This is a genomic window from Brevibacterium sp. 50QC2O2 (assembly GCF_024580675.1).
GTDB classification, from domain to species: Bacteria; Actinomycetota; Actinomycetes; order Actinomycetales; family Brevibacteriaceae; genus Brevibacterium; species Brevibacterium moorei.
The window spans coordinates 1-115,343 of record NZ_JANIJZ010000008.1; the positions used below are offsets into that span (position 1 = coordinate 1).

Genomic DNA, 115,343 nt, shown 5'->3' on the forward strand with positions numbered 1-115,343 from the left:
TGTGGTTTTGCGGTGGTGAGAGCGTTGGGGAAACGCCCGGTCCCTTTCCGAACCCGGAAGCTAAGCCCGATTGCGCTGATGGTACTGCATGCGGGAGTGTGTGGGAGAGTAGGTCACCGCCGCAATTTTTTGTATATGAGGGAGCCTGTGTGCTTGAGCCGCCCTGGTGGGGTGGGGCTCGCACGCGGGCTCTCTTCTTTTTGTGCATTCACGGGCGGGTGTGTGGACCCGTGTGGCCGGCTGTGTGCCCGCCCGGTTCGGTGTCTAGGTCACTTCTGTGGGGGTGCCTGGTTGGGCGTGCTTGGTCGGGGGTGGCTCCACACGTGCGTGCGTGGTAGCAGAACTCGTGGGTTTTGCTGCCACCGGCGCGTGTGTGGAGCCACCACCAGACCCGGAGGCATGGAGCTCAGGCGTCGGAGGCCGTGAACCGGGTGTTGCGGTGCTGCGGGTTCTGCAGCTCGTCCAGGATCGCGATCGCCATGGTCCCGTTGGTCGTATGGGACTTCCCATCGGCGGCGAACATCAGTTCATCACCACCGAGCTTGGGCGTTGTGGCCTCGCCGGGGATGAAGGCATCCTGCGGGCTGGCACCCACCCAATCGACGCCCTCGACCGTGCGCAGGTAGTCCAGCTCCAACTTCTGCTGGCTGGGAATGTTGATCCAGGCCTCGGAGCCGGGTACCTTGGCGATGTCCTCGACGTGGAAGTGCTTGTCCTCGCCGGCCAGCAGGGAACCCGCGCCCAGGATGAACACCAGACGCGGCTTCGTGGCACCCGCGATCGACACCAGGTGCTTGGCCAGTTCGATGTGCTGTTCGGCCAGGTCGGGCGCAGTGGCGAAGGCATCGACGATGGCGTCGAAGCCCTCCACGTCTGCAGACGTCAGCGCGAAGGCGTCGACAACCTGCACCTGTTCGCCCGAGGCGCCCAACACATCCTGCGCCTTCTGCGCATCGCGCACCAGAGCGACGACGTCCTCGCCGCGCTTGACTGCCTCCTTGTAAATGGCTGACCCGGCCATGCCGGTCGCGCCGATAACACCGATCCGCATATCGTCCTCCTCGGTTCTGCGGCCCGAACCCGGATGGCCGGACCTCTCCAGAGAAAGGAACGTGTGAGCATCGGGGGCTATTCCGCACCCTCGGAAATCTTCAGTGAAAACCGCCTCGCCTCGGCCGGATGGCCGACGCCCGACGGCCGAGGATCGGTAGGCTGTGCTCTATGGACAAACCCTTTGCGCCCCGGCCAGACGCTGCCACTTCGAATCGCACCCTGGTGGTCGAGAACGTCCGCCCGTGGGGCGGTGCCCCGACTGACCTGTACATCGTCGACGGCGTCTTCAGCGCCACTCGTCCGGCCGGCACCGGTCACGCGACACAGGGGACCCCTGGCACTGGCGGTGCCGGACGGGCGTCGCAGGCCGGCCCCGGTGCCGCGGCCTCGGCTGCCACCGTTGTCGACGGCCGTGGGCTGTTGGCCCTGCCCGGCTTCATCAACGCCCATGCGCACGTCGACAAGAGCTGGTGGGGACAGCCGTGGGAGCCCTACGGTGGCGAGGCCACGACGCAGGGACGCATCGCCCACGAACGCTCGGAGCGCGCGCGCCTCGGCATCCCGGGCATCGAACCCACCGAGGCGGTGCTGCGCGAGTTCCTGCGCCACGGCACCACGGCGACCCGTACCCATGTCGACGTCGACCTGGGTGTGGGACTCGACGGGATCGCCGCCGTGCGCCAGGCGGCTGCGAATCTGTCCGGCGCGGTCGATGTGCAGATCATCGCCTTCCCCCAGGACGGCGTGATGCGCCGGCCCGGAGTGCTGGACCTGTTGGATCGCGCGGGCGCCGAGGGCGCGGACTACATCGGCGGGCTGGACCCCTGCGCGATCGACCGCGACCCGGTGGGGCAATTGGATGGGATCTTCGCGATCGCGGACCGGCACGGTTGTGGCTTGGACATCCACCTGCACTCTCCTGCGGAGCTGGGTGCCTTCGAGTACGAGCTCATCATCGAACGGACCAGAGCGCTGGGCCTGCAGGGGCGGGTCAACGTCTCCCACGGTTTCGGGCTCGGCGACCTGCCCGCGGCCCGGCAGCAGTCGCTGGTCGAGCAGTTCGGGGAACTCGGCATCAGCTGGTCGACGGTGGCGCCGGTGAAGGCCGCACCTCTGCCCTGGCGGGACATGGCCGCCCACGAGGTTCCGATCGGCCTGGGCACCGACGGCATCCGCGATCTGTGGTCGCCGTACGGCGACGGGGACATCCTGCGCGTGGCGTGGGAGTTCGCCCGGATCCACGGGGTGCGCTATGACGAGGACTTCACCGAGGTCGCGCGCCTGGCCGGCTCCGGTGCGGCGCGTTTCGTGGGGCGCGAGGTCCACGACCTGGTGCCCGGCGCGGTGGGGGACCTGGTGCTCATCGACGCCGAGAACGTGCCCGATGCCCTGGTCCGGGTGCCGCGGCGCGAACTCGTGGTCTCCGGCGGCCGAATCGTCGCTGAGGCGGGCGAACCGCTGATCTGACCCGTCACCTCGGCCCCGCGTACACCCGGAGTGGCTCCACAATGACATGCGTGGCTCGAAAACTCATGAGTTATCGAGCCACACATGCCATTGTGGAGCCACTGATCAGATGGGGCGCTTGAGTAGTGGGTAGCGCAGTCTGGTCCCCCACCGTGGGGGAGGGTCAGTGCCGCGGACTGCGTTTGGGTTTGCGGCGCAGAATGCGCTGGCCGATGAACCAGACGAGGAAGGCCAGCACCGCGAAGATCACGATCTTCTGGAAGACGTCGGCGTACTCCTCGACCACGTGCCAGTTCTCGCCCAGGTAGAAGCCGGCGCATACGAAGATCGTGTTCCAGATGGCCGAACCGAGGGTGGTCAGCAGGGTGAAGCGCAGCAGGGACATGCGGGTGACGCCGGCGGGAATCGAGATGAAGCTGCGGAAGATGGGGACCATTCTGCCGAAGAACACAGCCTTGGGCCCGTGCCGGTCGAACCAGGCCTCGGTCTTCTCCACGTCCTCGACCTTCACCAGCGGGATCGCGCCGAACAGCTTGCGGGTCCTCTCGCGCCCCAGCCAGGCTCCCAGGCCGTAGAGCATGAGCGCTCCGACCACAGAACCCAGGGTGGTCCAGAACAGGACCCCCGGCAGGGTGAAGGAGCCCCGGCTGGCGGTGAAGCCGGCCAATGGCAGGATCACCTCGCTGGGCAGCGGCGGGAACAGGTTCTCCAGGGCGATGGCCAGTCCCGCTCCCGGGCCACCGAGTCTTTCCATGAGCGTCACTGCCCAGTGGGCGACGGCGTTCATCTCCATACCTACGAGCCTACCGGGCCCGCGGCAGGCCCCCGGCCGATTCACCGACTGTCGGTATGTGAGGGTCTGGAGAATACACGGTGAGCTTCCGGGACTGAACCGGCCTGTTCGCTCCCCGGACATCAACTCCCGGCCCACCCACCGCCGGCCCACCCACTGTTGAACCGGCGTTGGCCCTGTGTTGGCCCCGTGTTGGCCATGGCGTCGCCCGGTACCCGGCCGGGTGTCAGTGTGGCGGGCTAGTCTGGGGGGCATGAGCACGAATCATCTAAGGAATGGAGACGCCCTGCCCCGCACCCACACCACAATCGATGCCACAGACCCGGCCTCCGGCAAGGACACGACCGCAGCAGCCCCGGACCCGGCCCAGCGAATCGAAGCGGGGATCGCGGAACTGATTGCGGCCTCGGGCGCGACGAATCAAAAGGATCTGGTCCGGCGGATCATCAGGACCGGGCTGGGCCTGGGCGGCGACGGCGCTCGGCGCCTCGACGCGAAGATCGCGGCGGCGGCGATTGAGGAGATGCGCACCGCCTTCAACCTGTTCGCCCCCTACTCAGGCGTCCGCAAGGCCACGGTCTTCGGATCGGCCCGTACCCAGCGCGACGATCCGCTGTGGAACGCGGCCGAGAATGTGGCGGCGACCCTGGCCTCCCATGACTGGATGGTCGTCACCGGCGCCGGACCCGGCATCATGGAGGCGGCGGCGACGGGTGCTGGGGTCCAGAACTCGCTGGGCGTCTCGATCCGCCTGCCCTTCGAAGAACAGCCCAATCAGCTCATCACCGGCGATGAGCGCAGTGTCTCGATGAAGTACTTCTTCACCCGCAAGCTCATGCTGGTCAAGGAATCGAGTGCCTTCATCTGTCTGCCCGGGGGATTCGGCACGCTCGACGAGACCTTCGAACTGTTGACCCTGCAGCAGACCGGCAAGTCCGAACCCGTGCCGATCGTGCTGCTCGACCGACCAGGAGGAACCTTCTGGCGCGGTTTCGAAGAATTCGTGCGCAAGGACATCGAAGCATACGGGATGATCACGCCCGGTGATCTGGACCGGGTGCTCATCACCGATTCAGCCGAGGCCGCAGGAGCCGAGATCGCCCGCTTCTGGCGCAATTACGACAGTCTGCGCTGGGTGGGGGACCGCCTGGTGCTCCGGCTGCGGCACACTCCCACCGACGCCGAGGTCGCCGACCTGTCCCAGCGCTTCGCCGGGTTGACGCACGAAGACGGGGCCATCGCTCGGACCGAGCCGCTGCCGGCCGAGGTCAGGGATGAGGATCGCCTGGACCTGCCGCGGATCGTGTTGCGCCCCTCGCGCCGGGCGGTGGGCGAACTGCACCGGATCATCCGGGCGCTGGCCGATCTGCCCAGCGCTCAGGGCTAGGGAAACCGCGAGGCGGAAACCGCTGGGGCGGGTAGAGAAACCCGTTCAGGCGGCCAGTCCGTGGATGGCGGTCATCGGCATGGGCGCCCAATCGGCGAACCAGGCGGCCGGGCGCATGAGCAGCGGACAGTTATTGCACTCATCAGGTGCGCACTGCGTGCTGCGGGTCCCGAACGGGGTGCGGATCTTCGTCGAATCGCGAGTCACCACGGCCTCGCAGGAACCGTCGAGGACCGTCATGATCGCGGAGTCCAGCTGGGCCAGGACGGCTTCGGAGCCCTCATCGCAGGCGTTGCAGCCGCACTCGGGCAGCACACTGATGGGGGTGATGCGATTGCCCATGCCCACGATGATGCCGGGGGTCAGACCCTCTTCGGCACCGGTGCGGGCCAGGGTCAGGGGAGCGGCCCCGCGGCGCGCCGGACGCAGGACCGTCACGGAGACGGGCCGGGCGCCGGGCTGGGCGGCCCAGTCCATTGCCGCGCGCTGGGCAGGCGTCGCAACCTGGGCCCAACCGTTCTTCGCGATGACCTGTTCCCATGCCGCGGCACGCGACCACAGGATGCGGAAACGGTCCAGGTCGTCATAGCGGCTGTAGGAGGAGAACGGGGGTGCGGTGTAGACGCCGGACCGATTGACGTGGGGATTGCGCCAGGCGGCACCGGCGACTCCGAGCTCTGCGGAGACCGTATCCACCTGGGTCAGGATGGCCTGCCAGGCGGGAGAAACGCCGGCTAGGCGATCCAATGTGATCTGCTCCATGCCCCCATTGTATATAGCCTGCCCTTGCCGCGGGAACCCTCCCCTAAGTTCCTCTCCTCACACGCTCGCACTCAGCGGTGCTGGGCGGGGTCCGCGTGGTGGGCGAAGATGCGGCGGGCGGTCAGATCTCCGCCGGTGAGCACTCCGGACCGGCCCAGCAGCCGTCCGCGCTCCCAGTTCGACAGGCCTAATTCGGTCTCGCCCAGGGCGTACTGGCCGTCGACCCAGCGGGTGAAACCATCGCCCACGAACGGCGCGTTGACCCCGGCGCGGAAGCGCTCATGGGCCTCCGGCGATTCGCTGATGAGCGAGGCGACGAACTGTGGACTGTAGGCGTTGAACAGCTCGACCGCCTCGTCCATGTCCTCGACGACGACCACGCTGAGCTCCGGCGTTCCCTCCCACTCCCACTCATGGCCCAGCTCGTCGATCGGCAGCACGGTGATGCGCGGCTCTGCCACGACCCCCTCGGCGCGCACGACGTCGATCGTGTCCGTCGACTCCGGTGCAGAGCCCAGGCCCAGCGGCGCGCCACTGCCCGCCGCCACATGGATACGGGCCCGTGCGCCGGGGCGCAGCCCGGCGGCCGCCCGGTCGGCCGCCTGCACCAGCAGGGGCAGGAGTTCCTCTGCCCTGGCGCGGGAGACCGCGGCCACGTTCAGCGTATTGCAGACCTTGCGGTCCAGGGAGTTGCACACCACTGCGGCGAAGCGCTCGGCATCGGCGTCGAGGTCCGCATACAGCCAGGCGCCGCCGGTGCCATGGGCCGACACCGGGATTCCGGCCTGCTGGGCCACGCTGGACAGCTCGGCGACGGCCCGCCCGGAGCCGCGCACGACGGCCAGGGAGACGCGCCGGTCGCTGAACAGGGCGTAGCCGGCCGAGCGCTCACGGCTGGGCACCAGGCTCAGCGCGCCGGCCGGCAGCCCGGATTCCGCCAGGGCCGGGGCAAGCGCGTGGTCGACGATCGCCTGTGCCGTGTGCAGGGCGTCCCCGCCGATCCGCAGCACCGCGGCGTTGCCGGTGGCCAGTACCCCGGCTGAGTCGGCGAAGACATTGGGGCGGCCCTCGAAGACGAAGCCGATGACGCCCAGCGGGGCGGTCACCGTTGCGACCTGCCAGTCGCCGTGGTCGACGAAGTCGAGTTCCTCGCCTGCCAGGCCCGACTGGCCCGCCTCGACCTGGGATTCGACCAGATCGGCCCAGGCCTCGAGGCCTGCGACCATGTCCTCGCGCATCCGCCGATCGACCCGCAGGCGGGTGGTGGAGCGGCCCAGCACCTGGGCGCGGTCGACGTCGGCGGCATTGGCCGAGGCGATGGCATCCCAGTGCTCGACGAGGCGTTCGGCGAAGACCCGGTAGAACTTCACGACGCGGGCGGCCGGGGTGGTGCGCAGAGCTGCTGCGGCCTTGGCGGCCTGGTCCACGCAATCGGTCACCAGCGCGTGCACGTCCGCGGTGACGTGCAGCAGATTGCCGGTCGACTGCACGACGTACAGCCGGTCGCCGGGCTGGAAGGCTGCGGCGAGTTCGGGGGAGACGGTGGAGAAGCGGTCTCCGCCGAAGGGGACGGGCTGACCGGCCTGCAGGGATTGAAGAAGTGGCATATCACCAGTCTACGGTCCCCACCGGCAGGCCCCCGCGCCCGTGGCCCCTGCCCCGCCCGTCCCGACCGCCCGTGGATCTCAGTCCGCGGCGTCGGCCCTCCGCAGGTCGACTTTGCGGACCTTGCCGGAGGCGTTGCGGGGCAGGGTGTCGACGAAGACGAGGTCCTTGGGTTGTTTGAAGCGGGCCAGGCGGTCGTCGAGCCAGGTGCGCAGTTCGTCCAGGGTCAGCTGGGCTCCTTCGCGCAGCGCAACGGCGGCGATGGGGACTTCGCCCCAGCGTTCGTCGGGGCGGCCGTAGACGGCTGCTTCTAAGACGGCTGGGTGGTCGAAGAGGACGTTTTCGACTTCGGTGCAGTAGATGTTCTCGCCGCCGGAGATGATCATGTCCTTGGCGCGGTCGACGATGTAGAGGAAGCCCTCGTCGTCGGCGCGGACGAGGTCTCCGGAGTGGAACCAGCCGCCGGTGAAGGCTTTGGCGGTTTCTTCTGGTTTGCGCCAGTAGCCCTGCATGAGGTTGGGGCCCTGGTAGACGAGTTCGCCGACTTCGCCTGGGGTGACATCGTTCATCGCCGGATCGACGATGCGCGCGGCCATCGTCGGGATGGGCTTGCCGATCGAACCGATCTTGCGCACCGAGTCCTCGGCGTCCAGGGAACAGGTCACCGGCGACATCTCGGTCTGTCCGAAGGCCGCGGTGACCTCGGCGTCGGGGAAGGTCTCCTCCATTGCCCGCAGCACGGATTCGCTGGCCGGGGCCGCGCCCCAGCTCAGGTGTTTGAGGTTGAGCCGCCACGGTTCGCCCTTGACCTCGCCAGGGCGTCCCGGCTTGCCGCGGGCGACCGCCTGGCAGATCGCCTGCCATTGCTGGGGCACGTTGAACACGACGGTGGCCCCTTCGCGCTCATAGGTGTCGAGCAGGTCCACCGGGTCGAAGCCGCCCAGCGGGTAGACGATGGTGGGCGCCCCGCTGACGAGGTTCGCGGCGACCTGGCCCCAGGCCGCGATGTGGAACAGCGGAGCGGTCAGGATGACGACGTCCTGGCGCGGGTCGGTGCGCCCGGAGTTCGTGGTGCCGGCCTGGGCGAACATGTTGATGTGGTCGAGCATTGCGCCCTTGGGCCGCCCGGTGGTTCCGGAGGTGTACATGATGAGGCAGACGGTGGACTCCGCGACATCGACGGCGGTGAACCCCGCAGGGTCCTCGGCTGCCAGGGCTGCGAAGGATTCGGTCGGCAGCCCGCCGATCGCCTCGAGTGCGCCGGCTGCGGTACCGGCCTCGGCACCTGCTGTGGTTTCCGCGGCCGAGGCCGCCGCGGCGGCCTGCCCTGCGTCGCCCGCCGCGACCCCGCCAGGGTCGACGACGATGATGCGCCGCAGCCGCTCGCTGATCCCGGTGACGCCGGCGACCAGTGGGGCCAGCGCCCGGTCGACGATGATCGTATCGGCGTCGGCGTCCTCGACGATATAGGCGATCTCCGGCGGGGTGAGGCGGGCGTTGATGGGGACGGCGATGCCGCCAGCCCGGTTGACGCCAAGCACGCCCAGGATCGCCTCCGCATGGTTGAGCGTGAGCAGGACGACGCGGTCGCCGGTTTGCAGTCCCCGGCGCTGTAGTGCCGCGGCCAGGGAGTCCATCCGCGCGTTCAGCTGTTCCCAGGTGGTGGTGTGGCCATCGGCCTTCAGTGCCGGTTCGTCCGGGGCCATGAGTGCATGGATGCGCACCTGGTTCATCCAATGATTGCGGCGCACCCAGGCCGGGATCAGGCCGGTGTCCCCGGTGGAGGTCCCCTGACGGGTCGCAGGGTCGGTGTGGTTGGTGCTCATATGTACCTCGTCGTACTCGATCCACTGGAACAGTCGTCCTTGACTGTTTTCCAGTGTTCCACATCACATGACGGGATGCCAGTGTTCCAACGCACCGGGGCCCGGGAGCCGACAACTGTCGGCCCCCGGGCCCCGGTGTAGAGGAAGTGGCCGGCTCAGCGGCCGGCCACGGAGCCTCAGCGCGCCGGCTCGAGCTCCTTGTTGAGCTCGGCGACAACCTCCTCGGCCTCCTCCGGCGAGGTGGCCGAGGGGGTGGAGCCCCACAGTGGCTTGCCGTTGGACTCCGGGGTGAAGTGCACGGACACCAGGCCCAGGACGCCGGCGGCCATCAGGTAGATGGCCGGCCACATGAGGAAGCCGGTGGCGCCGATGAGCGAGGTCATGACCACCGAGGTGGTGCCGCCCAGCAGCGAGATCGAGACGTTGAAGGAAATCGCCGAGGCCCCACCGCGTAGCTTCGTGGGGAACAGGCTGGGCAGGGTCGACGGGATCGTCGCGGAGAAGCAGATGAGGCTCAGGCCCATGATGAGCAGGCCGATGAGCACCACGATGTCATTCGAACCGCGGACCAGGATGACCGCTGGGATGGACAGGACGATCATGCCGATGGCCCCGGTGCGGATCACGGCCTTGCGCCCGAACCGATCGGAGGCGTGGCCGAAGACCGGGATGAGCACCAGGCAGACGGCCATGACGATGATGAGCAGGATCTGGCTGGACATATTGGAGATGCCGGCCTTGCCCTCGATCTCGGCGACCATCGGGAAGTAGGAGGGCATGAAGGCCGTGACCATGTAGTTCGCGATGTTCCAGGCGGCCACCAGGCCACCGCCCACCAGCAGGTTGGGCCACAGCTTGAAGATCTCCTTGTAGGCGTTCTCCTTCTTGGCCGGCTGTCCGGTGTTCTGCTGTGCGGCCTCGGCCTTCTCCTGAGCCTCGAAGGCGGGGGTGTCGCCCAGCTTGGAGCGCAGGTAGACGCCGACCAGGCCCAGCGGCAGGGCGACGAAGAACGGGATGCGCCAGCCCCAGGTGTACAGGAAGTCCTCGGAGGACACGGCCTGCATGACCGTGGCCATGGTCGCGCCCATAACGTAACCGCCGAAGGTCCCGACCTCCAGCAGGCTGCCGAAGAAGCCGCGGCGCCTGTCCGGGGCGTATTCGGAGATGAAGGTCATGGCGTTGCTGTACTCGCCACCGGTGGAGAAGCCCTGGACCAGGCGGCAGGCCAGTAGCAGGAACGGGGCCAGCATGCCCACGGTCGCGTAGTCGGGCAGCACGCCGATCATGAAGGTGCCGGCCGCCATCATGATCATGGTGATGGCCAACACCTTGTTGCGCCCGATCTTATCGGCCAGGGGGCCGAAGAACAGGCCGCCGAACGGCCTGACCAGGAAGGCCACGGCGAACAGGCCGGCGACGATGATGTGGCCGACCAGGCCGGAGTCCTTGGGTAGGAAGATCCCCTCGATCACAACGGCCAGATAACCGTAGACGCCGAAGTCGTACCATTCGGTCACATTGCCGATGGCAGCGGCGTTGATGGCGCGCTTGATCTCCTTGGGCTCGGTGACGGTGACGTCCTCGGCCTTCCAGGGCTTCTTCCTTCTATGCGGACCGAACATGCTTCCTCCTAGCAACCAGAACCAGGGCGGCGAGGCGGAAACTACAGCGCGCGGACCACGTCGACGCGGCGCTGAAACCGGGGCACCGGGGCAATAATCGCCGGCCGGTGCACTGTTTGATCCGGGACCTTCCCGGTACGCTCAAAGGATCTGTTCCTCGACGAAGCGCAGCCTCCCTGTTCCCTGGGTGAACACTTGCCTGTCCGCAGTGGGGCCGCCGGTGAAAAGGCGGATTGTGCCACGGAACTTCTGTCTCCACTTTAGATCACCGGGTTTTCAATACAAGTCACCCGGCCCTTATTCCCGCGCTTCCACCCCCTGGATCCCAGACGCCGCAAGGGTTCTCCCCTTTCGGTAAGAATAATCACATGCTATGTCAGCGGTGCCGGGAACGGGGTGGATTCGGCAGGGGAGTCTGTTCGATCACAGGACGATGAACGCCAGCCAGACCGCAACGGGCACCACCACCACACAGGCCATGCCCCAGATCATCATGCCGCGGAAGGTCTCGTCCTTCTTTGACTCCTCGGTATTGGCCACGACCAGTGCGCCACCGGTGGAGAACGGCGAGGAGTCCACTGCGGAGGCCGCCACACACATCGCGATGGTGAACCCGGTGACCGGCAGGCCGCCGGCCAGCAGGAGGGGAGCGGCCAGAGGGGCCAGGACCCCGAACAGTGCGTTCGTCGAGGCGAAGGCGGAGACGACGCCGGCGATGTACATGAGCACGAGGGCCGCCAGCAGTGGGGCGCCGATCCCGGCCACGCCGCCGGCGATGGTGTCGACGACGCCGGCTTCCTGCAATACCCCGACATATGTCACGATGCCGCCGATCAGCAGGACGACGTTCCATTCGATCCGGGCCACCGCGGCCTTCGCGTCCCCGGGGTAGATCAACAGCAGCACGACCGCCGCGACGATCGCCAGGAAGCCGACGTCGAGCCGGGCGAACAGGCCCAGGCCCAGGATCGCCGCGAACAGCACGACGGTGATGGTGTTCTTCGCGCCCCAGGGAGTGGCCGGGGCCAGAGACGGATCGGCGGTGCCCGAGGCGGCGGGGGCCTCGGACACCGCGCCGGTAACGGCGGTGCCGGCGGTTGCGGAACCGGCGGAGCCCGCCGTGCCCGAGGCGGCCAGGACCCGGGCGCGGGAGTTCCGTTCCGCGCGCTCGCGGCGGATCAGGCCCGGCCCGCCCAGGACCAGGAAGGCCACCGCCTGGATCACCGCATTGGCGATGAAGGTCCAGATGAAGACGCCGGTGGGGTCGACGTCGATGTGCTGTTTGGACAGCACGGTGTTGACGATGTTGAAGTACACGGCCACCGGCGAGAAGCCGCCGGCATTGGTGCCGTTGAGCACGGCCAGGCCCATCAGCAGGGGAGAGATCCGATAGCGCTGCGCGAAGGCCTGGCCCAGCGGGATGAGGATCGCCACGACCGCCGTGGACTGGGCGCCCGAGCCCACGATGAGGGCCGAGAGCAGGAAGAACACCCACGAAATGGCCCAGGCATGGCCGCGGGTGGCCCTGATCGCCGCGTGCACCACGTGGTCGACGGTGCCGTTGAGTTTGGCCAGGCCGAAGAAGAAGGTGACGCCGATGAGGATGACCAGCAGCTTGGTGGGGAACTGGGCCGCGATGTCCTCGGCCTCCTGGTGGAAGTAGAAGGTGCCGACCAGGAAGGCCGCGGCCAGGGCCACCAAACCCATGTTGATGCCGCGCCACATGGCCAGGACGAAGATGATGACGAGGCCGGCCACGCCGACGATTTCCGGAAGCATGACTCCACCTTAGCCCCACCTTAGTGTCATGTGCACATTAAGTGTGTCACCAGATGCCGGACGAGCCCCGCCGGTGGGAGTCCAGCAGATGGGTGTCGACGATGCCGACGGCTTCCATCAGCGCGAACATGGTGGTGGGGCCGACGAACCGGAATCCCTCCTTCTTCAGTGCCCTGGCCAGGGCGACGGACTCCGGGGACGAGGTCGGGATCTCGGCCAGGGTGCGCGGGGCCGGCGTGGTGTCCGGTTGGAAGCCCCAGACGAAGTCCGCCAGCCCGCCCCGCTCGCGCAGGGCCAGGGTGGCCCGCGCATTGTCCAGCGTCGCGTCGATCTTCATCCGATTGCGCACGATCCCGGCGTCGGCCAGCAGCGCGGCCCGTTCCCGGTCGCCGAAGCCGGCCACGGCCTCGGGGTCGAAATCGGCGAAGGCCGCGCGGAAGGCAGGGCGCTTGCGCAGGATCGTCGCCCACGACAGACCGGACTGGAAGGCCTCCAGGCTGAGGCGTTCGAACATGCCGCGCTCATCGCGCACCGGCATGCCCCATTCGGTGTCGTAGTACTCCCGCAGCAGCGGGTCGGTGGCCGCCCAGGCGGGGCGGCGCAGGCCGTCGGCGCCCACTACCGTGTTGGTGTCATCGCCGGTGTCATCGTGTTCCATGCTCACAGCCTCCATGCTCACAGCCTACGGCTCGGCTTTTCGCCGGTGTGAGCGTTTTCACGGGAATACACCGACGAAGAGCTATAGCGCGTGTCCGAATCGCTGTACGATGAAAACGCCCAGGCAAGGCTTAGCAAAGCCATGAGCACGTTTACATGGCTGTCTATGGCTGCGTTACCGGCCAGGGAAGGAACCCGTGCTACCCACATTCGTCATCGGTTTGCGCGAAGGCCTCGAGGCCGCGCTCATCGTCAGCATCGTCGCTACCTTCCTCAAACGCCGCGGCGAATCGCTGAAGGCCATGTGGTGGGGCGTCATCGCCGCCATTCTCATCTCCATCGCCGTGGGCGTGACCCTGGAACTGGTCGCCCAGGCGCTGCCGCAGCGCGAACAGGAGATGTTGGAGACCGTCATCGGCGCGGTCGCCGTCATCTTCGTGACCACCATGATCCTGTGGATGCGCGACCATGCGCGCAGCATGAAGACGGACCTCGAGCAGGAAGCCGACGCGGCCCTGGCCAAGGGCAAATCCTCCCGCGCCGGCGGAGGGGGCCGGGCGATGGCGCTCATGGCCTTCCTCGCCGTGCTCAAAGAGGGCTTCGAATCCGCGGTCTTCCTGCTGGCGACCTTCCAGGCCTCCAGCTCGGTGGGCCCGGCGGCGCTCGGCTCCGTGCTGGGCTTCGTCCTGGCCGCGCTGATCGGCTGGGGCCTGTACACCGGCGGGGTGCGGATGAACCTGGGCCGCTTCTTCAAAATCACCGGCCCCTTCCTGGTCTTCGTTGCAGCCGGCCTGGTGGTCAGCTGCCTGCGCACCGCCCACGAGGCCACCTGGATCCAAATCGGCCAACAGCGCACCGTCGACCTGAGCTGGCTGGCCCAGCCCGGCACCATCCGCTCTGCGCTCATCACCGGCGTGCTGGGCATTCCAGCCGATCCGCGCGTGATCGAGGTGATCGGCTACTTCCTATTCCTCCTCCCGATGCTCGCGGTCCTGCTCTGGCCGGCCCGCTGGACCCCCGGCCCCGCCCTGGCCCCGCGCGTGTCCTTCGGCTTCGCCGCCGGACTGGCGCTGGTGGCCATCGGGATGGCGGCCTTTGTGCGCCTGCCCGCGGCCGAGGTCCCCGCCAGTCGGGTGACCACGGCAGATGGCAGCGAACTGAGCTTCGAGCAGACGGACGACGCGCACGCGAAACTGACCGTCGGCGGGCAGGGCGGATCCGAAGGGTCCGGCAGCTCCGGCGGGCAGCGTGGCTCGGGGGACGCCTCGGGCACCACGAGCTATGAGTTCGGTCCAGACGATGTGAGCACGAGCAGTGGCAGCACCGCCTTCCGGACCTGGAAGACGAGCCGCGAACCGGACCTGGGTGCCGCGAAGAAGCAGCGGCTGACGATCGACCAGCTGCTCGAGCTCAACGGGGGCCGGCTGCCGGTGGGCGTCAACGCCCAGCGCAATCCGGGCCCGTTCACCGCCGAACTCGCCGCCGGCGCCAACGCCAGCGTCACCACCTACGACGGCGGCATCGTCGACGCGCAGGTCGCGCCGAACACGATCGTCAAACTCTCCGGCGGTGGCCTGGAGACCCAGAAGGTCATCACCCTGACCGGTGGGGCCGCCGGCCTCGATCCCGAGGCCGCACAGGCCACCAAGGACGGGATCACGGGCGCCAAACTGCAGGCCAAGGAGCTCATGCTCTACAAGGTCTGGCTGCCGGTCGTGCTCGTCCTCGCCGCCCTCTACGCCGGCTATGTGGGCTACAGCCAACGCCGTCAACTGGCACGCAGCACCGCCACCGCAGAACCTTCCACCCGAAACGGTTCCTGAGGGCATCCGAGCCCCCGAGAACCCCGAACCCCTGAAACAAGGAGACACTATGAAGAGCAAGCTCAAGGCCATCGTGGCCTCGGCGTCCCTGGCAGCCGTGTCGCTGTCCCTGGCCGCCTGCGGCACCGGCGGCGGCGACGGCGCCAAGGCCGCCGGCAGCGCCTCGGCCGGTGCCAACACCGTCAACATCACGATGGAGAACAAGGACGGCAAGGACGTCTGCACGACCTCGGCGACCGAGGTGGCCGCCGGGCCCACGACCTTCAACGTGGAGAACAAGTCCGCGTCCTCGATCATCGAGGTCGAACTGCTGCAGGAGAACCGGATCCTGGGCGAGAAGGAGAACCTGGCGCCGGGTCTGGCTCCTGTGTCCTTCAGCGTCAACCTGGACGGCGGGGACTACGAACTCTACTGCCCCAACGGCGACCCCGAGGAGATCGACTTCAAGGTCACCGGCGAGGCCGTCAAGCCCAGCGGCGACACCCGCACCCTGCTGGAAGCCGGCGCCAAGGACTACGGCGCGTACGTCCAGGACCAGGTCGGCTACATGGTCGACGCGACCAAGAAGCTCTCCGAGGCCGTCGACTCCGGCGATGTGGACGCGGCCAAGAAGGCCTACGCCACTGCCCGTCCGTTCTACGAGAAGGCCGAGTCCGCCGTCGAACAGTTCGGCAACCCGAAGGACAATTCGCAGTTCCTGGACTACCTGATCGATATGCGCGCCTCGAACATCGACAAGAAGGTCGGCTGGTCCGGCTTCCACGCGGTCGAGCGCGATCTGTGGAAGTCCGGCAAGATCACCGACGGGACCAAGAAGTACGCCAAGGACCTGGCGGCGAACACGGTCAAGCTCGATGACATCGTCAAGAAGCTGACCTACACGCCCGAGGACCTGGCCAACGGCGCCGCCGGCCTGCTCGAAGAGGTCCAGACGAACAAGATCACCGGTGAGGAGGAGGCCTTCAGCCACCTCGACCTGCTGGACTTCCAGGCGAACGTGGAGGGCGCGGCCCAGGCCTTCAGCAACCTGAAGCCGGGGCTGGAGAAGATCGACGCCGACCTGGTCAAGCAGATCGACGAACAGTTCAAGAACGTCGACACGACGCTGGACGGCTACCGCGACAAGTCCGTGCCGGGCGGCTTCAAGGCCTGGACGCCGGAACTGCGCAAGTCCGATTCGAAGAAGCTGTCGCAGTCGGTGCAGAAGCTGCAGGACCCGCTGGCCAAGCTGGCGGAGAAGATCGCAACCCACCAGGGCTGATCTGCCGGTCCCCTAGGCCGGGCGCCCGCACCTTTTCGGTGGTACTCGCAAGTCGGGTGCCCCTCGGGTCGGGTGCCCGCGCCTTTTCGGTGGTACCACTTGCGTTGGGTGGCAGCAGATGCGCGCGCATCTCGTGCCACCCAGCGCAAGTGGTACCACCGGCGGGTTTTGAATCGGGTTTTCTAGGATGGTGAACATGACGAAGAGCGAGGATTCCGGACCCGCCGGATTCGGCCGGCGCGGTCTGCTGGCCGGAGGAGTCGGCGGACTGGTGGTCGGCGGCCTGGTCAGCGGGGTGTCCGTGGCTACCACCCGGAGCGTCGGCGGTGACTCTGCGGGGGCCTCGGGCGAGGACACCGTGCCGTTCTACCGCACGGCCGGCGGCCCGCTGGGCCAGGCCGGGGTGCAGACCCCGCCGCCGCAGTACTCGGTCTTCATGTCCTACGACCTGGACATCGCCACGGGGCGCGAGCTACAGGTGCTGCTGGCCCGCTGGTCGGCGGCGATCGCCACACTCATGCAGGGCAAAGCGCTGTCGGTGATCGAGCCGGAGCGCGCCAACGCCCAGCCGCTGGACTCCGGCGAGGCCAAGGGCCTGCCCGCGGCGAACCTGACGGTGACGCTGGGGCTGGGACCGGGGATCTTCGACAAGCGCTTCGATCTGGCATCCAAGCGGCCCAAGCGCTTCAAGAACCTGCCGGAGTTCTCCTCCGATGCGACCCTGGACAAGGACTATGTGGGTGGGGACGTATGCCTGCACGCGTGCTCGGACGATCCGCAGGTGGCCTATCATGCGATCCGCGTGCTGACCCGGATGGCCAGGACCCAGGCGACCACGAAGTGGACGATCATCGGCTTCGGCCGGGCCTCGGCCCAGGCGGGCCAGGACACCCCGCGCAACCTGTTCGGGTTCAAGGACGGGACGCGCAATGTCAAGACCGATGAGCAGTTCAAGCAGTGGGTGTGGGTCGACGACGACGATGTGGACTGGATGCAGGGTGGGACGTACCTGGTCAGCCGCAAGATCGAGATGAACCTGGAGACCTGGGACGCGGACCCGATCGACGACCAGAACCGGATCTTCGGTCGGCACAAGGACTCCGGCGCACCGCTGACCGGGCACGGGGAATTCGATACCCCGGACTTCGCCGCGGCCGGCGAGGATGACGGCACCGCGATCGCGCACCGCTCGCATATCGCGCTGTCGGCCCCGGAGAACAACGACGATGTGATGATCCTGCGCCGGCCGTACAACTACACCGACGGCCTGAACGAACGCGGGCTGTTGGACGCCGGTCTGCACTTCCTGGCCTATGTCAACGATCCGGAACACTATGTGCGCCTGCAACAGCGCCTGGATTTCGGGGATCTGATGAACGAATACGTGTTCTACCGCGGCACCGGCCTGTTCTGCCTGCCCCCGCGCCCGGCCGAGGGTCGCTACATCGGCCAGGAACTGTTCGACTGAGCCCTTCTGAGGTCCACTACGTCGTTCCACTACGTCCCGAAATGTCGATATATCGGGGTTTCGGCCCGGATTTCGACAATTCGGGACGTAGTGGAACTTCTGGTGAGGGGTGGAAGAGTGGCATAATAGTTTTCTTATGTCTGCACCGTCCGCATCTTCTGCGTCTTCTGCTTCACACGCCGCGCCCACGCTCAATATGGGCGTGATCTGGGTGTTGCTCATCGCCGCCTTCGTGGCGATCCTCAACGAAACGACCATGGGGATCGCGATCCCGCACCTGAACCGGGACCTCGGCCTGTCGCCGGAACTGGGCCAGTGGCTGACCAGCGGTTTCATGCTCACCATGGCCGTGGTCATCCCGATCACCGGCTACCTGCTGGAGCGCTTCACCACCCGCCAGGTGTTCATCGCCGCGATGGTGGCCTTCACCGTCGGCACTCTGCTGTGCCTGGTGGCCCCCGGCTTCGTCCTCCTGATGACCGGTCGTGTGGTCCAGGCGCTGGGCACCGGTGTGATGATGCCCTTGCTGATGACGACGATCATGAACATGGTGCCCGCCGCATCGCGTGGGCGGATGATGGGCCGGGTCGGCCTGGTCATGTCCCTGGCTCCGGCGATCGGCCCGACCCTGGCCGGCGCCGTGCTCAACGCGCTGAGCTGGCGCTGGCTGTTCGGCATCATCCTGCCGATCGCGATCATCGCGCTGTTCGTGGGCGCCAAGTGGCTGAGCAATATCGGCGAGATCCGCAAGGCCCCCTTCGACGTGTTGTCCGTGGTGCTGTCCGCGCTGGCCTTCGGCGGGATCGTCTTCGGTCTCAGCCAGTTCGGTAGTGGCCAGGTCGAACTGGCCGGCTCCGTGCTGGCCGCCGGCATCGTGGCCCTGGCCCTCTTCGTCTGGCGCCAGATCGCGCTGACCCGCCGCGAGGCCGCACTGCTGGACCTGCGCGTGTTCCGCAGCAAGAACTTCACGATCGCGGTCATCATCATGGCGATCGTGGCGCTGGCGATGTTCGGCACCCTGACCCTGCTGCCGCAGTATCTGCAGAACGTCGCAGGTCTGTCCGCGCTGGTCTCCGGCCTGATCCTGCTGCCGGGCTCGTTGCTGATGGGCCTGCTGGGCCCGATGATGGGTCGGATCTACGACGCCCGGGGCCCCCGCACCCTGCTGGTCCCCGGTTCCGTGGCCGCCACCGCGGTTCTGTTCTACTATGCGACGTTGACCGAGCACACCTCCTGGGTGCTGCTGATGATCGCCCAGACGATCCTGTCGCTGGGCCTGGCGATGTGCTTCACCCCGCTGTTCTCAGCATCCCTGGGTTCGCTGGTCAAGCGCCTGTACTCGCACGGGTCCGCGGTGCTCAACACCCTGCAGCAGGTCGCCGGCGCGGCCGGCGTCGCCCTGCTGACGGTCACCTATTCCGGCATCCTGGCTGCGGGGACCTCGCGCGGCCTGTCCGTGCCCGAGGCCGGGGCCCCGGGTGCACGTGCCGCCTTCCTGATCGCCGCGGTGGTCGCTGTGGCGGCGGTCGTGCTGTCCTTCTTCGTGCGTAAGCCGGAGGAAGACGAGGACGGCGCCGCGGGCCCGGCTGCCGGTGGTGCAGGGCATCCCGAGCGCGAGGTGATCTGAGGCATTCGGTCGTATCAGCGGCGCTGCGTGTGAGCCTAGGTGCGGGTGGATCTGCGGATGTGTGGCTTTGCAGACGGGCGGCCACTCCGGTGCCCGCGGCCCTGCAGCCGTGGACCGAAAACGACCACGCGGTGAAACGCGGGGGAACGCCGTCCGGCTGCAAGTAGGCTTGTGGCATGGAGCTTTTCGATGATGACAGGATCACAGCCGAACTGACCCCGGCACATGCGGTTCGCACCATGCTCGCGGCCGTGGCCGAACACGGCCGCGGTGGACTAGAGGCGCCCAGCCGGATCAACGTCGACGTGGACCCGGTGGGCGCCGACCGTCTGGTCTTCACCACCGGCGGGACGTCCGAGGTGCTGGGCTACCGTGCCTATGTGCGCCCCAAGCTCAGTGCTCCGCAGGAGGTCGTCGTCGCCCACAGTGCCGTGACCGGCAGCGTCGATGCGGTGTTCGTCGGGACCCTGTTGGGGCCGCGGCGCACGGGTGCGCTCGGGGGAGCGGCGCTGAGCCTGGCCGCGGGCTCCCTGGGTGCGGGTTCGGTGACCGTGGCCGTGATCGGCTCGGGCATCCAGGCGTACCACCAGCTGTGGGCCCTGACCGGGGTCGACGGCCTGCACACCGGCGAGGTGCGCATCTACTCGCCGAACGTCGAGCACAGGAACTCCCTGGCCGAGCGCGCGCGGAGCGAACTCGGTCTGGCGCAGGCGAGTGCCGCCTCGGACGCGCGCGAGGCCGTCACCGGAGCGGACATCGTGCTGTGCGCGACGACGGCGGACGAACCCGTGCTGGCAACCGACTGGTTGACGCCGGACGCGATGGTGCACAGCCTGGGCACCGGGGCGGAGCTGCCGGCCGATCTGGCCCACGACGCGTTCCTCTACACCGATTCGCCCGCCCAGTACGATCAGGGCGCCGGCTCGCTGCCGGGACTGGAGATCGCCTCGTTGGGCGAGATCGCCACCGGCCGGGCCGAGGTCCCCGCGACCGGGCACCGGATCTTCCTCTCGCGGGGGCTGGCCGGCACCGAACCCCTGTTGTTGCACTCGCTACTGGGGTGATTGGGCCGGGCCCGGGTCATTACATGCGCAAACCTGCAGCACATACGCATAGACGCGTATGTGCTGCAGGTTTGCGCATGCGATGCGGGGAGGCAGACGGTCCGGGCCTCAGGCCGCTGGAATGTAGAGGTCGAAGGTGCCGTCGAGGGAGACCTCGGCTATGGGGTGCCCGGCGAGGGTGACGACGGCGCGCCGGGTGGAACCATTGTCCACGACGTGCATGTCGACCAGGCCCGGGGCGATGGGTGAGGCGACCGGTAGGTGAGTGGCCTGAATCGGGCCCGTGGTCCGGCCCGGATCGGTGGTCGAAGTGGCCAGCCCGGAAGCGCCGCGGGCCGAGGCCTGCCCGGACGCGCTGCGGACCATGAGGTTCACGGCGTGGCAGGGGCGCTCCAGCGCCAGCAGCTCCACGGGCTCGGAGCCCGAAAAGCGCACGGCCCGGCCCGGCGCCACGGCGGTCCGGCGTCCGGAGATGCTCAGGACCACCGGACCGTCGGCTGCCACGAAGGTGCGCGCTACTCCGGGCAGCGCGGAGAACGGGGCGGGCGCGAGCAATTCGGCCACGCTCAGCCGCCACTGCAGCGGGGCTGCCCCAGCCGAGGCCACGGCTGGGATAGCCGGGACCTCGGCCCTGCCAGACGCCTCGGCACGGCCTGCCCGGCCGGGCACCGGCGTACTCGGCGGGCCCGGCAGCTCGGATGATTCCGCGTAGCCGATCAACTCGGTCGTCGTGCCCGCGCCATTGGCCCAGGGTGCGCCGGCCAGCTCGGCGAAGCGGCGGGCCGGGTGGGCTCGGCCGTCGGCAATCACCGCGTGCTTCCGAAAGCACTCGCGCGGTCGTCCACGAGGTCGATCACCCGTCGGCCCCTGCACGCATTCACGAAACGGTGTTCGCTCATGAAGCGGTGCTGGCTCATGAAGCGGCGGCCGGCTCGGACACCTTGGCCTCGGAGGGCTCGGCGGTAGCCGCAGCCGGGGTGGCCACGTCCGCGGAACCCGCGGGCACCTCGGCCGCCGGATCCGCGCTCGCAGCACCTGCGGCAGCGCCGCCGAGCGTGATGGTCCGCGGCCCGCCCTGCGCATGCTGATGGTAGCCGTCGAGGAACTCCTCGAGCCGGTCCAAGGCCTCGGACAGCATTTCGACCGAGGGCAGGGTGACGAGCCGGAAGTGGTCGGGCGCGGTCCAGTTGAAGGCGGTGCCGTGGCTGACCAGGATCTTCTGCTCCTTGAGCAGGTCCAGGGCGAAGCGCTCGTCGTCGACGATGCCGAACTTCTCCACGTCCAGCTTGGGGAACAGGTAGAGCGCGCCCTCGGCGGGTTCGCAGCTGACCCCGTCGATTTCGTTGAGCCGCTTGCAGCTGAAGTCGATCTGCGCGCCCAGCCGGCCGGTCGGCAGGACCAGGGCGTCGATCGACTGATAGCCGCCCAGCGCCGTGGCGATCGCGTGCTGGGCGGGGACATTGGCGCACATCCGCATATTCGCCAGCAGTTTGATGCCCTCGATATAGCTGGTGGCCTTCCAATTGGGGCCGGTGATCGCCAGCCAGCCCGAGCGGTAGCCGGCCACCCGGTAGGCCTTGGACAGCCCGGAGAACGTCAGGCACAGGACGTCCTCCCCGGTCAGCGTGGCCATATTGGTCATCTGCGTGCCGTGGTAGGTGATCTTCTCGTAGATCTCGTCGGCGAAGATGAGCAGTTCGTGTTCGGCGGCCAGCGTCACGATCTGCCGCAGCGTTTCCTCCGAATAGACCGCACCCGTGGGGTTGTTCGGGTTGATGACGACGATGCCCTTGGTATTGGGCGTGATCTTCGCGCGGATGTCCTCGACATCGGGCATCCAGCCGTTGGACTCATCGCAGGTGTAGTGCACGGGGGTGCCGCCGGCCAGTGCGACCGAGGCCGTCCACAGTGGGTAGTCCGGCGCCGGCACGAGGATCTCATCGCCGTGGTTGCACAGGGCCTGCAGGCTCAGGGTGATGAGTTCGGAGACGCCGTTGCCGATGTAGACGTCGTCGGAGGACAGATTGTGGATGCCCTTCGTCTCGTAGTACTGCACGATCGCGCGGCGCGCCGAGGGGATGCCGCGCGAATCGCTGTAGCCCTGCGCGGTGGGCAGAGCCTTGATCATGTCGACGAGGATCGCATCGGGGGCCTCGAAGCCGAAGGGTGCCGGATTGCCGATATTGAGTTTGAGGATGCGGTGGCCGGCTGCCTCCATGCTGTCCGCGGCGTCCAGGACCGGGCCGCGAATGTCGTAGAGCACATTGGCCAGCTTGTCCGACTGCTTGAACATGGGTGGGAACTCCTCGGTTGTCTGCGTGGTGGCCGCGTCCGCCGGTCGGGGTGCGGCGGCATGTCTTGCTGCCGTCCGGCCCGGCTCCGAACCGCGTCCAGTGTGACGGTCCGCGCCCCAGCCTACGCGCAACGTCGTTGCACAACCGCATTCCAAAAGGTTCGACCTGGGTGCCTTTGGCGCGCTGGCGCGGCAGCACAAAGGTTCCGGGGGCCGAGGTTCCGGCCGGGACCTCGGCCCCCGGACGCCGGGTGCGCTTGGGGTAGCCGGGCCGGTGCCATGGCAGGCCCAAGGTTGGGCGTCCCAGGGGGACGTCCCGTGGCGGCGGGTGGGGGCGGCAGACGGAGCCGTGGGTGGGGAGGTGAGTGGAACGGCGAGTGGGAAGGCGCGCCCCGATACAATCGACTGTCGTGGACTCCCAGACGATCCTGCTCATCCTCGACCTGGCCGGCGTATTCGCCTTCGCCCTGTCGGGGAACCTGCTAGCCGCCCGGCTCAACATCGACATCACCGGCGGGCTGGTGCTCGGCGCGCTGGCCGGCCTGGGCGGCGGGATCGTCCGCGACGTCATCCTCGTGACCTTCCCCGTCACCCTGGCCAATCCGCTGTACCTGATCCCGCCGGTGCTCAGCACCGTGTTCGTGTACTTCCTGGGGCAGCGCGTGCTGCCGCTGCGCACGCTCATCATCGTCTTCGACGCGCTGGGGCTGAGCCTGTTCTGCATGACCAGCGTGGTGCGGGTGCTGGACTTCGAGGTCAATGTGCCCGCCGCGATCGTGCTGGGGCTGATCACCTGCTGCGGCGGCGGCCTGTTGCGCGATGTGGTGGCCAATGAGCTGCCGGCGGTGTTCAACGGCTCCGACCTGTACATGATCCCGTCGGCGGTGGGGTGCGCGCTGACCGCGGCGGTGTGCCGGCTGGACTGGTTCAACCTGTGGACCGGGCTGATCATCGCGGCCTTAGTGTTCGCCTTCCGGATGACGGCGTGGAAGCTGCAATGGCATGTGCCATCACCCATGCGGCAATGGTCCTACCAGGGCCTGCGCACCCGCCGCCGCAGCCGCACCGACGACGTCTTCCGCGGCGGTCCCGACGGACAGTGAGCTGCGGTGAGGCCTCGTCGGTGCGGCGAAGCGACTGGCGAAGCGAGCGCCCCTCCCTCCTCACGTTCCACTACAACCCAAATTGTCGAATCTTGCCCGAAATCGCCGATATATCGACCATTCAGGTTGTAGTGGAACTCAGGGACGGGGGAGGAGGGTGGCGAAGATGTCCAGGAAGCGGTCTACGTCCGGCTCGGTGATGGCCAGGGGTGGGCGCACCTTCAGCGTATTGCCCGCCTGGCCCGAGGCCGAGATCAGCACTCCGGCCTCCCGCAGTTCGTTGACCAACCGGTTCGCCGAGGCCGGGTCGGGGGCACCGGATTCGTCCAGTACGTCCAGGCCCAGGAACAGCCCCGCGTGCCGGACGGGCGCGAACCGGGGGTCCGCGCCGTCGGCTGCTCCGACTGCAGAGGGCACTGCGCCGACTGCAGCGCCGGACGTCGTGCCGGCCGCGGGGGACTGCGCGCCCGAGGCCCCGCTCCGTTCGGCGCCGGCGCTCATGTTCAGCGTCCGGTCGGCCGTGAGCCGGCTCAGATCGTCGGCCAGTCGATCGCCCAAGCGCAGCGCGTGCGCCGGGAGGTCCTCGGAGCGGATCACCTCGAGCACCGCGCGGGCGGCCGCGATCGACACGGGATTGCCGCCGAAGGTGTTGAAGTAGCGGACGTTCTGGCCGAACTTCCGGCCGACCTCGCGCCGATGCACCACCGCCGAGATCGGCATGCCATTGCCCATCGGCTTGCCCAGCACGACGATATCGGGCACGAAGGACTCGGCCCCGGCCCCTGCCGAGGTTGCCGCCGCGCCAGTGCCGACAGTGCCGGCAGTGTCCGCCGCGCCCGCTGTGTCATCTGAGCCGACTTCGGCCGGATGCCGCGCGAAGCCCCACATGGTGCCGGTGCGCCCGAAGCCCGGCTGGACCTCGTCGGCGATGTAGAGGCCCCCGTAGCGGTGCGCGACGGCGGCAGCCGCCGGCAGCAACCCCAGCGGATCGGGCCGCACTCCGTCCGAGGACATGATCGAGTCGATGAGCACCGCGGCCAGTCCCGCGCCCATCTCCTGCAACCGGACGGCGGCGGACTCGACGGCCGCGGCGAAGGCGGCCGAGGCCTCGGCCGGGGAAGCCGCCGAAACCGCCGTGTCGGGCAGCTCGACGAGTTCGACGAAGGGGCTCAGCGCATTGCCGTCGCCCAGGCTCGGCGACAGTTCCGCCGAGGCGGTGGTGGTGCCGTGGTAGGCGTGCGAGGTGACGATGATGCCGCGGTTGCCCGTGTAATAGCGGGCCATGCGCACGGCCAGGTCGACGGCCTCGGAGCCGGTGCAGGCGTAGGTGACGCGGTCCAGGGCCGGCGGGAATTCGGCCAGCAGCGCCTCCGAATAGTCCACCACGACGGGGGTGATGTAGCGCGTGTGGGTGCTGAGGGTGGACAGCTGGCGCGAGACGTATTCGGTGACCAGCGGGTGTGAGTGCCCGATGCTGGGGACGTTGTTGTACATGTCGATGTACTCGCGGCCGGCCGTGTCGTAGAGGCGCGCGCCCTGGCCCCTGACCAGCTCCACCGGGTGCTCGTAGAACAGGCGGTAGGAGTCGGACAGGACGGCATTGCGGCGGCGGATCAGTTCGGAATCTTCGGGACTGGACCCCTGGCGGAGGTTCGCTTCACGGCTCATACGCCTAGTCTGGCACGCCGGACGCGTCCTTGAGCGTCTTATGAGTGCGGGCGAGGTGGGGTGGTGTCCGCGCCGGCTGCCGCACCGGAGTCGTGCATGGGAGACTGGAGGGATGCATAGCGATGAGCAGCCGGGGCGGCCGGGACCTGAATCGGAGCAGTACCCGGTTCAGCCTCGGGAACCCGCGGCCGGCCGGCAGCCGGAACCCGTCGCCCGGGATGCGGGCACCCGTGCCGGCATCCTCGCCCCAACTATCCATCCTCGTGCCGTGGTCGCCCTGGCGATCGTCGCCGCGGCCGCGGTGCTGGGGCTGGGACTGGTGGTGCGGCTGGATCCGGGGATCGACATGGCGATCGTCATCTGGGCCAACGGCCTGCACCCGGGGTGGGTCGGGGCCTCGACGGATGCCGTCTATGGATTCCAGCGGGTACCCGGCGCGATCGGTCTGCTGCTCGGCGCCGGGGCGCTGGCCTGGTGGGGGACGCGCTCGCCCCGGGCCGTGCTGACCTTCGTGCTGACGGTCGCCGTGACCTGGCTGCCGATCACCGGGATCAAGGAGCTGGTGGATCGGCCGCGGCCCGACCATTCCCTGTTGGCCCAGCCCTTTGCCGCGTGGCCCGCCGATCCCTCCTTCCCCAGTGGGCACACGGGGTTCGCGGTGGCGCTGGCCATGGGGGTGTGGTTCCTGGTGCGCAGGACCCGGGCCCGGCCCATCGCCGCTGTGCTGTGTGTGGCCTATCCGGCGCTCATCGTGTGCACCGTGCTCATCGTCGGCGTCCACCATCCCACCGATGTCCTGGGCTCGATCGTATGGTCGGTCGCGGTGGCCCCCGCTGTGCGCTTGGGCCTGGTTGCGGCAGGCGACCGGCTCGGTTCCGGTGATCCATCCGGTTCACGTGGTTCCGGGGGTTCATCTCGCCGGAGTTCCACTACATAGGCTCCATCGCATAACAGTTCCACTACGTGACGAAATGTTGATTTTCGGAGGTGGGAGCGCTCCCAATCGACATTTCGCTATGTAGTGGACGAAGGTCGAAGTGGAGTCGTAGTGGACGAGGGTCGGGGGTGCTCCCATAGGATTGGGGGCATGAGTCGACCGCTGCATTCCCTGACCCCAGCCGAGGTCGCCGAACTGTGCCGCGCGCACTTCGGCCTGGACGTGCAGGTGGGCCGCTTCTTGGCCGGCGAGATCGCGGTCAATATCGTGGTGACCGCCTCGGGCGAGGACGTTGCCAAGAGCTATGTGCTCAAGGCCGAGTACCCCAGTCCCACGATGCCCGTCGAACACGCCGACTGGTTCTGCGCCGTGCAGGGCCTGGCGGCCCGCGCCGGCTTGCCGGTGGCCCGGCAGGTGCCCGCACTGCACCCGTATTCGACCGCGGCCGGCGAGTCCTCGGGCTATCTGGCACTCGTCGCGGTGCCGCCGAGGGACGTTGCGGTGCCGCCGAAGGGCACTGCATTGAGCGACACCGCATTGCAGGACGCCACCTCGAAAGACACCACGGCGAAGGACCCCGCGCATGCGGACGCTGCGCCGCAGACCGCGCCGCCCCAGGGCACCGTGCCCAAGGACGCCGCGCTGCCGGGCGCTACTGCGACGAGCACACAGACGACGGGCACAACGCAGTTGGGTACAGAGCCGTTGGGCACAGAGGCGAACGCCGGTGGCCCCGCAGCGGTGGCCTCGGCGGACGATGGGCAGGCGGATGCCGGGCCCCGGGTGATGCTGCGCCTGCAGGAGTACCTGGCCGGCGAGGTCGCGGCCTCCGCCGAGGTCCCGGCCGACTATCCACAGCAGGTCGGCCGACTGACGGCCCGGTTGGTCGCGGCGCTGGCGCAGGCTCCGGCCGAGCCCGAACCGATCCTGCACCCGTGGTCGTTCGAGACCACCGGGCGCAATGTGCTTTCGGCCGCCGATCGGATTGCAGCGCTCGAATCCGCCGGCCTGGTCCCGGTGGACATGGGGACCCGGCTGTCCGCCGACGTCGCCCTGGCCCGGCGAGTCGCGCGTGCCTTCGAAACGCGTGTGCGGCCATTGCTGCCCGAGTTGCCGTGCCAGGTCGTGCATCAGGACGTCAACGATTTCAACATCCTGCTCGGCGCGGGCGCCGCGGGTACGATCGAGGCCACGCCCGGCGCGCTGCACATCACCGGACTGATCGACTTCGGCGACACCCGCACAGCTCCGCGCGTGGTGGAACTGGCGATCGCCGCCTCGTACACGATGCTGGGCGTGGACGATCCGCTGGCTGCCCTGCGCGCCTGTGTCTCCGCCTACGTCGCGGCCTCGGCCGGCACCCCCGCCGAACTCACGGATCGGGAACTCGAATTGGTCGAGGTGAGTGCGCTGGCCCGGCTGTGTCTCAACGCCTGCACCTGGTCCGCCCGCACGCTGGCCGCCGGCCTCGACTCGCCGGACGCCGCCTACGGCCGGGCGCGGATGGCGCGTACCTGGCCCGTGGTCAGGGCCCTGGCCGAGGCCATCGTCGGCTGAGCGTCCTCGCGTCGAGTCTCAGGGTCCGGGCGGCCGGATGTCGAAGGCCGGGCTTAGCGGCGATGGTCAGGGCCAGTGGTTAGAGTGGGGCCCATGAGTTCTGTCCTCCGCGTTTCCGGTACCCATGATCACTCCGTAGCTGAGGAAGGCGAGACGGCTGCAGGCGCAGCCGCCGCAAACGCGGGCGCCTCAAGCTTGGCCGCCTCAAACGCGGCCGGATCCGGTGCCTCGGCCCCCAGCCGACGGCGCATCCTCAAGTCCGCGGCTGTGGGCGTGACGGGCGTTGCCGTGGTCGGCGGTCTGGCGGCCTGCGGTTCGGAGTCGAAGGCGCCCGAACCGCTTGAACTCCCCGAAACAGAGGTCCCCGTCGGCTCCGGCGTCGTGAAGAACAGCTGGGTGGTCGTGCAGCCGACGAAGGGCGATTTCAAGGCGTACTCGGCGATCTGCCCCCATCAGGGATGCCTGGTGCGGCAGGTGACCAAGGACGACATCACGTGTCCGTGCCACACCTCGGTGTTCTCAACCGAGGACGGATCGAAGATCGCGGGCCCAGCCAATAAGGGTCTGACGCCGGGCAAGGTGGAGAAGTCGGGGGCCGCCCTCAAGATCAGCGCGAGCTGAGGCACTCGGGCCCGGCCCGTCACCGGGGCGCGCGCCGTCCCAGCCGCCTGGTCTCCTGGCCTCACGCCCTTCGCCGCATCGCATACGGAAACCTGCAACACATACGTGTATACACGTATGTGTTGCAGGTTTCCGTATGCGATGCGGGGCCTGGGCCGCGCGATGTGAGCGGCCGGTCGCGCAATGCGCATGTCCTGGGTCGGTGAGGCTCAGATCCTGAACCCCTTGGCCCGGAACTTCTCGATGATTCTGTACCCGCGCGGTCCCGGCAGGACATCGCTCCACTCGACGCGGATGACCACATGTCGTAGCGCGAGCCTGTCCTCGCGGCGCTTCTCCTGCTTCATCCGGGGCCCGTACTCGTTGTATTTGCTCCAGCCATCGGCCTCGATGATGAGGTTGAGGCGGGGAATGTAGAAGTCGACCCGATCGCTGAAACCCGCGAGGGCATCGTCGAAGGGGAATGCCACCTGCTGCCAGAAATCGTGGATGCCCAGGCGGTGGAGCGCCAATGCCGTGAGCGATTCCAAGGGTGACTCGGCGAGTCCGGTGGACCAACCGAGCAAGCGCCTGGCTTTGCTCATGTTCCTGCTCGCGGCATGCTCTGCGAGTTGGTTCAGGGTCTGTTGCAGCCTCTCTCGCCGCTGAGCGATGTGGCGGACCAACCGGGGCGTAGCTGCCGGGACACCCGTCACCGGGAGCGGCGGATTGCTTGCAGGCTGCGCTGGACCGTGGCCTGGCGGCACCAGAAGAGGGACCACCTGGCCGAACGCTTCGGGCGCCATGTCATTGGTGCGGGCCAGAGCGTCGATCATCGCAGTGTGCCGATAGGCGGGGTCGAACTGAGCGCGAGCGCCTTCGGGCCCATGCCTTTCCACCAGGTTCGATGGAAACTGCAGATAGAGTCCGGTCCTGGTCCGGTTCGGGTATGCCGCAAGCCTGCCTGCAGTGATTTCGGAGATACCGCCTGTGTAGGCGTCTGCGGCGATGATTCCGTGCACCTCATCGCAATCCCGGAGGAGGTCCGCAGCGGTCCACAACGGATCGGTCATCAAAACGCCGGGCAACGCCGCGCAGGTGTCGTACAGGTGCTCCGCCGGAACGGATCGCTGTCGCTTCCGGAAGGTCTTGTTCGTGTAGGACGGGCGTTCGGGACGGGATACTTCGATGTGGGCGAGGTCCGGGGTCGGGAGGGGGATCCCCTGTGCTGCTGCGGCGGATCGGTGGCTGAGGTGCTCTCCGGGTGCGAGTCGGAGGGTCGATATGTGTCCCAGATGATGTGCGATTTCGCGTTGAAAAACCGTTGCGGGGGATGCGCCTGTCGCAGGCCGCCCCTCCGCCGACCGATTCCTCGGTTGATGGTCGGTGTGTCTCTGGTCGGTGCCCTGATCGGCAGCTGAACCACTGCGCTCCGGACCGGGATCCAAGAGTTCGGGCGAGTCGATCCACTGCATGAACACGGCATGTGCAGGCGTTTGGCATACGCGCACAACGGCGTATACGCCGCGATGTCTCCTCGTAGTGCAGCAACCCCGGGATGATTGAAGCAATCTATCGATAGAAATATCATTTGGTAGCGATGATCGTGAAAAGACGTTGTACATGGTCACATGGTGCTACATGTTAGACACGATTGGAAGAGGTTTGATCCTATTACATGCGGAAACCTGCAACACATACGCATATACACGTATGTGTTGCAGGTTTCCGCATGTGATGTGGAGGAGATGCGGGCGCGCCGCCGGGGGAGCGAGCTCGGGGTCGCCCCCGCTAGACTGGTGGGCGTGACTTCAGCAGGGACACCCGGGAATTCGGGGACACCAGGGACACCCAAGACCGATGCGGACCGCCCCGCGGCCACCATCTCGGTCAAGCAGTATGCCGGGACCGGTCTGTGGATGGCGATCCGCGGCGCCTTGGGCGTGATCTTCGGCCTGGCGACTGTGTTCTGGCCGCGCGAGATGCTGGGGGGCCCGACCAATCTGGGCATCCCCGTGCGCACCGCGGATCTCATCATCGCGGTCTTCCTGGTGCTGCAGGCCGTGCTGGTCCTCGTCCAGGTCAAGTACAGTCCTGCGATCATCCGCACGCCCCTCCTGGGCCAGGCGATCGTCGTGGTCCCGGCCCTGGTCTTCCTGCTCCTGGCCTCGACCGCCGGCCAGCTGCGCGCGGCCGTCTGCGTATGGGCGGTGCTGCACGCCATCATCGAGCTGTGGATCTACGCGCTGCTGCGCGCCACGCCCAACGCCAACGACTATCTGATCGCCGGTGGCGTGCACCTGCTGCTGGGCATCGCACTGCTGGTGGGCTTCAGCATGCACGCGCTGAGCGTTACGGGCTTTTCGGGAGCGGCGGTCCTCATCGCCTCGATCCTCTACATCATCGGTGGGTTCACCCGCCGCTCGCGCGTGCGGACGCTGCGCGACTCCGGCCTGGGCGATGACGACGCGGCGGCCGACACGGATATCCTGGCCGCCGAGGAGCTCGTCGCCATCCAGCGCCGCGACGAGGCCGACGGCGAAGAGGGCTTCGAACCGCACGGTCGCGCCTGAACCTTCGCGCCTGCACCGGCCGTGTGGCTCTCGCGAGCCGGGTGCCCCTAGTCTGACTGCCCGCGCCTTACCATGTGGCTCTCGCAGGCGGGGTGCCCCTTGCCTAGGTGCCTGCGCCTTACCGGTGGCTCCACAACAGTTCCAGTGGCTCGATAAATCGTGAGTTGTGCTGCCACCGGTGCATGTGTGGAGCCACCGCCCGGGTGGTGCCCCCTTGTCGCCTTGGGCAGTCGTGTTCGTCACATATCGGTCCCCGCCGTCGACTAGAGTCGGAACCACAGTCGAAGTCGCAGGTCGGCCACGATGAGGGTCGGCGGGTCGAGGAGGTCGGATGGGCGCCGAGGTGACACCAACGGAAGCATATGGGGTCGGCTCCGCCTTCCCCGATCCCGGCGGCCTCGGCGCATGGGACCCGGCCACCCCCACGGTGGGGCCGTTGGGTGACCTGGCCCAGGCCTCGCGCGAACTGCCCGAGGGCCTGCTGGCCCGCCTGGTCCAGCTCGCGCACTCGCCCACGCTGCTGGTCGCCACCGACTACGACGGCACCATCGCTCCGCTGGTCGACCGGCCCACCCACGCCTTCCCCCTGCCGATCTCGGTCGCCAGCATGCGCTCGCTGGCGGCGCTGCCCGATACCGACTCGGCGGTCATCTCCGGCCGTGCGCTGCGCGACCTGGCCGCCATGTCCCGGCTCCCGCGCGAGGTCACGCTGCTCGGCTCGCACGGGATCGAGGACAGTCCCGACACCGAGGACTTCCTCAGCCCCGCCGCCCGCACCCTGCTCACCCGCATCCGCGAGCGCATGAACGCCCTGTTGGCCCAGGCCCCTGCGCTGCTAGTCGAGGCCAAGCCCACGGGCGTGGCCGTGCACCTGCGCGGCCTGGGCCCCGACATCGAGGACCTGGCACACCGGGCCGTCGCCGAGGTCGAGTCCTGGGAGGGCGTGACCGCGGTGCACGGCAAGGATGTGGTCGACCTGAGCGTGGTGCCGACCTCGAAGGCGCGCGCCCTGGCACAGCTGCGCGGCTCGCTGCGCGATCCGGCGGTCGTCTACATCGGCGACGACACCTCGGACGAGGCGGCACTGGCCACCCTGGGCGACCGCGACCTGGGCATCCGGGTCGGCACGCCCGAGGCCGCAACCCCCGCAACCCCCGCAACCCCCGCAACCGCGGCCTCGTTCACGGTGGCCGATCCGCAGGCCGTGGCGCTGGTGCTCTCCAGCCTGTTCGAGCTGCGCCGGGCCTGGCTGTTCGGTTCGCAGTCGGTGCCGATCGAACGGCACTCGCTGCTGGGCAACGGCCATTCCCTGGCACTGGTGGACGCCGCCGGCCGGATCGTGTGGATGCCCTATCCGCTGCCGCACTCGGCGGCGATCTTCGCCGAGATCCTCGGCAGCAGGCAGGCCGGCTACTTCAGCGTGGCAGCGGCGGACGGCGCGCGGCCACTGACCCAGCGCTATCGGACGAACTCGATGGTCCTGGAGACGCGCTGGCCGGGCCTGAACTGCCACGACTACTTCGCCCCGGCCAGCACCCCGAAGTCCGCCGACGCGGTGCTGGTGCGCGAGCTCACCGGCGACGCCCCGGCACGGATCCGCTTCGCCCCGCGCCCGGACTTCGGCGCGACCCCGGTCCGCCTGGAATTGATCCCCGGCGGTGTGCGGGTGCTCACGACCTCGGAACCGATCACGCTGTACGCCCCCGGAGTGCGCTTCCGGATCGAGCGGGAGCCCGGCGCCGGCGGGATCGGTGGCTCGGACACAGCGGTCGCCACGGTGGTGCCGGCCAATGAGCCCGGCGAGCGCGTGGTCCTGGCCCTGGCGCTGGGCGGGGAGTACGAGGAGCCGGGCGGTGTGCTCGACGAACTGTTCTCGGGTCCGCCTGCGCATCTGCGCCACGAGGTGCACAGGGCCTCGCGCGACTGGGTCGCCTCTCTGAAGCTGCCGGATCTGCACCAGGAGGCGGTGGTCCGCTCGGCGCTGACGCTGCGCGCGCTGTGCCACGAGCCCACCGGCGGGGCACTGGCTGCGGCCACGAGTTCCCTGCCCGAGGGCCTGGGCGGGGTGCGCAACTGGGATTACCGCTACTGCTGGCTGCGCGACGGCTCGATGACGGTGCGGACCCTGCTGGAGCTGGGTTCGACCAAGGAGGCGGTGGGCTTCCTGGACTGGCTGACCGGGATCCTGGCCGGCGCACAGGGCCCCGAACAGCTGCACCCGCTCTACGCGGTCGACGGTTCGGCCCTGACGACCGAGGCCGTGCTGGGCCATCTGCCCGGATACGCCGGTTCGCGGCCGGTGCGGGTGGGCAACGCCGCCGAGCACCAGGTGCAGTTGGACGTGTTCGGCCCGGTCACCGAGCTGTTGTTGGAGTGCGCCAGGGCCCTGGGGGAGTTGCGCCCGGAGCACTGGGAGCTGACCCGGCAGATGGTGCTGGCGGTGTCTCGGCGCTGGGAGGAACCCGACCATGGCATCTGGGAGGCCAGACGCGCGCCGAAGCACAATGTGTACACGAAGGTCATGTGCTGGGTGACGGCCGATCGGGCGGTGCGGATCGCCGAGGAGTTCGGCAAGCCGGTGCCGGGGACCTGGATCGACCTGCGCGAGGCGATCGCCGCGGACGTGCTCGACAAGGGCTTCAACCGGGCCGTGGGCGCCTTTACCGTGGCCTATGGCGAGGACGATCTGGACGCCGCGGCCCTGTTCGTGGGGCTCTCCGGCCTGCTGCCTGGCGACGACCCACGGTTCGTGGCAACGGTGGATGCGGTGGAGCGGGACCTGCGGGCCGGACCCACGGTGTTCCGCTACCACTACGCCGACGGCCTGCCCGGGCTGGAGGGCGGGTTCCACATCTGCACCAGCTGGCTGATCGAGGCACTCGCCCTGGTGGGGCGCACGGGGGACGCCCTGGACCTGTTCGAGCGCCTGCACGGGCTGCTGGGGCCCACCGGGATGCTGCCGGAGGAGTACGACCCCGTGGCCGAAACCCACCTGGGCAACACCCCGCAGGCCTATTCGCATCTGGGCTACATCCGCTGCGCCCGGCTGCTCGACGATGTGCTCGCGCGCACCGGCGGGCCGCAGACCGAGCCCCTGCCGATCATCCGCCCGCAGTTCCTCGAGTAGGGGCGGCCCGGGAGCTCCGCACTCAGAGTTCCACTACGCCCCGAAATGTCGAAAATCCATGCCGGGAGCGTTCCCAATCGACATTTCAGGACGTAGTGGAACTCGAGGTGGGGGTGTGGGGGTCGGAGAAGACCAACTGGGCGCGGGCGCCGGTTGGCGTGTTCGACAGGACCAGTTCCATGCCGATGAGGCGGGCCTGGGAGACCGCGATGACCAGGCCCAGGCCCATCCCGGAGGTCGCCGAGGTGTTGAACCGGGTGGGCCCCGAGGCCAGCAGCGGCGCGGGGAAGCCCGGTCCGTGGTCCTCGACGGTCAAAGAGTCCGGGCCGACGGTGATGTCGATGGGGGCCGCGCCGTGCCGTAGCCCGTTGGAGACCAGATTGCCCAGGATGCGGGAGAGCCGGCGGCCATCGGTGCGCCACACCGGCTGCGGATCGGGGCTGATGAGCGTGACCTGATCGGCGGTGATGGAGCCGGCCGCCTCCATATTGTTCAGCTGCGAGACGACCACGGCGGTCACATTGGCATCCTGCCAGGAGACCTCGGCGGTGGCCTGATCCGTCCGCGCGATCTCCAGGAGGTCCTCGATGAGCAGATGTAGGCGGTTCGCCCGTTCGCGCACCAGCTGGGCGGCGCGGCTGTCCTCCTCCAACAGGTTCGCAGCTCCCAGCAGGCCGGTCAGCGGGGTGCGCAGTTCATGCGCGAGGTCGGCGGCGAAGTGCTGTTCGGCCCTGATCCGCTCGGCCAGGCGTTCGACGGCGGTGTCCACCGCCTGGGCGAAGTCCTGGACCTCGTCATCGGCCGGCGGGATGACCGCGGTGATCTTGACCGAGGTGTCACCGCCGGCGATCGCCCTGGCGGCCTGCGCTCCCTTGGTCAGGCGGCGGCTGGTGCGTCCGGCGACCAGACCCGCGACGCCGGCGACGACGATCGCCGTGACGATCAGCGCCACGACCACGGTGCGGTCGATCTGGCGGGTCAGATTGTCGTATTCGGCCTGCGAGTAGCGGATGGAGATGACCACATCGTGCCCGCCGACGGTCAGCGGGGACGCCGCCCACAGGTAGTCGTGGCCGTCATCGGCACGGCCCAGCTGGGTGACCATGGAGCCGGCGGAGGCGGACTCCCTGGCCTCGGTCGGCAGTTGTGGGTCGTCGACGACGGCGTCGAGGGTGAGCACCCCGGTGTCGCGGTAGATGATGCGCGCCTGGGTCAGCTGCGCGGTGATCTTGTCGCGCACCTGGTCGGTCTGGGACCGCAGCGTGACCGCGCGCATCGTCAGCCCGCAGGCCAGCACCGCGACGATGACCCCGGCGACGACCGTCGCGACCATCCGCAGCCGTAGTGACCGGCGGGGGCCTCGGCGAGTCCGGGGAACGCGGGTGCTGTGCGCTCCGCGGGGGCCTGTGAACCGGAGCCGAAGTGCCATGGTGCTGGTGTCCGGGCCTAGGCGACCAGGCTGTAGCCGAAGCCGCGGATGGTCGTGACCCGGCGGGTCCCGATCTTCTTGCGCAGGCGCTGGATGTGGACATCGACGACCCGCAGGTCGCCGGCCCAGTCCGTGCCCCAGACCATGTGCGCGATGTCCTCGCGCGAGTAGACGTGGCCCGGACGGTCGGCCAGCAGCAGGAGCAGCCGCAGTTCGGTGGGGGTCAGGTGCACAGGCTTGTCGTGCAGGGTCACGTGCAGCTGCGATGTGTCGATCTGCAACGCGCCTAAGTCCAGCGTGTTGGGCTGGGTGCGGGGCTGGTCGGGCGGCGCGGCGTTCGGCAGGACCTGGCCGGGCCGCATGGAGCCCGGCTGTCGGGTAGTGCCGGCTTGCCTGGCGGGGGAACCGGCGGGGCGCGCCCAGCGGGCGGGGACCTCGGCCCGAGGTGGGACGGCTGCGGCACCCTGGCCCGAACGCGCGGTGCGCGCCGGCGACACGGGCTGGGCCGAGCGGGTCTGTTGGGCGTCCTGTGACTCTTCAGCGCTCCAGGATTCCGGGGCCGCCGAGGTCTGGCCCGGGTAGCGCGCGTGCCCCACCCGGGGCGTGGTCCGGGGCGCGCCTGCCGGGGGAGCGGGGACGGAACCTGTCGGGTTCCGGGAGGTTTCGGCGGGGTTCCCGGCAAGGTCGCCGGAGGGGAAGCCGGCCGTGCTTGCCCCGTAGCGGCGCACCACCGTGCGGATGCGGGCGCTGAGCACCTGCATGTCGAAGGGCTTGGTCAGATAGTCGTCGGCGCCGGCCTCGAGGGCCTGGACGATGTCGATCGGCTCCGATCTGGCGGAGATGACGATGATGGGGACGTCGGTGCGCTCGCGCAGTTCACGGCAGATCGAGGCGCCGTTCATCGTGGGCAGCATGAGGTCGAGCAGGACCACGTCGGCACCGTGCTCGATGACGTATTCGAATCCGTCGCGGCCGTCGGCGAAGACACTGACGGTGTATCCGAAGCGCTCCAGGGTCAGCTGGGTGGTCTCCCTGATGACCTCGTCGTCCTCGACCAAGACTATGTGCACCGTGAATCCTGTATCCCTTTCCGATCCATGGCAGACCGCGGCGGATGGACTTCGGTTCCCGCGTGGGGCCCGAAGCTGTGCGCGTCCGGATGTGGCGCGCGCAAACTCGTCGCAGCGTTCAAGTTCCAAGGATACCGCTTAGCCGCGACACCGGAGCCGAGTAGTGCCGCCGGCCCCGCCCCAGCGCAGTCCCAAGCCCACCGCAGTGCCCGGTTCTAGGGCGTGGGAGTGGGGGAGGGGATGTGTTCGATTCTCTGACCGCCTTCGAAGCGGCCGCCCACATAGCGGTAGACGCGTACCGCCCAGGCCGCGCCCGACCGTTCCTCCGCGACGACCGTGCGGTCGCCGCCGGGGGTCAGGGTGATGTTGCGGCCGGTGGTCACCAGGGCGATGTCCGGGGTCCGCTCGTCGGTGGTGAAGAGGAGCTGGGCGAAGGGGCGGGGGTCCCCGGCCTTGCCGGCGGAGTCCGCGGTCCCGTTCGTTGCACCGGCGGTTGCCCTGGCCGGATCCCACACCACCGACGCCGAGGCGAACACCAGTCCCGCGACCGTGAACGGTTTGCCCCGGTGCAGGCAGGCGGGGCAGGCCTGGAGGGCTTGGCGGACGCCCAGCACGTCCTGTCCGCCGGTGGCCGAGGGCCCGGTGAGCACCGCGCTGACGAGGTCCTTGCGGGAGTAGCGGTGTACCTTGTCGCCGGACTGCCCAGAGGTTCGCCTGGTGGAGGAGGAATCGGACGAGGATTCGGTGAGCTGTGGAGCCGGACCCAGGTCGGTCACGGCATAGGGGTCCGCGCAGCCTGTTAGAGCGGCTACGGCGATACACGCCACAGCCGCGGGGATTGTTCCGGGGATGGGTCTCACTCGTATTAGTGTGCCAGTTCGGCCGCCTCTGCACACGCAGCCCCTGCACGGGGCCCAGACGCGCGCTCAGACGCGCAGCCGATGCGTACAGCTCAGACGTCGTGCCCGTCCGTATAGCCTGCACCTGTGGGCAACACATGTAGGCTAGCTGTTTATGCCCTACGGGTGTCTGGGGAAATGACGCTTGTTCCCACGCCGCGTAGACTGAGGGCATTATGAGCAGCTCCGCACAGAACAATGCCGCATCGCCTGCCCCGCAGTCCGGAAATCGGCCCACCCGAGCCGTTCCGATGAAGGAATGCGCGGCTATGGGCATGGTGGCGGCCGCACTGGTGTTCGTTATGACGATCATTTTCACCGCAGCGTGGGATGGCCTCAAGCCGCTGGCACTGTGCGGCCTGTACACAGTCGTCACCTTCATCGTCGTGACCCTGGTGGCCATGGGCCTGAACTGGGTCGTCAAGTCAGAAGAGGTCAAGGACCCCAACGGTCCCGTCATGCACTGAGCCCTCAGGTTTGCACTGAGGCCGATTCTTACACGAACCTCTTGAGCCGCAGGCTGTTGAGCACCACGCACACCGAGCTGAAGGCCATGGCCGCACCGGCGATCATCGGATCCAGCAGGCCCAGGGCCGCCAGCGGGATCGCCGCGACATTGTAGAAGAACGCCCAGAACAGGTTCTCGCGGATGATCCGCAGCGTCCGCTTGGACAGCCGGATGGCCTGCGGGATCTGCCCGGGATCGCTGCGCATCAGCGTGATGTCGCCCGCCGCCCGCGCCACATCCGTGCCCGAGGCCATCGCCAGTCCCAGATCCGCCCTGGCCAGGGCGGCCGCATCGTTGACACCGTCGCCGACCATGGCCACACGCTGTCCGGCCGCCTGCAGCTGGGCGATCCGCGCCTCCTTATCACCGGGTGCCACCTGGGCATGGACCTCGTCGATGTCCAGCTCCCCGGCGACGGCGTGGGCCACGCTGTCGCGGTCACCGGTCAGCAGCACCGTGCGGATACCGGCGGCGTGCAGCTCGCCGATCGCACGGGACGCTCCCGGCTTGACGGTGTCGGCGACCAGGACTCGGCCGGCATATTCGCCGTCCAGGGCCAGCGCCACAATGGTGGCGGGCACATCCGACTCCGAGGCCTCGGCAGGTAATGCGATGCCCTGGGCTACCAGCAGCTCGGGTTTGCCGGCCAGGAGGGCGCGGCCGTCGACCGTGGCGCGGATACCCCCGCCAGGTATGGCGCTGAAGTCCTCGACCCGGGGCGCAGGCCCAGCGGGCACCTGCCCTGTGGCCGCATCCGCCCCGGCTTGCGCGATGGTCAGTGTCCCGGCCCGCGCGATGGCGGCGGCGATCGGATGCTCGGACATGGCCTCGGCCGCAGCTAGGGCCGACAGTGCGTCCGGCGATAGGTCGGAGTCGATGACGCTCATGTTCCCACTGGTCAGGGTGCCGGTCTTGTCGAGCACGACGGTGGTAATGCGCCCGGCGGTCTCCATGGCCTCGGGTCCGGAGACCAGGATCCCCAGCTGGGAGCCGCGGCCGCTGGAGACCGCGGTTGCCACGGGAGTGGCCAGGCCCAGGGCGCAGGGGCAGGCGATGACGAGCACGGTCACGGCGGCGCGCAGGCCGGAGGTCCAGTCGCCGGTGGCCAGGCCCCAGATCAGCAGGGTGGCCGCGGCGATGGCGAAGACGACGGGCACGAAGACCGCGGAGATGCGGTCGGCCAGGCGCTGGGCGGCGGGACGGCCGGCCTGCGCGCGTTCGACCATGGCCTGCAGCTGGGACAGGGTGGATTCCTCGCCGACCTGTTCGACGCGCACCGTCAGCGCGCCGTTGGCGTTGACGGTGGCGCCGGTGACGCGGTCGCCCGGGGCGACTTCGCGGGGGACGGATTCGCCGGTCAGTAGGGATTCATCGACGGCCGAGGCGCCGGTGAGCACGGTGCCATCGGCGGGCACCTTCTCGCCGGGGCGCACCAGGACGGTGTCCCCAGGTGCCAGGGCGGCCACGGGAACGTCGACTGTGGTGGCCTCACCGGTGCTGCCGGCCGCAGCTGAGCCGGCCGCACCACTGGCATCGCCCACGACGCGGTGGGCGGTCGTGACTCCCATGGACACCAGGGCGCGCAGGGCCGCGGTGGCCGATTTCTTGGCGCGGTCCTCGATGTAGCGGCCCAGCAGCAGGAAGACGGTGACGGCCACGGCGCCCTCGAACCACAGGTGGTAGTGGTGCGGCAGCTGGAGGAGGTGGCCGTGGCCGGTGGCGATCGCGATGGTGACCAGCGAGTAGACGGTGGACACGGTGACGCCCACGCTGACCAGGGTGTCCATGGTGGAGCTGAAGCCTCGGGCGGCCTTGTAGGCGTTGCGGTGGAATGGCCAGGCGCACCAGGTGACGACCGGCAGGCTGAGCGCGGCGATGAGCCAGTGCCAGCCGGGGAAGTGCCAGGACATGACCATGGAGATGGTGATGACGGGGATGCCCAGGATCAGGCCGGTGATGAAACGGGCGCGCAGGCGGTCGGGATCCGCTGCCGAGGTCCCCGCCGGGTCTGCGTCCTCAGCGCCTGCCGGCGGGGTTGGCGGGCGGACGGTTGCGCCGTAGCCGGTCTTGTCGACGGTGGCGATGAGGTCCGCGTCCGTGATGGGGCCGGTGACGGCGACGTAGGCCGAGTTCAGGGGCAGGCTGACGGTGGCCTGCACGCCGTCTAAGCGGTTGAGCTTCTTCTGGACTCGGGCCTGGCAGGATGCGCAGGTCATGCCCGTGATGTCCAGGGTGACCTGGCGGGTGTCACTAGCCGTAGTCGACAAGAGATGTCCTATTTTTCGATGATATTTGCGTTTAGTATTGATACATCGGTCTGATCTGACCTTTGTGATGCTCGTTGGCCGTGGGCGTCTGGATCACTGCGACTGGAGTGATTTGGACGCTCATCTCAACACCGAGTGAGCATTGCGGCACATGTTCACATGTGCAGAAGGGAAGATCCGATGGAGAACAAGGTCCCGCCCGATGATCCTGAGAAGGACGCACCGACGGGGGCTCAAGGCTCCGGGAAAAAGGACAAGCGGGCAAGAAAAATGCGGGCCCTTAGCAAAGAGGGAACCCGCATCTTCCTGACTGTAGTCCTTCGTAAGGTACTCGATCTAGCCATCGAGTTCTTTACTGCCGACTGAGCCAGCAAGCCGGCGGAAGTCGGTGGGAAGGTCGTAGTTAGGGCTACGGCCTTCCTTCATTGGACTCCTCTACCGTAGCATGCGGCAACTTGAGTTGAAAGGGTCGGCATCCCATCGCTCACACCAATTCGTACCCGGCTTCGTCGATGGCCGCGGCGATGTCCTTCTGATCCAGCGGAGCTTCCGATTCGACGGTCACGGGGCTGACCTGGCCGGCGTGCAGGTCGACAGTGACCGAGGTGACTCCGGCGATGTTGCCCAGCTCTTCCTTGACTGCGTTTTCGCAGTGGCCGCAGGTCATGCCGGAGACGTTGAGGTTGGTGGTGGTCATGGTGGTGCTCCCGTTCTCAGAGGTTCGTGGTTCTACTCGGAATTGTATACCCCCATGGGGTATATGCGTGGGCCAGTGTGCGCGCATGCGTCCTCACCCTCACTCCGCTGCACGCAGTCCCTCCAAACGTGGTTCGAGGGATTTCTCCATAAGACTGAGTTCGCGCTGGGAGATACCGTGTCGCAGAGCCAGCTCACGCCAACTGCTCAGCGCCGAAGTGACCTGCCGGATTTGTTGTCGAGCCTGTTCTATGCCAAGGTCGCATTCCTCTGCCAATGCGAGCAATCCGTCTACTTCCTCGGGGAAGGAGTCGGCCCCCATGATCGACGTCGACCGCTGCCGTGAAGGGTCAGGATTGGGATTGACATCGAAGACCGGACTCAGCGTCCAGGAGTTACCACTGGCAAGGAACCCATGATTTCGAAGGTGATCGTCGGTATTGCCAAGGGCGATGTTGGCGATGACACGGCTGTAGAGTTCGCGGAGGTCCGATTTGGGCGATCGGGACAGGTCCCGTATCGAATCGGCGATGTCGGCATAGTCGCGTTGTTCGCCGTCAGTCGATTCCGTCGTCGTCATCGCGCTGATGTATCCGATGCGTTCGCCGGAGGTTGTGCGATCGAATCGACGCAGGACCAAGGCGCTCCGGTTCCCGACGGGCACGAGCCTGCGGTATGGAGTGTGAATGCCTGCTTGCTCAAGCAGGTCCAAGGCGGTTGCTTCCCAGGCCGTGACGTTCCAGTCATCGCCTGCATGTGGGAACTTTGCGATGCCCAAAGAGCCATCCGATAGCTTGACTGCGGCCTTCGGCCTTGCTCCGCCCAAACCTGCGGTCCCGGTACTCAGGAGGCGTTTGACTGCTTCTTTTGGGTCGTCACCCCGGGCCAGATCATCTGCAGCGTGAAGCAGCTCCGGGAGCGAAACCAAGGTGGGGACCCGGGAAGGTGCTCCCAAGAACTCGGCGTGCCCGTGTAGGGCGAAGCGCAGGGAACCCTGACGGGTGTCGTCGCTGACACCAAGCAGGTAATCGACATCGTCCAATCGACGTGGCACCCGCTTGTCTTGCCGGGTCCGAGTGCGCTCGCCCTTGTCGATGAGGTTGCGCCCCCACCGGTCAGGTGCACTGTCTGCGAAGGCCCGAATCATGCCACTGTGGTGCTGAGCTCCAGAAGCCAGGCGTAGTGCAGGATCGATGGTCGTGCCGTTGCCGGCCAAGTAGTCGGTGTCGTAGAGGAAAGTAGTGCTGACCCGGCCGCGGGCACGGGTGAAGTGCGCTTGGCCCACCAGGATGGGACTCCCCGCCACATCGTTGAAGACGTCGACCGTAGTCATTGCGCACGCTTCCTCGTCAATCTGTCGGCACGCAGGCGACCGATGTCGGAGTTCAAAGGGTCGACGGCATCGACTGCAGTGTCGAGTATCCCCAGGGCGCGGAGCACCTGGGCGACGTTGCCGAATCCAACGCTGGGATCTCCCTTTTCGATCTTGCGCAGGGTGTCGCGGGTAATTCCGGCGCGTTCCGCTACCTGCTGGGCCGGCAGCCCTAGGACCATGCGCCAGCCGCGGATGTGGGCCCCGAAATCGCCGAGCTGGCGATTGATTCTGTAGCCGACCACCGGTTCTCCCATTTTCTTATGGCTGCTAAGTTCGCCATAACGTGACAATATGGCTATTGTAGCCGCCATTGGATGCGAGGAGAAGAGTCCTGTGAACCGGTGCAGTACCTCCCGGCAAGTCCGTCATAGAGCTGGACGAACCGCGTTCCCTCAGCTCTTGATGAGTCGTTGGATGGCGGCGGTGGCCTCGGCGATCTTGGCAGCGCCGGCTTCGGGTGATTCCTGGGCGGCTTCGACGACGCAGTGGTTCATATGCGATTCGAGCAGGTTGACGCCCACTGCGTGCAGGGCCGCGGTGACGGCCGATATCTGGGTGAGCACGTCGATGCAGTAGGTGTCCTGGTCGATCATGCGCCCGATCCCGCGGACCTGGCCCTCGATGCGCTTCATGCGCTTGGCGATGGCGACCTGGTCGTAGCCGTGATCCGGGTGCGGTTTCTTCCCGTCGCCGAGGTCTCCGCCGGCCTGGCTGTGGCCCGTCGCTTCAGTGCCCGGGTGGGCGTGGGAGTGGTCCTGTGCAGGCGCGACCTGTGCAGACGCGGCGGAACCATCCGCGGCGACGGCCGGTGTGGCGTCCGTGTGGTGTGCTGTCATGGGAGCGATTCTATACCCGGGAGGGGTATTCAACTCATGAGTTACGGGTGTATACGGTTAGGAGTCCGAAGGCTCGTTCCGAATGCGTGCGCTGAACGAGAAACCGTGTTTCGGGGCAAGAGGCAACGTCACGGGCTCAGAGAATACACGACGGCTGGCATCGGCTAGCTCTAGCCGGAGATAGGGCAGTGCGGTCGGCGCGGCAACTTCATTAAGGAAGCCGTCAAGCGCTTTGTTGCTGATCGAGGTGAGGCCGGTCTCTGTCATGCCAAAGACGGGTGCGACCGTTGCCGAGACATAACCCTGCGTGCTGTTGGCGTATGCCTCGAAGAGGAACCGCAGTGCTCCCATCTCGGAGTTGTACTCGATGCCGATGAAGCCCATGCCGGCGTAATTATCAGTGGCGGACTGATCAATTTTGTCTCTGGGATTACGGGTGTCCGCGTGGATGGCGACGATGTCCACGTCAATGAGCTCCCCAAAACTGAGTGCGCCTGGTGTGTCGGTCATCGTCCGACCACCACTAATTGGTCTTGGGCCAACCATCGTCCCCCAGTTTTAGTCACTTGGATCGGCATACGGGTGTTATTACCGCTTCCGTCCTCGTCGGAGACTTTGCTCCAACTCGTGTGCTGGTCGGTCCGTACACAGTCGTCTCTAACGTGCATCTGTATCAGTGCATCAACAGCGTTCGCGTACTTCTGAACGGTACGCATGGTGGGGTTGCTGTCATAGGTCTCAAACTGGCTGACGGTCGGCTGGGAGGCGCCCATCCGTTCGGCGACCTCCTGCTGAGACAGATGGTGGTCCTTGCGCTGTTGAACCAGTGCCGCTTTGAAGTCGAGCACCGCGCGCGTGTTCTCGCGGGACCGTGCCCTGATGACCTTACGATCTGTCATAGTATAAGTTTTATCCTATATAGGGTGCCTTGACAAGAACGCGGCTCACCGTGGGATACCCCAGTGGCTGGATGCACCTGCTGTCAGCACTTCGACCGCTCTGTCGATCTGGATGTTCTGAAGTTCCCGGGTCCGGGTGTCATCAGGCATGATCTGTTTCAAATGCACGTGCGCCGCCAGCGCGTGACCGGCTGGCAGCGTGCCGCCTTCCGCTTGGTAAATCCGCACGTGTTCGGCTGATGCCCGGCGGTCCATGACCTTGCCCATCATTCGTGTGGTTCGAACAACGGATACCTGATGCCGGATCTCGAACATGCGGTAGAAAAACTTACGTTGTATCGGCTTGATCTCCGTCAGGGGCTCCAACTGTCCCCGGCCGGCGCGCTCAAGGAGCTCGGCCAAATAGCCAAGCTCTTCTTCAAGTGCATAGTCGGTCCAATCCCAGCCGGCCAGCAGCTGCTCAACCAAGTCCAGGATCGTGTCTATTGCATCTTCACCATTGACCGCACCACCGTTGATCCACCAGTAGTCGACCGGCACGCGTTGGCTACAGATGGAGTCGCTGTTTCGATCAAAGCCATACATATGGCGAGTGTCCCACCTGGCACTGACACCGCCTGCATCTCAGCTCTTGATGAGTCGTTGGATGGCGGCGGTGGCCTCGGCGATCTTGGCAGCGCCGGCTTCGGGTGATTCCTGGGCGGCTTCGACGACGCAGTGGTTCATATGCGATTCGAGCAGGTTGACGCCCACTGCGTGCAGGGCCGCGGTGACGGCCGATATCTGGGTGAGCACGTCGATGCAGTAGGTGTCCTGGTCGATCATGCGCCCGATCCCGCGGACCTGGCCCTCGATGCGCTTCATGCGCTTGGCGATGGCGACCTGGTCGTAGCCGTGATCCGGGTGCGGTTTCTTCCCGTCGCCGAGGTCTCCGCCGGCCTGGCTGTGGCCCGTCGCTTCAGTGCCCGGGTGGGCGTGGGCGGGGGAGTGGTCCTGTGCAGGCGCGACCTGTGCAGACGCGGCGGAACCATCCGCGGCGACGGCCGGTGTGGCGTCTGAGTGATGTGCTGTCAGGGGTCAACAGTATACCCGGGTGGGGTGTATAAATCTAGGAACTGCATGAATCCCCATAACCAGGGACTCCGTCTCTATCAGTAGACACTAAGCTGACCCACAAGCTGCACTCATGCTAGGGTCTGAGAAGTACAGCAGGTACCGCAAGTCAAGCCGACTCGCTGGATTAGGTAGAAACCAGTGGTACGGAATTTGATCTTCAGTAGCTGCTAGAGCCATGGCGACGATGAGCCGCCGACGGTGACACATGATTAACCGAAGTAGCGCGAACGAAGGATGAGTGCGGGATGGTCCTCGTAAGCTGGCTAGACACCTACGATGATGGTGTCATATGAGCATGTCCCATGCTGTTTACTCCGCTGTTCGTGGCATCGCGATTGACCATCTGAGTGATGCACAGAAGAGCAAAGCACTTGAAACCGTCGCCACGCTTCAAGACCGTCGGTGTCGGCTGAGCTCATCGGTTGAAGTGGAATCCGGGTATAACTCTGCCGCATGGGCTCGTGACAACCTTCACTGCGTTTGCGAGTTACTAGCGGGCTGCGGTGTTGAGTACTATCTCCCGCCTACGGCCGACGACCTTGACCCCGTAATCGTCGTCAAGAATGCCGATCACCAACGAATTATCCAGACACTCAAGTCACTTCGAAAAGCCGAGGGCTGGACTTCGTCAGTCAAACTAGTCCCAAAGTTCATGCGAAAGCGTCAGGGTGCGGAGCCAGGAGTCCGCCGGCACGGACCACTTGAAATCCATGTCAGCCGCACAGTCGTTGCGAAGGGCCGGAGACTGGACACACCTCGAGAGTCGGTGGAGGTACAGTTCTGGACGACGCTGGGAGCTGGGATCCCACGGCGAGACGGAGGTCAGTTTGCTGCTGGAACGTTACATTCCCATCCTAAACACCGGAACTTGGGAGTCCGCTATATCGAACCTGCAGAATGGTCTGCTCTTCGGACAGTAGGTGAAGTGGCTACACCTCGCCGGGCGGGCGGAATAGATTTCCCAATTGATGCAGTGTTTACCTGGGTGGATGGGAACGACCATGTGTGGTCGCAAAAAAAGCAGCAAGCCAGGTCCGCGGCCGATCTAAGTTCTATAAATACTACAGCAGTTTCCGAGTCGCGATTTTCAAGCCGTTCAGAGCTTAAGTACTCCTTGCGATCGCTTGAGATGTACGCACCCTGGATCAGAAACATCTACGTTGTTACTGATGGTCAGTGGCCATCATGGTTAAACGAAGACCACCCGAAGATTCATCGAGTGGACCATAAAGACATTTTTAGAGACAAATCGGTACTCCCAACATTTAATTCGCATGCGATTGAATCTCAGCTGCATCACATCGAAGGGCTCAGCGAACACTACTTATACATCAACGATGATGTTTTCTTCGGAAGGCCTGTGTCGCCGAGTATTTTCTTCTCTACTGGTGGCCTAAGCAAGTTCTTCTCGTCAGATTCCGTATTTGATTACTCTCCGCCAACAGCCAGGGATTTACCTGTCATAAGCGCAGCAAAGAATAATAGGTCATTAATGACCCGATATTTTGGAAGCACGATAGCACGGAAATTTAAACATACGCCTCACGCGCAGCGTCGCTCAGTAGCGGAAGAACTTGAACGGACCTTTACTGACGAGTACCGGCGTACCGAATCACATAAATTCCGGCACCCGTTTGATATATCGACCGCCTCATCTTTGAATCACCAATGGGCTGACGCAACCGGTCGCGGTATCGAGGGAAGTATTAACTATGACTACGTCAGTATTACACGTCCAGACGTAGAAATGTATCTAATGAGGCTCGCTTTGAGACGAGATTTAGACGTATTCTGCCTGAATGAAACGCAGGTAAATGAAACTTGCAGCAGAATTCTTGATATACTAATCCCGAAATACCTCAGTAAAATTTACCCAGTGGCAAGTAGCTTTGAGGTTGTATCCGGAACTGGTAATTCTTTTGTGAAAGATTTTCGTGGGTGATAGATGTGACAGGTATGGTATGAGCATATAGGATATTTATTGGTGTCATGTGAGCGGATGTTTTAGCACGAATGGTGAGGGAATCTGTCGGCTATCTGTCTGGTATAGCTGGATTATGTCGGAATGGATATGGGAGATATCGAGTACGAGCGCTATCGTGATGTTGTGTTTACGAAGATGGTTGACAGATTTTTCATGGACTATGCGAAGTTCGACGAATATTTGGTAGACTGGGGCTGTGACGAGGAGTTGTCTGCGGACGCAGTCGAAGTTTACGGTACAGAAGCCGCAATGGAGTCCGTGTTTGGAGACTTGCCGCCTCAGCTTGAACGAAGTGTGACACAAGTCCTCAACAAGATTGGTGATAGTTGGTGTCTCAGGGTAGAACTCTGAATTATATGGCCACTATCAATTTACTTCAAACTAGATTGAATCTACTGAAGGCTGCCAACGTAGATCCAGAATGGATCTTGGGGCGCCTGGTGTATTGATCACTTTCCTGACACAATTTAATCCAGGACTGGTCTCCCTCTTTCATGAGTGCTCAGTATTCGGTGGTCTGATCGTGAACTGGCGGCTTTCGAGTCTATCCAGGTTTTCGGGCGTGCTGGTAGCCGGCTCGTGCTGCCGGTGAGCCTGGTGCCATGTGATGAGGTGCTGGACGGTCAAGACAGCCTCGAGTCAGGCCTGGTTCTCAGCGCGAACCCGAGGCATGCGAAGTTTAGCATCCGGCAGGCCCTGGCCTGCCGGATGCTAAACTTCGACGCGTGCATGCTGGCGATGGCGTAGTTCCAGCCCTGCGGCCTGGCCCGGCACGACGCCTGGCAGTGTGTTGTGTTGGTCAGGAACTCGGTGATGTGCATGTCGTCGGCACTGGCGAACGTAAGCTGGGCTCCGGGATACAGCGTTCCTTACGCAGGATCATCTGCCAGACCCGGCAGATCAAATGTGCGGGTTGACCAGGCTGGTGACTTCGGTGGCCCACGTAGCATCATACACCTCCACCGGTGTCGAGGGTGGGTTCCCGACAATCGTCGGGGATGACGTCGAGGAAGTGCTGGACGGGGAAGACCACGGGGTACCCGAACGGAGAATCCGCACGCCGATCGACGTGGGCATGGGCGGACATGTGCGCGGCCGCAGCTGTATCCGCCCGGGCCCGCAGCCGTGGGGAAGCCGGGATCGGCCGGCCGATCCCGGACGTGTTCCGGTAACGATGTTAGGGCCATGTCGAGCACGGTGACGTGATCAGCGGCCGTACTCGATCCGGCTTCCCAGATCGCAGGATGCCGACCAATGCCTCACCTGAGGTGATGTCGGGCCGCTGCAGGAAGCACGGGAGTGGGTGGTAGCCGAATGTCCGCGTGATCTTAGGCGCTGCCTGTTCATTGGCGCCGGGGTGGGAGATGACAATGGACGCATCGAGATTTGTGCACAAACCATCGGCTGTGTCCGGGCCAGCACCGGCCGCCTACACCGTTGCCCGAGCGGCGAACCGCGCATCACGAATCCCGCCCAAAGCACTGTCATCGATGCGGTCCAGGACTCGCGACGTCGTGCCCGTCGGTGCGACCAGCCCGTGCAAGTTCCAGCCGGTCGGCAAGCGCTTCTCTACCGGAGATCGCATCGGCGCCACCGGGGATCGCGCAGGCTAAATCGGTGAATACGCGACCCGGCAAGCGGATGGGTGTGTGCTTATAGCCTCCCGTTAAGGTCTTCGCGATCCTGGCGCACAGGCCCGAGTGCTCGGCTACATCACGGAGCATGGACACCCCGGCGTAGGACACGACTCTAGCACCATCGGTAGTGACTTCGAAATGACGCGAGCGGTATGTAAATACCTTCACCTGGAAGGTGCTCCTTTGCACTGGGTTTTAGTAGAGTTAGACAACCCCAATATCTCAAGTCAGAGAGGTGTTTAGCATAGTAACCACCGATTCGCACCCGCTCCCTCATAAAACACCGAGGCGCGCGGGTTGGTAATTCTGACACTGTAACGATCTTGGTGAATGGATGGCAAGCACTGCACTTTGCTCGCTCCGTGTGAGTGACTTTCGGCTATTAGGATTATTCAAAATCTCAAGCTAGCCATCCGGAACAATGTCAATATGCCTACATGCCTATTTTACACGTTAGCAAATTTAGTCCCGAATCTGGGAGAGTGTGTATCACGGATCGATCTGTATAGTCAGGCTTTCGCCGTGAATGCGGAACGATGTGAAAATCAGGCCCTATAGTGTTCGGGAAGCAGCGTAGCCGCTCCCCACACGGCTTTGGTTCCCTTCGGTCGTCGTCATTAGCTTCTATCCAAGGTAGCACGTCTATGGTCCGTCGAGCTGGATAAACGTCACACTGATTTACGACCCAATTTAAACGACTGCGCCAACGGGGCCATAGAGTGAGCTGTCTTATAGTAGTGCCGTTTGGATTACTAGGCGATAGGCATGCTTCGTGGGCCTTCCATCTCAGAGAAGAACCTGAACGCCTCCGCTGGGGTGTCACCGGTTGGTAAGCCAGCGGTAATCGTCTGGCAACGCCAGTAGGGATAGTCCGGGTCGGATGAGACATAGTGAGGATCCCGTCGACCATCACAGTGGACGTCGGGTTTATTAGCTTCCTCTTGTTTCAGTCGTCAGATTTTATCGTGCCTGACGATGCTGTCAGAGTACTACCGGACAGGTAGATAACCGCTACCGGACCGTCGTGGAGACAGTACTAAAACCCACCCTAATCCGCTGTTGAAGCTGGGAACTTTAGGAGTTATAGGCATTGTGAAGCATTTGGTTGAGCTTTACCCTCCCGTATATGATGTATCGCAGCAGAGTCCTAACTAGATGCCGTGACCATAGTTATCATCGCTATGGTGCGAGCGAATGCGAATACCAGCCGTCTTTCCTGTTATAAGACAACGCGCGACAATCAAACAACGCCCATAACGTGTCAATCTCATCCGGAATGTTTAGGCCACCTGTCGGGATTGCATCATCTGATTGTGCAACCGCAAAAAACTCTGGCTCGGTCTCTCCCGAAAAGACTAGTATAGCGTGACGATGCGTATTTGGAGACGTTTCCTGAAGGCTTTCACAAATGTTGCTGACTTGATCTTTACTCTGAGAAAGCCAGGTTTGGATACGACTAGATATGATGTCAGGCCGCCCTGTTCTGACTTCCCCCTGCGCGGAAACCAATGAGATACCGCCTGCTTTAGTATCCACGTCAGTGGAAATCACGGTCGCGTCCGATGTCATTCGGATTATCTCCGTCCGAGCATTGCACAATTCCTCGCTCGTGGACGGCGCACATTTCTTTGAGAGCTTGGATTCTCCATATTGTTCAAGAACAATGAGATGAGGAATTAGGGTATCGATCATCCCCTTTATCTTGGGGTGTTGATTAGTCTGCTTGGCGAGGGTCCGTAGATACTCGTTTTCCTGATCCTGTTTCGAATGCACCAGTAACCCGTCCTGCGCATACAGGTCTTTATCTGCTACTGTAGGTTCAGTAAATTCAGGTATAGGCGGGTAGTGAATGCTGTTTGCATAGGTCCGGATGAGAACATACCAATGGCGCTTTAGTTCAGGAACCTTGCGAGTTGTCTCCTGCTTGTTCATTGCGTCCTTGAACGCTAAAAATGGCTTAGGGGTGATACGCTTTACTTCGGCGATATGATTCCCATCGACTGACCGGAGGTCAGCCGCAGGTCGATTAGACTCCCGAATATATTCGAACGTCGTACCAAGAACCTGTTGAAGTAACCGTCGAGCGGCAGACAAGCTTTCTTTATCACTACCCATAGGCCTATAGTCACTAGACAAACGTCGTACTCCAATCTATACAGTTTGACAGAGGTCTATGCTTGAGCTGCGCGCCAGGCGGCCGCGGCGACCGCGGACTTCGCGATATCGGCCAGCCCGTACTCGGCCTTCCAGCCCAGTTCGGTGGAGATCGCCGTGACATCGGCGATCAACCGCGGCGGGTCCCCCGCCCGACGATCACCGATCTCGGGCGTCAGTGTCCGGCCCAGCGCATCGGAGAGAGCATCGATGACCTCGCGCACACTGGCGCCCTGCCCCGTGCCCACGTTGAACGTCGAGACCCGCGGCCGGCCCGCCGCCAAGGCATCCAGGGCGTACACGTGCGCCAGGGCCAGGTCCTTGACGTGCACATAGTCGCGGATGCACGTGCCGTCATCGGTGTCGTAGTCAGCACCGAAGATCACCGGGGCCAGGCCCCGGGCATCACGGTCCAACACGATCGGGAACAGGTTCATCACCGCGGTGTCGGCCAGGTCGTTCCAGCCGGTGCCGGCGACGTTGAAGTACCGCAGCTTGATCGCGTTGAGCCCGGTCGCCGCCATCACATCGTCGATCATCCATTCGCCGATCAGCTTCGTCTGCCCGTAGGGATTGATCGGGCGGCAGTCGATGTCCTCTTCGACCATCAGCCGGTCGGGCATCCCGTAGACCGCGGCCGACGAGCTGAACACGAGGCGGTCCACACCGGTGCGCTCCAGGGCGGCCAGCAGGTTGGCCAGGCCGGTGACGTTCTGCTGGTAGTACCACAGGGGCCGCTGAACGCTTTCGCCGACCTGTTTCTTCGCGGCGAAGTGGACGACGGAGTCGACGCTGTAGCGTTCGATGACCTCGACCAGGCGGTCGGTGGCGTCGGCGTGGGACAGGTCGATCTGCTCCAGGGGCAGCTCGCCGATCCGGGAGGCGATGCCATTGGACATATTGTCCACGATCACCACATCGTCGCCGCGCTGTTCCAACAGCCGCACGACGTGCGATCCGATATAGCCGGCACCACCGGTCACCAAGACAGACATTGATGGTCCTGCACAAAATAGAGGCCCCCAAAAAGTTCTGACTCCATCACCGCTCCCGGACTTGTAAGTTAGCATTAATCATGTCTTCTATAGTTTGAGACTTGAAGAAGGCCATCATCTCCCGATTGATCGTATTGCCTCGGCAACTGCGGCACCGTATGTTTTTCCATCAGGAAGACTGAAGAAGGAGTGCACCCGGGTCTTATACATCGCGTCCATTTGGAAGCCGTTATCTGCAATCAAGTCTATGTAAGCGACGACATCATCGGGTGATAGAGCTACCGGACCGAATCCATCCGACTGGTAATGAAAATAACTATATACAAAGAACTCCCCGGTGGTCTTGTCAACCGGGTCCCATCCGAAATATATGACCGGTGTGCCCATGAATGCTACGTCAAAACTGGTTGAGGAATAGTCGGTAATGAATACATCGGCGATTCTTAACCACATTTGAAAATCGGCCTCATCGGTCGATGCAATTTTGACACGATCGAGCTTATTAGTCTCCAGTCTGAACAGTTCCTTGACCTCATAGTGAGGCAGAAAATAGAGATCGCAGTCATTTTTTTCCAGTGAGTTGTGCAGCGAAGGTGAGTTCAGAAAATCCATGATCGATTTGTAATAATGAGATTCCCTGAATGCTTCTGCATCGGACGAATTGGCGGATTCTGAGTATGACGGAACGACCAGGTCAGCCCGCCATGTGGGGGCGAATAGTATCTTTCGACGCCCTTCTGAACTAACATGCGATAGTGAATCAAATCGTGGAAAGCCTACTGGCACTGCCCGATCAGAATAGCCGAGAGTATTAGAGAAATACTCTGCTTCAGAAGGAGCCGCTGAAACAACTAAGTCATATCCAGAAGCCATTCTGTGCAGTCCAGTTATTCCGTCTCCACGGAATGTCACGCCATGCTGAAGGAATACTCGACGAATGTCGGTTCTACCGATAAAGTACTCTACAAAGTGTGACTTCTGCCAACCACGTGGCTTGAGGTAGGTATCAGTATCGAATGCGCTGACCATAGCCTCTGCGATACAAAGATATACCTTGTGTCTTAGAGAACCGTGCGGAATTACCCGACCATATTTCTTCATTCTGCAATATGCCGCGGACTCTTTATCTACTACATAAAATGCTTGGATATCGGAACCGCTGGATCTCGATAGGTACTTGAATAAGCTGGCAGAATTATCCTGTGCCATGTCCCAGCGCTCTCCCAGTAGCCAAATACGTTTTCGAATTAGCGGCTTAAAAATTGCACGGAGTGCGACCAGATTGGCAAATGTTAAATCATCCTTACGATCTGTATTCCAACGTGAAATCAAATGACGGATTCGATGTCTGAAATTTGATGGGACGGCGTACTTTGTTATGCCAACTTGGTTCTTGTGATTTGAGCGGATTTCATACAAATACCCGGAGGACCTAAATGTTCGACTATTTCGAAATAGCCCCAGAGTCTTGACGAGCCTTGTTTTAAAATGTCCGGTGCCTTCAGAAAAGCGAAGCTTAGGAAAGTACTCACCCCGAGGCCATTTCGAAACCGGGATTCTGGCCTGAAATGCAGACCAAGCCCCAGCTAAAGGCGGGCGATCCGCGCGCTGGACCCATTCAGCCGCAAACGAGCGATTTCCTAGAAGCAGAGACAGGCCGACTGCCGGTTTTTCTGAGATAGGTAGGCCTCTGCCTGTGATCCGTCCCTCTACGACTATGAAACGCCCATCACGGCGTATGCTTTCCGCCCAGGCAGAAAAGCCTGAACTACGCATTAGAGAATCATAATCGCCCATCCGCAGCATCCCGAGCTGCGGCTTGCCGTCGACAAAGTGAATCCTAGTATCGGCCGAAAGCCCGGAGAATTCATTCCTTCGTCCCATTGCACGTAGAAGGCCATACGGGTTGGCATGCCGAGGATTGTGTGTGTTTCTGCGTATCAGCCAGGCCGGAACATTTTCAAAGACTATATACGAGCGCCTCAAGAATGCGATTGATTCTGGAGAAGTAAGGATGTCTGCTTGCCTTAAAAGGAACCCCTGAAATCCGCGAACGCAGAACATCTCAGCTGTGCGTTTTACAAGATGCGGGAGGGTCAGAGATAAGGCGGACACTTCCTCAATGAGGGTTAGGTAGTCCCAATAGTTTTGCTTTCTGGAGAACAGCGAGTCCATAATAGACCCCCCATGCTCTCGTTTGCGATAGAGATACACAGTATCTGGAACTATTGCAAAACGCTTGGACTGCAGCAGGAACGGGATCACCACACGTGCATCTTCGAAATGGGCCGTTTCAGGAAAATGTTCCCCTCGTTCAGCAAGAACACTGCGCCGGAACATTTTGTTGCAGGCAGAACCTGAGTGAATTAGCTCCGGGGCTTCGAGTATCGAGGAAACCGTTCTCTCACCATGATCGTAGGCAGTCTGCCAGAAAAATGCTTGCTCTTTTGGAAAGGTTGTCATCTTACCCGTGACGAATTCAAGATTCGGATCCGACTGGAGTTTATTGCGCATCAGCTCGTATGCGGTCGGCGGTATAACATCATCAGAATCCATGAATGTTATAAATTCGTCACGAGCTACTTTTAGTGCGAGATTACGTGCTGCACCGGGGCCGGAATGGTTTCCGCGAAGTAAATGCATATTGTCATAGGCACGGACATATTTCGTAACGATAGCTGCCGAGCTGTCCGTGCTCCCGTCGTCAACAACAAAAATGTTTAGATCCGTGAAGATAGATTGGTTCACTAAGCTGTCCAGAGCTTCGCTGATATACTCCTCTACGTTATACGTAGGGATTACTACGCTAACAGACCCTAAGATCGTACGATCCCAACGATTGCCTTTATTCATATTATTCGGTTTCCCTTTTTTCATATTTAGATGATAGAGGATAGTAATCACTCAGAAAGGAAGAGATCGCGCCGTCTAGCATGGGGGTGGCGTCTACAGGTGCGTCGTTGAGACAGAACGCGTCATAGTTTCTGAATCTTAGCAAGCTTTCAAGACGTTGAGAGAAAGCATTATCTCGGATGTTTATGTACATGTATGATAGAGTCCCAGGAACTGCTTTCCCTGATATCTGAGATTGATAGTGGTGTAGTTGATCGGCAACAATATCTGAGTGGTGCCGAAATGGGTGACCCAATGTTGTAGCATAAGCGTCGCTGTACCGCGCTTCTAGGTCATAGAGGAGGCTTTTAATCATGGGATGGGGGGTGTGTTTGATTGCTTTTGAAACGCTTATGCCTGTGGTGGAACATAGTATTTCTCTGATGTTCTCAGTAACATTGAAGTGTGGTTCATTTTTTGCACTGGCAGGTATGATTGGCCGCGTATTCTTAGAGGGAGAGACTCTGGCGATTCCGCTCCCGAAAAAGAAGTGCTGCGGGGTTAAGGGTCGTCCAATAAATACATCGTCATTCATGTATATGAACCGGTCGCTAAGTCCATCTATATGGTGAATCTGGCTTATGATAGCGTTAGAGTTATACGTAGGTAGGTTACTTTGATTAGTGAATATGTCACGGTGATCGACGACGGTAATTCCTGGATTATCTGTATCGAGCCAACTTGGAATCTGTTTATCAGTTACTAGGTATATATGCCTTACCCATGGCATATAGTAATGAACGGACCGTAAGGAATAGAGGAGCTCGTTTTTTGACTCAAATCGTGCGGTGTGGGTAGCTTCGCTATGGTATAAGTCGTTTTCTGAATTTTGAGTGGCACGCTTCTTCTCTAACCACTGGGGATCGTTACCGTCAACCCACGTATAGACTACGTCGATTGGGAATGTCACGTCATCTACGTATCTGTTCAAGAACGCGCGTGGGGTTCTCACCTTAGTGTTGAGACGGGTTGCCGGCACGAGTTCTGCCGCGGGTCCTGCTATATATTCTGCGGCCCGATTCCTTCTTGGAGCTTGTAATCCGTCCTGGCCATCGAGCTTCCAGAATTCGATGTCGCATGCGGCTGACGTCGCTGAGCTCATATGCTCGGGGCCTGCGATAGATTGGGGCTGTAGACGCACCGATCCTTCGTTACGAATAGTTTGGAGTGTTGTCGGCTTGGTGAGCGATTCCGGAAGCAACGCGTTTTTCTTAAGATATATCGTTATTTCAGGAGTGACTTTTAATATTTTGAGAAGTAATGGGAGCGAGGATTCTGAAATAGCCAGTGTTCCGCGTGTTTGGAACTGGTGGTTGTCGACGGACCACCAATCGATATTACTGGATTCAAGCAGGGCGATTATGGCACGAAATGTCTTCTGATGTGCTTCAGCAGGAGTCTGTATAGTTTGGGGGGATGTGAGTGGCTGATTGCTGTTGCGAGTATTGAATATGTTTACTAGAGACCTACGGTGCTTGGCCAGCGTGATCACGCTACGCTCAATGTTGCGTAGGGCGGTGTATGTCTCTAGAGTTGAGTGGGCTTCGAGAAAGTTGCGTACCCGTGTTCTAAGTGTCGAAGACGTCTTGTTTAATGATTTATTAGAACGTGTGGACATTTGCGGGGTCTTTCTCGTTGTTCGTATTTCTGGGTACTTTCTTAGAGTAGCAGGCTAGTGGTCCTTGGGGGACTACTCAGGAGCGGGTCGCTACTTGTAGTGCTCGTCACCATTCTCTTCTGCGTATTCGGCGATCGTGTCATCGTCGAAGGCCTTGCGCAGGTCCTTGAGGCGATCCATGTCCGGGTACAGGACCAACTGGCCGCCGGCCTCGCGCCCGTCGCCACTGATCGGAGCGGTGGCGAAGGTGATGTCGGAACTCGTCATCGAACCGACCCCCAGACCCAGCTTGGCGATCCGCGAGGCGCTCAAGTCCTCGTCCACGGTCAGATAGGGGGCGAATTCGCCCACCAGGTTCGACACCTTGCTGGGGCTGGTCAGGGTGTCCTTGGAAACGGTCTTCTTCACCACGGCCTTGAGGAAGGCCTGCTGATTGCGCTGGCGCTGCATGTCGCCGTCGGCGAAGGCATGGCGTTCGCGCACGAACCACAGGGCCTGCTCACCGTTGAGGTGATTGGTGCCCTTGGTATAGGTCTGTCCGTGGCTGCTGAAGGCCTTCTGGGACTGGACGTCCACGCCGCCCAGAGCGTCGGTCAGGTCCTTGAAACCCTCGAAGTCGATGACGGCCACATGGTCGATCTTGATCTTCAGGTAGTCCTGCACGGTCTTGATGGTCAGCGGAATGCCGCCCCAGGACATCGCCGCGTTGATCTTCGCTTTGGACTTGCCGGGGATCTGCCAGAAGGTGTCACGCGGGATCGACACGACCTGCACGCCCTTGCCCTTGGTCGCGGGGAAGTGGGCGATCATCAGGGTGTCCGAGCGCACGCCGGTGAACTTGTCGTAGTCCTCGACGTTCTCATATCCGCGGGCGTCCGAACCCAGCAGCATCACATTGGTGCCATTGGAATCCGCGACGTCGTTGCCCTTGCCGAAGATCTGTTCCTGCGTCAGCTTGTTCGTGCCCTCGTCGTACTTCTTGGCCAGCGCCCCGCCGTACCAGGCGACCGCGCCGACGATCAGCAGGATGATGACCAGCAGGATCGACAGGATGATCAGGGTGTTGCGCTTGCCCGTGGACATCTTCTTCTTGTGCGGGCGCTCACGCAGCTGCCCGCCCGGGTCACTGGGGTACTGACCGGGGTTCTGTAGGGGTTGGGGTGCCTGAGACACGATGGTTCCTCCCGAGGGTACGGGAGTCGTACGGCATACTCCCGATGAGTAAGTATACGGAAGGAGCCGGGGGAGGGCGGTGTGATGTGGGTGGGGACTGCTGCAGGTCGCGGTAGGGGCAACAGTGGCAAACGTTGGCAAGCCATGTGCCAAAGGTTGACAAGGTTGACAGCGAATCGTACGGTGAAAGGGATCGAGTACAGGGAGGTCGACAATGGCGACTGGATCTGCGCAAAAGATTCGCGACGAGATCGTTGCTGGTGTGCGTGCAGCGCTTGACTCCATGCCGGATAAGCGATTTGAAGATCTTGATGACCCCGCGTTGCTGGGTGATCGGATAGCGCGGATGCTTCCACAGGCACCGGGGGCCTTCAGCGCTTTAATCGGCCCGGTCTACTCGACGAAGGCCCTCACAAGCATGTGGGACATTTCGCGTGAAGCGGTGAGCAAGAAGACGAAGAAGCACCAGCTGTTTGCGATCAAAGTTGAGGGGGACAACCTTTTTCCTCTGTTCCAGTTCAGCGGTGATAGTGTTCGGTCGGATGTCTTGGCTGTGGCGAATGTCTTCCGTGAGGTAGTGGACCCTGCGACAATCGCCCTATGGATCACGACTCCGCTCGCCGGAGATGAGCAGAAACGGACTCCTCTGGAGCTCCTTGACAATGGTCATTTGGAAGATGCGCTGGCGGCTGCCCGGCGTACTGCCCGGAATTGGGCAGCATAAGTCGCATGGGTAGGGATAGAGTCACGCTGCAAGCACCATCGGTCAGCCTCGATGGTTTCCTCTCCAAGTATGTCCGTAAGGGCACTCGTTGGCATAGGGCGCACCGCAGAACGCTGGGTGCATGGTTCTACGCATCTGGCATGGAGGGACGGTTTGACCTACCTGCCCCAGACGGCACCTGCTATGTGGCCAATACGGCTGAGGTGGCAGCCCGGGAGCTGATAGGTCCAGACTTCATCGAACAGGGCATCGTATCTGACAGTTTTCTCGACGATAGAGTCGTCTCCCAGATCATCCTTCCGACGGAAGCGAACTGTGCAAAGACCACGGACAAGGATGCGTTCAAGTTCCGGCTTTCCAACGAGATCAGCTCCACGGCTGACTACGAGCTTACCCAGGGCTGGGCGAAGAGCTTTCGGGCGGCGGGCTTTACTGGAATCTGGTACCAGCCCCGCTATTCGCCGGACAAAGGTCGCGCGCTGGCATTGTTCGGACCTGGCGGTGTCATGGACGTCGAGTGTCTTGACCGTCGTGAACTTCGTGAGGTTGTCGCTGAGATGATCAAGCTAGACGTGGTAAGTACTTCCTTGGCATCTGCGTACGAGATTCTGGATGAGCCCCTGGAGTAGTACGGGAACTTTAGATATTCAGCTGTTGTAGACCCCGCCCTACTCGCACCCGACTCCGTCGCCGTCCCGATCCAGCTTCCTGCTGTATCCGGGGTCGCCTGCATAGATGGGCGCCGCACCGGCTGCTCTCACCGCGCTGCAGTTGGCGTAGTAGGCAGAACCGCCGTCGTCGGTGTCCCCGTCCTCATCTGTGTCCTCGATTTCGTTCGAGTCCTCGTCCTCTTCATCGGTGAAATCGTCGTCGGAGTACGTGTCGTAGTCATCGTCATCCGAGTCGTACTCGTCCAAGTACTTCTTGAGCTTGCGCTCAGCAGGACCCTCGTGGTGGACGAAGTAGTCCTTGTGATCCTCCGAGTCGTCGATCTCGTCATCGATGATGTCATCATCGTCGTACTCGTAGGCGTCGACGGGCTCGACCGACGTTTCGGCCGGCGTGGGTGTGGGGGAGGTGATCGCGGGCGTGGGCATCTCGCCCGTGCTCTGCTCAGGCGAACCGTCAGAATCGTCAGAATCGTCGTCACCATGGAAGATGCCGACCAGCACGGCGATGATCAGGAGAATCACGACGATGATGGCGATAAGGCAACCGCAGCCGCCACGGTTGGACGCCGACTCTCCCGAAGCCGGAGACTGCTGCTGGTGGCGCGATTGAGGGGAGGGCGTGCTCATATGCGGTTATACCTTCGATTCCATGACTGCGGGCAAGGCGGGGATGTCTCCGATAGCGGCCCGTGCCCGGCGGGCCACCCGGGACTAACTTACTACCCCTGCCCGTTCATCGCGGCCAGCTGGTCGATCGTGACGAAACGGTAGCCTCGGGCCTTGAGCAGATCGATCATGATGCCTATGTGTCGACGAGAGCAGCGTAGAGTAAGCCCGAGTTCAAGCTCCGCACCGCGTGGTGCGTGCTATCATTGTCGATGAAGCCCCGGTGGAGCGCTATCTGTCAGTCATCAACTGATGAGGTATTCTCGCCGGGGCATTGACGTTCCCCAATATCTCGAGGAGCCATACGTGTCCAGCGCAGATGAACCCAAGGACTGGGTTCAAGCATGGCTATCGCCTGGGCGCTGGCAGAGGTACCTTGATCACTGTGCTGGTGACGCGGGTCAGGCGCTGGCACTCTACGAGTGGAGCGTGAATCTCTCAGGTGCGGTGATGCACGACGTCGCCCATATTGAGGTGGGGATTCGCAACGTCTACGACGAGACACTCTCATACCGCTGGCAAGGCGATGAACACTGGCTCTTCGACGCCTTGTCACCTGTAAACGCACCTCTCTTGCGAAGCCGCGGAGGTCGCACAGTCGACCTGAACTCCAGGAACCGTACGAGCATCTCGGAAGCGACCCGACGAGTGCGTTCCTCCTCGCCCGCCACGGGGCAGGTGATTGCCGAATTGCCGTTCGGGTTCTGGCGACACCTCACGGACGCAGCCCACGAGAAAGTGCTGTGGATCCCGATCCTGAGTTGGGCATTCCCACACCGGGTGGACCGCAAGCAGGTCGAGCGCAAACTCACGCTCATCAACAACGTGCGAAACCGCGCCTCGCATCACGAACAGATGTTCGATCCCCGCCGCCAGGCAGAGGTCATCAAGGCACAAGCTGCGATCATTGAGGTCGCTGAGATGCTGCTTCCTGAACTCGCCGCCCACATTCGGGACACTTCAATTGTTGACGAAGTGAACAAGGGTAAGCCCGCCTAATCCTTCATGTAGGCCCTGCACTATTTACTACCCCTGCCCGTTCATCGCGGCCAGCTGGTCGATCGTGACGAAACGGTAGCCTCGGGCCTTGAGCAGATCGATCATGATGCCAGTGGCCAGCCGGGTCTTCTCCCGGTCCCACCAGGGATGCACCACGATGATCGCACCCGGATGCACCTGCTTCATCCCGCGCTCCACCATCTGCTGGGCGGTCTGCTCCGGCCGGAAGTTCTCCGGGGACACGTCCCACATCACACCCAGCCGGTTGGTCGCCGTCATATAGGCCGGCAGGCCGATGAACTTGTCCCCATAGGGCGCGCGGAAGGCGATCCGTCCCGTATATCCGGCCTGCCGGATCAGCCGGTCGGTCCCCGCGATCTCCTGGTGCATGCTCCACGGTGCCACCCCGATCATGTGCCGGTGGTCCCAAGTGTGGTTGGCGATCTGGTGCCCATCGGCGATCAGCCGGGGCACCACCGTCGGGTACTTCTCCATCCACATGCCGTTGACGAAGAAGGTCGCGCGCACCCCGTGCCGGTTGAGCATCGACAGCACCGGTCCCGGATCCTCGCTGGGGCCGTCGTCCAGGGTCAGCGCAATGACCTTCTCCTGCGTGTTCGCGTGGAACAGCCAGTTGCCGAACAGTGCGTACTGGCGCGAATGAGCCACCCGGGGGATGAACGAATCAACCACTAGGCAGCACACGGCCAGCAGCGCCACCACGCACAGATACCCGCGCCGTCTGGCGCGGGTATTGGGCACCCGGTCGGTCCGCCGGACCCGAGTCGTACCCTGTGTCAGGCGCGCGCCCTCCAGGCCGCGACCTCGGCCCTGGCAAGGTCGGCGGCGACCCCGATGTAGGTGGCCGGCGTGAGTGCCGCCAGCCGCGCTGCGTCCTCGTCCGGCAGGCCCAGGCCCGCCACGAAGGACTGCAGCTCCGCCTGATCGACCCGGTGGCCGCGCGTGAGCTCCTTGAGCTTCTCGTAGGGATTGTCCATTCCGGGCACGCCCTTGAGGAAGGCCGCGCGCATGACCGACTGGATCGCCTCGGCCAGCACCTCCCAGTTGTGGTCCAGGTCCGCATCCAGCGCGGCCGTGTTGATGTCCAGGCGGACCAGGCCCTTGACCAGGTTGTTCAGCGCCAGCAGCGAATGCCCGAAGGCCACGCCGATGTTGCGCTGCGTGGTCGAATCGGTCAGGTCGCGCTGCATCCGGCTGGTCACCAGGGTCTCGCCCAGCGTGTCCAGTAGCGAGCAGCTGATCTCCAGGTTCGCCTCGGCGTTCTCGAAGCGGATCGGGTTGACCTTGTGCGGCATCGTTGAGGAGCCGGTGGCGCCCTCGACCGGGATCTGCTTGAAGTAGTTCATGGAGATGTAGGTCCACATGTCCGTGGCCAGGTTGTGGGCGATCCGGTTGAACCGGGCCACATCCGCGTACAGCTCCGCCTGCCAGTCGTGCGACTCGATCTGCGTGGTCAGCAGGTTGAAGGTCAGGCCCAGCTTGTCCTCGACGAAGGACTTCGCCACCGCCGGCCAGTCCACGCCGGGGGCTGCCACCACGTGGGCGGCGTAGGTGCCGGTGGCGCCGTTGATCTTGCCCAGGAATTCGGTCCCGGCGATGCGCGCGTGCTGGCGGGCCAGGCGGCGCAGCGTCACCGCGATCTCCTTGCCCATCGTGGTGGGCGTGGCCGGCTGCCCGTGCGTGTGCGCCAGCATGGGGGTTTCGGCCAGCTCATCGGCCATCGCGGCCAGCTGGTCGATCAGCTTGGCCGCCGCCGGCAGCCAGACGTCCTGCACCGCGCCCTTGATGCCCAGGGCGTAGGACAGGTTGTTGATGTCCTCGGAGGTGCAGCAGAAGTGCACCAGTTCGCTCAGGTCGTCCGCGCCGATCTGGCTCAGCGCTTCCTTGATCGCGTATTCGACGGCCTTGACGTCGTGGACGGTGACCGCTTCGAAGGTCGCCAGCTGGGCGATCGTCTCCGCGTCGAAGGCCTCGGCCCAGTCGCGCAGCTGCTGCTTCTCATCGTCGAGCAGCGCGCGCACCCCCGGTACAACACCCTGTTCATTCAGGTGGATGAACCATTCGACCTCCACATGGATGCGGTCGCGGTTGAGCGCCGCCTCGGACAGATAGTCCACCAGGGGAGCAGCGTCCTTGCGGTAGCGGCCATCCAGGGGGCCGAGGGCGATGGCGGGTTCCAACTGGGCAAGAGTCACACGAGTCATGGCTCTATGTTCTCATGCCGGGGCCGGTAGGCGACCTGCGTGGGCGGGTGTGGGGGGTCGCCGGGCTCGGGTTGCCGTGCGGGGCCGTCGGCTCGGGCCGCCGGGCGGGTGCGCCGGGCGAGGTGACCGACGCGTCATCTGCCTGTGCATGGCCGGGCGAGTGCCGCGTCCGCCGGCTGTGGACGCCGCGCGGTTGTCCACAGGACGGTTTCAGGGGCTTCCGCGCCCGAGGCCGGCGGGCTTCAGTGGGTGCATGGACACGACACATCTGGAAGCGGCCAGGGACAGCTGGCGCTCGCTGGTGATCCAGGCGCACGACCTGGCGGGCCGGGCCCTGAGCGCCGGGCACGTGCAATGGCGCTCGCGCGCAGCCGAGCACTACCGGGAATCTGTGGGCAATCGTCTGGAGCGGCTGCACCGCCTGGCCGACGCCGCCTCCGAGGTCGCAGCCGCCTACGACGCACACATCGCCGCGGTTGCGGCGGCGGGGCCTTTGACGGTGATGGCACCGGGGCTGCCGGGCGGGCCAGGTGGTTCCAGTGGGCCGGATCGTGCCGGCGGGTACGGCGTCTAGGGCGGAATCGAGCAGAACAGGCGCCCCGGAAGGACCGGGGGCCGGTGTTGGACAGGAGAGGAACCGGACATGAGGGACATCGACGATATGAACGTGGGAGGGGCCGAGGCAGTCCCGGACGAAGCCGCGCGGGAAGAAGCCGCTCGGGCCGCAGCGCAACTGGGCGGCGATCTGAAGGTGTTGGCCCAATGCCTGGCCGAACCGGAAGCCTACATTCCGCTGCGGTTGATGACCGATGCGGACTGGTTGGAGTTGATGATCGTGATCAGCGGCAACCGGGCCGGCATCCACGGCACCATCGACCGGATTCCCAGCGCTTTCGCCTCCGCACATGGGGTCGAGGACGCAGATCTGGGCAGCCTGCTGGTGCTGCGCAGCTGCGGTCTGGCCGAACTGCCCGCCGTGGTGGCTGGACTGATCGACGAGCTGGGCCGAGAGGCCGAAAGCGCCACCATTAGCGGCTGCCTGGTGGTGATCGACCCGGATGCGGACCAGGACCGGGTCGCATCCCTGAACCCACGGGCCTTCTACGACGACCCGCCCTGGGAGGAACCGGCGCGGGCCGCACCGCAGTGGGGACAGCGGCCTGTGGGCGGTTCCGCGGTCTCGGTTCTGGCCGCCGATTTCGAATTGGAGCCGCTGATCGTCCACGGCTGCGATGACTGTCCCCATGGACTGTCATTGGCCGTCGAGTTCATTCCGTCCGGTTCCGCCTTCGCCGGAGAGCTGCGCAGGCAGCTCTCCGAGGACCTCACGCGCTTCGCCCACTGGCGGGGACGGAGAGTGGAGCAGGGCGGCCGGCCCGGTCAGCGGGGGAGTGCGGCCGATGGGCGGTCTGCCACGTGGGGCGAACCGGGGCCGGGGAGTGCGTGGCAATGAGCTGGGTACAGGTCAGAGGCGGCGCCGGATCGGTCAGTGCCCGGCTCGATGACCTGGACGCCGTGGCGGACCTCCTGGGCGATGTGGCCTCCGAACTGTCCGGGCTGGCGGGGCGCGCCGCCTGGGCCGACCTGAACCCCTTGGAGGACCTCAGCGCGATCGCCTCGCCGGGCACCTTCGCCAGGGTCCAGGCGGCCAAGGCCACCTTCACCGCGCACAGTGCCGGCCTGGCGGCGGACTTCGTTTCCCTGGCAGGTTCCCTACGCCTGACCGCCCGAGCCTATCGGGATGCGGAGTCCCTGGTCGACGGCCTGATCGACCGGGCGCTGCGGGGTCTGGGGAATCTGGCCGGGCACGCCGCTAGAGTCGTCCTGCCGGTGGTGGGGATCAACCTGGCGGTGCCGTTGGTGGTCGGCGGGATCGGCATCGGGATGGCCGCAGGGGCCGTCATCACCGGACTGTCGTTCGTGGGCGGGACGTTCGAACCGGAGGTGGCGAAGTCCCTGATCCGTGTAGGGGCAAAGGGAGTGGGAGCCGTGGTCGGGGCTACGGGCAAGGGCCTGGAACCCGTCGGAGGCGTTGCCGGGATCTGGCTGCGCGACACAGCGGCCCGACATCCTGGCACCACCCGGACCCTCATCGAGAACCTCCTGCCAGGCTTCGTCAACGGCTTCGTGGGACTGCCGCCGGGCGTGGAACTGGGGCCCGACGGAGGCCCCGGCGGGATCCTGCCACACGACTCGCGCACACTGACCGCGCTCGCAGTGGCCACCGCGCGCCGGATGGGTCTGCTGGGAGACACCGGGGTCCGGGTCGACAAGGTCTACGAGGACAGCCGCGCCGGGGCCATGGTGGATGCCGCGGGGGTCGGGGCAGCCGCGGGCATCGCAGCGGGCGCGGTAGTCGGTGGGAGCGGAGTGGGCCGGATAGCGGGTGCAGGTCCGGCCTCGGGCGCTGCAGGTCCGGCCTCAGCCGGGGGAGCCGGCGGGGCAACGGGCGCCGGCGGGACCCGGGCACCGGGGAACGCGCGGGAACTATTCAACCGGTCCCGTGCGACGAACCCCGAGGGCGTGGACAACGGGCGTGTGCGCGTCGAGGAGTACCGCGGGGCCGACGGGCGCAAGCGCTTCATCGTCTACCTGCCGGGCACCACGGAATGGAGCGCGCGCCCGGCCCGGGCCGGCTCCGACCTGAAGACGAACGCGCAGGGAGTCCTGGGCCGCGACACCGCGATGCACAAAGCGGTGCGCACCGCGCTGCGGGATTCGGGCGCCGGCCGCGACGACCAGATCCTGCTCACCGGCTTCTCCCAAGGCGGGATCATCGCGCAGTCCCTGGCCTCGGATCCGGAGTTCGCCGGGGACTACGACGTGCGCGGGGTGCTCACGGCCGGATCGCCCACCTCGGACTTCGCACCGGCCGATGCCAAGGTGCTGGCCGTCGAACACTCCGATGACATCGTGCCGAACCTGGACGGGGATCGGAATCCGGACGCGGCGAACTGGACGACACTGACGGTCGAGCGTGACGGGGAGGCCGCCGGGGACCCGGGGAGCTCACACAGCCGGGATGAGTACGAGCGCTCGCTGGAACGCCTGCAGGAGGCGGGCCAACAGGATCTGGCCGACTGGGAGGAGGACATGGGTGACTTCTTCACCGGCGAGCGCGTGGCCACCCGCGACTACGAAGCCGTCCGCACCCCGGGGTGAGGTGGTAGCTGAAAACTGTAGGCCTTGTTTTGTGGCCCGACTTTTGGGAGACTGAGGACGAGTGAGGAGTGCCAATGGGCATCCAATTCACCACGAGTGCTGACCGCCATGGGATCGCTCATGAGGATGCGATTTACGCGATGATTCACAGCACCGGGACAGAGTCCGTTGCTAGTGCAAAGAGCCTGCCTACCCGAGTGTTCGTCGGGCACCCGCATTCGCAAACCGAGCGGTACATAGAAGTTGTAGCCAGTGTTTTGGGTGCTGACATAGTCATATTCCATGTCATGGAACTATCGGACCTCTATCGACATTTGAGGTAGAGGTGCTCGGACAGATGAGACGTCCGACGCTCTGTAGGAAAGGAAGGCAAAGGCCGATGGTAGAGAATGAGGATGAGTTTTTCGGCGCTCTGGCTGATGCGGCCCAAGCGGGCGAACTCAAGCCCTTAGGGGATGCGGTCCATCGTGACGGCTCTCGTATTGCCCCTGAGCTGAGTGTCGAAGACGCGGTCTGGGTGTCGATGGGGCGTCCGAGGCTTTCGGCGGGCAGTAAGGCGGCGACCACGAAGACGTGGAAGGTGCGGGCGCCGGAAGCGTTGGATGAAGCAGTACACGATGTTGCGAGGGGGCGGGGTATGAGCCTGTCGGAGTACATCCGCTTGGCTGTTGTGGCACAGGTTGCGCGCGACCGCCGGGCGGGGTGAGATGGGCACCCGGTCAGCGGCGGCCTCGGGCCCGGGGAAGCGGGGCCGCCGGGGCCGGAAACGGTACCCGCAACGGTACCCGCAACGGTACCCGCAACGGTACCCGGGTTGGTACTCGCGCGCTCTGGTCAGAACCGTTTTCCGGGGGTTTTCCCGAACGATTGTTCGGGCTCACAAAGGGGCCACTTCCCGGCTGTTCGGAAAAATAATCCAACGTCCTACAAAAGTAGGGTAGAACCCGGTAATCGGACGGTGTGGGGAACTATCGCCCACCGGTGGCCGCCGAGGGGCCTGGTGCGTTAATCTGTATCAATATGTGACATGCATAACCAGGACGTCGGCCCACAGGCTACGGCGCCCACCCCATCCGATGGTGGCTGCAAACCAGACGCCATCCCTACGTGAGGAGAACGGTATGACATCGAACATGATCGGGACGAAGGAGTCCATATTGGATCACGACCCGACGATGGTTCAGATGCTCACCCCGGAAGGTCAGCGAGTCGACGGCGGTTCGTACGAACGCTACGTCGCGGACTTAACGGACGCGGACCTGCGCGGACTCTACCGCGATATGGCGCTGATCCGCCGGGTCGATGCGGAGGGCAATGCTCTGCAGCGCCAGGGTCAGCTGGGCCTCTGGGCGCCACTGCTGGGCCAGGAGGCCGCCCAGATCGGCCTGGGCCACGCGATGCGCAATCAGGACTTCGTCTTCCCCACCTACCGTGAACACGGCCTGGCCTGGTGCCGCGGGCTGCGCCCGGAGACGATCTTCGAGATGTACCGCGGGCAGAACCACGCCGGCTGGGACCCGCAGGCCTACAACTTCCACACCTACACGATCGTCATCGGCGCCCAGATGCTGCAGGCCACCGGCTACGCCATGGGCATCTCGCTGGACGGGGACGTGGGCACCGGCGACCCGGACCGCGACGCGGTGGCCATCGCCTGCTGTGGCGACGGTGCCACCAGCCAGGGCGAGGTGTCCGAGGCCCTGAACTTCGCCTCGACCTTCCACGCCCCCACCCTGTTCTTCATCCAGAACAACCAGTGGGCCATCTCCGAACCGAACTCGGTGGAGATGAACGCGCCTCTGTTCACCCGCGGCACCGGGTTCGGCGTGCCCGGCACCCGCGTGGACGGCAACGACATCCTGGCGATGTACGCCGTGGCCAAAGCGAACCTGGACGACATCCGCGCGGGCAATGGCCCCCGCCTGCTGGAGGCCTTCACCTACCGGATGGGCGCCCACACCACCGCCGACGACCCGACCAAGTACCGGTCGGACGCGCTGACGGAATCGTGGGCCGCCAAGGACCCGATCGTGCGCTTCAAGACCTACCTGGAGACCGAGGCGGTCCACCGGTCCCCGGCCGCCGCAGCCGAACTTGCAGACTTCTTCGCCTCGGTCGAACGCGAGGCCGACGCCCTGGCCGCCCACATCCGCGAGGCCGTTATGGCCATGCCCAAACCGCCGGTGAGCGACATCTTCGACTACGTGTTCGAAGAACCCCACCCACTGATCGAAGAGGAGAAGCGGGAGTACATGGCCTACCTCGACGGCTTCGCCGAGGACCTGGAGGCTGACGCCCGATGACCACCACCGCAACTACCCCGGCTGCAACGGAACCTGCTGCAGTCAACCCGGCGGGGGCCTCGGCCCTGGGAATCGCGGCCAGGGCCAACGGCCACGAGCCCGACATCACCACGATGCCCCTGTCCAAGGGCATCACCGCCGGCCTGCGCAAGGCGCTGGAAAACGACCCCAAGGTCCTGCTGATCGGTGAGGACGTCGGCAAGCTGGGCGGCGTGTTCCGCGTGACCGAGGGCCTGCAGAAGGACTTCGGCGATCACCGCGTCATCGACTCCCCGCTGGCGGAGGCCGGCATCGTCGGCACCTCGATCGGCATGGCGGTCCGCGGCTACAAGCCCGTCATTGAAATCCAGTTCGACGCCTTCATCTATCCCGCATACAGCCAGATCGTCACCCAGCTGGCCAAACTGCACAATCGCACCCGCGGCGCCGAGAAGATGCCGGTGGTCATCCGCGTGCCCTTCGGCGGCGGCATCGGGTCCCCCGAACACCACTCGGAATCCCCGGAGACCGTCTTCGCCCACCACGCAGGACTGAAGATCATCAGCCCGTCGAACGCGCACGACGCCTACTGGATGATCCAGGAGGCCATTGCCAGCCCCGACCCGGTCATGTTCTTCGAACCCAAGCGCCGTTACTGGCTCAAGGGCGAAGTCGACAGGGCGAATCGCGGTCTGGACGGCTGGCACGCCCAGGTGGTCAGCCCCGGCACCGACGTCACCCTGGTGGCCTACGGACCCACCATGCCGCAGGCGCAGGACGCAGTGGCCGCCGCGCGCGAAGAGGGCACCAGCGTCGAACTGATCGACCTGCGCAGCCTCAACCCCATCGACTTCGCCACCATCGAGGCCTCGGTGAAGAAGACCGGCCGCCTGGTGGTTCTGCACGAGGGTGCTGTGTTCTTGGGCCTGGGCTCGGAGATTGCCGCGCGCATCACCGAACGCTGCTTCTACCACCTGGAGGCCCCCGTCATCCGCGTGGGCGGCTTCCACACTCCCTACCCCGGATCCAAGCTGGAGGAGAATTACCTGCCCGACCTGGACCGGGTCCTGCACGGCGTCGACCGGGCACTGGCCTACTGATTCGGAGGGTAGAGGGAATATGAGCACTCTTTTCGCGCTGCCCGATGTGGGCGAGGGACTGACCGAGGCCGACATCGTCGCATGGAAGGTCGCCCCGGGCGATACCGTGACGGTCAACCAGGTGCTGGTTGAAATCGAGACGGCCAAATCGCTGGTCGAACTGCCCAGCCCGCAGGCGGGCGTGATCACCGGGCTGCTGGTGAACGAGGGCCAGACCGTCGAGGTCGGCACCCCCATCGTCGAATTCGACGGCGGGACCGGTGCGGCCCCCGGTGGATCCGGTACCGCCGGCACTACCGGCGCCGAGGCCCCCGCCGGTTCCGCTGCAGTCACGGCCGCCGCCGTGGTCGGGGCGGCCGCTGGTGCGGCGCCCGGCACCGCAGCCGGAGCGGCGGCAGTGGCGCCGGCCGAAGCCGGAGACGGCCCCAATCTGGTGGGCTACGGTTCCAAGGCCGGTTCCAAGAAGCGCAGGCCCCGCAAGGCGGGCGCCCCTGTCGCTGGTGCTGCGACCGCGGTGTCGGCCGGCGCAGCCGCACCTGCTGCTGCCGCTCCGCTCGCCGCGGCTTTACCGGCTGCCGGCGCGCAGAGCCAGGCACTCGCGCAGAACCCGGCGGGGACCTCGGCCACGGCTGCAGGGTCCACCGGGTCTCGGCCGCTGGCCAAGCCGCCGGTGCGCAAGGCCGCCAAGGACGCGGGCGTCGACCTGTCGCTGATCACCCCGACCGGCGCCCATGGCGAGGTCACCCGGGCCGACTTCGAAGCCTTCCTGGCAGGCGGCGCTGCGGGCGCGACCTCCGGGCCGGTTGCCGCGGCGGGCGCAGGAACAGCGGGAGCGGCTGGGGCCTCGGCCACGGTGGGCGGACCGGCCGTCGGCCAGAGCGCCGCGCGCGATGCGAACCCGGCCGAGCTGCAGGAGCGCATGCCGTTCAAGGGCGTCACGAAGTTCATGGCGCAGGCGATGGCGACCTCGGCGTTCACCGCGCCCCACGTCACGGAATTCCTCGAGGTCGATGCCACGGGCACGATGGACTTCGTCCGCACGCTCAAGGCCGGCAAGGTCCTGGGCGAGGGCGTCAAGGTCACGCCGCTGCTGGTCGTCGCACGCGCCGTCATCTGGGCGGCGCTGCGCAATCCGCGGATCAACTCGTGCTTCGACGGCGATGACATCCTCATCAAGCACTACATCAACTTGGGCATCGCCGCGGCGACCCCGCGCGGGCTGATCGTGCCGAACATCAAGCGCGCGGACGCACTGGGCCTGGAGGACCTGGCCCGCGAGCTGCGCGCGCTGACGAACACGGCGCGTGAGGGCAGGACGACTCCCGCGGCGCAGGCCGGCGGCACGATCACGATCACCAATGTGGGCGTGTTCGGCGTGGACACGGGCACCCCGATCATCAACCCCGGTGAGGCCGCGATCGTGGCCTTCGGGGCGATCAAGCAGAAGCCCTGGGTGGTCGATGGGCAGTTGGCCGTCCGCGAGGTCACCACCCTGGCGGTGTCGGCGGATCACCGGCTGGTCGACGGCGAGGTCATCTCGAAGTTCCTGGCCGATCTGGGCCGGGCCGTCGAGGACCCGCGCATCATGCTGCTGTAGGGCCGGGCCGGGCCGGGCTAATTCGGTTCCGTTCGGGCTGCTCGCAACTTGTTGCTGTCTGTTTCAGATTCCACTGTTTAAACAGTGGAATCTGAAACAGACAGCAACATGACTTGTGGGCGCCCTCACTCCAGGTCACCCACCTGTGGATGGAAATCACGTTATCCACAGGTGAACATCATCCTCTTTCAATGATCGTCCATTGTTGCCACGATCGTTTCATGTATAACGTCGTATCGCGTCAAACGCTTATCAATGCACAGTTCGGGGTGCGGGACATCTACTCGGCGGCGAGGTGCTGCATGAGGACTGTGGCGTCTGGAACGTTCGCAGTCGTCCGGGCCTGTGCCGATCCGCGTCATGCGCCCTTCCAGGCTTGGATCGATGCTCCGGAACTCCTGGAGAGTCCCGAACTCAGCGAGCAGCAGGCCAGGGCGTTGGTCTATGAGCAGAGGACCAAACACCACTTGGGACGTCTCGCAGAGTACGGGCTGCTCGACGGCCAGGTGCTCAGCCACTATTCCGCTGCCGCCGCCCAGCGCATTCCGCTGGCGGACGGTCACCTGGAACGCATCTCCATATCCGATCCGGTGCGCCCGGCTGCGTCGACGACGCGATTGCAAAGACGCAAGCGCCAGGTTCCGGAGGACTTCGTGCACAGTTCCTGCATCGACCTGCTCGGCATCCCGATGACCAATCCCATCTGGACAGTGGCGGACCTGCTGCGCGACGCGGACCCACTGCAGGGCTTCATCGCCGCAGACGCCTACATCGGCGGGCGCTCCGATCCTGAGGCCGGCGTCCTGCACCGGTACCCGCAGCTCTACGCGAACTGGCGGCCGCCCGTGGCGGTGCCCCAAGCCGGCGTCGGGTATCCGGGACTGCGGGCTCGGCACCATGAGGACTTCGCCAACCGCAGGGCCCGGTTGCACGAGGTCCTTGGCATGCTGGAGGACCTGGCCGGCACCTACGGGATGAAGCGGGCCCGCCGGCTGGCGGATTGGGCCAGCGGTCTGGCGGAATCCCCCTTGGAGAGTCTGACCGCGCTGGCCCTGCACCGGCTGGGCATTCACGACTTCGTCCAGCAGATCGTCTTCGTCGCTGACAACGGGTGGAACCATTACCGGGTGGATTTCCTCATCGAGTCCCTGGGCCTCATCGTCGAGGCCGACGGCTGGTCCAAATACACAGATCAGGATGACATCCGTCGAGAGAAGTACGGTCAGGATTATCTGCAGCGCTACTACCGTGTGGTCCGCGTCGAATGGGCCGATGTCGCGGGCCTGGCCGCAGGACCGGGTGCAGGGCCGGGTGCCCGGCGATTCGGCGCCCCTGGTGCCCTGCGGTCTGAGGGGTCCGGCAGGGGATTGCGCGCCAAATTGCGCCGAGTCGGCGTGCTGGTGTGAACCCGGAAATCATTGGAGCGATTGTTTCAGAATCCACCGTACGAACAGTGGAATCTGAAATAGAGGGTCCACTGATGGGCGGCCCGCAACAGACGTAGGTATCCCTGAATTACGGGATGGAAAGGATTTGCGGAGCTGGATAAGCGCTGAGTAGGGTGAGTGAGAGTGTTCACAATGGAAGGATGATGCGGCGTGACATCTCCGTTCGACCACAATCAGCACGGCTCGCAGGGGAGCTGGCCGGGAGCCGCCGCGCCCTTCGGACAGAGCGCCGGTAATCCTGCGGCACCGGGCCAATCGCCCTTCGGCCCCGGATCCGCCGGCCAGGGCCCAGGAGCGCAGAGCCCAGGAGCCCAGAGCCCTGTCGGTCAAGTACCCGCAGGGCAGAACCCCTTCGGCCAACAGGGCTCTACCCAACAGGGCGCTACCCCGCAGACCCCCGATTCCCCCTTCTCCGCCCAGCATCCCCAGGGCGGCGCTTTCGACCAGGACTTCAGCTTCGCCGGGCCCCCACTGGTCCTCCTCTACATCTCCGCGGGCCTGGCCGTCGTCGGGATCGTCCTGGCGCTGCTGCCCTGGAATTGGTTGGCGCCCATCGGCTGGTTGCTGGCCGGGCCCGGCGCCCTGCTGACCCTGGGTCGGTTCAGCGCGGTGGACACGCGCAACCGGGCCTCGGGCCTCTACGCCTTCAAGCCCCTGGCAGGTCCCCTGTACTGGACTGCCGCGGGGATCGCGGTAGTGGGAATCATCGTGACGGCGCTGTTCACCGCCTTCTGGATCGGACGGATGTGATGGGAAGACCAGTCATGGGCAGACGCCTGAGCACTCTGGCGGGCAAGACCACCCGGCTGCTGGCGGCCTCGGCACTGCTGCTGGGCCTGAGCAGTCTGGGCACGGCCGCGAACGCTGCCACCGCAAGCGCACCGGAGGCCGCCGCCCCCGCCGCATCCCCGGCGACACCGGCCAACCCCGCCACCGCGAACGCCGCCCCCGCCCACCCGATGAACACCTCGGTCGACGGTGCATCAGGCACCTCGGCGGCGGACAGCGCAACCGATGACAAGGACGCCCTGCCCCTGCCCGAACAGTTCGGCGCCTGCGTGGCCGGCGGCGGCAAGGCCGATCTGCTGCTGCTGATGGACTCATCGGGCAGCCTGCGCGACACCGACCCGAAGAACACGCGCGTCAAGGCCACGCTGAAGCTGCTCGACCGGCTGGCCGACGACCCGAAGACGGAACTCAACGTCGCGCTGAGCACCTTCGCCCACGACTACCAGCGGGAACGCGATTGGACCCGGATCAACGGCCGGGCCGACGCGGAATCGATGAGCAACTCCGTTCAGGACCTGGACAAGCGCACCGACGGCATCGACACCGACTACTGGACCGCGCTGGATTCGGCGCACAAGCAGCTGGCCGAACGGACCTCGGCGGATGAGAAGGACGCCGGGAAGGACAGCTCGGACAACCCGGCCGGCGGCAAGAACGCGCACTGCCAGGCGATCGTCTGGCTCTCCGACGGCGAAATGGACATCCAGCAGCGCGACGCGGCCACCGCCTCCAAATACGGCAAGCGCAAGGCCTACGCCAAGGACGCCGACCTCAAGACCGACAAGGGCGTCAAGGCGGCGGAAGCAGCCGCGCAGAAGGACATCTGCCGCTCCGGCGGCCTGGCCGACCAGGTGCGCTCGGCCAAGATCGCGATGTTCGGCGTCGGCCTGGGCAAGGACGGCAAGACCTTCGATTTGATGCGCTCGATCGTCGAGGGCAAGGACTCAGGCGGACAGACCTGCGGCAAACTCGTCGACCCCCGACCGGGCGACTTCTACCTGGCCGATGACATCGACGACCTACTACTGGCCTTCGACAAAATCTCCGGCCTGGGCTCCACCGTGGTCCGCCAGGACAAGGGCGTGTGCGCCGACGGCAAGTTCTGCACCAAGCAGTCCCACCAGTTCGTGCTCGACGCCAGCACCCCGCAGGTCGACGCCTTCGCCACCGTGGACAACGACCACGTGGGCGCCATCATCATGGGCCCCGACGGCAAGAACGTGAAGCTCGACCAGGCCGATTCTGCCAAGGACATCACCGTCAGCGGCAACCGCCTGCACTACGAGTGGGACACCTCCGAGGGCACCAGCCTGTCGTTCAAGCTCGACGGCGCGGATGGCAAACAGGTGGGCGTGTGGCGCTTCGCCTTCGTGGCCGAGGACGATTCGGCCAATAACGCACAGAGCCATTCGAACCTGCACATCGAACCGGCGCTCAAGCCGGTCTGGCACTCGAAGAAGTTCCCCGACCCCACCAAGGCGGAATTCCGTTCCGGCCAGGACCTGTCCGATGTGAGCTTCGGGTTCTCCGACCGCGACGGCAAGCCCGTATCCGCCTCCGACATCCGCGGGACCGGTACCTTCTCCGCGGTGTTCACCGATGCCAAGTCGGTGCCCCACACCCTGGCGCAGACCGCGAAGTTCGCAGACCTGGGCTCGAAGACCTATACCTGGCCGATGCAGGACGCGCCGACCGGTGCGGGCCACCTGCAGATGTCCCTGGCCCTGACCACGGCTTCGGCCCCCGATCCCGCGAACAAGGGCAAGACCGTGGCCGGCACCAAGCTGGGCGTGGTCGCGGTGACCCAGGACGTCAACGTGCAGGCCCCGGCGAACTACCCGTCGGTGCCCACCAAGGTGGACTTCGGCCAGGCCGAGGGCAGTGTCGACTTGCATGCGGCCCTGCCGGTGACCGGCGAGGGCTGTGCCTGGGTCGAACCGGGCAAGACGAACATCGCCGCGGCCCCCGAGGAACTCACCGGCGCGCAGGTCGGTGCCCAGGCCAATGGTAAGGACTCCTGCGTCTCCGGTGGGAACGAACTCCCCGTGGACCTGAAGTCGGATCAGACCGGCAACGGCACGGTCTCCGGCACCTTCACCGTGATGCTGGCACCGGCTGACGGCAAGGGCGATCCGACCCCCGTCGAGGTCTCCTTCAGCGCCGGCATCAGCAAGCCGCTGAACCTGGTGAACTTCTGGCTGGTGCTCGTGTGTGCCCTGGTCCTGGGCCCCGGCATCCCGCTGGCGCTCATGTACCTCATCAAGTGGCTGGGCGCCCGGATCCCGGCACAGCCCCTGGTGGTGGTGCGCGCGCCCGTGCAGATCACCGCAACCGAGGTCCAGCGCGAGGGCTCCCGCTTCGCCTTCAGCGCCGCGGATCTGCGCGGCACCGTGCCCGTGGACCCGCAGGGGGCCAGGCAGCTCGACGCGGCCGGCGTGACCCTGCGGACCCGGATCGGCGCCTCGCCCCTGGGCGTGGGCTACACCGCGGTCGAGGTCCCAGAGGGCACGTACACCGCGGCGGCCTCGGCGCCGGGCAAGTCGCCCGCACGCCTGCCCCTGGCGGTGCACGGTCAGTGGCTGCTGCTGCGCACGGCGGGTGCGCCGGCGGACACCGCCGAGCTGCTGGTGCTGCTGCCGGCGAGCTGGCCGGATGCCAAGCGGCAGGAGTTGGAGGCCCAGATCAATCGCGAGGCCCACGACCTCTACGCCTCCCTGCCCGCCGAGGCGCAGGCCGCAGCCGGTGGTGGCACCGATCCGAACAACCCCTGGGCCCAGAGCGGGCCGGCGGGCCCGCAGGACAATCCGTTCGCGCAGACCGACCCGTTCGTGCAGACCGCCGTATCCGGCGGTGCGGCGCCCTGGCCACAGCCGGGTCAGGGCACTCCGCCGGGACAGCCGAGCGCACCGCCGCAGCCGCCCGCGCCCCCGCAACCGCCGGCGCGCCCGCCACAGGCTCCCGGCAACCCGTCGCAGCCGGGCACGCCTCCACAGCCCGGCACGCCTCCGCAACCGGGCAATCAACCCGGGCAGCAGAACCCGTGGGGAGACGCCTCATGGTGATGCCCACCCCGCGCCCACACGCGGCCCCTAAGACGCACCCCGGGGTGCACCTCGACGTTATCCACCCGGATCCGAAAGGCTAGAGATGTTCAAGTTCCTCGTTGTCGGCTGTGGTGGTTCGGGTGGAGAGACCCTGGCCCGGCTGATGGACCACCTGAAGTCCGAACTCCTGCCCTATGGCTTCGACAGCCTGCCCGCCGGCTGGCAGTTCGTCCACGTGGACGTGCCGGTGGCCGCCGATACCAAGATCAAGGGGATCGGCAATGTCGCCGATCAGGGCGGCCGCTACATCGGAACCGCGCCATCGTCCGGTTCCTATCCGGTCCTGGACAACGCGGTGACCCAGAAGCTCATGCGCACCGGGGACCTGGCGGACTTCGTCACCTGGGCCCCGCGCGATCCACGCAAGGTAACCGTCCCACTGGTCACCGGCGCAGGCCAGATGCGCGCAGTGGGCCGGATCATCACGCTCAACCGGTCGCAGGAGGTGTTCAAGGGCCTGCAATACGCGATCGACCAGCTCAACACCGATGAGGCCACCTCGCAGATGCAGGAGGTCGCGGCCAAGCTGCCGGGTGCGGGCAGCTTCGACCCCGCCTCGCCCACCATGGTCTTCGTCGTATCGTCCATGGCCGGCGGCGCCGGCGCCTCGATGGCCCTGGACGTATGCCGGTTGCTGGCCCAGACCAACGGCGTGCTCTCCAGCCAAACCGGCGTCTTCATGTACACCTCGGATATCTTCCCGGACAACCTGAGCGGGGTGAAGCCCAACGCCCTGGGCATGTTGGGCGAGATCGTCGCGGCCCAGACCACCGCTGCCGAACCGCACGACGTGCGCACGCTCGAGGCGCTGGGCCAGCACGTGAACTCCACGGGCCAGCCGCCCTTCGCACGCGTCTTCCCCGTGAGTAAGTACCAGGGTCTGGAAAGGGCGAGGTTCGGCGACGGCTCGCAGACCGGGTTGTACCGCGGCCTGGCCCGCGGCCTGGCGGCACTCATGGTCTCCGGCCGGGCCTCGGGGAACTTCCAGGCCTTCTACCTGGGCAATCCGTCTTCGGACACCGCGGCCAACGGCACCTATCTGGGGTGGGGCGCGAAGAACCGGCAGGACCTGTCCTGGGGCACATTCGGCTTCGGCCGGCTGTCCCTGGGCCGCGATCGCTACCGGCACTACGCCGCTCAGCGGATGGCCCGGACCGCGGTGGACCGCCTGCGCGAAGGACATCTGCAGGCCGGCAATCAGCAGGGCAGCACCGAACAGCTGCGCGCCCTGGTGGAATCCCAGTGGGATTACTTCCTGCGTGAAATGGGCCTGCCGGACCGCCAGCAGGCGACCACCCCGGCCGGGCTGGTGACGTGGCTGCGTTCCTCGATCGGCCAGGTGCAGACGAACGCCTGGTCCCAGGAGGTCGTGCAGACCTCCGGCTTCGAGGCGAATATGGCACCGGCAACCGGGATGCCGGGCAACCAGTGGCTGGCCGTGATGGCCGGACACATGCAGCGCACCGGCCCGGATATGGGCCAGCGGACCGACCGCGTGGTCTACCGCTGGGCCTTCGACTGGGCGCACACCTTCGAGCGCCGCCTGGCCGGTGCGGTGGAGACCTCGGTGTCGACCTTCGGCCTGCCCTATGCCCGTGAACTGCTCCGCCAGCTCGAATCGTATCTCTCCGGCACCGTGGTTCCGCAGCTGAGCAGCCTGTCCCAGGCGCCTAGGCCCACCCTGAACACCCTGCCCCAGCAGATCAATCAGCAGGTCGGCGCGATGGGTTCGCAGACGCTGAACACCAATGGCCTGATCGAACAGAACCTGGTGCGCATCGTCCATGCCGGGGTGGCGCAGTTGGGCGAGATCGTGGCCAGCGGCTATCTGCAGCAGATCCTGGCCGCAGTGCCCAATGAGGTGCTCAGCCACCTGGGCCGCGCGGTCGAACGCGCGATCGAGTCGCTGGACGTGGGAGTGCGCGAATCCGCTCAGAAGGTCGGCATGTCCACGGTGGAGACCGATATCTACGCAGCCTGGCCATCGGATGACGACAAGCAGGTCCCCGAACGCTTCGCCACCGCCCACAACGAGGTCCTGTTGACCCCGGCAGCGGAGTTCGACGGCCTCTACACCGAACATCTTCCCCGATCCATCCCGGACGTGCCGCAGGGCCAGGTGGTGGCCCTGGAGAATGCGAAGACCCTGACCGCGGGCTATGTCATCTCCGGGCGGTGGAAGACCGCCGAGGGCGCCAAGGCACCCGGCGGCCTGCTGGGGGTCTCCAGCGACTGGCAGCCGGCGGTGCTCCCGCTGAACCCGCATACGGGGGAACGCCTGACGCCCAAGGTGCCCGCCTACGAACTGCACATCGGGCCCGCGGAGCTGCGCCAGCGCGCCCTGAAGTTCATCAACCGGCCCAATGAGGTCTTCGACGACTACTGCTCACTGTCGCTGGAGAACTACGTGCTGGGCAACGACAGCGTGTCCCCGGTCGAGGTCGACCGGCGCCGGTCCGATCTGCGCTCGAAGTTCCGGCAGACGCTCACCCGTGCCCTGCCACTGGGCAGCGTGCATCCGGACGTAGTCTCCCAGGTCCACACGGATAAGAGCGTGGACTACCGCTACACCTTCTCCGCTGTGCCCTTCGGCTCCGACCAGGCGCTGGCCGACGACCTGCAGAAGGCGCTGGCGGACAAGTCATCGGTGTCCAGGGAGACCGAGGAGATCTTCTCCAATGCGGTGGCCTCCGGGCAGGACGCCAGCGGCATCACCCACATCGACGTGTTCGGCAGCTTCGGCAATCTGTCCCCGCTGGTCTTCGACGGGATCCTGCAACCGGTGTCCACCGCCTGGTCCCAGGCCAGCTCGCCCGGCCTGCGTCGCGAGTTCTGGGAGTTCAGGAGGGCCCGACCGCTGCCGGCGTCCCTGCCGATGGCGGACGCCGAGCGGTGTGCGATGATCGCCGGCTGGTATGTGGCCCAGCTGACCGGACAGCTGCAGATCCCCGATCAGCGCAATCTCAACCGGCCCGTGCAGATCTACGACCGGGAGACCGGCCAGTGGCTGTCCTTCCCCAATCCGCTGCTGACCCCACCGGCGGAGTTCGTCGGCCAGAGCTTCGACTGGCTGCCCGCGGTGTTGGAATCGGTGCTGTTGGCGATCAGCAACGCCCATCAGACCCCGGTGCTGTCCTCCCTGAAGCCCTACCGGGTGTTGCGAGGGATCTTCGACAACACCCCGGAGGAGCCGCGCTCGGGCCTGTTGACACTGGCCGCCCGCGACCAGCTGGCGGACTGGCTGCGCACCGGCGAGACCCCCTCGGGGATGCCCAGCCGGGCACAGGCCCCCACCCTGGAGGAGCGCTACCGCAATGCCGGGCAGTTCCTGGAGACCGTGCAGGGATTCGCCGCGGGCAAACTGGACCAGGGCCATCCGGGCGGCGCCGTGGTGGCCGTGGCCAATCGGGCACAGGGCGCGCTCACGCCGATCTTCTGCGATCTGGTCCCGGACATCGTCCAGGTCACCCAGGGGCTGCTGGGAGTCCTCGAGGAGGCCAAGGCCGATGCCGAGGCCGCCGAATCCGGTTCCCAGCCGGGCGGCGCCTGGAACATGCCCGAAGGACTCGAGGGGCCGTTCTGATGAGCACCGACAACGATCTGACACTCATCGTCGCACCCGCGGCCCTGCTGGGGGTGCGCGAGACCCTGCGCGACTGGTCCGCCGGCGGCCTGGTCTCCGACTTCGTCTGGGTTCCGGCCGAGGCGCAGAACGGCCAGTGGCCGGCCTTCGGGATCAGCGCCGGGCGCAAGGACCTGGTCCAGGTGTCCCGCCTGGCCGGCCTGCGCCAGTACCGGACCATTCGCGTGGTGGCCCTGACCCGCGCCGTGGACGGGGAGTTCTCCCTGGTCACCCGGGTCGGAGACGAACTGCGCTGGCTGGCGGCCCAGGAATTCGGCGGGACCGCCGTCGAGGCCCTGCGCGTGCTCTATGCCGAGGAGGCAGCCGAGGAATCCGTCGACCTGGGGTCCTCCAGCGGCTGGGTCGACGCGATCGTCGCAGCCAGCGACTCCCGCGGGCCCGGGATCGGCGCGGGCCCCGTGGACGCCGCGGCGCCGCGGGAGGTCTATCCGCACCTGGCCAGCCAGCTCGCCGCGCTCGCGGCCCTGTACACGGGGGTGGAGGCCTCGGCCCTGGACGAAGTCCCCGCTGCCGCCACCGGCTACCGGGCCCGGCTGTCGCGCTCCTTCTACCGCGGAGTGGATGCCACCGCCGTTGAGGACGGTCTGCACGATCGCCTGTTCGACGTCTCCGAGGGCTATCCGCTGCCCAATGAGAGCGGGAACCTAAGCGTCGCGGTGGAGAACGAACAGGCCGCCGTGGACCAGGCGTCGAGCGCGCTGTGGCGCAAACACTCCTGGGTGCTCGCACGCAACCGGGTGGCCCCCCAGGTGCCGGACCAGGAGAAGATCACCGCGGGCGCGGCACTGAAGTACTTCTTCCAATTCCTGTTCGCGGCCCTGCGCGGGGCACCGGCGAACTGGGCCAAGGCCCTGCTGCGCTCGGGCAAGGCGGCCGTCGCCCAAACGGTTCAGCGCGCGGTGTTCGGCAGCGGGGACTCCGCCTATTCGGTGGTCGTCGACGGGATCGACGCCAATGGCAATCCCGCTCACTGGCAGGACGCCGTGCAGGCGGCGGAGAACCTCGAACAGCGGCTGACCGGCAACGGCCAGACCCAGCACCGGGACCTCTCGGAGCTGTGGCGCGGTTACACCAACACCACCTTCACCATGCTCGACGCCCAGACCCGCGGGCAGGACCTGCAGCCGCTCTACGCGGGCACCAGGACCGCCGTGGTGCGCGGGCCCAGCGCACTGGCCGGCGACCCGGCGCAGCCCTTCCGCCTGCAGGGCGCGACCGCCGGACTGCTGGGCGCCCGGACGGTCCAGCCTGCTGACATCCTGCAGGCCAATGAGCTGGGCAACCAGATCCAGCAGCTGGCGCTGGGCTCCGGGGTGTCCTCGGATGCGGCCGGGCAGTTCAGCGATATGACCGAGTGGTTCAATACGAACCGGGCCAGCTTCACCAACCGGGTGGGCGAACCGCTGGCCACCGCCTTGGACGAGGTCAAGGCCGAGGTCGCCGAACGCCTGCGCTCCTTCCGCCGGCCCGCCTCCGATGACGACGGCGGCGCCTGGGAACTGGGGGAGACGAACCGCATCGCCCGGGTCAAGATGCGCATCCTGACCGGGGTGATGACATCCGTCGCACTGCTGTTCGGGCTGCTGTCCTTCATCGGGGTCTTCGCCTGGTGGCTCTTCGCGATCCTGTTCGCCCTGAGCGTCCTGGGCTGGCTGGGCGGGGCGCTCATACAGTTCCTGAACACCCGCCGCGCCCTGTTCGCGATCATGCACCGGAACTCCCAAGCCGATGCCCAGGCGGAGGCGGATCGGCAGAACCTGGCCGCGGCCCTGGGGGACCTGTCGCGCCTGGGCGACGCCTACGGCCAATACCTGCGCTGGGCCGATCTGGTGGGCGCCTTCGTCCACCGCCCCTTCGGCCCCGCCCGGCCCCGGACCGCCAAGGTCGAGGGTGGCTTCGACGATCTGCCGCTGAACGCGGGGGTGGCCTCCTTCGTGGTCGACCGTCCCGCCGTCGAATCCGCCGTCGCCACCCTGCGCGCGGAGATGTTCCCCGTCGGGTGGTTGGACGCCCAGTGGCGGACCTTCCTGGGCCGCACCGTCGAACGCGCGGGCCTGGGCGATCCGGTACTCGCCGAGGACGCGGGCCGGTTGTTCCACGAGACCTCCTATTCCGAGGTCAGCAGCCTGGGGCGGGTCGCGCAGTGCGCGCTGACCGAGGACACCGATCCGGTGCTCAGCGCCGGCTGGTGGGCCAACGCCGGACAGCGCTTGGCGAATCCGCGCCTGGACCAGGTCAGGTCCACCCTGCTGCGCACCGTGTCCCTGAGTGGGAACCTGGGCCGGCAGCCCACCGAGGACTTCATCGGCGCCGTCGGCACGCCCACCGGCTCCGACTACAGCCGGCCGGAGATGCTCGACGATTCCGTGCTGACGGACGCCGGGGCCAGCGCGGACCTGCACCGGCTGGCCGAGGACGGCGAATTCATGCGCAGTGTGGTCACCGGACTGGGTCGCGTCGTCGTGCACACGCAGCTCTCGCAGCCGCTGGGGCCCGACGATCTGCGCTTCGCCCAGCACGTCGAGGACATGCCCGAGTGGGCCGCCGACAGCGCCTGGGCGCTCAACCCGCTGGGCGATCCCGGCAGCCATGTGGGCGACTACCCGGAAGTGGCACAGAGCCGTCCCGCGGCCCCGCCGGTGAACCCCGCGGCCGCGCCCGATGCCCCCGCGGAGCCGCCCGCCGCACCTCCCGCGGGGCCTCCCAACGATCCGCCCGCCGCACCTCCAGCCGGGCCCCGGGCCCCCGGCGGTGGGGAGTACGACAACCCGTTCGGGGACATGCCCTTCTAGCGTGGACAGCCAGCACCCCGTGAAATCCGTCGCCAGCCGAAGCGTGAGGACTCAAGCCAGATGACCAACGAAGACCAGAACCCCGGCGCCCCGTTCCTGCCCCCGCCGCTGCGCCCCATGGCGCCCGCGAACCAGGGCCGGTCGGATGAGTCCGAGCCCGGTGGTCCCGCAGCCCCGGCCGCCCCGCAGCCCTCGGTACCACCGCAGTCCCCGGCACAGTCGCAGTCGCCGGCACCGTCGCAGGCAGCGGCCGAATCCGAGGACTCGGAAACACCGGCAGCGCAACCGCCGGCGCCGCGCGCCCCGGCCTTCCCGGTCCTGCCCCCGGCCATGCCACCGGCGGGCCCAGGCGGCGGGACTTCGGCCGCCGGCTCCACGACCACCGATTCCGGGACCCCGGCGGCGGATTCCGGCTCTGCCGGCCCGAGCTCTGACGCTCCCACCCCACAGGGTGCTCTGCCGGACGCGCAACTGGCCGGGCTGGCCCTGTCGGTCTACCGCTACGGCGAGTCCGAGGGCGAACCGGCCGCGGCCTCGGTCACGGTCGACGCCGCCGGGGCGACGCAGCTGCACTGGCCGCTGCGTGGGGAACCCGGACTCTACCGGGTGGTGCGCGGGGACGGGACGAGGCCGCACAATCCCGAGGACTTCGCCCAGGTGGCCCGGACCGCCTCGGCCGCGGCCGTCGACGCCGAAGAGCCCAGGGCCGCCGTGCGCTACTTCCAAGTGTGGTTCTACCCCGGCGCCACCGCGGACCAGATCTGCACCGCCCAACCGGTGCTCCACGCACAGGCCAGGCAGGTCGTCGGCGTGCGCGACGCCCACCTCGACGTCGATGCGCCCAATGTGGTGGGCCGCTGGACCGTCCTGCCCGGCACGGTGGGCGTCCACGTCTACCGTTCGCGCCCGGACCGGGCCGCGAGCGCGGCCGGTGATCCGCGCTACCGGATCGCCGGTGCCGGTGCCAATCGCGGTGGCTTCAACGACGCGGACACCACCCCGGGCGAACGCTACGTCTACCAGATCATGGCCCAGGTGACCGCCGACGGGCAGTCCGTCATGTCCGATCCGCTGCGCGTGGACATCGAGATGCCGGTGACGCTGTCGCCGGTGACCGACCTGGAGTACCAGGCCGCGGAATCCGGCGGTCGGTCCTTCGATCTGCTGTGGACCCCGCCGCGCTTCGGCCGGGTGGAGATCTACCGCACGCTCGACGAACCGGTGGAGGGCTTCACCGACGCCTCGATCGACGAGGGCCGGCTGGCCGCCGGCGGTGGACTGCAGCCGGAGGACCGGTTGTCCTATCCCGTCGAGGAACTGCCCGACGGACGCCATGTGATGCGCTCGGTGCCCTGGCCCGCCGGCTGGACCCGCGCCTACTTCACCCCGGTCGCCCTGCACGGCGGCCAGGCCAGGGTGGGCAGGGTGATCGGCGGCGTGAGCGTCGACCCGGTGACCGACACCCGGTTGGTGGAGCGGGTGGGCAGGCGCCACATCGGCTTCGCCTGGCCCGAGGGCGCCGACGTGGTGCGCGTCTACGAGGCCCTTTCCGGCACCCCGGTGGAGAACGTGCTGGCGCAGCCGGCGAAGATCGAGATCGACAAGTCCCAGTACCTGGATCGTGGTTCCCTGACGATCGAGGGTTATGCCGGGCAGGCCGCGCTGACCTACTACCTGGTCTCCGGGGTGTTCTCCGGCGGCGAGGTCATCTGCTCGGCGCCCGTGGCCCTGGAGTGCCCGCCGGTGACCGTGCTGGGCTACGAGGTCTCGCACACGGGGCTGAGCGCCTCGGGTGCCTGGCAGGTGTTCGTGCGGGTACTGGCACAGGTGGAGATCGCCCGGTCCCTGCGCTTCGCGGTGGTCTACAACGAGGACAGGATGCCGCTGCACATCGACGACGGTGTGCAGGTGACGCTGTTCAACCCGGACGAGGGCAATCAGCCCACCGGCCGGCTGCACCTGAACCGGATCCCGGCCCCGGGCTCCGCACACATCCCGTACTGCTGGTTCTCCACGCCGGCCTTCACCCAGGCGCCAGGCGGGTTCATCCGGCTGTTCGCCGATCTGCCGGCCGAGGACCTGCAGTCGGTGGCGCTGCTCGACCCCGATGTGATGGACCTCGACCTCTACGTGGCCGGGATGAACCTGTTCCGGCAGCAGCAGGGCGGCCCCGGTGCTCCGGGTCCCGGCGGCCCCGGGATGGGCACTGGCCCCGGTAGCGCCCCCGGCGGTTCCATGGGCCCGGGCAACGGGGGCTACAGATGAGCCGCTTCGCCCAGATCACCTATGCCTCCCTGCCCCGGACTGATGGGACCGGTGGCGGCCAGCGGATCAAGGACACAGCGGGCTCGCCCGAGGAGGCCGAACTGCGCCTGATGCAGCGCAATGTCGTCGACGGCCTCGATTACCACGCGGTGCTGCCGCGCACCGCTGCGGATGCCGCGGCGATCCCCGCGCGGCTGCGCTACCGGGCCGCCACCGATGCGGTACCCGCCATCTGGGCCTATGGCTCGCACGCCGGGGCAGACCCCTACGGGCGCCCCGAGAACGTCTACAGTCATGTGATCGTCGACCGGATCGGCGGCGGGGATCTGCGCCCGATCGACATGTGGTTCTCCGGCTGTTTCGCCCGGCCCTTCGGGATCGAGGCGATCCTGAGCACCCCGGCACCGGTTGAGCCCGCGCCCGGCCTGGGCGCCGACGGCTATGCCCTGGCGGCCGGGGCCCTGTCCGCCGAGGGCTACCGGGAACAGCTGCTGGCCGCGGCCGATGCCCTGGCCCGGGTCCGCGCCGATGCCATGGCCGGAGGTAGTGCGGCCGGTTCAAGCGGGGCAACCGGGGGCTCCGCCTGCGGCACCCGGCTGGTCCTGGTGACCGACCGGCAGGACTGGGCCGCCACGATCATCGCCGCGCTGAGCTACACGATGGTGCCCGCCGCCGCGGCGCAGATCTCCTTCAGCCTGTACGCCAGGGCCCATGAGCTCGACGGCGACGGCCTGCGCGGAGTCGACATCGTCACGCTGCCCGAAGCCGACCTGCCGGCCCTGGCCGAACGCTCCGATGTGCTGGTGCTCGGCGACGGGGTCCTGCCCCAGCGCGGCCCCGCCGGCGAACACCTTTCCAGCGGCCTGCCGCCCATCCCCGCGACCGCCTATTCCGCGCTGCTGGAACAGGCCCTGGCCGCCGGGCCAGGCGAACTGCGGGGCCTGCTCGGCGGGCTCACCGACCTGGGCCACGAGGTCCCGGCCGGAGCCGCGCCCGCGCCGGCCTGGGGACTGGCCGTGCTGCTGGCCGAACACCAGGCCGGTGCGGCCCCGGCCCCGGTCACCCGGGTGCTGTCCGCGGCCGTGCCCGCCGGAGCCGTGCACGTCCCGCGCCTGCACGCGGTCCACCTGGCCGCCGTGCGCACGAGCTGTGGGACCACCATCGCCGAGGCACAGTCCGCCCCGCCGACGGCGGATCCGGGACTGCGCCCGGTGCGCGACGAGGTACTGCTCGAACGGGTCCTCGACGATCCGCTGTGGCTGTTCGCCCACGAGGCGCCCGCCCTGGGCTTCGACGCCTGGCGCAGCCTGGAGACCGGTCTGCTGCAGGCCGCCCTCGAGGCGATCCAAAGGCTCGGCGAGACGGTGGAGACCATGGCAGGCGGCCGGGATGCCGCCGCCGGCGTGTTCCGCCTGGCCGGCCTCATCGTCGACTCCGGCGTGGCCGGCCTGTGCGCTGTGGCGGATCCGGACGGCGCCCCACTGCCGGAGGCACCGGATACGACCGCCGAGGCCGTCGATGCGCTGCAGGGGCAACTCGTCTACCTGCTGAGCATGCCCCAGGCGGTGCGGACCGCGGGCTCCGGCTCCGGAGACCTGCAGCACCTGGCGCCGTTCTCCGCCCGCCTGGCGAACTTCGTGACCGCCGCGCTGAGCGATTTCGTGTCCCACCACCTGCAGACCGCCTCGGCCGAGGCCGGAATCGCCGTGCCCGGCGGGGTCGTCGCCCAGGTGGCGCCTGCCATGACCGAGCGCCTGCTGTCCCACGGCCTGCCCGCCGCCGCCGAGGCCGCGATCACCGGGCCCGCGGACGAATTCGACCCGGTCTCGGCGAACCTGGCCATCCTGGCCCTGGACCGCGGAATGTCCACCGAGCTGATCGGGGACTTCCTGGTCCGTCTGGCCCTGCGCGGGCGGGCGGTCTCGGGCCTGCCCGATGAGCGCCGCTCCGTCTACCCTCTGCTGCCCGGCTGGGTGCGCGATCGGGTGGCCCGGCTGGACATCGACGCCGCGGCCCTGGCCCGCTGCGAATCCGAGGCCCCAGGCTGGCTGCCCACCGAGGTGCTGCTGGCCCGGCTCAACCGGCTGCCGTTCGACGAGGCCCTGGCCGGGGTCTGCACCCTGGTCTGCCGGACCCGCCGGCAGTCGCGCGCAGCGGTCTTCGCCCGCCTGCTGCTGACCGCCTACGGACACCCAGCCCCCGGCTTCGACCCGCGCTGGTCGTTGCCCATCCTGGCCGAGGTCCACGGCCTGGTGACCCCGCCCCACACCAGTGCCCACACGGCGGCCCTGGCACCCGAGCTGGCGGCCTGGCTGGCCTCGGCGGCCTGCGGGCGGCTGAGTGCGGAACTGGGCCGGATCGCCTCGGCCGACGATGCCGATGCCGCCCGGAACCTCCTGCACGGGCGCTTCCCGCAGCTTTCGGACGAGGCCCTGGCCACCCTGGCGGCGGCACTGCCCGCCGGTCCGGCCGATGGGGGATCCGCCCGGATCATCGAGACCCTGGGATACCAGAGCGCCGCCGCCCACGTGGAGGGTCTCGGGATCCTCTCGGCCCTGGGGCTGCTGGCCACAGACCTCGACCCCGGCCTGCTCAGCGGCACCGAATACGCGCTGCTCCACGCTCCGGGCGACCCCATCGGACGGGCCCTGGCGGCACTGGCCGCCAGCGTGCCCGCCGCCACGCTCGACGACAGCTTCACCGCCATCGCCCAGGCCGCCGACGATATCGCCTATACGCGGCAGGAGGCCGCGAAGGACGCGATCAAGGCGGCCAAGAAGGAACGCCGCACCATCCGCCGCAAGGACACGGACCAGGCGGTCAAGACGGTGCGCTCGCTGCTGGAGACCGCCGGTGCCAGGCAGGCTGCCGCCGTTGCACCACCCCGTCCCGTAGAAAGGCCCATGCCATGACCGTTTTCATGCTCGAGAGGGGCAACCAGGTCAGGATCAGGGCCGGCCGGTTGACCCTGACGGCCGGGCTGCCCACCCCCGCAGCACAGCTGCGGGTGACCGACCCCGCGGGGGCTCCGGTGCAGATGCACGCGCCGACCCCCGGAGTGGTCGTGCTGCCCCAGGTGGCCGGCGGCCTGCGGGTCGGGCTGGTCGATCCGGCCGGGGAGTTCCCCGTGGGCTCACGGGTGCACCTGAAATTGGAGAGCGAACCCGACGGCGCGGCCGGCGACTCCGTCCACCTCGCCGAGGCGATCGACGTCAGCGGGGTGACGAGTGCAGACCTCATCACAGCAGACCTCATCGGCGCCGAGCTCGTGATCTCGCTGGCCGCCGTGCCGGTCAGCCACGGGACGCTGACCGATCTGGCCTCCCGCGCCAGGGCCGAGGTCCGCGCCCAGTCGCAGGACGCCCCGGTGGATCCCTGCCAGGTGGCGATCGTCGTCGACGGTTCCGAATCCTTCGCAGCAGTCCCCGGCCTCGATCGGGTCCTCGAGATCCTCTCCGGGGTGGCCAGCGTGGTCTCCGACGGTCGGCCCGTCCAGGCGGCCCTGGCCTCGGGCCGGGTCGATGCCGTGCCCGTGACCGATCTGGCGGCGCTGCCGGCCGATGTGCTCGCCGCCCGGCGGGCCCAGGCGCCCCACTCGATCTTCGCCGCCGAGCCGGCGGTGGCCGCGAGCCTGCCGGGGGCTGCCGCCGGCGTGGTCTACATCGTCTCCGATGCCCCGCCGGCCGACCATGCGGAACTGGCGGCAGCCCGCCGGGCCGACGGGATCGTGCGGCATCCGGTGGTGCTCGAGGCCCCACGGTCCTGGGCGGTGGAGAGCCAGGGGCTGGATCTGCCCGACGGCGCCACCGTCGTCGACCTGCCCGACTACGACGCCCAGGCCGAGTCCGGGCGCGCACAGATGCTGCGCGAGATCGTCGGCTCCCTGCTCGACGCGGTCCGCGCGGTGGGCCGTCCCCCCGCAGCAGGCCCGGCGGCCGGCGGTACTTCGGCCGCCGGAGGGCCGGACGGAGGGTCCGGCCGATGGGATGGCGCAGCCGAACAGGCAACCGGCCCCGGTGAGGGCACGAGAAGAGGAGCACACTGATGTCGAAATGCCCACTGTGCTGCACCGAGGTGCCGCAGTCCCAGTACATGTGGACCCTGACCGGCCCCGGCCTGGAGTCGGTTGTCGACCCGGTGCTGACCTCGTACTACGGGCGCGAGCGCTCCTACGCCGGGTTGTTCCCCGTGGCCGCAGGCCCCGGGGGTGCCGATCCGAGCCCGCACGTGCGCTCGATGGTCGAATCGAATCCGGAGGTTCCCGCCGGGGTGGCACCCGGCGTCGAGGTCTGCCCCCACTGCCACTATCCGCTGCCGCGCGGCTGGCGCGAGGCCGATGTGCGCATCGTCGCGCTGTGCGGGGCGCCGGCCTCGGGCAAGAGCCTCTACATCGCCACCGTGATCAAAACGCTCAAGACCTGGTTGGCGGAGCAGGGCGGCAGCCTGCGCCCGGCCGACGGGGTGACGGCGAAGAACTACGGCGACCGCTATGAGAAGCCGCTGTTCAAGGAGATGGGCCTGATGCAGGCGACCCGGCGCTCCGACGCCGGCGGTGACGGCAGCTCGCTGTACCAGCTGGATCCGCTGATCTTCTCCATCAGTGCCCCCGGCGACCCGCGCCCCCGGTTCCTGGTGCTGCGCGATGTCGCGGGCGAGGAGATGGAGTTCCTGCCGGAGGACACCACCCACCTGCGCTTCATGGCGCACGCGGATACGGTCCTGTTCATGTTCGATCCGCTGTCGGTCGATGCGATCGAACGCCGGCTGCGCGGCCTGGTGCCCCCGCGCAAGGCCAAACCCGGCAACCCCGAACGGGTGCTGGACAACCTGCTCATGATGATCGGCGGGGAGCACACGGGCGCGGCCAGGGCCTATCCGCCCCGGCTGGGCATCGCCCTGTCGAAGTTCGATGTGCTCCAACAGCTGGCCGGGGTCAACGACCGCGGTTGGAGCCGGATGATGTCGAACGCCGGGGCCGGTTTCATGCGCGAGACCTCGCACCCGGGCGGGCAGTACGATCTGCGCGACGGGAATCTGCTGACGATCGAGGCCCGCAGCCTGTTGGACCATATGGGCGCCGAGGCGATCGTCAACAAGGTCGAACATCCCCACGGTGGGATGGCTATGCCCTATCGGTACTTCGTCGTGTCCGCACTGGGGGACTCCCCGCAGGGCGGCAATGTCTCCAAACGCGGGATCTCGCCCTTCCGGGTGCTCGATCCGCTGATCTACGCCATGTCGGGCAACTGAGGAAGAGGGCAGGGGAATGAGTCCGATCGTCTTCGACATCGCCCGCGATGCGCTGGGCAAACTGATCATGGTGCTGCTCCTGGTGCACCTGCTGATGGCGGTCCCCGTCGGTCTGCAGCTGGACCGTCTGGCAGGGGGCAGTCGGGTGCTCAACCTGGTCCTGGCGATCGTGGTGCCGGTGCTGGGAGTGGTCATCGTCGGGGTCCTGGCCCTGGTCCAGTCGATCAAACGGGTGGGCGCCGAACTCCAGATGCGGCCGGCCGGGACCGGGGATCCGGGACGGGCCGCCAAGGATGTGGCCGGCAAGGTGATGGCGGGTCTGGGTGCGCTGCCCGCACTGGCCGGGGGAGTCCTCGGCCTGTTCCTGACCTGGCTGAAACTGCCATGGGATCCCGAACCCCTGGAGCTGGGGGCCGCGGATCTGGGCCTGCGGGGAGCGCTCGCTCTGGCGGTGTTCTGCGCCCTGGTGGGGCTGGTGGTGACCCTGTCGGGGTCCGCGCGCTGGGGCAATGTCCTCACCCTGTGGGCCTCCGGCCTGCTGCTGGGGCCGGTGCTGGTCCTGCTGGTCGCCGTTTCGGTGATCAAGGGCAATGTGGAGCGCGCGAGTGAACTGCTGCGCTCGGTGCTGGAGAACGCACAGGGCGCAATCGACCAGGTAGCGGATCAGGCCGCGGCCGGAGGCTCCTCCACCGGGGGCGGTGCGGGGTCCGGCACAGCCGCCGGGGGCTCGGGCATTCAGCTGCCCGACACCGAACAGCTCACCGCCCATCTGCAGGGGATGAGCCTGGGCGCGGGCTGGTGGGTTGTGCTGATCCTCGGCGCCCTGGCCTATGTGTGGGCCTTCGTCGTCGTCTTCCTCCTGGGCTCGGCAGCCGGGGCCACCGGCGCCAGGGGCGGGAATTCGGCCCGTGGCGCCGGACGCGGTGGTCGTGGCGGGTCCGGCGCGGATGCCGGAGCCGGAGCGAACCTCGGGAGCGCCGGCACGGCCTATCCCGGTTCCGCCGGGAGCGCCTATCCGGGCTCTGGTTATCCGGGCACAGGGTCGCAGCCCGGTGGGTTCCCCGGCGCGGGCTCCCAGCCCGGTGGCTACCCGGGTGGTGGCTCAGGCGGGCAGCCCGGTGGGTTCCCCGGCGGCTATCCCGGTTCGCAGCCCGGCGGCGGATTCCTGGGAGGCCCGGTCGCGGCGCCGGGTGGGCAATGGCCCAGCCCGCCGCCCCAGGTGGGTTCGGGGCCCAATGTGCCGGGGAGCGCCGGCGGCCAGGGTTATCCCGGTTCGGGCCGACCCCCGGGCTGGTAGAACTCCGGCATCGCAAGCGCAGATTCACAACGCATGCGGATATACCCGCGTGCGTTGTGATTCTGCGCTTGCGCTGCTTTGCGGGGTCGGTTTCCGGGCTCAGCCGTTCATCTTCGTGGCGCCCTTTTCCCCATGGGTGGTGGAGATGAGCTTGGCGAAGCAGTGGTCCTTGTCCAGCCCCAGCGCATCGCACTTGTCCAGTGCGCCGGAGGCCGAATCGTAGGGCTCGTTGATGACGACCACGTAGTAGCCCTTGAGCTTGAAGGTGCTGAAGTCGTCGGAGTCCATCATCAGCACATTGCCGTAGGTGCGTTGGAGCTCCTGGTACTCGTCCAGGATGTCCGCGTATTCCCAGGTCTTGCCGTCGGCGTAGAGCTTGTTCTTCTTACTGGAGATCTGCGCGACCCATTTGCCCTCGAGCCGGTCCTTGGCCTGCGCTGTGCCCTCCTTGGCCGAACGCTCCAGTTGGGAGAAGGCGTCGGTGGCTCCGCCGTCGGCATTCGCATCCTGGCCGTCGTCCCCGGCTCCTCCTGCCGGAGCGCCGTTCGAGGGGTTATCGGCCGGTGCCGGTTCATCCGCCGGGTTCGAGGCCCCTCCCGGGGTGTCATCGCCGGGTGCGGCGCTGGCCTGCGGGCTGGGCGGGGCGGCTGTGACGGTGCTCGGGTCGTCCCTGCCCAGGAGGACATAGGCCAGGCCGCCGGCCGCTGCTAGCACCAGGACCGAGGCCCCGGCGATCAGGCCGATCAACAGCCCCCTGCGTTTGGGTTTGGCCGGGGGATTCGGTTGCGGGCCCGCCTGGGGGTTCGGCTGGGATGAAAGCTGTGGATCCCCCTGGGACCAGGGGCCCTGTTCCCGCCCTGGCGCGGTGAAAGGCGAGCCTGGGCCGGCGTATACATCGGGCCGGGCCGCGTCCTGCCAGTTCGGCAGACCGCCCTGCGGGCCCTGGCCCCAGGCCGGCGCCGCCTGCTGGGGTTGAGAACCCGGCTGGGGCTGTGCGCCCGGCTGCGGCTGCGCGCCCGGGGTGGGGTGGGTGTTGGGCTGGGGCGGGGTACCGGGGGGATTTCCCGTGGCGTTCGGGCTCTGGGTGGAGTACTGGTCTGCGGCGGGGGTTGCCCTGCGGATCCTCACGGGTCGTCTGGGGTCGGCGGGATCCTGCTGGGATCCGCCGGAATCGGGCCGGGGATGTTCGCTGCTCACCCCTTCAGAATCTCATGCGGGCCCTACTCGGGCAAGGGACCCCGATGCCGGAAGTACTCGAGATCACAATCCCGGGTTGCGGCCGCCGCTTGGCGTAGGGCCGGTGAATCGCCTAGACTAGGGGAGTTAGTGCGCCGTAAGGCGTATGTGCTCACCCCGCGCAGCACACAGCTTGGCCGTCTCTCACCGGCCTTCGGCTTCCGCGCTGGTGAGACATCTCGCGTGTGCCGTCTGGTGCGGTGCGCGCGAACACAACCCATCACCGGGTACGAATACAACACCGTAGTGTTCCAGTGCTGCGGTCGGATGCAGCGGGGTTCAGGCCCTGCTGCGAAGGCCTGCGGTATGAGGAGATGCTCTGGCTGTCCGTCGGGACATAAGACCGGTCCTCCGTGTGGAATCGCCCGGTGAAGAACATGTGTAGATGTCTCCGGTGAGTCGTGGCGGCGCCCTGCGTTTCCGCGATACACCGGCAGAAGTGAACTGGAGGAGAGAAATGGCATCGGTATGCCAGGTAACCGGGCAGGTTCCCGGTTTCGGACACAGTGTGTCCCACTCGCACCGTCGCAACAAGCGTCGGTTCAACCCGAACATCCAGCGTAAGCGCTACTTCGTGCCCTCGCTGCGTCGTTCGATCACCCTGAACGTGTCCACCAAGGGCATCAAGATCATCGATCAGCGCGGAATCGACGCTGTCGTCACCGACCTCATCGCGAAGGGTGTGAAGTTCTGATGGCGAAGTCCCAGGAAGTACGCCCGATCATCAAGCTGAAGTCGACCGCCGGCACCGGGTACACCTACGTGACCCGCAAGAACCGCCGCAACAACCCGGATCGCATCGTGCTGAAGAAGTACGATCCGAAGATCCGCAAGCACGTCGATTTCCGAGAGGAGCGCTGAGCACATATGGCAAAGAAGTCCAAGATCGCACGTGATAAGCAGCGTCGCGTCATCGTCGAGCGCTACGCCGAAAAGCGCCTGGAGCTGAAGAAGCAGCTCATCGCACCGGAGAGCACCGACGAGCAGCGCGAAGAGGCTCGTCTGGCCCTGCAGAAGCTGCCCCGCAATGCTTCGCCGGTTCGCCTGCGCAACCGCGACCAGGTCGATGGCCGCCCCCGCGGCTACCTGCGCAAGTTCGGTCTGTCGCGCGTTCGCTTCCGCGAAATGGCGCACAATGGCGAACTCCCAGGCATCACCAAGTCGAGCTGGTAGTCTCTAAGACGCATATCAGGGCTGTGCTAGCAGTCCAGGACCCTATGTCCTAAAGGAGGACAACCTATGGCTAAGAACCGCAGCGAACTCGTTGCCGAAGTTGCCGAGAACACCGGTCTGACCCAGAAGCAGGTCTCCGACGTTCTCGATGGCGTCTTCGACTCCTTCTCGAAGGTCGTCGCCGCCGGCGAGAAGCTCACGATCCCGGGCTGGCTGTCCGTCGAGCGCACCGAGCGTGCCGCTCGCAAGGGCCGCAACCCGCAGACCGGTGAGGAAATCCAGATCGCCGCCGGCTACTCCGTGAAGCTGTCGGCAGGTTCCAAGCTCAAGGCAGCCGCTGGCACCCCCAACAAGTGATCTGAGCGGATCACACCGATCCGATCGCTAGGGCTCAGGGCCCCGGCCTCCCCACGAGGGAGACCGGGGCCCTGAGTCGTTTCCGGGGCGTTTTCCGGCGGGGTTGCCCCTGCTGTTTCCGGAGCCCTGCGGTCCTGGGGCCCGTCGTCGCCGGGGCCGAGGCCGGGCACGGTCCCGCGGGCGCCTCGGCGTCGGGCCCACATCGCATGCGCTTACCTGCAACACATGCGCATATACACGCATGTGTTGCAGGTTTGCGCATGCGATGCGGCGGGTCACCACGCCGCCCCAACCAGGATGCCCCGATGCAACGTCGTGGCACGGGCCTTCGTGTATCATTAGTTATAGTCAAGCAGACATTAACAAGGATCCCGGGATGGGCGCCGACACGATGGGCGCACCGCACCGGGATCTCATCCGGGAGTGACGAACACGCAGATGAATCGCACGCAGTTCCTCAACGTCAGCGAACGACAGGCGGTGGCTCCGCCCCTGGCCGTGTCCACGGTCGTGTTCGCGCTGCGCCCGGACGATGCGGCAGCTGACGGCGGCGGGCAGCGGATCTGGCTGCCCCTGGTCAGGCGGACCCGCGAACCCTACCGTGGTCAGTGGGCGCTGCCGGGCGGTCCGCTGCGCGGGGACACCAGCCTGCGCACGGCTGCGGCCCACACCCTGCGCGCCACCACCGGTCTGGCACCCACCCTGCTCGAACAGCTCTACACCTTCGGCGGGACCGATCGGGGAATCGGCCTGCGGACCGTCTCCGTCGTCTACTGGGCCCTGGTGCGCTTCGCGGAGACCGACCCCGATCTGGTAGAGGACCCCAATGTCGCCTGGTTCCCCGCCGACGATCCCGCGGTGATCGGCGCGCTGGCCTTCGACCATCAGCGGATCGTCGAATACGCCCTGGCCCGGTTGCGCTCCAAGGTGTCCTATGCCGACGTCGCCGACCGGATGCTGCCCGACACCTTCACCCTGGCCCAGCTGCGCCAGGTCTACGAGGCCATCGGCGGGGAACGCCTCGACCCGGCCAATTTCCGCCGCACCATTCTTTCGCGCGGTGTCGTCGAGGACACCGGTCAGGTGCTCACGGGCGTGCGCAACCGCCCGCCGCGCCTGTATCGCGCGAAGACCAGCCCGGATCATGATCCGGTCCCGGACCCGGAAGGGGAAATCCAATGACCAGTATTACCCTCACCCTCGGCCGCCCCGGCCAATCCTCCTGCGACTCCAAACTGCGCAACGCCCCATGGGACATCGACCGCGCACCCGGCTACGGTCCGGGCGCCTCGGCCGGCGACCACATCCCCGGCGCCGCCCCGCGCCAGGGCGAGATCCCGGCCGAGTACCGGCAGGCCTCGGAGGCGGACCTACACGCCCGGATCCGCGCGGCCAAGGCGACGTTGGGCGATCGGGCGGTGGTGTTGGGCCACTTCTACCAGCGCGACGAGATCGTCGACCACGCCGACTACGTGGGCGATTCCTTCCAGCTGGCCAATGCCGCCCTGGAACACCCGGAGGCCGAGGCGATCGTGTTCTGCGGGGTGCACTTCATGGCCGAAACCGCCGACATCCTCTCCGGTGACGACCAGGCGGTGATCCTGCCGAACCTGGCCGCCGGCTGCTCCATGGCCGATATGGCCAATGAGGACGACGTCGAGGCCTGCTGGGATCAGCTGACGGAGCTCTACGGCACCGAACCGGACGCCGCGGGCCGCGTTCCCGTCATCCCCGTGACCTATATGAACTGCTCGGCCGCGCTCAAGGGCTTCGTGGGGCGCAACGGCGGCTATGTGTGCACCTCGAGCAATGCCGCGACCGTGCTGGAGCGCGCCTTCGCCGAGGGCCAGCGCGTGCTGTTCTTCCCCGATCAGCACCTGGGCCGCAACACCGCATCGGCGATGGGCATCGGCCTGGACCGGATGCCGCTGTGGAAGCCCCGCCAGGTCCTGGGCGGGAACACCGAGGAGCAGCTGCACGAGGCCCAGGTGATCCTGTGGAACGGCTTCTGCTCCGTGCACCGCCGTTTCACCACCGAGCAGATCGCCCAGGCCCGCGCCCAGTTCCCCGATGTCCAGGTCGTCGTCCATCCCGAATGCCCACTGCCGGTCGTCCAGGCCGCCGATGTATCGGGCTCGACCGACGTGATCCGCCGGGTGGTGGAAAATGCCGAGCCCGGCGCGGTGATCGCCATCGGCACGGAGATCAACCTGGTCAACCGGCTGGCCGCGCAGCACCCGGACAAGACGATCTTCTGCCTGGACCCCGTGGTCTGCCCCTGCTCCACCATGTACCGCATCCACCCCGGGTACCTGGCCTGGGTGCTCGAATCCCTGGTCGCAGGCGAGGTCGTCAACCGGATCGAGGTCCCCGCCGAGGTCGCGGGCAACGCCAAGGTGGCGCTGGACCGGATGCTGGCGGCGAAGCCGAAATGAGCGCGCAGCCCTACTCGGCCGAGCTGCCCGCCTCGGTGGACCTGCTGATCGCCGGCGGGGGAGCCGCCGGCCTATCCGCCGCTCTCGCGGGGGTCGGGCTGGGGTTGAGTGTGCTCCTGCTGGACGCGCACGATTTCGCTTCGAGCGCCTCTGTGCAGGCCCAGGGCGGGTTCTCCGCGGTCACCGCACAGGGGATCGCGGCGGGGGATTCTGTGGCCGGGCACGCCGCGGACACCCTGGACGCCGGCGCCGGACACGGCGATCCCGCCGTGGTCGCGCGGATCTGCGCGGCGGCCGCCGCCCACGTCGCGACCTTGGAATCCTGGGGTACCGCCTGGGACCGCCGTACCGACGGCGGTTACGCCCTGACCCGCGAGGCCGCGCACCGGGCCGATCGTATCCTGCACTGCGGGGGAGACGCCTCGGGCGCGGGGATCGTCGCGGCACTGCGGGCGCGCGCCGGGCAGGTGGTGGCACGGACCACGCACGAGGCCACCGGAGCCGGCCGGGGCCGCCTGCACATGGCGGCGGACGCCCGGGTGACCGGCCTGCTCGAGGACTCCGGCGCCGTGGTGGGCGCCAGGGTCGCGGTCGGCGGTGAGCCACAGAGTGTGGCCGGGGGCGCGGACTGCGGTGCGGCCTCGGCCCGCACGATCCGAGCCGGGGCCGTCCTGCTGGCCACCGGCGGGATCAACGGGATCTACGGCAAGCGGACCAGCCGCTGGGCCAATGACCCGACGGCCCTGGCACTGGCCTGGGACGCCGGCGCGCTCTTCGCCGATGTCGAAATGGTGCAGTTCCACCCGACCTTCGCCCCCGATGCGGACTTCATGATCTCCGAGGTGCTGCGCGGGGAGGGCGCGGTGCTGCGCGATGCCACGGGTGCGCGCTTCATGCCGGCCCTGGATCCCCGCGCGGAACTGGCCGGACGCGACATCGTGGCCCGTGGGGTGGCCGCGGCCATCCGGGACACCGGCGGCGCCTGGTTGGACGCCTCGCCGATCGTTGCGTCCCACGGCACGGACTTCCTGGCCCGGCGCTTCCCGACGATCACCGCACAACTGGCGCGCGCCGGCCTGGACCTGGAGGCCGCGCCCGTGCGCGTGATGCCGGCCGAGCACTACTGGATGGGCGGGATCGCCGTCGACGGGCACACCCGCTCCAGTGTGCCGGGCCTGCTGGTGGCCGGTGAGGCGAGTCGGACGGGCTTGCACGGGGCGAACCGGCTGGCCTCGAATTCCCTGCTCGAGGCCGTGCACACGGGGCTGGCGGCCGCCGCCTGCGTGGCGGCGGGCCGGGCGGGGGAGCCCGGGCGGATCCGGTTGGGCTATGAACTGCCGGTCGAGCCGGCCGGCCGGCTGTCGGGAGGACTATCCGGCGGGCAGCCCGAGGCCGGCGGACCGGTCTCGACAGCGCAGGCTCCTACCCCTGCCGCTGTGACCGAGCGAGTGCGACTCAGCGCCGATGAGCACCTCGGCGTTTCACGTGAAGCACGGGGCCTGGCCGCGGCCGGACGCGAACTATCGGGGCTCTTGGCGCAGCACCCGGGACATCCGGCGGCGCTCATGGCCTCGGTGATCGCCGCAGGAGCCCAGGCGCGCACCGATTCCCTCGGCACCCATCTGCGCACCGATGCGGTGGGGCCCGCCAAGCCGGGGCACACGAGTGTGGCGGTCAGCCGCCGGCCCGGCGCCCTGGGGCTGTGCGTTCCGTCAGCCGGCGCTGCCCGGGTCGATCCGGGACCGGCGTTCGACCCAGCGCGTTCCCCGTACGACCTGGCGGCCTCATGAACAGCGAACCGGAAACCACCGAACCGGAGACCACCGCAGCGCGGCAGTCGACACAGCCCGCCGAGCCCACCACACCGACCGGGCCGGTGAACCTGGACTGCGCCGCCACCCAGGCAGTGCGTCCCGAGGTGCTGTCGGCGATCTGGCCGCTGCTCAGCGAGCAGTTCGGCAATCCCGCCAGCCACCACGAGGCCGGCGAACAGGCAGCCCGCGCCCTCGACTGGGCCCGCTCCCTGGCCGCCGGGACCCTGGGGACCCGACCGGGGCGGATCGTGTTCACCTCGGGCGGGACAGAATCGAACTCCCTGGCCCTGCACGGCACCCTGCTGGCCCGGCGCCGCGGCGGGCACGTGCTGGTCTCCGCGATCGAACACCCATCGGTACTGCAGACCGCACAACAGCTGCAGCGCTGGCACGGGGCCGAGGTCGAAACCGTTCCGGTGGGGATGAACGGCATCGTCGATCCAGCCGAGGTCGCAGCACTGCTGCGCCCGGACACCTGTCTGGTCGCGGTGATGGCCGTGAACAACGAGGTCGGCACCATCCAACCGATCCAGGAGATCGCCGAGCTGGTCCATGGCGCGGGCGCCCGGCTGCACGTCGACGCGGTCCAGGCCGGCTCCTGGCTGGACCTGCGCCCCTTGGCGCGGGTCGCGGACACCCTGAGCGTTTCCGGACACAAACTGGGCGGGATCAAGGGAGCCGGGCTGTTGGCCCTGGGCCGCGGTGTCGTACTCGAACCGTTCATGGACGGCGGCGGGCAGGAGGACGGGATCCGCTCGGGCACCGTCAACGTGCCCGGCTGCGTGTCCACCGCGCTCGCCCTGCATCTGGCCCAGCAGGAGGCTCTGGCCTACCAGGCGGGGGAGGAGCTGCCGTGTGGCCGGGAACCGGGCCGGCGGCTGGTCCAGGCGGTGCTCACAGGTCTGGGGGACCTCGGCGTCGCGGCCCGGCTGTCCGGCGACCCGGAGAGCCGGGTGCCCGGCACGGTGTCCTTCGTCTTCCCCGGCCTGCACGCCGAGGCCGTGCTGCTGGAGTTGGGGCGCCACGGGGTGCTGGCCTCGTCCGGTTCGGCCTGTGCGGCCGGGTCGACGGAACCGTCGGCCGTGCTCACCGCGCTGGGCTGGGATCCGGTGGAGGCCCTGGGCGCGCTGCGCCTGTCGTTCTCCCCGCACACCCCTGCGGCGGTGCTGGACTATGCGGCGCGCGCCGTCATCGAGTCCGTTGCGGCGGTCGCCGACCTGGGTCGGTAGACCGCCGGCTCAGCACCAGCCAGGCGATGCAGCCCACGTAGGGCACGAAGAGGATGACAAGACACCAGGCGAGCCGTCGCAATGCGGTGATGTCCTTGAAACGGGCCAGGGAGACCAGAGCCCAGACCAGCAGGGCCACGGATGCCAGGGAGAGCGCATACAGCCGAAATCGCCGGCGGTGGGTACGAGGGGATTGCCTGCGTCGTCCATGGGGCCTCTTCGGGGTGGGGTCGGTATGGCTCGGGTCGAGTCGGTTCGGCTCGGAGGAGGATTCGCCTCCAGTATAGGTCAATGGTGCGTCATGGGAAATTCCCGGCCGGGCGCCAGGATGCCCCGCTGATACGATCGCAGGGTGAGCAGTCCTGAGAGGCACAGTCCCGAAAGGCGCGGCACGCCCCCGCGCGTGAACGACCCCGTCGACGCCGCGATCGTCCGGGAGGTCAGCGCAAATGCGCGCGCGACTCTGGGGCATATCTCCGAGGCCGTCGGCCTGTCCGTGTCCGCCGTTCAGTCGCGCCTGCGCCGGCTGGAGTCGACGGGCGTGATCGCGGGCTACCACGCGACCCTGGACGCCGAGGCGATCGGCCGGCCGCTGGCCGCGTTCGTCGAGATCACACCGCTGGACCCCGCCCAGCCCGACGACGCCCCGGAGAAGCTCGAACACATCGAGAGCATCGAGGCCTGTCATTCGATCGCCGGCGACGCCGCCTACCTGTTGCAGGTGCGGGTTGCCACCCCGCGGGACCTGGAGACCCTGGTCAACCAGATCAGGCAGGTGGCCCAGGTCAATACGCGCACCACCGTGGTCCTGCAGACCTACTATGAGGGCCGCGCGATTCCCCCGGTCATCTGAGAGCCCAAGGTGGTTATGGGCCACCCATTCATGGCATGACAGGAAAAATTCCTGCGCAATTCATATTCGCAGGAATGATTCCGGTAGCATGCCCGTATGACGCTTGCTTCAGATCACACTGCTGCATCCGTTGCCGACCTGTCGGTACGGACAGCGCCGGAGTCGCTCGCTCCGGAAACCGTCGTCCCGGACACCCTGCCGGCCGCACCCGTGACGGCCGATACCGGGAAACCGCCGGTGACGATCTTCGGCCCCGACTTCCCCTTCGCCTATGACGATTGGCTGAACCACCCCGCGGGCCTCGGAACCATCCCCGAGCAGGCCCTCGGCACGGAGGTCGCGGTGATCGGCGGGGGAGTCTCCGGCATGGTCGCAGCCTTTGAACTCATGCGCCTGGGGCTCAAGCCGGTGATCTTCGAGGCCTCCCGCCTGGGCGGGAGGCTGCGCACCGAACACATCGACCCCGGCGCCGGACTCGGCCGGGTCCCCGCCGCGGAACTGGGTGGGATGCGCTTCCCGATCTCCTCGACGACCCTGTTCCACTACATCCGCGCCCTGGGGCTTGAGACCCGGGCCTTCCCCAACCCGCTGACCCCGGCCGCCGGCTCCACCGTGGTCGACCTGGCCGGACAGACCTGGTACGCGGAAACCCTCGAGGATCTGCCCGAGTTCTTCCACGAAGTCGCGGCGGCCTGGGATGCGGCCCTGGAGGAGGAGCTGGGCTTCACCGGCCTGCAGGACGCGATTCGCGAGCGCGACACCGCGCGGCTCAAGGCCGCGTGGAATGAGATCGTGCGCGCCTGGGACGACCGCAGCTTCTACGAGTTCGTCGCCTCGTCCCGGGCCTTCTCCACGCTCAGCTTCCGCCACCGCGAGGTGTTCGGCCAGGTGGGCTTCGGCACCGGCGGCTGGGACTCCGACTTCGCGAACACGATGCTGGAGATCCTGCGGGTGGTCGTGACGAACTGCGACAGCGATCAGGAACTCATCGTCGGCGGGGCCGACCAGGTGCCGGTGGGCCTGTGGGAGCGCCCCGCCGGCGCGGGCAGCGCCTACTGGCCGGAGTCCACCAGCCTCGCCTCCTTACACGAGGGCGCCCCGCACGGCGCGGTCAAGGGGCTGACCCGCCTGCCCGACGGCACGATCGAGGTGCGCTATATCGAACGGCCGGCCGAGGCCTCGGCCGGGGCGGGCGCACAGGACGCTACTGGCGCACCCGGCACCTCCGGCGGACAGGACACCTCCGGCCCTCAGCAGACGGTCACCCGGGCCTTCCCCGCGGTGCTGGCGACCTGCCAGTCGTGGCTGCTGACCACGCAGATCGACTGCGATGAGTCGCTGTTCAGCCAGGACATGTGGATGGCGCTGGACCGCACGCGCTATATGCAGTCATCGAAGACCTTCGTGGCAGTCGACCGGCCGTTCTGGCTGGATAAGGACCCGGTCACCGGCCGGCATCCGCTGTCGATGACGCTGACCGACCGGCTGACCCGCGGCACCTACCTGTTCGACGACGGGCCGGAGAATCCGGGGCTGATCTGCCTGAGCTATTCGTGGATGTCCGATGCGCTGAAGATGCTGCCGCACACCACCGCCGAGCGCGTCGACCTGGCGCTCGACGCCCTGGGGAGGATCTACCCCGACCTGGACATCCGCGCGCACATCGTGGGCGAACCGGTGACCGTCTCCTGGGAGTCCGACCCCTACTTCCTGGGCGCCTTCAAGGGCGCACTGCCCGGGCACTACCGCTACAACGAGCGGATGTTCTCCCACTTCAAACAGGACGCCACACCCGACGAGTTCCGCGGCATGTTCTTAGCCGGCGACGATGTGGCCTTCACCCCGGCCTGGGCCGAGGGCGCCGTGCAGACCGCGCTCAATGCCGTCTGGGGCATTATGACCCACTTCGGCGGGCACACCCATCCGGAGAATCCGGGGCCTGGCGATGTCTACGATGAGCTCGGCCCGATCCGGTTGGAGGACTGATGGGTGCCGCGGCCGAGGCAGAGTCCGTGGACGTGGGCGGGCAGCCGGCCGAGCGGCTGCACGTCACGCTGGTGCAGACGGAGCCGATCCTGCGTGATCCCGCGCGCGCCCTGGCACTCATGGAGCACGCTGTTGCCGAGGCCTCTGCCGCCGGCGCTGCCGAGGACGGTGCCGATGCCGCGGCAGGCTCGATGGGTGCGGCAGGCACGACGGGTGCGGCTGGTGCCGGCGCGCCCCGGATCCTCGTGTTCCCGGAGATGTTCCTCACCGGTTATGCGATTGGCCCGGCGGATGTGCGCAGGCTGGCCGAGCCTGCGACCGGTCCCCGGTTCGCCTCGGTCGCCCGGCTGGCGCGCGTCCACTGCTGCGCCATCGCCTACGGCTATCCGGAACTGGGGGAGATGCCCGCCGATGGCGGCCCCGCGGATCAGGACCCGGCGGACGGTGCACCCGTCTACAACAGCGTCAACCTGGTCTCCGAGTCAGGCGAACTCCTGGCCACCTACCGCAAAACCCACCTGTACGGAGAGGTCGACCGGAGCCAGTTCGCTCCGGGAGAACGCCTGCCGGAACTGGTCGGCTGGCATGGCTGGAAGCTGGGGCTGGGGATCTGCTACGACGTGGAGTTCCCCGAGTTCGTGCGCGCCCAGGCCCTGGCCGGCATCGACCTGCTGCTCGTCCCCACGGCGAATATGACCGGCCTCGAGGCCGTGGCCGGGACCCTGGTGCCCGCCCGGGCATATGAGAACCAGGTCTATGTGGGCTATGCCAGCTACACGGGCGCCGACGAGGTTTTCTCCTATCACGGCCTGTCCACCCTGGCCGGGCCCACGGCCGAGGTCCTGGCCCAGGGTGGTGCGGCCTCGGCCAGCGAAGGATACGAACTGGTCACCGCGGCCCTGCGCCGCGCGCAGCTGCAGGCCTCACGCCAGGTGGCGACGTATCTGGCCGACCGCCGCAGCGACCTGTACTCCTGAGTTGCGGTTCCGCTACGCGGCGTAGAAGTAGAATGGGGCCCATGCGTGCGCACACTGAGGAACAGCCGGATCTGCGCGCAGCCCTGGTGTTGCGCCGCCTCGCGATCCCGCTGTTCGTCATCCTCGGCATCCTGATCGGCTGGCTGGCCCTGAGCTTCACGGGCGCGGCCGCGCCCACGGTCCTGGGCGACTCGGGCCCGCTGGGCCGGCTGGGACTGCCGGTGGCGCAATTCGTCTTCCAGACCTCGACGGCCATCACGATCGGCGCACTGGGCCTGGCCGTCTTCGTCATCCCGCGTGCTCCCCGCGTCCGCGGCCATAAGAAGGCCCGCGGGAAGGGCGGGCAGAAGTCCCAGCAGAAGTCCCAGGCGGCCGGCCGGCAGAGCGTCGACCGCTCGGAGCCGCCGCTGGATGCGGGCTGGCAGGCGGCGTTGAACCTCGCCCAGATCACCTCGGTGGTCTGGACGGTCTCCGCCGTCGCGGTCCTGCTGCTGACCTATGTCGACACCGCCGGGTCCCAGGCCTATGCAGGGAACTTCTCCGCCCAGCTGGGCCAGTACGTCACCCAGGTGGCATCGGGACAGTTGTGGCTGCTCATCGTCTGCCTGGCTGCGCTCGTGTCCACCCTGGTGTTCGGGCTGCGCAGCTACCTGGGGATCGGGCTGACCCTGCTGCTGGCGGTCGTGATCCTCATCCCGCAGGCACTCATGGGGCACTCCTCCGAGGCCGCCGGGCACACCCAGGCCGTCAACAGCCTGGGCCTGCACCTGGTGTCGATCATGGCCTGGCTCGGCGGGCTGATCGCCCTGGCCCTGCTGGCGCCCAAACTGACCGGGCGCAAGGACCTGGCCGAGCTGGTGCGCCGGTATTCCTCGGTCGCGCTCATGGCCTTCGCGCTCATCGTCTTCTCCGGCTTCTTCAATGCCGCCCTGCGCGTGCACACCCTGCACGACTGGTTCGCCACCCCCTACGGGCAGGTCATTCTGGTCAAGACCCTGCTGACCATCGGCTTGGGCGCGATCGGCTATCTGCACCGCCGCTTCGTCATCGACCGGCTGGCCGCCCAGGCCAATGCCCGCCGCGAATTCTGGCGGCTGCTGGGAGTGGAGACCCTGGTGTTCGGTGCGGTCATGGCCCTGGGCATCGTGCTCTCGCGCTCGCAGCCTCCGGTCAGCCAGGCGGCCGCGAACACCCCCACCCCCGCCGAGATCCTCACCGGCGAACCGCTGCCGCCCTACCCGACGGTCGCCCACTACTTCACCCAGTGGTCACCCGACCCGCTGTGGATCGTCGTGGCGCTTGGGGCCTCGGTCGCCTATATCTGGGGCTTTGTCAGGCTCAAGCGCCGCGGGGACGACTGGCCGGTGCTGCGCCTGGTGATGTGGCTGATCGGCATGGTGCTGCTGGTCTACGTGACCTGCGGCGGGCCCGTGGTCTACGGCAAGGTGCTGTTCTCCGGGCACATGATCCAGCACATGCTCATCGTTATGGTCGTGCCCCTGCCCATGGTGATGGGGGCGCCCGTGACGCTGCTGATGCGCGCCATCGCACCGCGCACGGACGGGTCCCGCGGAGTGCGCGAATGGGTGCTCTACGCCGTACACACCCCGTACATGCGGTTCTGGGCCCACCCGATCGTGGCGGCGGTGAACTTCGCCGGCTCCCTCATCGTCTTCTACTATTCGGGCATCATGTGGTATTCGCTGAACTACCACCTGGGGCACGAGATCATGCTCATCCACTTCCTCATGGCCGGCTACCTGTTCGCCCAGTCCCTGGTGGGCATCGACCCCGGGGTCAACCGCTTCGGCTACCCGGTGCGGTTGCTCGAGCTGCTCATCACCATGACCTTCCACGCCTTCTTCGGCATCTCGCTGGTCTCCGGGACCTCCCTGATCGAGGCAAGGTGGTTCGGCAATATGGGCCACGGCTGGTTCACCGCGCTGACCGATCAGCAGCTGGGCGGATCCATCGCCTGGGGGATCGGCGAGTTCCCGACCCTGCTGTTGGCCATCGGGGTGGTCTACGTGTGGACCCAGTCCTCCGAACGCGAGGCCAAGCGCCAGGACCGCGCAGAGGCCCGTTCCGGGGACGCCGAGTTGCGCGCCTACAACGAGATGCTGGCGAACCTGAACAAGCGCGGGCGCTGAGGGACCTGCGGGGGCTGACCTTTTAGCATCGCAAGCGCAGATTCACATCGTGTGCGGATATACCCTCCCGCGATGTGAATCTGCGCTTGCGATGGCGCCTGTCCGGGCTCTGCCGGCCCCGCTGCACAACGGGTGTTGCTAAATGCACGATGTGAAAGCGCTGTGGATCACACCTCAGCGGAGTACGATCCTGTGTTGTCCTCACCTCATGCAAAGGAGCATCGATGAGCTCGACAACCCCGAACGAACCCGTCCCCACCCCGCCGCAGGGCCAGGCGGAACCCGCCAGCCGGTCGACCCTGCAGAAGGTCGTCGCGGCGTCCCTGGCGGGCACGGTCGTCGAATGGTACGAATTCTTCCTCTACGGATCCGCCGCCACCCTGGTGTTCAACAAGATCCTGTTCCCGCCATCGGACAACCCGTTGACGCCGATCCTGGCGGCCTTCATCACCTACGCGGTGGGCTTCCTGGCCCGGCCCCTGGGCGGGCTGATCTTCGGACACTTCGGCGATAAACACGGCAGGAAGAAACTGCTGCAGGTCTCCATCGTCCTAGTGGGCGTCTCCACCTTCCTGATGGGCTGCCTGCCCACCTACTCCCTGATCGGCTTCATGGCCCCGGTCCTGCTGGTGCTGCTGCGCTTCATCCAGGGCTTCGCCGTGGGCGGCGAGTGGGGCGGAGCGGTCCTGCTGGTCGCCGAGCACTCACCCAGGGAATCCCGCGGCTTCTGGGCCTCCTGGCCGCAGTCGGGCGTGCCGATCGGCAATCTGCTGGCCACCGCGATCCTGTTCCTGATGACGGCTGTGCTGCCCGATGAGCAGTTCCTGCTGTGGGGCTGGCGCGTGGGCTTCTGGGCCTCGGTCGTCATCGTCGTCATCGGCTACTACATCCGCTCCAAAGTCTCCGACGCGCCGATCTTCAAGGAGACCCAGTCCGAGGTCGTCGAGGACGGCGTGCGCTACGGGGTCGCCGAGGTCTTCAAGCGCTACCCGCGTGGCGTGTTCTGCGCCATGGGCCTGCGCCTGATCGAGAACATCCACTATTACCTGGTGGTCACCTGGTCGATCACCTATCTGACGGTCAAGGTGGGGATCCCCAATTCGGAGATCCTGGCCCTGTTGCTGCTGGCCAATGTCGTCGAGGCGATCCTGGTGCCCTTCGTCGGCAGACTGGGCGACATCATCGGCCGCAAGGCCCCATATGCGATCGGCATCGTGCTCGCCGCCACCTGGGGATTCTTCGCCTTCCCGCTGTTCGACACCGGATCGGCGCTCAACATCTTCATCGCGATCATGTCCGGGCTGGTCTTCCACGCCCTCATGTACGCCGGCCAGCCCGCCATCATGGCCGAGATGTTCCCCACCCGGATGCGCTACTCCGGTGTGTCCGCCGGCTACCAGGTGACCTCGATCGTGGCGGGCTCCCTGGCCCCGATCATCGCCACCGCGCTGTTGGACGCCTACGGCAATGCGACCCCGGTGGCGATCTACGCGCTCATCGCCGCGGTGATCGGCTTCTTCGCCCTCGTCTTCACCCGCGAGACCCGAGGCATCGACCTGGCCGACGTCGACCGGCTGGACGCCGAGCGGGTCGCCGCGCGCGCCTGAGCGTCCGCGCCGGGCCCTGGATCGCTTCGCATGCGCAAACCTGCAACACATACGCATATACGCGTATGTGTTGCAGGTTTGCGCATGCGATGTGCCGGCCGCACAGGACCGAGACCGTCCGAGGGCCTCAGCGCTGCTGTTTGAGCGCGCCGAGGACCGCGGTGACCAGGGGCGAGCGCAGGGCCTCGGGCCGGATCGAGGCCCAGTAGCTGATCCGACGGGTGAAGTCGGGGACGACGCGCACCAGTTCGGAGTCCCCGGGGTGCTCGCCGGCCATGAACACCGGCAACAGGCCCACGCCCATCCCCGCGATGGTCGCACGGACCTGCGCCTCGACGGAGTTCGAGGAGACGAAACCGGCCGTCGTGGGAATCGAGTCGACGGCCCCGTCGAGCGCGTCGACGTCCAGGGAGTGCTCCGGATAGTAGACGATCCGGTGTCCGGCCAGGTCCGGCAGAGCCTCGGGGGTGCCCACCCGGCGCAGATAGTCCCGGCTGGCGAACAGCCCCAGGGAGTACTTGCGCAACGGGTGCAGTGTCGAGTTGCTCACCTGCGGTTTGTCGACGACGACCTCGATGTCCATCCCCGTGCGGTACCTGCGCGCCTTGCGCGTGACGGTGTTGAGTTCCAACTGCAGTCCCGGATGCTGCCGCTGCAGGGCCGCCAGGGCGGGAATCGCGAAGTGCAGGACGAAGGCCTCGGGGGCGGCGATGCGCACCGTGCCCACCAGCTCGCCGGTGCCCGTCTGGGCCGTGCCCGAGGTGATGCGCAGCAGGGCCTGTTCGATCGCCTCGGCGGCGGGCAGGAGCTCCCGGCCCTGGCCGGTCAGTTCGTACCCGCCGGCCGCAGCCGTCAGGACCCGCTGCCCGATCGCCTTCTCCAGTGCCGCGATGCGCCGCGAGATCGTCGTGTGGTTGACTCCCATGCGCTGGGCCGCAGCGGTGTACTTGCCCAGTCTGGCGACGGTCAGCAGGGTCAGCAGGTCGTCGGGGGCGATGTGCGGGTGCACAACCGGTTTCTCGCTGGCGTTCATGGATTGAATGATATCGGCGCGCCGGGTGCGGCATGACCGGGCGGGGTCGGGCCGGGTGTTCCCGGACGGGCCCGGTACTCCTGGACGGACCCTTGGTGGATGCCTGCCGCGGTTACGATGGGCGGGGAGGATTTATGAACGACGATGAGCGCAGCGCGGCCGACGAGCACCTCGTCGACGGCCATCCGATCGACGAGCGCACCGCGCTGGCCCGCCGGGTGTTCCCCGACGGCGAGGAACCCGATCCGCGCTTCACCCTGGCCAATGAGCGGACGTTCCTGGCCTGGACGCGCACCTCGCTGGCCTTTCTGGCCGGCGGCATCGCCCTGGAGGCGGTGCCCCTGCACGGGGTTCCCGACTGGATGCGCACCCTGCTGGGCGTCTTCGTCATCGTGGTGGGCCTGGCGATCTCGGCCGGCGCCGCCGTGCGCTGGATCCACGTGGAGCGGGCCATGCGCCATTCCCGCGCGCTGCCGCTGCCGGCGATCATCCCGCTGCTGTCAGCGGCCGCCGTGCTGGCCTGCGTCATCGCCCTGGTGATCGTGCTGCTGTGAAGGATCCCCGCCCCCATCAGGACCTCGGCTTGCAACCCGAGCGCACGGCGCTCGCATGGACGCGGACCACCGTGTCCTTCCTGGTCGCGGCCGCCATCCTGTTGAAGTGGACGGGGAACTTCGGCTGGCCCATCCTGGTGCTGGTCGCGGGCCTGGCGATCACGGGACTGCTCGTCCTGGCCCGCCAGCGCATCCGCTATACGCGCGGCGCCCGGGGCATCGTGGGCGGCCGGGTGCGGCCGAACCTGCGGGCCGTCATCACCCTGACGTGCTGCCTGTGGGCGATCGGGATCGCCGAGCTCGTCCTCCTGCTGCTGTCGAGCTGAAGCCCCGCGCCGCAGGCCACGCGCAGGCCCGCTGAGACGTGCCGCAGGTCCAGCGCCCGCCGATTCCAGCTCATCGGATCTCTGCGCTCGTGCACATTCCGGGTGCGAAGTTTCTGCACCCGTGCACATGACACAGGTCACCAAGTCAAGGGCAAACGGCCTAGAGTGGGGAGACGAGACATAGCTGGATGTGAATCATACGGATGCAAGGAGGCATCGATGGCTACAATCGCGTGGATCGGGCTGGGGAACATGGGCCGCCCGATGACCAAGAACCTGGTGGCGGCCGGCCACACCGTCAAGGGCTTCGACCTGGTGCCCGAGGCCGTCGCAGCGGCGGCCGCCGACGGCGTGACACCTGCGGTCTCGGCTGCCGATGCCCTGGCCGGCGCCGATATCGCCTTCACCATGTTGCCCAAGGGCGAACACTGCCGCGCGGCCTACTTCGGCGATGACGGCATCTTCGCCCTGGCCTCGCAGGACACCCTGCTGGCCGACTCCTCGACGATCGACGTCGCCACGGCCAAGGACCTGCACCAGGCGGCGCGCGAACACGGTTTCCGCTTCATCGACTCACCGGTCTCCGGCGGTGTCACGGGTGCGGCGGCCGCGACGCTGACCTTCATGCTCGGCGGGACCGACGCGGATGTCGCCGAGGCCCGACCGATCATCGACGTGATGGCCGGCAACGTCTTCCACGCCGGCGGCGACGGCGCGGGTCAGGCGGCGAAGATCGTCAACAACATGCAGCTGGCCATCAGCATGCAGGGCGTGGTCGAGGGCGCGGTGCTGGCCCAGCGCCTCGGCCTGGATCCCAAGACCTTCTTCGACATCGCCAAGGTGTCCTCGGGCGATTCCTGGCCGCTGCGCACCTGGTACCCGGTGCCAGGCGTCAGCCCGACGGCGGCCTCGAACAACGGCTTCGAGCCCGGTTTCTCCACGATGCTCATGCACAAGGACGTGGGCCTGGCACTGGCCGGCGCACAGGAGGCCGGGATCGACCTGCCGGCCGCCACCCTGGTGCACGAGAACCTGTCCAAGCTCATCGAGGAGGGCCTGGGGAACAAGGACACGACGATCCTGATCAAGCAGATCGATCCGAACGCGGAGGGCCTGCCGCAGGACTGATCCGGCGGGACCGGCCGGATGCCGGTCCGGCAGCAGCCCGACCGCACCCACTCAGGCCGCACCCACTCAGGCCGCACCGACTCAGGCCGAGGCCGTACCAGGGTTCCGAGGAATCGGAACCCTGGTGCGGCCTCGGCGTCGTAGAGGGGCGGCCCTAGACGGTGGGCTTGGGGCGGGCGCCGAAGACGCTCGAGCCCACCCGGACCATGGTCGCGCCCTCGGAGATCGCCAGTTCGAAGTCGCCCGACATGCCCATGGACAGCTCCAGGGCCGTATCGTCGAGCAGCCCATCGGCGTGCAACTGATCGCGCAGGGTGCGCAGGGCGGCGTAGCTGGGGCGGATCTGGTCCGCGGTCTCACCCGGCAGGCCGATCGTCATAAGCCCGCGCAGGCGCATCCGGTCCAGCGGGGCCAGGGCGCGCACCAGCTCGGCGGCGGCCTCGGGGGCGACCCCCGATTTCGAATCCTCGCGTGAGGTGTTGACCTGCACGAAGTACTCGACGGTGGAATCGAGGACGTCCAGGCGGCGCTGGATCTTCTCCGCCAGGCCCGGATCGTCGATCGACTGGATACAGGACGCCCGGCCCAGTGTGTGGTTGACCTTGTTCTTCTGCAGGGGCCCGATCAGGTGGGACTCGTGTGCGATATCGGCCAGCTCATCGAACTTGGCGACCAGTTCCTGCACGCGGTTCTCGCCGATCAGCGTGAAACCGTGTTCCAGGGCCACCCGGATCTTCTCGGCCGGCTGTGTCTTGGTCGCCAGCAGCACCTGCACGGACTGGCCGTAGGGGCTGGCGGCCGCTGCCGCGTCCACCCGGGTTCGAATGTCGTCGAGGTTGGTCCGAATCTCCGTATCCCACATGCCTCCCATCCTACGTGGCGCTCCCCGGGGCGCTGAGCGTTGCGGGCGGGCTCGCGCGGCAGGTCACAGCGGTCACAGTGTGAAATCCCGTCGATCCGTCTGGGAGCCGCCGTGGAAGAATGGGCACATGGCTGAAACCCTCAAAGTCCGCGCCCCTGAACTGACCGGCCGCCGCTGGCTGGGCACTGCCGGCAAGGACCTGAAACTGACGGATCTGCGCGGGAAGATCGTGCTGCTGGACTTCTGGTCCTTCTGCTGTATCAACTGCCTGCACGTGCTCGACGAACTGCGCCCGCTGGAGGAGAAGTACTCCGATGTGCTCGTCATCATCGGCGTGCACAGTCCCAAGTTCGAGTTCGAACGCACGGAGGAGGCGCTCGACAAGGCGGTCGAGCGCTACCACGTCGACCACATCGTGCTCGACGATCCCGACCTGATCACCTGGCAGGCCTATACCGCCCGCGCCTGGCCGACCCTGGCCGTGGTCGATCCCGAGGGCTATCTGGTCGCCTCGATGTCCGGCGAAGGGCACTCCGCCGGGCTGACGGGACTGATCGACCAGCTGGTGGCCGAACACGAATCCGCAGGTACCCTGCACCGCGGTGACGGCCCCTATGTGCCGCCGCCGGCACCGGAGGGCGAACTGTTCTTCCCCGGCAAGATCACCCGCCTGGCCACTGCCGGGCACCGGGGCAATCTGCTGGTCTCGGACTCCGGACACCACAGCCTGGTCGAATACGATCCGGCCGGCACCACTGTGCTGGCCCGGATCGGCTCGGGTCAGCGCGGAAAGGCCGACGGTGGACCCGCCGAGGCCTGTTTCAGCGAACCCGGCGGCACCACGGAACTGCCCGCGGAGCTGGCGGACCGGGTGGGCTACCACGTGGTGGTGGCCGACACCGTCAATCACGAGCTGCGCGGGGTGAACCTGGACACCGGGGCCGTCACCACCCTGGCGGGCACGGGGGAGCAGTACATGGTCGGAGCCGGGGACAATGTGCCCGCCCGCCCCGGCGACACCGGCCGCTACGCCGGTCCCGCGACCGGGGTGAAGCTCTCCAGCCCCTGGGATGTGCTCTTCGTGCCCGCCACCGGCCGGGTGCTCGTGGCGATGGCCGGCAATCACACGATCTGGGAATTCGACCCGGCCACCGGTCTGATCCGCCAGTTCTCCGGGACCATGAACGAGGGCCTGAAGGACGCAGGTGCCGAGGAAGCCTGGTTCGCCCAGACCTCGGGCCTGTCCCTGTCCGCGGCCGGCGATGTGCTCGTGGCAGATTCGGAGACCTCGGCCCTGCGCCGGCTGGATCCGGCCACCGGCGCGGTGACCACTCTGGTGGGCACCGGCCTGTTCGACTTCGGCTTCCAGGACGGTCCCGCCGCCGAGGCCCGGCTGCAGCATCCGCTGGGCGCAGCCGAACTGCCCGACGGCTCGATCGCGATCGCCGATACCTACAATGGTGCGATCCGCCGCTTCGATCCTGTAAGTGGGCGCCTGAGCACCCTGGCCCGCGATCTGGCCGAGCCCTCGGACATCCTGGTGCTCGACGACGCCGAACCCGCCCGCCTGCTGGTGGCCGAATCGGCTGCGCACCGGCTGACCGCCGTGTCGATCCCCGCTGATGCGCTCGAGGTCAACGAGGGCGCGCAGCAGACCAGCCGACCCGCCACCGTGCTGGGCACGGGAGAGCTGGATCTGCAGGTGTCCTTCAGCGTCCCGGCGGGCCAGAAGCTCGACGACCGGTGGGGCGATCCGACCTATCTGCAGGTCTCCTCGACGCCGCCCGAGCTCATCACCGCGGGTGCCGGCGGCGCCGAGGGGCTGAGCCGCAGCATCACTCTGGCCGATGGCTTCGCCGAGGGCGTGCTGCACGTGACGGCGCGCGCGGCTGCCTGCGATGGGGAGCCGGGCGGGGAGATCCCGTTGCACGCGGCCTGCCATCTGTACCAGCAGGACTGGGGCATCCCCGTCGCGTTCTCCGCCGACGGCCCGCACGAGCTCGAACTGGGGCTGCGCGGGGCCTGAGGCGCAAACACGTCGTTTCCCCGCAAACACGTTGCTGCAGTAGCGTGTTTGCGGGGAAACGACGTGTTTGGTTCGGGCCGCTGGCTGCTAGGAGGCGGTGCCCAGGTCCTCGCCGCCTGCTGCGGGGGTGAAGGAGACCTCGTCGCCGGTCACCCCGACCTTTCCCGAGATGTTGACCTCGACGGTTGACGTGAAGTCCTGCTCATAGGCGCTCACCGCATCCCGGGAGCGGCCCGAGACCGTGAAGGTGGCCGGCGCCGGGCGCAGCAGGATGCCCTCGGGCGTGCTGGAGAGCCGGATGTCGGGATAGTCCGTGACCCGCCAGGTCACATCGCCCAGGATGTCGTTATCGCTCTGGTAGCCCATTGCGCAGCCGGTGGGCATGAGCACCTTCTGCTTGACGCACGCGTCGAGCTGGGAGCGCACCCGGTCGTTCACGGCCCGGGTCAGGGCCGCGGTGGGCTGCGGGTTCAGGGTGACCGGGACCTCGGCCCCTGGTTCAAGCGCCTCCGCGCGCACCGGGGTGGCCTTGAGGTAGGTGGCGTTCGAGGCGACGGAGTAGGTCGCGGGGAAGAGCACCGGCAGATGGTCGGTGGCGCCCAGTTTCAGGGACTGCCCGTTGACGGTCGCATTGGACACCCCACCGGAGACGTCGAGGGTGGGCCAGGCGGGCACGTCCACGGCCCACGAGCGGTACATGCCCCAATCGCCGGGGCCCGCCACGACGTCCAGATCGAGTTTCCGGGAGGCCGTGCCGAGGAGGAACTCGACGCTGACCCGCGCGGTGGTATCACCGGTGGAGTCAACCGCCGTAACGGTGGGCTTCTGGGGCAGATCCGCGGCATTGTCCAAAACGGCCTCGCTGAAGGCCGCCGAATCGGTGGCCGGAGCCCGCACCCAGCGCAGGGCCGCATGGGCGTCGGCGGCGCCCACAGCGCGCAGATAGTGCAGGACGGCCTGGGCCGGGGTATAGCGCAGGGCGTTGAGCGCGGGGACGCTGCCGGCGGCCAGGAGTGCGACGATGCACGCGGCGCTCAACCAGATGCGCCCGGCGCCGGTGCGCGCTCCATTCCGGTGTCCCATTGCCCTCACGCCCACCAGCGTATCCCACACACGGTGGAGTCCGCCCAGAGTTCCACTACGCCCTGAATCGTCGATTGAGAGCGCTCCCAATCGGTTTTTCCGACAATTCATGTCGTAGTGGAACTCAAGGGGGCGGGTGGGGAGGGTCAGTTTTGGATGACGGTGGGGGCGGCGTCGACGGGGTAGGCCCGCAGCTCGGCGGTGCGGACCTGGACCCACAGCCGGGTGCCCACGTGGATCGCGGCGCGCTGCGCGGCGACCGAGGCCCCCAGCCCCGGATGCACCAGGCCCCACTCGTGTCCTGGCGCGGTGGCGCCGCGGAAGTCGAACAGGTCCGCGGCCATCACCAGTCCGACCTCGGTATCCGAGGGGGAAAGAGTGACCTGGACGCGGTCGCCGGAGTCGCGGATCCCGGTCACCAGGGCTTCGAAGACGACCTCGGCGTCGAAGGCCGGATCGTATTCGTCCAGGGACAGTACGGCCGCCGAGGTGGGGATGGTGACGAACAGCTTGCCGTCGAGTTCCGTTCTGGCGCGCACCTGTGAATGGCCGATCGAGATCCAGCCCGAACGCGCCAGCCCGGAGAAGACATTGACCCCTGCGATGCTCGCGGCCAGATTCGATCGGGGTGCTGCGATCTGTTCGCCCAGGGGGCCGTAGTCGGCCAGCTGGTCCTTCTCCACCATCGCCGCATTCGGGGCCATGAGGACCGCGTCGATCCGGTTGTTCGTCGCGGTGATCAGTCCGATGCCGAAATCGGCCACCGCGGCCAGGGCATTGGCCCGCAGGCCGGCGCGGGCGCCCCCGCTCAAACCCATGAAGGGTTCGTGGACGCAGGCCTGGGCCCGGCCGTGTGCCAGGGCGTGGGCGAATTCGCAGGCCAGCTGCGCACGGCCCAAC

The 115,343-nt window shown here is 66.6% G+C and carries 92 protein-coding genes and 1 rRNA gene (1 of these 93 running past the window's edge); 55 read left to right on the forward strand and 38 right to left on the reverse strand.

The window, feature by feature from the left end:
- The first annotated feature begins 8 nt into the window (after positions 1-8).
- Positions 9-125, forward strand: a 5S ribosomal RNA gene (rrf, locus tag NQ038_RS07975).
- Between the two features lie 281 nt (positions 126-406).
- Here rrf and NQ038_RS07980 read toward each other — a convergent pair.
- Positions 407-1,051, reverse strand: a complete 645-nt coding sequence (locus NQ038_RS07980; protein ID WP_257059978.1) for an NAD(P)-dependent oxidoreductase — start codon at positions 1,049-1,051, stop codon at positions 407-409.
- A 170-nt stretch (positions 1,052-1,221) separates the two neighbouring features.
- On the opposite strand from NQ038_RS07980, the gene NQ038_RS07985 reads away from it, so the two are divergent.
- Positions 1,222-2,520, forward strand: coding sequence for an amidohydrolase (locus tag NQ038_RS07985; protein WP_257062334.1), 1,299 nt, complete (start codon positions 1,222-1,224; stop codon positions 2,518-2,520).
- A gap of 163 nt (positions 2,521-2,683) precedes the next feature.
- Here NQ038_RS07985 and NQ038_RS07990 read toward each other — a convergent pair whose 3' ends face one another.
- Positions 2,684-3,313 (reverse strand): DedA family protein, encoded by a 630-nt coding sequence (locus NQ038_RS07990; protein WP_257049923.1) that lies wholly within the window; start codon positions 3,311-3,313, stop codon positions 2,684-2,686.
- Between the two features lie 253 nt (positions 3,314-3,566).
- Between NQ038_RS07990 and NQ038_RS07995 the strand changes: the two genes are divergently transcribed.
- Positions 3,567-4,700: a TIGR00730 family Rossman fold protein gene (locus NQ038_RS07995; RefSeq protein WP_257062336.1), complete on the forward strand. Its 1,134-nt coding sequence runs from the start codon at positions 3,567-3,569 to the stop codon at positions 4,698-4,700.
- Between the two features lie 45 nt (positions 4,701-4,745).
- Here NQ038_RS07995 and NQ038_RS08000 read toward each other — a convergent pair whose 3' ends face one another.
- The 6 genes from NQ038_RS08000 to NQ038_RS08025 all read right to left on the reverse strand — a co-directional run bounded on the left by NQ038_RS08000 (position 4,746) and on the right by NQ038_RS08025 (position 12,967).
- Positions 4,746-5,462 carry a DUF6226 family protein gene (locus NQ038_RS08000; protein ID WP_257049925.1) on the reverse strand — a complete coding sequence of 239 codons (717 nt, stop codon included), beginning with the start codon at positions 5,460-5,462 and terminating at the stop codon, positions 4,746-4,748.
- Positions 5,463-5,533: 71 nt separating this feature from the next.
- Positions 5,534-7,069: an aldehyde dehydrogenase family protein gene (locus NQ038_RS08005; RefSeq protein ID WP_257062337.1), complete on the reverse strand. Its 1,536-nt coding sequence runs from the start codon at positions 7,067-7,069 to the stop codon at positions 5,534-5,536.
- A gap of 78 nt (positions 7,070-7,147) precedes the next feature.
- Positions 7,148-8,893, reverse strand: a complete 1,746-nt coding sequence (locus NQ038_RS08010) for an AMP-binding protein (protein WP_257062338.1) — start codon at positions 8,891-8,893, stop codon at positions 7,148-7,150.
- Positions 8,894-9,069: 176 nt separating this feature from the next.
- Positions 9,070-10,515 (reverse strand): MFS transporter, encoded by a 1,446-nt coding sequence (locus NQ038_RS08015; protein ID WP_257049928.1) that lies wholly within the window; start codon positions 10,513-10,515, stop codon positions 9,070-9,072.
- Positions 10,516-10,938: 423 nt separating this feature from the next.
- Entirely contained in the window at positions 10,939-12,294 is a 1,356-nt protein-coding gene (locus NQ038_RS08020) for an SLC13 family permease (RefSeq protein ID WP_257062339.1), read from the reverse strand.
- 46 nt (positions 12,295-12,340) lie between these two features.
- Positions 12,341-12,967, reverse strand: coding sequence for a DNA-3-methyladenine glycosylase I (locus NQ038_RS08025; protein ID WP_257049930.1), 627 nt, complete (start codon positions 12,965-12,967; stop codon positions 12,341-12,343).
- Between the two features lie 181 nt (positions 12,968-13,148).
- Between NQ038_RS08025 and efeU the strand changes: the two genes are divergently transcribed.
- The 5 genes from efeU (at position 13,149) to NQ038_RS08050 (ending at position 20,194) form a co-directional block, all read left to right on the forward strand.
- Positions 13,149-14,774 (forward strand): iron uptake transporter permease EfeU, encoded by a 1,626-nt coding sequence (gene efeU, locus NQ038_RS08030; protein WP_257049931.1) that lies wholly within the window; start codon positions 13,149-13,151, stop codon positions 14,772-14,774.
- Positions 14,775-14,823: 49 nt separating this feature from the next.
- Positions 14,824-16,035 (forward strand): iron uptake system protein EfeO, encoded by a 1,212-nt coding sequence (gene efeO, locus NQ038_RS08035; protein WP_257062340.1) that lies wholly within the window; start codon positions 14,824-14,826, stop codon positions 16,033-16,035.
- Between the two features lie 196 nt (positions 16,036-16,231).
- A complete protein-coding gene (locus NQ038_RS08040; RefSeq protein WP_257062341.1) occupies positions 16,232-17,503 on the forward strand; it encodes a Dyp-type peroxidase in 1,272 nt (423 codons plus the stop codon).
- 136 nt (positions 17,504-17,639) lie between these two features.
- Positions 17,640-19,130, forward strand: coding sequence for an MDR family MFS transporter (locus NQ038_RS08045; protein ID WP_257049934.1), 1,491 nt, complete (start codon positions 17,640-17,642; stop codon positions 19,128-19,130).
- Positions 19,131-19,306: 176 nt separating this feature from the next.
- Positions 19,307-20,194 (forward strand): hypothetical protein, encoded by an 888-nt coding sequence (locus tag NQ038_RS08050; protein ID WP_257062342.1) that lies wholly within the window; start codon positions 19,307-19,309, stop codon positions 20,192-20,194.
- A 108-nt stretch (positions 20,195-20,302) separates the two neighbouring features.
- Here the strand turns inward: NQ038_RS08050 and NQ038_RS08055 are convergent, their stop codons facing one another.
- Positions 20,303-21,004: a HutD family protein gene (locus NQ038_RS08055; protein ID WP_257049036.1), complete on the reverse strand. Its 702-nt coding sequence runs from the start codon at positions 21,002-21,004 to the stop codon at positions 20,303-20,305.
- A 103-nt stretch (positions 21,005-21,107) separates the two neighbouring features.
- Positions 21,108-22,487, reverse strand: a complete 1,380-nt coding sequence (locus NQ038_RS08060; RefSeq protein ID WP_306427853.1) for a pyridoxal phosphate-dependent aminotransferase — start codon at positions 22,485-22,487, stop codon at positions 21,108-21,110.
- Between the two features lie 410 nt (positions 22,488-22,897).
- Here NQ038_RS08060 and NQ038_RS08065 point away from each other — a divergent pair, with 410 nt between their 5' ends.
- Complete coding sequence (locus NQ038_RS08065) at positions 22,898-23,590, forward strand: TRIC cation channel family protein (RefSeq protein ID WP_257062344.1); 693 nt, start codon at positions 22,898-22,900, stop codon at positions 23,588-23,590.
- Positions 23,591-23,728: 138 nt separating this feature from the next.
- Here NQ038_RS08065 and NQ038_RS08070 read toward each other — a convergent pair whose 3' ends face one another.
- A complete protein-coding gene (locus NQ038_RS08070) occupies positions 23,729-25,258 on the reverse strand; it encodes an aspartate aminotransferase family protein (protein ID WP_257062345.1) in 1,530 nt (509 codons plus the stop codon).
- Positions 25,259-25,370: 112 nt separating this feature from the next.
- On the opposite strand from NQ038_RS08070, the gene NQ038_RS08075 reads away from it, so the two are divergent.
- The 3 genes from NQ038_RS08075 to NQ038_RS08085 all read left to right on the forward strand — a co-directional run bounded on the left by NQ038_RS08075 (position 25,371) and on the right by NQ038_RS08085 (position 28,373).
- Positions 25,371-26,195, forward strand: a complete 825-nt coding sequence (locus NQ038_RS08075) for a phosphatase PAP2 family protein (RefSeq protein ID WP_257062346.1) — start codon at positions 25,371-25,373, stop codon at positions 26,193-26,195.
- Positions 26,196-26,345: 150 nt separating this feature from the next.
- Complete coding sequence (locus NQ038_RS08080; RefSeq protein WP_257062348.1) at positions 26,346-27,752, forward strand: phosphotransferase; 1,407 nt, start codon at positions 26,346-26,348, stop codon at positions 27,750-27,752.
- Between the two features lie 93 nt (positions 27,753-27,845).
- Positions 27,846-28,373, forward strand: a complete 528-nt coding sequence (locus NQ038_RS08085; RefSeq protein WP_257058562.1) for a Rieske (2Fe-2S) protein — start codon at positions 27,846-27,848, stop codon at positions 28,371-28,373.
- Positions 28,374-28,582: 209 nt separating this feature from the next.
- Here the strand turns inward: NQ038_RS08085 and NQ038_RS08090 are convergent, their stop codons facing one another.
- Complete coding sequence (locus NQ038_RS08090; protein ID WP_257062349.1) at positions 28,583-29,425, reverse strand: endonuclease domain-containing protein; 843 nt, start codon at positions 29,423-29,425, stop codon at positions 28,583-28,585.
- A gap of 732 nt (positions 29,426-30,157) precedes the next feature.
- Here NQ038_RS08090 and NQ038_RS08095 point away from each other — a divergent pair.
- Positions 30,158-30,925, forward strand: a complete 768-nt coding sequence (locus tag NQ038_RS08095; RefSeq protein ID WP_257062350.1) for a hypothetical protein — start codon at positions 30,158-30,160, stop codon at positions 30,923-30,925.
- Positions 30,926-31,256: 331 nt separating this feature from the next.
- Positions 31,257-34,052, forward strand: a complete 2,796-nt coding sequence (gene otsB, locus NQ038_RS08100) for a trehalose-phosphatase (protein ID WP_257062351.1) — start codon at positions 31,257-31,259, stop codon at positions 34,050-34,052.
- Positions 34,053-34,137: 85 nt separating this feature from the next.
- Here the strand turns inward: otsB and NQ038_RS08105 are convergent, their stop codons facing one another.
- The 3 genes from NQ038_RS08105 to NQ038_RS08115 form a co-directional block, all read right to left on the reverse strand.
- Positions 34,138-35,385: a HAMP domain-containing sensor histidine kinase gene (locus NQ038_RS08105; protein ID WP_257062352.1), complete on the reverse strand. Its 1,248-nt coding sequence runs from the start codon at positions 35,383-35,385 to the stop codon at positions 34,138-34,140.
- A 113-nt stretch (positions 35,386-35,498) separates the two neighbouring features.
- The gene (locus NQ038_RS08110) at positions 35,499-36,551 is read right to left on the reverse strand and encodes a response regulator (protein ID WP_257062353.1); all 1,053 of its coding nucleotides are present in this window, start codon (positions 36,549-36,551) and stop codon (positions 35,499-35,501) included.
- A 215-nt stretch (positions 36,552-36,766) separates the two neighbouring features.
- Complete coding sequence (locus tag NQ038_RS08115) at positions 36,767-37,327, reverse strand: hypothetical protein (RefSeq protein ID WP_257062354.1); 561 nt, start codon at positions 37,325-37,327, stop codon at positions 36,767-36,769.
- 299 nt (positions 37,328-37,626) lie between these two features.
- On the opposite strand from NQ038_RS08115, the gene NQ038_RS08120 reads away from it, so the two are divergent.
- Entirely contained in the window at positions 37,627-37,917 is a 291-nt protein-coding gene (locus tag NQ038_RS08120) for a hypothetical protein (protein WP_257049050.1), read from the forward strand.
- Positions 37,918-37,945: 28 nt separating this feature from the next.
- Here NQ038_RS08120 and NQ038_RS08125 read toward each other — a convergent pair whose 3' ends face one another.
- Entirely contained in the window at positions 37,946-40,225 is a 2,280-nt protein-coding gene (locus NQ038_RS08125; protein ID WP_257062356.1) for a cation-translocating P-type ATPase, read from the reverse strand.
- Positions 40,226-40,405: 180 nt separating this feature from the next.
- Between NQ038_RS08125 and NQ038_RS08130 the strand changes: the two genes are divergently transcribed.
- The gene (locus NQ038_RS08130) at positions 40,406-40,591 is read left to right on the forward strand and encodes a hypothetical protein (protein WP_257062357.1); all 186 of its coding nucleotides are present in this window, start codon (positions 40,406-40,408) and stop codon (positions 40,589-40,591) included.
- 118 nt (positions 40,592-40,709) lie between these two features.
- Here the strand turns inward: NQ038_RS08130 and NQ038_RS08135 are convergent, their stop codons facing one another.
- The 8 genes from NQ038_RS08135 to NQ038_RS08170 all read right to left on the reverse strand — a co-directional run bounded on the left by NQ038_RS08135 (position 40,710) and on the right by NQ038_RS08170 (position 44,907).
- Entirely contained in the window at positions 40,710-40,922 is a 213-nt protein-coding gene (locus NQ038_RS08135) for a heavy-metal-associated domain-containing protein (protein ID WP_257062358.1), read from the reverse strand.
- 99 nt (positions 40,923-41,021) lie between these two features.
- Entirely contained in the window at positions 41,022-42,254 is a 1,233-nt protein-coding gene (locus NQ038_RS08140; RefSeq protein WP_257062360.1) for a type II toxin-antitoxin system HipA family toxin, read from the reverse strand.
- Positions 42,251-42,538, reverse strand: a complete 288-nt coding sequence (locus NQ038_RS08145; RefSeq protein ID WP_257058598.1) for a helix-turn-helix transcriptional regulator — start codon at positions 42,536-42,538, stop codon at positions 42,251-42,253. The genes NQ038_RS08140 and NQ038_RS08145 overlap by 4 nt, the downstream gene beginning before the upstream one ends.
- 150 nt (positions 42,539-42,688) lie before the next feature.
- On the reverse strand, positions 42,689-43,132 hold the full coding sequence (locus NQ038_RS08150; protein WP_257062361.1) for a metal-sensitive transcriptional regulator: 444 nt from the start codon (positions 43,130-43,132) through the stop codon (positions 42,689-42,691).
- Between the two features lie 57 nt (positions 43,133-43,189).
- Positions 43,190-43,642, reverse strand: a complete 453-nt coding sequence (locus tag NQ038_RS08155) for a hypothetical protein (RefSeq protein WP_257062362.1) — start codon at positions 43,640-43,642, stop codon at positions 43,190-43,192.
- A complete protein-coding gene (locus NQ038_RS08160; protein ID WP_257049057.1) occupies positions 43,639-44,031 on the reverse strand; it encodes a helix-turn-helix transcriptional regulator in 393 nt (130 codons plus the stop codon). The genes NQ038_RS08155 and NQ038_RS08160 overlap by 4 nt, the downstream gene beginning before the upstream one ends.
- Positions 44,032-44,076: 45 nt before the next feature.
- Positions 44,077-44,616, reverse strand: coding sequence for a hypothetical protein (locus NQ038_RS08165; protein WP_257062363.1), 540 nt, complete (start codon positions 44,614-44,616; stop codon positions 44,077-44,079).
- Between the two features lie 39 nt (positions 44,617-44,655).
- On the reverse strand, positions 44,656-44,907 hold the full coding sequence (locus NQ038_RS08170; protein ID WP_257049112.1) for a metal-sensitive transcriptional regulator: 252 nt from the start codon (positions 44,905-44,907) through the stop codon (positions 44,656-44,658).
- A gap of 892 nt (positions 44,908-45,799) precedes the next feature.
- On the opposite strand from NQ038_RS08170, the gene NQ038_RS08175 reads away from it, so the two are divergent.
- The gene (locus NQ038_RS08175; protein ID WP_257062411.1) at positions 45,800-47,089 is read left to right on the forward strand and encodes a stealth conserved region 3 domain-containing protein; all 1,290 of its coding nucleotides are present in this window, start codon (positions 45,800-45,802) and stop codon (positions 47,087-47,089) included.
- Between the two features lie 129 nt (positions 47,090-47,218).
- The gene (locus NQ038_RS08180) at positions 47,219-47,482 is read left to right on the forward strand and encodes a hypothetical protein (protein ID WP_257062364.1); all 264 of its coding nucleotides are present in this window, start codon (positions 47,219-47,221) and stop codon (positions 47,480-47,482) included.
- A gap of 2,465 nt (positions 47,483-49,947) precedes the next feature.
- On the opposite strand, the gene NQ038_RS08185 is transcribed toward NQ038_RS08180, so the two are convergent.
- From NQ038_RS08185 to NQ038_RS08205, 5 genes are all read right to left on the reverse strand, one after another.
- Complete coding sequence (locus NQ038_RS08185; RefSeq protein WP_257062365.1) at positions 49,948-50,883, reverse strand: hypothetical protein; 936 nt, start codon at positions 50,881-50,883, stop codon at positions 49,948-49,950.
- Between the two features lie 56 nt (positions 50,884-50,939).
- Positions 50,940-51,917: a UDP-glucose 4-epimerase GalE gene (gene galE / locus NQ038_RS08190; protein WP_257062366.1), complete on the reverse strand. Its 978-nt coding sequence runs from the start codon at positions 51,915-51,917 to the stop codon at positions 50,940-50,942.
- Positions 51,918-52,031: 114 nt separating this feature from the next.
- Positions 52,032-54,794 (reverse strand): bifunctional glycosyltransferase family 2 protein/CDP-glycerol:glycerophosphate glycerophosphotransferase, encoded by a 2,763-nt coding sequence (locus NQ038_RS08195; protein ID WP_257062367.1) that lies wholly within the window; start codon positions 54,792-54,794, stop codon positions 52,032-52,034.
- The gene (locus NQ038_RS08200; RefSeq protein WP_257062368.1) at positions 54,772-56,301 is read right to left on the reverse strand and encodes a Stealth CR1 domain-containing protein; all 1,530 of its coding nucleotides are present in this window, start codon (positions 56,299-56,301) and stop codon (positions 54,772-54,774) included. Before NQ038_RS08200 ends, NQ038_RS08195 begins: the two co-directional genes overlap by 23 nt.
- 216 nt (positions 56,302-56,517) lie before the next feature.
- Positions 56,518-57,600 carry an LCP family protein gene (locus NQ038_RS08205; RefSeq protein WP_257062369.1) on the reverse strand — a complete coding sequence of 361 codons (1,083 nt, stop codon included), beginning with the start codon at positions 57,598-57,600 and terminating at the stop codon, positions 56,518-56,520.
- A 214-nt stretch (positions 57,601-57,814) separates the two neighbouring features.
- On the opposite strand from NQ038_RS08205, the gene NQ038_RS08210 reads away from it, so the two are divergent.
- Both NQ038_RS08210 and NQ038_RS08215 read left to right on the forward strand, forming a co-directional pair.
- On the forward strand, positions 57,815-58,324 hold the full coding sequence (locus NQ038_RS08210; protein ID WP_257062370.1) for a hypothetical protein: 510 nt from the start codon (positions 57,815-57,817) through the stop codon (positions 58,322-58,324).
- A 5-nt stretch (positions 58,325-58,329) separates the two neighbouring features.
- Positions 58,330-58,953, forward strand: a complete 624-nt coding sequence (locus NQ038_RS08215) for an RES family NAD+ phosphorylase (RefSeq protein ID WP_257062371.1) — start codon at positions 58,330-58,332, stop codon at positions 58,951-58,953.
- 39 nt (positions 58,954-58,992) lie between these two features.
- Here NQ038_RS08215 and NQ038_RS08220 read toward each other — a convergent pair whose 3' ends face one another.
- Positions 58,993-59,622, reverse strand: a complete 630-nt coding sequence (locus NQ038_RS08220) for an excalibur calcium-binding domain-containing protein (RefSeq protein ID WP_257062372.1) — start codon at positions 59,620-59,622, stop codon at positions 58,993-58,995.
- Positions 59,623-59,967: 345 nt separating this feature from the next.
- Here NQ038_RS08220 and NQ038_RS08225 point away from each other — a divergent pair, with 345 nt between their 5' ends.
- Positions 59,968-60,660 carry a hypothetical protein gene (locus NQ038_RS08225; protein WP_257062373.1) on the forward strand — a complete coding sequence of 231 codons (693 nt, stop codon included), beginning with the start codon at positions 59,968-59,970 and terminating at the stop codon, positions 60,658-60,660.
- Between the two features lie 27 nt (positions 60,661-60,687).
- Here NQ038_RS08225 and NQ038_RS08230 read toward each other — a convergent pair whose 3' ends face one another.
- Entirely contained in the window at positions 60,688-61,422 is a 735-nt protein-coding gene (locus NQ038_RS08230) for a polysaccharide deacetylase family protein (RefSeq protein WP_257058627.1), read from the reverse strand.
- Between the two features lie 35 nt (positions 61,423-61,457).
- Positions 61,458-62,885 carry an adenylosuccinate lyase gene (gene purB / locus NQ038_RS08235; protein ID WP_257062374.1) on the reverse strand — a complete coding sequence of 476 codons (1,428 nt, stop codon included), beginning with the start codon at positions 62,883-62,885 and terminating at the stop codon, positions 61,458-61,460.
- 253 nt (positions 62,886-63,138) lie between these two features.
- Here purB and NQ038_RS08240 point away from each other — a divergent pair, with 253 nt between their 5' ends.
- The 17 genes from NQ038_RS08240 to NQ038_RS08320 all read left to right on the forward strand — a co-directional run bounded on the left by NQ038_RS08240 (position 63,139) and on the right by NQ038_RS08320 (position 91,614).
- On the forward strand, positions 63,139-63,459 hold the full coding sequence (locus NQ038_RS08240; protein ID WP_257062375.1) for a hypothetical protein: 321 nt from the start codon (positions 63,139-63,141) through the stop codon (positions 63,457-63,459).
- Between the two features lie 69 nt (positions 63,460-63,528).
- Entirely contained in the window at positions 63,529-64,338 is an 810-nt protein-coding gene (locus NQ038_RS08245) for a hypothetical protein (RefSeq protein ID WP_257062376.1), read from the forward strand.
- Positions 64,335-66,047 carry a hypothetical protein gene (locus NQ038_RS08250; protein WP_257062377.1) on the forward strand — a complete coding sequence of 571 codons (1,713 nt, stop codon included), beginning with the start codon at positions 64,335-64,337 and terminating at the stop codon, positions 66,045-66,047. Before NQ038_RS08245 ends, NQ038_RS08250 begins: the two co-directional genes overlap by 4 nt.
- Positions 66,048-66,426: 379 nt before the next feature.
- Complete coding sequence (locus tag NQ038_RS08255; RefSeq protein ID WP_257049076.1) at positions 66,427-66,753, forward strand: hypothetical protein; 327 nt, start codon at positions 66,427-66,429, stop codon at positions 66,751-66,753.
- Positions 66,754-67,168: 415 nt separating this feature from the next.
- Positions 67,169-68,350: a thiamine pyrophosphate-dependent dehydrogenase E1 component subunit alpha gene (locus NQ038_RS08260; protein ID WP_257062378.1), complete on the forward strand. Its 1,182-nt coding sequence runs from the start codon at positions 67,169-67,171 to the stop codon at positions 68,348-68,350.
- A 104-nt stretch (positions 68,351-68,454) separates the two neighbouring features.
- The gene (locus tag NQ038_RS08265) at positions 68,455-69,429 is read left to right on the forward strand and encodes an alpha-ketoacid dehydrogenase subunit beta (RefSeq protein ID WP_373456795.1); all 975 of its coding nucleotides are present in this window, start codon (positions 68,455-68,457) and stop codon (positions 69,427-69,429) included.
- Positions 69,430-69,448: 19 nt separating this feature from the next.
- Positions 69,449-71,026: a dihydrolipoamide acetyltransferase family protein gene (locus tag NQ038_RS08270; protein WP_257062379.1), complete on the forward strand. Its 1,578-nt coding sequence runs from the start codon at positions 69,449-69,451 to the stop codon at positions 71,024-71,026.
- 302 nt (positions 71,027-71,328) lie between these two features.
- On the forward strand, positions 71,329-72,432 hold the full coding sequence (locus NQ038_RS08275; RefSeq protein ID WP_257062381.1) for an endonuclease domain-containing protein: 1,104 nt from the start codon (positions 71,329-71,331) through the stop codon (positions 72,430-72,432).
- Positions 72,433-72,624: 192 nt separating this feature from the next.
- Positions 72,625-73,224 carry a hypothetical protein gene (locus NQ038_RS08280; protein ID WP_257062382.1) on the forward strand — a complete coding sequence of 200 codons (600 nt, stop codon included), beginning with the start codon at positions 72,625-72,627 and terminating at the stop codon, positions 73,222-73,224.
- A 14-nt stretch (positions 73,225-73,238) separates the two neighbouring features.
- Positions 73,239-76,325 carry a VWA domain-containing protein gene (locus NQ038_RS15430; RefSeq protein WP_306427855.1) on the forward strand — a complete coding sequence of 1,029 codons (3,087 nt, stop codon included), beginning with the start codon at positions 73,239-73,241 and terminating at the stop codon, positions 76,323-76,325.
- 85 nt (positions 76,326-76,410) lie between these two features.
- Positions 76,411-79,950: a tubulin-like doman-containing protein gene (locus tag NQ038_RS08290; protein ID WP_257062383.1), complete on the forward strand. Its 3,540-nt coding sequence runs from the start codon at positions 76,411-76,413 to the stop codon at positions 79,948-79,950.
- On the forward strand, positions 79,950-82,802 hold the full coding sequence (locus tag NQ038_RS08295) for a hypothetical protein (RefSeq protein ID WP_257062384.1): 2,853 nt from the start codon (positions 79,950-79,952) through the stop codon (positions 82,800-82,802). Before NQ038_RS08290 ends, NQ038_RS08295 begins: the two co-directional genes overlap by 1 nt.
- A gap of 60 nt (positions 82,803-82,862) precedes the next feature.
- Positions 82,863-85,067: a hypothetical protein gene (locus tag NQ038_RS08300; protein WP_257062385.1), complete on the forward strand. Its 2,205-nt coding sequence runs from the start codon at positions 82,863-82,865 to the stop codon at positions 85,065-85,067.
- Entirely contained in the window at positions 85,064-87,979 is a 2,916-nt protein-coding gene (locus NQ038_RS08305; RefSeq protein WP_257062386.1) for a hypothetical protein, read from the forward strand. Before NQ038_RS08300 ends, NQ038_RS08305 begins: the two co-directional genes overlap by 4 nt.
- On the forward strand, positions 87,976-89,112 hold the full coding sequence (locus NQ038_RS08310) for a hypothetical protein (protein WP_257062387.1): 1,137 nt from the start codon (positions 87,976-87,978) through the stop codon (positions 89,110-89,112). The genes NQ038_RS08305 and NQ038_RS08310 overlap by 4 nt, the downstream gene beginning before the upstream one ends.
- Entirely contained in the window at positions 89,112-90,317 is a 1,206-nt protein-coding gene (locus tag NQ038_RS08315) for a hypothetical protein (RefSeq protein ID WP_257049094.1), read from the forward strand. Before NQ038_RS08310 ends, NQ038_RS08315 begins: the two co-directional genes overlap by 1 nt.
- 16 nt (positions 90,318-90,333) lie before the next feature.
- Positions 90,334-91,614, forward strand: a complete 1,281-nt coding sequence (locus tag NQ038_RS08320; RefSeq protein WP_257062389.1) for a hypothetical protein — start codon at positions 90,334-90,336, stop codon at positions 91,612-91,614.
- A gap of 99 nt (positions 91,615-91,713) precedes the next feature.
- Here the strand turns inward: NQ038_RS08320 and NQ038_RS08325 are convergent, their stop codons facing one another.
- Positions 91,714-92,811 carry a hypothetical protein gene (locus NQ038_RS08325; RefSeq protein ID WP_257062390.1) on the reverse strand — a complete coding sequence of 366 codons (1,098 nt, stop codon included), beginning with the start codon at positions 92,809-92,811 and terminating at the stop codon, positions 91,714-91,716.
- A 496-nt stretch (positions 92,812-93,307) separates the two neighbouring features.
- Here NQ038_RS08325 and rpmB point away from each other — a divergent pair, with 496 nt between their 5' ends.
- From rpmB to NQ038_RS08365, 8 genes are all read left to right on the forward strand, one after another.
- Complete coding sequence (gene rpmB / locus NQ038_RS08330; RefSeq protein ID WP_257049098.1) at positions 93,308-93,544, forward strand: 50S ribosomal protein L28; 237 nt, start codon at positions 93,308-93,310, stop codon at positions 93,542-93,544.
- Positions 93,541-93,711 carry a 50S ribosomal protein L33 gene (gene rpmG / locus NQ038_RS08335; protein ID WP_373456796.1) on the forward strand — a complete coding sequence of 57 codons (171 nt, stop codon included), beginning with the start codon at positions 93,541-93,543 and terminating at the stop codon, positions 93,709-93,711. Before rpmB ends, rpmG begins: the two co-directional genes overlap by 4 nt.
- A 6-nt stretch (positions 93,712-93,717) precedes the next feature.
- Positions 93,718-94,023, forward strand: a complete 306-nt coding sequence (rpsN, locus tag NQ038_RS08340) for a 30S ribosomal protein S14 (RefSeq protein ID WP_257049102.1) — start codon at positions 93,718-93,720, stop codon at positions 94,021-94,023.
- Between the two features lie 66 nt (positions 94,024-94,089).
- A complete protein-coding gene (locus tag NQ038_RS08345; RefSeq protein WP_257049103.1) occupies positions 94,090-94,380 on the forward strand; it encodes an HU family DNA-binding protein in 291 nt (96 codons plus the stop codon).
- 438 nt (positions 94,381-94,818) lie between these two features.
- Entirely contained in the window at positions 94,819-95,562 is a 744-nt protein-coding gene (locus tag NQ038_RS08350) for an NUDIX domain-containing protein (RefSeq protein ID WP_257049117.1), read from the forward strand.
- Positions 95,559-96,815, forward strand: coding sequence for a quinolinate synthase NadA (gene nadA, locus NQ038_RS08355; RefSeq protein ID WP_257062391.1), 1,257 nt, complete (start codon positions 95,559-95,561; stop codon positions 96,813-96,815). The genes NQ038_RS08350 and nadA overlap by 4 nt, the downstream gene beginning before the upstream one ends.
- On the forward strand, positions 96,812-98,605 hold the full coding sequence (locus tag NQ038_RS08360) for an FAD-binding protein (protein WP_257062392.1): 1,794 nt from the start codon (positions 96,812-96,814) through the stop codon (positions 98,603-98,605). Before nadA ends, NQ038_RS08360 begins: the two co-directional genes overlap by 4 nt.
- Positions 98,602-99,858 carry a cysteine desulfurase family protein gene (locus tag NQ038_RS08365; RefSeq protein ID WP_257062393.1) on the forward strand — a complete coding sequence of 419 codons (1,257 nt, stop codon included), beginning with the start codon at positions 98,602-98,604 and terminating at the stop codon, positions 99,856-99,858. Before NQ038_RS08360 ends, NQ038_RS08365 begins: the two co-directional genes overlap by 4 nt.
- Here the strand turns inward: NQ038_RS08365 and NQ038_RS15630 are convergent.
- The gene (locus NQ038_RS15630; RefSeq protein WP_373456794.1) at positions 99,818-100,330 is read right to left on the reverse strand and encodes a PLD nuclease N-terminal domain-containing protein; all 513 of its coding nucleotides are present in this window, start codon (positions 100,328-100,330) and stop codon (positions 99,818-99,820) included. The genes NQ038_RS08365 and NQ038_RS15630 overlap by 41 nt on opposite strands.
- Between NQ038_RS15630 and NQ038_RS08370 the strand changes: the two genes are divergently transcribed.
- The 5 genes from NQ038_RS08370 to NQ038_RS08390 all read left to right on the forward strand — a co-directional run bounded on the left by NQ038_RS08370 (position 100,262) and on the right by NQ038_RS08390 (position 107,431).
- Positions 100,262-100,711, forward strand: coding sequence for an Lrp/AsnC family transcriptional regulator (locus NQ038_RS08370; RefSeq protein ID WP_257049118.1), 450 nt, complete (start codon positions 100,262-100,264; stop codon positions 100,709-100,711). The two genes, NQ038_RS15630 and NQ038_RS08370, sit on opposite strands and share 69 nt — an antisense overlap.
- Before the next feature lie 96 nt (positions 100,712-100,807).
- Positions 100,808-102,697, forward strand: a complete 1,890-nt coding sequence (locus NQ038_RS08375) for an NAD(P)/FAD-dependent oxidoreductase (RefSeq protein WP_257062395.1) — start codon at positions 100,808-100,810, stop codon at positions 102,695-102,697.
- A complete protein-coding gene (locus NQ038_RS08380; RefSeq protein ID WP_257062396.1) occupies positions 102,697-103,674 on the forward strand; it encodes a nitrilase-related carbon-nitrogen hydrolase in 978 nt (325 codons plus the stop codon). Before NQ038_RS08375 ends, NQ038_RS08380 begins: the two co-directional genes overlap by 1 nt.
- Before the next feature lie 41 nt (positions 103,675-103,715).
- Positions 103,716-105,824: a bifunctional copper resistance protein CopD/cytochrome c oxidase assembly protein gene (locus tag NQ038_RS08385; protein ID WP_257049110.1), complete on the forward strand. Its 2,109-nt coding sequence runs from the start codon at positions 103,716-103,718 to the stop codon at positions 105,822-105,824.
- 224 nt (positions 105,825-106,048) lie between these two features.
- Positions 106,049-107,431, forward strand: a complete 1,383-nt coding sequence (locus NQ038_RS08390; protein ID WP_257049111.1) for an MFS transporter — start codon at positions 106,049-106,051, stop codon at positions 107,429-107,431.
- 127 nt (positions 107,432-107,558) lie between these two features.
- On the opposite strand, the gene NQ038_RS08395 is transcribed toward NQ038_RS08390, so the two are convergent.
- On the reverse strand, positions 107,559-108,464 hold the full coding sequence (locus NQ038_RS08395) for a LysR family transcriptional regulator (protein ID WP_257062397.1): 906 nt from the start codon (positions 108,462-108,464) through the stop codon (positions 107,559-107,561).
- Positions 108,465-108,598: 134 nt separating this feature from the next.
- On the opposite strand from NQ038_RS08395, the gene NQ038_RS08400 reads away from it, so the two are divergent.
- The 3 genes from NQ038_RS08400 to mmsB all read left to right on the forward strand — a co-directional run bounded on the left by NQ038_RS08400 (position 108,599) and on the right by mmsB (position 110,472).
- The gene (locus tag NQ038_RS08400) at positions 108,599-109,018 is read left to right on the forward strand and encodes a YidH family protein (RefSeq protein ID WP_257049591.1); all 420 of its coding nucleotides are present in this window, start codon (positions 108,599-108,601) and stop codon (positions 109,016-109,018) included.
- A complete protein-coding gene (locus NQ038_RS08405; RefSeq protein WP_257049593.1) occupies positions 109,015-109,344 on the forward strand; it encodes a DUF202 domain-containing protein in 330 nt (109 codons plus the stop codon). Before NQ038_RS08400 ends, NQ038_RS08405 begins: the two co-directional genes overlap by 4 nt.
- A gap of 219 nt (positions 109,345-109,563) precedes the next feature.
- A complete protein-coding gene (mmsB, locus tag NQ038_RS08410; RefSeq protein WP_257049594.1) occupies positions 109,564-110,472 on the forward strand; it encodes a 3-hydroxyisobutyrate dehydrogenase in 909 nt (302 codons plus the stop codon).
- A gap of 154 nt (positions 110,473-110,626) precedes the next feature.
- On the opposite strand, the gene NQ038_RS08415 is transcribed toward mmsB, so the two are convergent.
- Positions 110,627-111,334 (reverse strand): YggS family pyridoxal phosphate-dependent enzyme, encoded by a 708-nt coding sequence (locus NQ038_RS08415; RefSeq protein ID WP_257062398.1) that lies wholly within the window; start codon positions 111,332-111,334, stop codon positions 110,627-110,629.
- Positions 111,335-111,461: 127 nt separating this feature from the next.
- Here NQ038_RS08415 and NQ038_RS08420 point away from each other — a divergent pair, with 127 nt between their 5' ends.
- Entirely contained in the window at positions 111,462-113,360 is a 1,899-nt protein-coding gene (locus tag NQ038_RS08420) for an NHL domain-containing thioredoxin family protein (RefSeq protein WP_257062399.1), read from the forward strand.
- Positions 113,361-113,447: 87 nt separating this feature from the next.
- On the opposite strand, the gene NQ038_RS08425 is transcribed toward NQ038_RS08420, so the two are convergent.
- Both NQ038_RS08425 and NQ038_RS08430 read right to left on the reverse strand, forming a co-directional pair.
- A complete protein-coding gene (locus NQ038_RS08425; protein WP_257049599.1) occupies positions 113,448-114,452 on the reverse strand; it encodes a hypothetical protein in 1,005 nt (334 codons plus the stop codon).
- A gap of 137 nt (positions 114,453-114,589) precedes the next feature.
- A protein-coding gene (locus NQ038_RS08430) for a hypothetical protein (protein WP_257062400.1) crosses the window boundary here: on the reverse strand, positions 114,590-115,343 show its 3' portion. It continues 437 nt past the right edge of the window; only the last 754 of its 1,191 coding nucleotides appear in the window; its start codon lies beyond the right edge, outside the window; its stop codon occupies positions 114,590-114,592.

Bases quoted from the DNA above. Each gene is read 5' to 3' on its own strand.
- NQ038_RS08120 (WP_257049050.1), top strand. From the start codon at position 37,627: ATGAGCAGCTCCGCACAGAACAATGCCGCATCGCCTGCCCCGCAGTCC.
- NQ038_RS08345 (WP_257049103.1), top strand. From the start codon at position 94,090: ATGGCTAAGAACCGCAGCGAACTCGTTGCCGAAGTTGCCGAGAACACC.
- NQ038_RS08390 (WP_257049111.1), top strand. From the start codon at position 106,049: ATGAGCTCGACAACCCCGAACGAACCCGTCCCCACCCCGCCGCAGGGC.
- NQ038_RS08140 (WP_257062360.1), bottom strand. From the start codon at position 42,254: ATGACTACGGTCGACGTCTTCAACGATGTGGCGGGGAGTCCCATCCTG.
- NQ038_RS08315 (WP_257049094.1), top strand. From the start codon at position 89,112: ATGTCGAAATGCCCACTGTGCTGCACCGAGGTGCCGCAGTCCCAGTAC.
- NQ038_RS08305 (WP_257062386.1), top strand. From the start codon at position 85,064: ATGAGCCGCTTCGCCCAGATCACCTATGCCTCCCTGCCCCGGACTGAT.
- NQ038_RS08365 (WP_257062393.1), top strand. From the start codon at position 98,602: ATGAACAGCGAACCGGAAACCACCGAACCGGAGACCACCGCAGCGCGG.
- NQ038_RS08000 (WP_257049925.1), bottom strand. From the start codon at position 5,462: ATGGAGCAGATCACATTGGATCGCCTAGCCGGCGTTTCTCCCGCCTGG.
- NQ038_RS08290 (WP_257062383.1), top strand. From the start codon at position 76,411: ATGTTCAAGTTCCTCGTTGTCGGCTGTGGTGGTTCGGGTGGAGAGACC.
- NQ038_RS08375 (WP_257062395.1), top strand. From the start codon at position 100,808: ATGACGCTTGCTTCAGATCACACTGCTGCATCCGTTGCCGACCTGTCG.
- NQ038_RS08310 (WP_257062387.1), top strand. From the start codon at position 87,976: ATGACCGTTTTCATGCTCGAGAGGGGCAACCAGGTCAGGATCAGGGCC.
- NQ038_RS08085 (WP_257058562.1), top strand. From the start codon at position 27,846: ATGAGTTCTGTCCTCCGCGTTTCCGGTACCCATGATCACTCCGTAGCT.
- NQ038_RS08165 (WP_257062363.1), bottom strand. From the start codon at position 44,616: ATGTATGGCTTTGATCGAAACAGCGACTCCATCTGTAGCCAACGCGTG.
- NQ038_RS08160 (WP_257049057.1), bottom strand. From the start codon at position 44,031: ATGACAGATCGTAAGGTCATCAGGGCACGGTCCCGCGAGAACACGCGC.
- NQ038_RS15630 (WP_373456794.1), bottom strand. From the start codon at position 100,330: ATGCCCCAGAGTCGCGCGCGCATTTGCGCTGACCTCCCGGACGATCGC.
- NQ038_RS08220 (WP_257062372.1), bottom strand. From the start codon at position 59,622: ATGAGCACGCCCTCCCCTCAATCGCGCCACCAGCAGCAGTCTCCGGCT.
- galE (WP_257062366.1), bottom strand. From the start codon at position 51,917: ATGTCTGTCTTGGTGACCGGTGGTGCCGGCTATATCGGATCGCACGTC.
- NQ038_RS07990 (WP_257049923.1), bottom strand. From the start codon at position 3,313: ATGGAGATGAACGCCGTCGCCCACTGGGCAGTGACGCTCATGGAAAGA.
- NQ038_RS08385 (WP_257049110.1), top strand. From the start codon at position 103,716: ATGCGTGCGCACACTGAGGAACAGCCGGATCTGCGCGCAGCCCTGGTG.
- NQ038_RS08250 (WP_257062377.1), top strand. From the start codon at position 64,335: ATGAGCTGGGTACAGGTCAGAGGCGGCGCCGGATCGGTCAGTGCCCGG.
- NQ038_RS08215 (WP_257062371.1), top strand. From the start codon at position 58,330: ATGGGTAGGGATAGAGTCACGCTGCAAGCACCATCGGTCAGCCTCGAT.
- efeO (WP_257062340.1), top strand. From the start codon at position 14,824: ATGAAGAGCAAGCTCAAGGCCATCGTGGCCTCGGCGTCCCTGGCAGCC.
- NQ038_RS08045 (WP_257049934.1), top strand. From the start codon at position 17,640: ATGTCTGCACCGTCCGCATCTTCTGCGTCTTCTGCTTCACACGCCGCG.
- NQ038_RS08270 (WP_257062379.1), top strand. From the start codon at position 69,449: ATGAGCACTCTTTTCGCGCTGCCCGATGTGGGCGAGGGACTGACCGAG.
- NQ038_RS15430 (WP_306427855.1), top strand. From the start codon at position 73,239: ATGGGCAGACGCCTGAGCACTCTGGCGGGCAAGACCACCCGGCTGCTG.
- rpmB (WP_257049098.1), top strand. From the start codon at position 93,308: ATGGCATCGGTATGCCAGGTAACCGGGCAGGTTCCCGGTTTCGGACAC.
- NQ038_RS08240 (WP_257062375.1), top strand. From the start codon at position 63,139: ATGGACACGACACATCTGGAAGCGGCCAGGGACAGCTGGCGCTCGCTG.
- NQ038_RS08075 (WP_257062346.1), top strand. From the start codon at position 25,371: ATGCATAGCGATGAGCAGCCGGGGCGGCCGGGACCTGAATCGGAGCAG.
- NQ038_RS08360 (WP_257062392.1), top strand. From the start codon at position 96,812: ATGAGCGCGCAGCCCTACTCGGCCGAGCTGCCCGCCTCGGTGGACCTG.
- NQ038_RS08260 (WP_257062378.1), top strand. From the start codon at position 67,169: ATGACATCGAACATGATCGGGACGAAGGAGTCCATATTGGATCACGAC.
- NQ038_RS08420 (WP_257062399.1), top strand. From the start codon at position 111,462: ATGGCTGAAACCCTCAAAGTCCGCGCCCCTGAACTGACCGGCCGCCGC.
- nadA (WP_257062391.1), top strand. From the start codon at position 95,559: ATGACCAGTATTACCCTCACCCTCGGCCGCCCCGGCCAATCCTCCTGC.
- rpsN (WP_257049102.1), top strand. From the start codon at position 93,718: ATGGCAAAGAAGTCCAAGATCGCACGTGATAAGCAGCGTCGCGTCATC.
- NQ038_RS08070 (WP_257062345.1), bottom strand. From the start codon at position 25,258: ATGAGCCGTGAAGCGAACCTCCGCCAGGGGTCCAGTCCCGAAGATTCC.
- NQ038_RS08050 (WP_257062342.1), top strand. From the start codon at position 19,307: ATGGAGCTTTTCGATGATGACAGGATCACAGCCGAACTGACCCCGGCA.
- NQ038_RS08380 (WP_257062396.1), top strand. From the start codon at position 102,697: ATGGGTGCCGCGGCCGAGGCAGAGTCCGTGGACGTGGGCGGGCAGCCG.
- NQ038_RS08180 (WP_257062364.1), top strand. From the start codon at position 47,219: ATGGGAGATATCGAGTACGAGCGCTATCGTGATGTTGTGTTTACGAAG.
- NQ038_RS08400 (WP_257049591.1), top strand. From the start codon at position 108,599: ATGAACGACGATGAGCGCAGCGCGGCCGACGAGCACCTCGTCGACGGC.
- NQ038_RS07995 (WP_257062336.1), top strand. From the start codon at position 3,567: ATGAGCACGAATCATCTAAGGAATGGAGACGCCCTGCCCCGCACCCAC.
- NQ038_RS08150 (WP_257062361.1), bottom strand. From the start codon at position 43,132: ATGACAGCACACCACACGGACGCCACACCGGCCGTCGCCGCGGATGGT.
- NQ038_RS08090 (WP_257062349.1), bottom strand. From the start codon at position 29,425: ATGACCGATCCGTTGTGGACCGCTGCGGACCTCCTCCGGGATTGCGAT.
- NQ038_RS07980 (WP_257059978.1), bottom strand. From the start codon at position 1,051: ATGCGGATCGGTGTTATCGGCGCGACCGGCATGGCCGGGTCAGCCATT.
- NQ038_RS08155 (WP_257062362.1), bottom strand. From the start codon at position 43,642: ATGACCGACACACCAGGCGCACTCAGTTTTGGGGAGCTCATTGACGTG.
- NQ038_RS08015 (WP_257049928.1), bottom strand. From the start codon at position 10,515: ATGTTCGGTCCGCATAGAAGGAAGAAGCCCTGGAAGGCCGAGGACGTC.
- NQ038_RS08350 (WP_257049117.1), top strand. From the start codon at position 94,819: ATGAATCGCACGCAGTTCCTCAACGTCAGCGAACGACAGGCGGTGGCT.
- NQ038_RS08195 (WP_257062367.1), bottom strand. From the start codon at position 54,794: ATGAAAAAAGGGAAACCGAATAATATGAATAAAGGCAATCGTTGGGAT.
- mmsB (WP_257049594.1), top strand. From the start codon at position 109,564: ATGGCTACAATCGCGTGGATCGGGCTGGGGAACATGGGCCGCCCGATG.
- NQ038_RS08300 (WP_257062385.1), top strand. From the start codon at position 82,863: ATGACCAACGAAGACCAGAACCCCGGCGCCCCGTTCCTGCCCCCGCCG.
- NQ038_RS08060 (WP_306427853.1), bottom strand. From the start codon at position 22,487: ATGTTCAAGCAGTCGGACAAGCTGGCCAATGTGCTCTACGACATTCGC.
- NQ038_RS08295 (WP_257062384.1), top strand. From the start codon at position 79,950: ATGAGCACCGACAACGATCTGACACTCATCGTCGCACCCGCGGCCCTG.
- NQ038_RS08005 (WP_257062337.1), bottom strand. From the start codon at position 7,069: ATGCCACTTCTTCAATCCCTGCAGGCCGGTCAGCCCGTCCCCTTCGGC.
- NQ038_RS08245 (WP_257062376.1), top strand. From the start codon at position 63,529: ATGAGGGACATCGACGATATGAACGTGGGAGGGGCCGAGGCAGTCCCG.
- NQ038_RS07985 (WP_257062334.1), top strand. From the start codon at position 1,222: ATGGACAAACCCTTTGCGCCCCGGCCAGACGCTGCCACTTCGAATCGC.
- NQ038_RS08130 (WP_257062357.1), top strand. From the start codon at position 40,406: ATGGAGAACAAGGTCCCGCCCGATGATCCTGAGAAGGACGCACCGACG.
- NQ038_RS08105 (WP_257062352.1), bottom strand. From the start codon at position 35,385: ATGGTCGCGACGGTCGTCGCCGGGGTCATCGTCGCGGTGCTGGCCTGC.
- NQ038_RS08025 (WP_257049930.1), bottom strand. From the start codon at position 12,967: ATGGAGGCTGTGAGCATGGAACACGATGACACCGGCGATGACACCAAC.
- NQ038_RS08040 (WP_257062341.1), top strand. From the start codon at position 16,232: ATGACGAAGAGCGAGGATTCCGGACCCGCCGGATTCGGCCGGCGCGGT.
- NQ038_RS08175 (WP_257062411.1), top strand. From the start codon at position 45,800: ATGCGAAAGCGTCAGGGTGCGGAGCCAGGAGTCCGCCGGCACGGACCA.
- NQ038_RS08320 (WP_257062389.1), top strand. From the start codon at position 90,334: ATGAGTCCGATCGTCTTCGACATCGCCCGCGATGCGCTGGGCAAACTG.
- purB (WP_257062374.1), bottom strand. From the start codon at position 62,885: ATGACTCGTGTGACTCTTGCCCAGTTGGAACCCGCCATCGCCCTCGGC.
- NQ038_RS08210 (WP_257062370.1), top strand. From the start codon at position 57,815: ATGGCGACTGGATCTGCGCAAAAGATTCGCGACGAGATCGTTGCTGGT.
- NQ038_RS08020 (WP_257062339.1), bottom strand. From the start codon at position 12,294: ATGCTTCCGGAAATCGTCGGCGTGGCCGGCCTCGTCATCATCTTCGTC.
- otsB (WP_257062351.1), top strand. From the start codon at position 31,257: ATGGGCGCCGAGGTGACACCAACGGAAGCATATGGGGTCGGCTCCGCC.
- NQ038_RS08395 (WP_257062397.1), bottom strand. From the start codon at position 108,464: ATGAACGCCAGCGAGAAACCGGTTGTGCACCCGCACATCGCCCCCGAC.
- NQ038_RS08255 (WP_257049076.1), top strand. From the start codon at position 66,427: ATGGTAGAGAATGAGGATGAGTTTTTCGGCGCTCTGGCTGATGCGGCC.
- NQ038_RS08135 (WP_257062358.1), bottom strand. From the start codon at position 40,922: ATGACCACCACCAACCTCAACGTCTCCGGCATGACCTGCGGCCACTGC.
- NQ038_RS08080 (WP_257062348.1), top strand. From the start codon at position 26,346: ATGAGTCGACCGCTGCATTCCCTGACCCCAGCCGAGGTCGCCGAACTG.
- NQ038_RS08010 (WP_257062338.1), bottom strand. From the start codon at position 8,893: ATGAGCACCAACCACACCGACCCTGCGACCCGTCAGGGGACCTCCACC.
- NQ038_RS08185 (WP_257062365.1), bottom strand. From the start codon at position 50,883: ATGGGTAGTGATAAAGAAAGCTTGTCTGCCGCTCGACGGTTACTTCAA.
- NQ038_RS08275 (WP_257062381.1), top strand. From the start codon at position 71,329: ATGAGGACTGTGGCGTCTGGAACGTTCGCAGTCGTCCGGGCCTGTGCC.
- NQ038_RS08415 (WP_257062398.1), bottom strand. From the start codon at position 111,334: ATGTGGGATACGGAGATTCGGACCAACCTCGACGACATTCGAACCCGG.